Source organism: Acinetobacter sp. YQ_14, from assembly GCF_043102985.1.
Classification (GTDB): Bacteria; Pseudomonadota; Gammaproteobacteria; order Pseudomonadales; family Moraxellaceae; genus Acinetobacter; species Acinetobacter venetianus.
In genome coordinates, this window is the sequence record NZ_JBICJJ010000021.1 from 1 (window position 1) to 115343 (window position 115343).

Genomic DNA, 115343 nt, shown 5'->3' on the forward strand with positions numbered 1-115343 from the left:
GGATAATGGAAAATAAATAAACTCAAGGCAATATACATATATGTGATTAAACTATCTTATAATGAGAAAATTTAGGTTATTAATTAATTGTTTATCTAGATTTAAAAAAGATAAATCTCATTTTTTCTAGATATATTGATTTATATCACCTTAATATTTTTTTCCTTTCAATAAAGTATATTTACATAAAATCTATATTGTGATTACATTAGACATATTTTTTATAATGACAAAACAAATTCTATTTATAGAGTTTGCAGGGGATAAAACGAATGATGAAGATTAGAAAGCAGCTTACATCGAAGTTGTCTGTAATTGCTATATCAATTTTATTAGCTAGTTGTGGCGGTGGAGGTGGTGGTTATTATGGTTCGAATGATAGTTCTAGTAGTGGTTCAGACAATGGTAACTCTAGTGGAGAGACCCCGAGTGAAGAAACCTCAACAGCGGCTAGCTTAAAAATTGAGTTAGATAAGTTATCTATGGCTGCTACAAATGGACAGCTTACAGTAACTGTTCGTGCTTTGGACGTAAATAAAGGTGGAGTGGCTGCAATACCAATAACTTTATCTATTATTGATCCTACAAATAATGTAATTAATGCTGGATTATCTAATCAAGTAACGAATGACTCTGGTAATGCTGTATTTTCTTTAACAACACCTTCTACGTCTTCAACTTTGGCTGAATTAATAAAAAATGGCTTTAAAGTTGTAGTTACTGCAAATAATGGAAAGTTAAGTCAAGAGCAGTTAGTAACTGTCACTGGTACAGATAATAGTAACGGTGCTGACACAACTAGTATAGTTTTATTTGATGCAACAAAAACTTCATTAAATGTTAGAGGTGATCAAACAACTGTTACACTGACAGCTGTAGATGCTAATGGTGCAACACTACCTAACCAAGCCATTTCTTTAAAAGTTAAAAACTCTGCGTTAAATGGAGTTAAATTTACTCCAAATGCTTCTCAAACAGATACGAATGGTAGAATTACATATACTTTATCTTTCAGTGAAGCGCAAAGATCTTCTTCTTACAGCGCAGATTCCTTTATTACCGATGATTTAGTTTTAGAGGCAAATTTTGGTCAGTCAACCAAAATCTATACTTATAAGTTAGATGTCGTTAATTCTACAGTTCCACAACCTGTAGGTGCTATTTCTGTTGCTTATAATCCTACTAAGATTGAGGCTTCTGCAAATGGAGTATACTACTATCAAAATGTTTCTGTTCAAGTTACAGATGTTGATGGTAAGCCGATACCAAATCAGGATGTAATAATGGGAGTAAATGCCTTAACTTATAATAAAGGTTTTTACGGATTCTTTGATACGAATACCCCACCTGATGGAACAGCAGATAAGTATTTACCGGCTGTTATTACTCAATGTGTTACTCCAGTAATTAAAGTTAATAGTAATGGAAAAGAAATTGATCAGTTAAAACCTGTTAAAGATGGTCAAACTGTTCAAGTTATTTCTTTTATTAATTCTGAAGGTTCACCTGCTACTGATAATAAATATACGACAGATGCAAATGGTAGATTTGATTTAAAAATTCAATATCCAAAAATATATGCTGGTTATTTAAATATCCAGCTAATTGCAGATTCGATAGTTAGTGGTAAAACTATCAGTGGATCAACAAGTTTTGGTTTAAGCTATTTAATTAGTGATGTGGACGTGCCTAATGGTATTGCACCAAATATAGAAAGCCCTTATGGTTTGTCTACTAATTGTTTAGATGGTTTATAAAAAAGTTTAATTGATTGATAAAAAACGGCTTTCGAGCCGTTTTTTATTTGAATCATGATTGTTAATCATCCAACAAATCCATTTGTTTCGCTAACTGATATAAATTATTCGAACGGTTGCCTGTACGACAGAACATAAGGATTGGTTTTGGCAATTCATTGTAGTGGTTTGCAAATGTACGGACATCGAGTTCTGTAATTTGTCCAGCTACAACAGGCTGATAAACATAATCCAATCCAGCGCTACGAGCAGATTCTTCAATTTGAGCACTCGTTGGTTGTTCTGAACCACCTTCCATGTCTGGACGGTTATTGATAATAGATTTAAAGCCTTTTTCTACAACTTGTTCTACATGTTCTGGACCAATTTGACCTGCAAAACCAACATTCTCTGACATCTTGTCACTCCAAAAATAAACAAAACATTTTATGCTCTATCATAGCATTAAGCTTAATCTTGAGTTTAAATGTCTATAGTAAATAAACGATGATAAGCAAAAAGATAACGCAACGGAGCGCGCATGCAAACCTATACAGTCGAGCCTTTGTATGTTCCTAGTGGTGATGAAACGATTGCTGCTGACTTTTACCTTCCGAAAACGACTATAAAGCCAGCTGTAATAGTTATGGCTCATGGATTTGCTGGATTACGTCAGTTTAAGCTCATTCAATATGCACAAAGGTTTGCTCATGCAGGTTATGCTGTGATCTTATTCGATTATCGTTATTGGGGGGGGAGCACTGGTAAACCACGCGAATTAGTGTCTTTAAGCTCTCAATTAGATGACTGGAAAACAATTGTCCAATATGCATCAAATTGTAAATTAATTGATAGTCGACGTATTATTCTTTGGGGAACCTCATTGAGTGGTGGCTATGCATTGAGCTTAGCTACCGACTTAAAGAATATTCAGGCGGTCATGGTTCAAGTGCCATATGTAGATGGTGCTGAAACTGCAAAGTTATACCCTTTGCAACGCTACCCTGAAGCTTTGAAACGTTCAAGTCAGGATTATATGGGGTCTAAAATGGGCTTAGTGCCTAAAACACTCCCAGTCGTCGATCAGTATAAACTCTGTTTCTTACCTACATCTGATAGCTATTATGGTTATCATTCTATTGTAAATCCTGATTATTATTGGAGTGGTGAAGTCCCTGCACGTGTTTTCTTTAATTTGATGCGTTATCGTCCGATTCAATTTGTTAGAAAAATTAATATTCCTGTCTTATTTATTGCTGCAAAACAAGACACTTTGATTCCTATTGCTTCAAGTCGAGAGGCTGCTACAAATATTGCTCCTTTTGTGAGCTATCATGAGTGGGATATGAAGCATTTCGATATTTATCATGGGACTTGGTTTGAAAAAGCAGTCACAACCCAATTAGAATTTTTACATCAACATATAGGAGTGATGTAAATGATTATTGTCTGTACATCATGTGGTGCAAAAAATCGTGTGCCAGAAGAAAAACTTGCCATAAATCCTAATTGTGGGCAATGTCATCAACCGCTATTGCCACATGAACCTATTGAATTAAACGAGCAAAATTTTAGTCATTTTATTACCAATACTGATCTACCTATTTTAATTGATTTATGGGCTGAATGGTGTGGTCCTTGTAAAATGATGGCTCCACATTTCCATCAAGTTGCAAAACAAAACCCATATGTGATTTTTGCAAAAATTGATACAGAGGCGAATCCTCGATTGAGTGCTGCATTTAATGTTCGCAGTATTCCGACTCTGGTATTAATGAATAAAACCAATGAATTAGCTCGAGTAAGTGGTGCATTGCGTGCACCTGAATTACAGCAATGGTTAGATCAACGGCTGCAACAGCACAAAGGAAACTAAAATGACGGAGCGTGTGAACCATCCAGAAGGGACGTTATCTCTTCAAAATATTGCGATGCCAGCTGATACGAATTGGAGTGGTGATGTATTTGGTGGTTGGATTGTATCGCAGATGGATTTGGCAGGTGCGATTCACGTTGAGCGTTTAACGAAAGGCCGTTGTGCGACGATTGCTATCAATCAGATGAGTTTTTTGGTTCCTGTAAAAGTGGGCAATGTCATCAGTTCCTATACTAAAATTTTAAAGGTAGGCAACACATCTGTTCAGGTTCAGATTGAGGTCTGGATTAGTCATGATGACTCTCGAGAACCAGTTCGTATCACAGAGGGTGTTTTTACTTTTGTTGCTGTTGATGTAAAGGGTAATAAACGCGTAATTAGTGAAGAAATTAGGCAGGCCTTTTTAGCATCTCAATCAAGAAGTTAGATCATAATCAAGACGTGAGTTCTTAGTTGAATTTACATTGATATTTCCATCATATTTTAGGGAAGACGGTTCAATGGCTGAAGAATTGATTTTGCAACAAGGTCAAAAAGCTGAGCAATATCAAAGTATCATTCCTCAGATTCAGGCAATTATTGAAGATGAAACAGATATAATTGCAAATTTAGCCAATATTTGTGCTGCTTTGAAACAGCAGTTTGATTGGTTTTGGATCGGTTTTTATCTTGTTAAAGACAATGAGTTGGTCTTAGGCCCATTTCAAGGGCCGATTGCTTGTACCCGTATAGCAATCGGGCGTGGTGTTTGTGGTAGTGCATGGCAGCAACAGCAAGTGATTATTGTGCCTGATGTAGATAAGTTTCCTGGGCATATCGCATGTAGTTCCGCATCACGTTCAGAGATTGTGTTGCCGATGATGAAAAATGGTGAATGCTTGGGTGTACTTGATATTGATAGTAGTGAATTAAATCAGTTTGATGAAGTGGATGCTAAATACCTCAAACAATTGATTGCTATGATTGAAAACTTTATGTAAATAAGACTTTCATAAAAGCCCAATTCAGTTTGGGCTTTCTTAACTCTACTGGTTAGAACATCGTATTGGCGTTTTGACTCTTTTCTGGAATCGTTTGGATAACATCCCAATGTTCCACAATTTTCCCATTTTCTACTCTGAAAATGTCAATAATTGCTCTACCGCGATCTTGCTCGTTTTCTATTGAGTGGACATGTAATGCGACTAGATTTCCTTCCGCAATTGCTCGTTTGATCGTGTTTTTTGCTTGAGGATTATTTTGAAACTTTTGAGTAAAGAAATTCACAAAAGGCGCTTTACCATCAGGGACATTGGGATTGTGTTGAATATATTGATCGCCGATATATCGATCAGCATATGTTTTAACTTGATGTTTTAAGAAAACACCTTCGTAAAAATCAATCACAATTTTTTTATTCTGTTCTGCAAGATTGCTATTGGATCGCGTGGAAGAGCTTTGTTGATTTGAATTATGTGATAAAGGCATGTTAGTACAAGCCGTTAGCGTAAGAATGCTTAGAATTGTTGGAACAGCAAGTATTTTTTTCATGGTATCAACTCAAGATACAAAATGATTCTGTATCTTGAGCATAATAACGACCTAACTGTAGTTTAGATCAGTTATGATTTTTTTCGTTTAGGTAACCAAGCCCAAAGTATTTGACAGTGAATTGGTTCATTCGCTGAATCATCAATGACAGTGACTGGGATCAATAACTCGCCTTTTTCATTATCAGCAATAAACTTTTGTTGATCTGCTGATAATGTTGCTGTAGCCGTCAAACCGCCTTGTGCAACTTTTAAGTAGTCTACATGTAATGATTTAATCAATAAGATACGATCATCAGGAATATGTAGACCTGTTAAAAAACCTGTTGCTGTCTCAGCTAATAAAGCCATTGCCGCTGCATGAACACCTTTAATATGGTTTTGCATATTGCGTTGGTTTTCAATACGAACAGTGACATGATCTTTATCCACTTCTAAGTAGCGAATATTTGCAGTGCCAACCATTGGAACAACACGTCCAAAAGCTTTGCTCCAAAGTGTGCTACGAATGCCTTTTGGAAATTTAGAAGTGGTTTTAACCAACGTGTAAAGACGGTTATCTTTTGCCATAGCGAACCTAAATCTTAGTCTTTGAAATTATTGAATTGGAGTGGTAGACCAAATTGTTGTTCACGTAAAAAGTTCATGACTTGCTGTAAAGTATCGCGCTTTTTATCTGTGACACGGATTTTGTCTCCTTGAATAGAAGATTGCGCTTTGATGCCACTTTCTTTAATGGCTTTATTAATTTTTTTTGCAGTATCTGAGTCAAGACCATCTTTAAGTTTGATTACTTGAACAACATTTTTGCCTGAAGCTGAAGCTTTTTGTGGATCAAGTGCTTGCACATCAATTTTACGCTTATAAAAATGATTTTCGAGCATGGTATAGACTTGTTCACATTGGAAGTCACTTTCAGTTGAGATTTTGATTTCTTTATTTTTTTCATTTAACTCGATCGAAACGTCTTGTCCACGGAAGTCAAAGCGTGTGCCAATCTCTTTTTGCGTGTTTTGTACCGCATGATTGACTTCAAATAACTCTAATTCAGAAACAATATCAAAAGAAGGCATGGTTAGACCTTTACAAAGGGAAAGAATATTTGAGATGCTAAGGGGGTTTTCTTCATTTGCCAAGTGTTGTTTACATCAAAGGAGTGCGCAATGATCCGTAAACAAGAAATTACAACATTTGAGTTCCCAGAAGGCGCAGTCATTTGGGATGTCCGCGATACTAAAGCCTACACTGAGGCTCATGTCAAAGGGGCGGTGAATCGCCCAATTGCCGAGATTACGTCGGATAGTTTGACTCAAGTTGCAGCGGATCAGCCGATTTATATTCTGTGTGGCGGTGGTAGTAAAGCACCACGTGCTGCGGAATTGTTAGATGGTTTTGATGCTTCTCGTGAATACGTTGTATTGATGGGAGGCACACGCGCTGCGCGTGATGCTGGCTTGCCATTAGAGCAAGGCGCTTAAGCATTAGAATTTGCCAAAATACATCTGTATTTTGGCAAATCAAGAAGTATGAAAATAGTAAAAAATGAAAATAACAATTTAGCCTGAATAATACGGTTTCTTCGCTTTCACTTTCTTTTGAAATCTCTCTGGACTTAACTTGTTTAGCAATGTTTGTGGTATTGGGCAAAGCTCACCAAGCACTAATGCTGCTAATACTTCACTGCATAATGGTGCGAATAAAAAACCCTTTGATCCTAAACCTGCAAAAGTATAAGTCTGTTCATGGTTTTTCATTTTCCCTACGAATGGAAAATAGTCCAGACTCTGCGCACGAACAGAAGCGCGTCCTTGCCATTTTTCTACGGATGGAAGTTTTTCTGCATAATCAGGAAAGACACTGTGGATAAGTTCGTAGTTATGCACATGATCTTCGGCGAGTACTTCAGCATCATCTCGATTGGGATAAAATGATGCGCCTAAAATTAATTGAGACACATTGAGCTGCATACAGTAACCGCCATAACTATAGGCTTCATCTAACGCTAAAGGCTGTTCCACATTTTCAACCCAACTGACTTGTCCTCGAATAGGTTTTAATACAGGGTAATCTTCGAAAAGCTCAGCACTTTTTTTGGCGCAGCAGACAATCGTATGATCAGTGGTTGCAAGATGAACATGATCTTGCCAAAGCTCAGTGTGTGAATTCATTTCTTTCACAGCAGAAATTTGAGCAATCACCAACTGAATATTCGGATGTTTTAAAATTTCATCTCGGAGCTGGTGTGGAGAAACAGCGCCCGCATGGTGTAAGTTTAAACTTGGAAACTCAGATTGCAGCGTGATTTCATCTGTTGCATGTATTGATAATACATCTTCTGGATATTGCTCCGCTAAACCAAGCAATTCATCAGCATTTTTTAAAGCGAGTTGATGAACTTGAATCGAGCGAAACGCTTTAAAACTTGAATAAAATTTCAAAGCTTGTTGCCAACTCAGCGTCATAAGATGTTCATGCGCTTGTTCAATAGGACATAGTTTGGGATTGAGCAGCGCAAGCGGATTACCTGATGCACCTGAAAGTGGTTCATTTTGCTCGTAGATAGTCACTTGATGTCCACGCTGAGCAAATGCCCATGCAGTCGTTAAACCTGCGATTCCTGCGCCTATAATGGCGATTTTACGTTGGGTTTTGTTTGGTATTTCCTCTAAGGAAATTTGACCGCTAACAATTGCATTTGAATCGGTATTTTCAGTTTTAGTTGGAGCTAACCAAATAGCTTTCAGCATTTCTCGTTTATGCCCAAAACCACGCGGACGACTGATTTGAATCCCATGTTGTTTCAGTCCACGCTTGAGCACACCTGCAACACTAAAAGAGGCAAAAGTAGTGCCGTAGTCAGATAAACGGACAATATGATTGAGTACATTTTCTTGCCACATATCTGGATTGCAAGAAGGAGCAAAGCCATCGAGAAACCAAGCATTTACAGCTTGTGTTTTCGGGATACTCGGAAAAATATCTTGTGCATCACCAAGCCATAAATCAATGCTAAACCGCTCTTCGGGAAAGCTCAGACGATGACAACCCGCAATCGGCAAAGGATATTGTTGTATGAGTTTGTCAGCCAAAGGTTTAAGTTCTGGCCAAACATTCAGTGCTCGGATAAGGTCTGCTTTACTCAGCGGAAACTTTTCAACGCTGATCGCATGCAAATGGCTGTGATTGTTCGGGCGAATTTGTTGCCAAAGCTGCCATAAGGTCAGAATATTTAAGCCTGTCCCAAAGCCTGTTTCACCTACACAGAAGTATTCAAAATCTTTGAGTTGGGAAAGACGTTCGCTGAGATCATTGCCATTTAGAAAGACATGGCGTGTTTCAAGTAAACCGTTATCTTTGGAAAAATAAACATCGCCAAATTGTTTTGAAATGGGAACTTCAATACCATCGACGAGTTCCCAATCGAGTTCAGCTGTTTGTAGTTTTGATGAATGTGACATAGATGAAAATATTGAGTTTTACCACTGGCGACGGCGTTTGGTATAAACATAGCTCGCGATAAAGAAACCAAGAATCACACCTACCGCAATGGTCATCGCACCATATAAGAACATTTGCGCACTGCGTTCACTTTGTAGAACTTGAACTTGAACCGTTAAATTATCATTTTTTAACTGTAATTCTTGATTCTGTGCGAGGGCTTCAAGATTGGCATGTTCAAGTTGCTTTAAACGGTTATTTTGGTCTTGAATCAATGCTTTAACTTTGGTTTCTTGCTGTTGTTTCGCTTTAGCAATTTGCTCTGCTGTTAACGGTTTAGCAACGGTGTTGCTTATGATCGGAGCTGCCGTCGAACTCGGTTTCGGTTGCGTTGTATTAACTGATGCAACGGGTGTAGTAGTAGGTACTGTTGGTTCGACAGCCCATGTTGCAGAACTAAGTAAACATAAAGCAAACAAGCTTTTAACTGCGATTTGCATAGATCAACCTTTTGGAAAAGCTTTGTTAAAAGGTTTTACATCAATATGAGAGTAAATTCCTTCTTTTAAAAATGGCTCTTCCTCAATCCATGCATCGAGAGCTGCACGATCATCGAATTCGACAATAATTGTACTACCGAGAAAGCCAGCCTGAGGGTCATTTGGGTCTTTAGGATGTGCACCAGCAGTAATTAAACGTCCTTCATCATCTAGCTTTTGCAAACGTTCTACATGTTGAGGACGGGTCGCTAAACGTTTCTCTAAAGTACCTTCATGATCAGTACAGGTCAGCACAAAATATGGCATAGCAGTAGCTCAATGATTCAAGATCTAGTCAGTGGTTTTAAAATGCTTTCTTAAGCAAAATAGTATAACAGCTAGGTAACTGATAGAAACGATAATATCGCCGAAAGCTGTGAATTCACCCCAATATTTACCCTGCATAAATACGAAACCAAAGAAGAAGTGTAAAGCAGCTAACAAAAAGAACTGTCCACACCATGCCCAGTTTAAACGCATCCAACCCTGTGGACTGAGTTCAAGTAATGAACCTAATAACTTTTGGATGATTGGCATTCGCTCTTTATTAAATAAAGGAGTAACTAAGAAACCTATTCCGATACCCACATTGATAATGACCGCTTTCATTTTGATATAGGTAACATCACTGAAAACTAAGGTAATTCCACCAAAAACGACCGACATTACGACAATAAACCACTGCATTTTTTCCAATTTAAACTTTTGGAAAAAGAATAGGCAGCCATAAACCACCAAAGTTGAGATCAACAATGCACAGGTTGCAACTAGAATGTGGTTTTGATCCGTATTTCCCGCACTACCGACAAGTTCTAATAGTGGATGATGACTATCTTTAGGGTCAGTGGTTTTATAAAAATAAAAGAAGATAATCAGCGGAAGGTAGTCGAGCAACGCTTTCATGTTACAGTACGGAGATGAAATAGGTCAGATAGCATAATACAAACCATGTTCGGTGTCGATTTACATACACATACCCTCATTTCTGATGGGACGTTTTCACCAGAACAATTGGTGCAGGCAGCTGTTGATCTAAAAATTGATCTTTTGGCGATCACTGATCACGATACTATGGATGGCTTAGAACGCGCTCAGCGTTATGTGCTTGAACAGGTTCAAACACCTGATATTAAAATCGTTTCGGGTGTAGAAATATCAAGTCAGTGGTCACGCCCAAATATCAAAAAAAGTTATGGTGTGCATATTGTTGCACTCAATATGCAAGATGAAACACCAATCAAAGCGATGTTAGAAAATCAAAAAATGATTCGTGCAGACCGTGCAAAAGTGATTTGTGGACTATTAGAAAAATGTATAGGTTTTGATATTTATCCAGATGTGGTGGCTAAAGTAGATGGACATGCTGATCGAGTAACGCGTACTCACATTGCAAAAACACTGGTCGAAAAAAATATTGTCAGTCGTCCTCAACAGGCATTTGATCGTTTCTTGAAAGAAGGCAAAAAGGCGTTTGTAAAGTTTGAAGGTATTGGGCTTAAAGAAACCATTGAAGTGATCCATGCAAGTCAAGGGCTTGCGGTGTTAGCGCATCCAACACGTTATGATTTATCTGCGACCAATATTCGTTATTTGATTGAGTTATTTGCATCATTAGGTGGGGATGCCGTGGAGTTGCCTCCAGGCATAGAACCTGCTTCGACACGGCAAATGGTCGATCGTATGATTGAGCAATTTGATCTCGCTGTGTCGATTGGTAGTGATTTCCATGGTGACAATATGCCTTGGATTAAATTGGGTCAAACGCCAAGAGTGAAAGAAGGGCAGAAGGGGATTTGGGATCGTTTTAGGTGAGGTGTAAAGTGACTGATATTAAAAGATTAATAAATAGAAAGGTTTCTTCTTATAAAAAAATTAATCACCAAGATCGAGATGGGATGATTATTGATAATCAAAATAGTATTTGTAAAGAAATTATAGAAAATCGAAGACCCCCTTATTGGTGTTTGGAGTCTATTAGTTGTCAGTATGCGATGAAAGGTTTCTGTTTAATTGAAACAGGGGGGATTAAGCCTGAAGCACTAAGGTTTTTAAATTTATCATTTATGTACCAAGAGGTTGCACAAGAAATTGCATTTAATGAACATAAAAACTCTGTTTGCATTCAATTGGAGCATGTTCGACAATACTTATTTAAGATTGCACCCTTATTACTTTGGTCAATTTTAATTGGAAATAAAAGCTTGGCTAAAAAAATAAAAAATCAGTTTTTATTTTATTTAAGTTTAAAAAATGTAACTAGAAACTTGCATTTAGATTATGAGCTTTTCTGCCTATGGCTTTATGAATCTTGGGTCGAAGAGAAATCCGATATCATTCAACATATTTCAGGTGATTTTAAGCAACTAATAGACCACTGGTATGCGGATGCTGAAAAATTACAGGAAATAGTTATATCTATTTGTGATTTTCATTGCGAGGAAATGGTAGATAATCAAAAAAAATCAGCTTTACCAAGATTTATGTTTCCACCTTGCGATTTAATTCCTTTAGAGATACACGTGATTAATAAATTAAGACAATCTCATTCTTTGAGTAGATTGATTGTTGATCACCCTATTACGAATACAAATATAGCAATAGTTTCGGAGTTTAGTATTGTCGAAGACGATTTTTTAGAATATATACAGATTAATATATTCTGAGATTTTACAGTTCCACTAAAGCAAATTATGATCTTGTGCTTGAATTGGTGGTGGTGTCGGGCGACCTAATGTACCCAATAATTCAATTTCAATTGAACGAACCATTGCGTCTAAAGGTAAGTCATTACTCTGTGTGCCGAAAGGTTCTTCAATTTCAGTGCTGAGTGCATCTAAGCCTAAGAATGTATAAGCTAAAATACCAACTAAGAGAGGTGTCACTAAACCGAGCAGAGAACCCAGACTGAACGGTAACATCACACAAAAGAAGTAAACGGTGCGATTCAGTAAAACCGAATATGCAAAAGGAATAGGTGTATTGGCGATACGATCACAGCCTGTTTGCATCTCACTTAATGCCGCAACGTGCTGGTTCATTTGCGTATAAATGATGTCTGTGATTTCACCTTCTTTAAGTGCTTGTAACAACTCCCATTGAATCAAGCTCAACGTATATTGAGGCGCATTATGTTGCTGATAAAGCTGAGTCAGTGCTTGTTGACTTAAGCCACTTGTTTCAGTGAGTTCGGTTGGGTTCACAGTTTGATGGCGTAAACGATCTCGTAACACATTTGCAAAAACAATGACATGTTGAATAATACGCTCACGTCGACCTTGCGAGAGAATACGGCAGTCTCGGTCAAAATGACGTGCTGTCGCGATCAAAATCCCCCACAATTTTCGTGCTTCCCACCAGCGTTCATAGCATGCTGTATTTTTAAAGCCGAGAAAAATTGAAAGAACGACACCAATTAAAGTAAATCCAACCAATGGTATTTCTGGAAAGCGAAATAGATTGATATATTCAACGCCACCAATGATGGCAGAGATCAACATGACAAAGCCTAAAGACGGCAAAATTTTGGGTAAAATCGTCCCGCGCCATGAAAATAGAACTTTAAAAATACTTGGCTGGTCGCGGACAATCATGTTTTTTGAATCATTAATTTTATGTGTTGATGTTCAGGTCAGATTTGAGCTTTGTCAAGACCAGATTGCTTGATTTTCATAGGTGTGAGCAGTTGTTGTTCAGAAAAAGAAAAATGCGAATCGGGTGAAATAATAAAGTGATCAATCAGGTGTATTTCGAGCAACTTGCAGGCTTGTTTAAGCTGTTGGGTCAGATAAATATCTTCAGGTGATGGTTGTGCAATTCCATAGGGGTGATTGTGGGCAATCACAATTTGACTTGCTTGTTGTTGCAATACATAACGGAGGGTTTGATTAATTGAAACACTACAACTGTGCTGTGATCCAAAAAATAGTTTTTTAAAATGTAGTTTTCGGAGTTCTGCATCGAGACACAACACTGCGAAGACCTCTTGCTTTTCACCTTGCAGCTCATAACGTAAATAATCCAGCACCAAAGTTGATGTATTCAGGCATAACCGCTGTTGATGAAAATAATTGTTGAGATATCGCCGTCCAAGTTCTTTGACGGCCATGAGTTGAGAATACTTGGTTGAAGCAATACCATTAAATTGTGATAACTCTTCAAGTGATGCGTCAAAGATAGGATTGAGACCCCCAAAATGTTGAATAAGGATTCGCGCTAGTTCGACAGCAGAGTGTTGCTTGGAGCCTGAGCGAAGAAAGATCGCAAGTAATTCTGCATCCGACAAACTTTGTGCTCCTTGGAGTATCAAACGTTCTCTTGGTCGTTCTTGTTCTGGCCATGCTTTGATGGATTGTTTTATCTGTTGATTCATTTTTATTCACATAATTTTTTTATGGTGATGATTTTTCCAAGCATAAAGGGGCTGTTGATATTTCATCCATGCATTGCGTTATAGACTAAAACGATATAAACAAGGCATGAAACGCAGGCAATGGCGACCCCCTTGTCAAGTTTCATAACGAAGTTTAGGGAAGCTTTAGCCATAACCCTGAGCAAGAGCAAAGCACTGCTTTGATCGCAGCGCAAGGCGAAGCTCGAGGACAGGGACATTTTTTGCCGCTACTGCGTTATGTTCTGCTCATTTAGAATGACTAAATTTCGCAAAACATGCCTTGTATCGTCTAAAAAACGTCTTCTGTCGCAATGAGAGCTGAAAGCTCGCAAGGTGAAATGTCAACAGCCCCTACTTGGGTATGCGGGTATTTAATGATATTGTGAGCGCCACTGCAACAGAAAGGTAAACTGTTTGTGAGCTTTGATCTAAGTATTATTCCCCATAAAAACATTATATTAGCGGTTACAGGTGGTATTGCTGCCTATAAAAGTGCCATTTTAGTTCGTCGTTTAAAAGATTATGGTTTTGATGTCCGCGTGGTCATGACACATGGCGCACAAGCTTTTATTACGCCTTTAACTTTCCAAGCACTTTCTGGAAATCCTGTACATACAGAGTTGCTAGATCCTGAGGCTGAAGCGGGAATGGGACATATTGAATTGGCGCGTTGGGCTGATTTGATTTTAGTTGCACCTGCAAGCTGTGACACGATTGCAAAATTTGCCAATGGTTTGGCGGATGATTTATTAAGCACCTTATATCTTGCGACCAAAGCGCCTGTGTGGGTTGCACCTGCCATGAATCAGCAAATGTGGGCAGCTAAAGCAACACAACGTAATTTACAAACACTTGTTGAGGATGGTGTGCATGTCATCATGCCTGATGCAGGTGAGCAAGCATGTGGTGATGTGGGTTTAGGTCGTATGCCTGAACCTGAAGATATTGCGCGTCAAGTCGCTGCTTATTTCCACAAAGCACAACGTGCGATAGCAGAGAAATTTGGTTTGCTGGCAGGTAAGCGTGTGACGATTACGGCTGGTCCAACGCGTGAAGCAATTGACCCTGTTCGATATATTTCTAATCACAGTACAGGGAAAATGGGTTTTTCTTTGGCAGCAGCATGTTATGCCGCGGGTGCAAAAGTCACTTTAGTTGCTGGGCCTGTGAGTTTGGATACGCCAAATGGTGTAGATCGAATCAATGTGAAGTCTGCAATGCAAATGCTTGATGTGAGTATGGATCAACTCAAACAAGGTTGTGACATCTTCATTGCGACGGCTGCGGTAGCAGATTATCGTGTTGCCGAAGTGGCTGAGCATAAAATCAAAAAAGCAGGTGATGAGCTTGCAGTTTCATTGGTGAAGAATCCAGATATTGTCGCAACGATTGCGCAACAGCAAGAACGTCCATTCATGGTGGGTTTTGCTGCTGAAACACAAAATGTTGAGCAATATGCTGCTGGAAAACTGGTTGCCAAAAAATTAGACATGATCGCGTGTAATGATGTTTCTCGCCCAGATATCGGTTTTGCATCTGATGAAAATGCGATGACTGTATTTTTTGCGCAGTCTTACCATTTGGAAAAGCGTGAGTTAGAAAAAGCATCGAAACAAGAGATTTCACAGCAACTGGTTGAAGCAATTCATGATGCTTTGCTGCAAAAATAATTAAATCGTTCTTTTATCAAAATGCAACGAAATCGTTGCATTTTTTATGTATGCTCAACGCATAGAGCATTTAAAATTTGAACGTCCATTTGAGTTCAAATCATGATGTTCAATCAATCATAGCCACAGTTTTGATAGGGATATCCTAATGATGAAAAAAACTTTAGCCACCGCCGTTATGTTGTCATGTTTTGCATTTAGTAGCACTGTTATGGCTGCTGGTTTAGAAGATGATATGAAAACTTTAGGTAAAAATTATAAGGCGTTTAACCAAGCGACGAGTCCACAAGCTGCGACAGCTGCATTAAATAATATGCGTAGCGCAGCGGCTCATTCAAAACAATATAAGTTGGCTCCAAATACCACAGATAAAGTCACTAGCTCACCTGCTTTATTTGAACAAATTATTGTTGAGATTGATAAAGCGAAAGTACTTGTTCAAGCTGGCAAGTTAGATGAAGCGAAAAAACAAGCCAAAAAAATTGCTGAACTGCGTGATCAAGGACATAAACATTACATGCATTAATTGATGGAGAGTCGATGCTCTCAATCATGAAGCTGTACTCAAAGGAGTGCAGCTTTTTTTTATTGGTTTAATACCGCGAAAATCAAAATGTAGACTCAGCATGATTCGGATTTTCACTGAATTCTAAAGTTGATACAGTAAAATAAGAAATAATGAGAGGTGGTGAAATGTCCTCGCAACAACACTACGAGCGTATTGCTCAAGCAATTGACTATATTCAACAGAATTTTCAACAGCAACCGCAGTTAGACGATGTGGCAGCCTATGTGCATCTGAGTCCAGCACATTTTCAAAGGCTATTTACTGAATGGGTCGGCACGAGTCCGAAAAAGTTTTTGCAATATATCAGTATTGAATATGCCAAGAAGATTCTAAAACAGGATACAACTAGTATCTTGGATGCAACATTTGAGACAGGGCTTTCAAGCACCAGTCGATTACATGATTTATTTATTCAAATTGAAGGCATGACGCCTGCTGAATATAAAAATGGCGGGCAAAACTTAACTATTCATTATCATTTTGCAGAAACCTTGTTTGGGCAAGTTCTGATTGCCTCTACGGATAAAGGGATTTGTGCACTGACATTTGTAGATCGAGCAAGTGAAGCATTGGCACAGTTAAAAGCTCAATTTCCTCAAGCGGCTTTTAATGAGCAAACAGATTCTTTTCAGCAAAATGCGCTTGCGCTGTTTCAAAAAGATCAAGATCAATTTGCTGAAATTAAACTGCATTTAAAAGGTACGCCATTTCAGCTCAAGGTCTGGCAGAGCTTACTCAAAATTCCGATGGGGCAACTTTCGACCTATGGTGAGTTAGCACATGCAATTGATCATCCAAAAGCAGCGCGTGCAGTAGGCACGGCAATTGGACGTAATCCTGTGGCATTTTTGATTCCCTGTCATCGTGTGATTCAGTCTACGGGTGTATTTGGAGGATATGAATGGGGAACAACACGTAAGACCGCATTAATCGGTTGGGAAGGGGTTCAGGCACATGCCACAATTTGAATCTGCTCAGATCGCAAGTGTGATTGAAAAAATTAGGACTACTGATTGGAATCAGATCAGTGATCAACTACATCAGCACGGTTTTGCAACGATTCAAAATGTACTTTCAGCACAGCAATGCCAAACACTTCGAAATTCATATTCAGATGAATCGTTATATCGTAAAACTGTCAATATGCAGCGTTATCGATTTGGCTTAGGTGAATACAAATATTTTAATTATCCTTTGCCAGATTTAATCCAGCAGATCCGACGTGAAATTTATTCTTTCTTAGTTCCTGTCGCAAATGCGTGGTTTGATGTCCTCGATTTAGGTGATCCATTTCCAAAAGCACATGAAGAATTGTTGAAACAATGTCAGCAACATCAACAAAGCAAAGCAACTGCACTGATATTGAAATATCAGCAAGAGGGTTTTAATACCTTACATCAAGATATTTATGGTGATGTGTATTTCCCACTGCAATTGGTGATTGTTTTAAATCAGCAAAATGAGGATTTCATTGGTGGTGAGTTTGTTATAACGCAGCAAAATCCTCGTGCTCAGTCTAAAGCAATGGTATTACAACCCAATCAAGGTGATATTTTGATTTTCACCACCCAGTTTAAACCTGAACAAGGAGTTCGAGGCTATCATCGTGTGAATATGAAGCATGGTGTCAGCACTGTTTTGCAAGGCGAGCGTTATAGTTTGGGGATTATTTTTCATGATGCTGTGAGTTAGTGTGATGTGGCAGCATATTGATATAGAGCAGAGCGATTTACGACAGAAACTAAAACGCGGTGAAATTCGTTTTGCTGGAAATCGTCAGTTGAAAATCTATGGCACTTTGACTTGTCATTCGGGTAAGCGCATGATGAAAACGAACCGTGTCTTTTTTACAGATGAAAGTGAAGCTTTAATGCAAGGTTATCGACCTTGTGGACATTGTATGAAAACAGCATATAAGAAATGGAAAAATGCAATTATTTGATATTGAAGCAGACTCAAAGCAAAACCATTTACCTTATGACGGTACAGTAAATTACTACGGTAAAGTCGTCTCATCCCAGCAAGCTGATCATTACTTTGATGTGTTGTTACGCAGTATTGAATGGGAAAATGATCAAGCAGTCATTTTTGGTCGTCAAATCATCACGAAAAGAAAGGTCGCATGGTACGGTGATCGTGGCTATGAATATACCTATTCGAATGTAAATAAATATGCTTTAGCTTGGACGGACGAATTAATAGAACTTAAAGCTTTAGTTGAACAATTGTCAGGTGAAACATTTAATTCATGTCTTCTCAATCTCTACCATACAGGTGAGGAGGGGATGGCTTGGCATAGTGACGGGGAAATTGATCTTAAGAAAAATGGCGCAATCGCTTCGCTAAGCTTTGGGGCAGAACGAAAATTTGCATTTAAACATAAGCAAACCAAAGAAAAAGTTGAACTGTATTTGGAACACGGCAGCTTACTAGTGATGAAAGACACAACCCAAAGTTATTGGTTACATCGCTTGCCGCCTACCAAGAAAGTCAGCACTGCACGCATTAACTTAACGTTTAGAACCATTGTTGAATGACATAAAAAAAAGGACTGATATTCAGTCCTTTTTTGTTGCTATCGCAATAACGATTATGCTTGACCTTGCGCATCAGCATCCGCTTGTAAGCGTTGCATATTTGCTTCAAATTCAGCATCAAAGTTAATTGGTGTAAGCAATAATTGAGGGAAGCTACCCTTAGTCACTAAATCGTTCACCGCTTCACGTAAGAATGGGAACAAGATATTTGGGCAGTAAGCACCTAAGATGTACGGAAGACGGTCTTCTTCAACGCCATCAACCAAGAAGATACCTGATTGAGTTACATCAACGATGAACGCAGTTTCATTTTCGTTATTTGCTTGAACCACAACTTTTAAAGACACTTCATAGTGTGTTGGATCAATTTTTTCCGCCGCAGAAGATAAATTGATATTGAGTTCTGGTTGCCATTGTTTAGTAAATACTTGTGCACCCGGAACTTCAAAAGAAATGTCTTTAGTATAAATACGTTCTAACGCGAGTTGTGGTTGAACTTGTTCTTCGCTCATTGTTTTTCCTTAAATCTTGGAGTGTTGTTAAGCTAATAATTGGTCGAGTTTACCTTCACGCTCTAAAGCATAAAGTTGATCGAAACCACCGATAAATTGATCTTTAATAAAAATTTGAGGCACTGTACGGTGATTGGTACGTTGCATTAACTCAATACGAACTTCTGGCGCTTCATTTGAAAGATTGATTTCTTTAAAAGCAACGCCTTTACGCTCAAGTAATTGTTTTGCACGTACACAGTATGGGCAAGACAGTGTTGAATAAATTGTGACGTTTGGAGTTGTCATCTTATTGCTCCTTAAGCTTTTGCTTTGCTTTTAACGAGGGGTAAGCCTTGTGCTTTCCAGTTGCTGATACCGCCGTCTAAACGATAACTATCGCTATGACCGACTTTCTGCAATGCTGAACCAGCAACTTGCCCTAAGTTACAAATAAAGACCAATGGACGATCACTTGCTTTTAATTCATCAATATGACTTGTGATTTGGCTGTATGGAATGTTGCGGCTGCCACTAATGTGACCATCGCGGAAATCTTTTCCATCACGTAGATCGATCAACATTGCATTTTTTGCTTTGACCAAAATACCTAGAGATTGCGGCGAGATTTTACGACCATTGCGTTGCCCTTCTAAAATAAAGAACAACACGATTAATACGGCAAGCGTACCAAATAAGAAGGGGTGATTCCCCATAAACTCTAACCAGCGTTCCACAAGTCACCTAAAGTTAAAATCAAAATTGATCCTGAGTATAACTTATCTCAATGGTGATCAAAAATGTTAGTTCAAGGGTGAAGCATCAAGAAAGTTAACTTTTTTGTTGAGCTTCTTGAATTTCATCAATAAGACGTAAATAACTGTCTAAACGACGCGGTAAAATTTCACCAGCATCAACCGCTTGTTTCAACGCACAATTTTTTTCATGTGTATGGGTGCAGTTACGGTACTGACATAGTCCAAGATGTACTTCAATCTCAGGAAAACCTGTACGTACCTTTTCTAAACTAAGATGCCAGAGTCCAAATTCACGGATTCCAGGTGAATCGATCAATGCACCGTTTGTTCCAAATTTAATCAAACGTGTTGAAGTCGTGGTATGTTGCCCAAGTGCAGAGTTCTCTGAAATGACATTGGTTTTCTGTGCTGCATCAGGAACGATGGTATTGATCAGCGAGCTTTTGCCTACGCCTGACTGCCCAACGAAAGCAACAGTTTCATTATCCAAGCGTGCTGCAAGCGCAGACAAATCACCGCGTGAATGACAAACCAAAGTTTCATAACCCAATGCTTCATATTCACTGAGTAGGGTCAGAATCGGATCATTTTCAGTGAGCAAGTCTGATTTATTCAACACCAGTAGGGCTGGAATATTTGCGTCAGCACATGCAACGAGATAGCGATCAATCAATGTCGGTGCAGGTTCTGGTAAGGGTGCAAATACAATCACGATCAGACTGATGTTTGCGGCAACTGGTTTAACTTTATGATAACGGTCTGGACGAGTCAGCAATGACTTTCGTGGATAGATCGCGGTAATGATACCCAGACCTGTATTCGGATCAGCTTGCCATTTTACTCGATCACCTGTGACCAATAATTCTAAGTTAGTACGGGTGTGACAGCGCCAAACACTGTCTAATTCAATCGGTTTCCAGAACGGTTCTGGTTCACCATCAGCGACTTGTGGTTTTTCGGGGTGCTGCTCAGGCACAGATAAAGCTTGTACTTCGAGTTGACGACCATAATGTTGAACAACCAGTCCATCCAAATCCTGCGATGTATCAATGTCGTCTTGACGCGATTTATGCTGTTTTTCAATACGACGTTGCTGCTGTTCGGTTAAACGACGCTTACGAATTAAAGCCATTCATATCCCAAAAAATCCACACTTTGAAGACCGCAAAAATAGCACGAAGCCGCTATAGAATTACAGCCAAGATGTAATTAATTTGCTACTATTGATGTTTTTAAGCACTTTAGAATCGCTATTTATGAGCAGCACCCCAGATACACGATTAATTTGGATCGACCTAGAAATGACAGGTCTTGATACCGATAATGACAAGATTATTGAAATTGCAACAATTATTACAGATGACAATCTTAATATTATAGCTGAAGGTCCTGTTCTTGCTGTTCATCAATCAGATTTGATTCTAAACGCAATGGATGAGTGGAATACCAAGCAACATGGTCAATCTGGTCTGATTGAACGTGTACGTCGTAGTAAGTTATCTGCACCAGATGCAGAGCAGCAAACGCTTGAGTTCTTAAAAAAATGGGTCAACCCAAAATCATCACCAATGTGTGGTAACTCAATTTGCCAAGATCGCCGTTTCTTGCATCGTTTAATGCCTGAGTTGGAACAATTTTTCCATTACCGTAATTTAGATGTGTCTTCTGTAAAAGAGTTAGCAAAACGCTGGAGACCAGAAATTATGAGTGGTCTGAAGAAAAATGCCTCGCATTTGGCGATGGATGATATTCGTGATTCGATTGCAGAGTTAAAATATTATCGTGAATATTTCTTTATTATGAATCACGACAAAAACTAATCGAGCAAGTTAATTGTTTGATAATTAAAGGAGCGGATGCTCCTTTTTTATTGAATGTAAAAAAATATTGGGCTTGGTTAAAAAATCGCTTAAACTCAGCGTTTTATTGCGAAATATAAAAAGAGAGCATACATGCAAAGTAATAATCCAATTTTAACTCGGGTAGAAACCTATAGTGATTTAGCTGAACCAATGACGATCCAAGGGGCGATTCAAAAATCCGTCCTTTTAACCGTAATTGCTGCGGGTCTAGGCATCGCATTATTTTTCTATTGTGCGATGACAGCAAATCTTTCTATTGCATATGCCGCTGCAATCGTTGGCGCAATTGGTAGTTTTGTTCTTGCTTTAATTACCACATTTAAATCAAATACTGCACCTGCTTTAGCGATTCCTTATGCTTTATTTGAAGGCGCATTTTTAGGTGGCATTTCCTTTATTTTCCAATTGAAGTTTCCTGGTGTGCCATTACAAGCATTACTGGCAACTTTTATTACGACATTGGTGTTATTTGGTTTATATAAATTCCAAGTGATTCGTGCGACAGAGAAATTTAAATCGATTGTGATCTCTGCGACATTGGCGATTGCTTTGGTGTTTGTGGTGCAAATTATTTTACGTTTAGCTTTTGGCTCAACTATTCCTTACATTTTTGAAAGTAACTGGTTGGGTATCGGCTTTGCTGCTTTTGTTGCGGTGATCGCTTCATTAAACTTGATCTTAGACTTTGATTTGATTGAAAGTGCTGCTGCGCAACGTGCACCAAAATCATTTGAATGGTTATGTGGTATCGCATTACTCGCAACTTTAGTTTGGATGTATTACTCATTCATGCGCTTGTTGAGTCTGATCCAAGGTGATGACTAAGCTTTTGCTTAAAAATAAAATCGTCTTCATCTGAAGGCGATTTTTTTATGCAAGATTGTAAAAAAGATGGATTATGCAATTCCGAAATTGCTGGAATATTGGCATGATGTGGTGAAAATTTTTCGAGTGAGAATAAGATGTCACAAGGACTTTTAGCTGGTAAACGTTTTTTAATTGCTGGCATTGCAAGTAAATTATCAATTGCTTACGGTATTGCTGCTGCATTACACCGCGAAGGTGCGGAGCTTGCGTTTACTTATCCAAATGAAAAGTTGAAAAAACGTGTTGATGATTTTGCAGCACAGTTTGGTTCAACTTTGGTTTTCCCTTGTGATGTTGCTGTTGATGCAGAAATTGATGGTGCATTTGCTGAATTGTCGAAACATTGGGATGGTTTAGATGGTGTTGTGCATTCAATTGGTTTCGCACCAGCACATACATTAGATGGCGACTTCACCGACGTGACAGATCGTGACGGTTTTAAAATCGCACATGACATTAGCGCATATAGCTTTGTTGCAATGGCGCGTGCTGCAAAACCTTTATTGCAAGCACGTCAGGGTTGTTTGTTGACATTGACGTATCAAGGTTCTGAGCGTGTGATGCCAAACTACAACGTGATGGGCATGGCAAAAGCATCTTTAGAAGCGGGTGTTCGTTATTTAGCTTCTAGCTTGGGTGCAGATGGTATTCGCGTAAATGCAATTTCTGCTGGCCCAATCCGTACATTGGCGGCATCTGGTATCAAATCATTCCGTAAAATGTTAGATGCCAATGAAAAGATTGCGCCACTAAAACGTAATGTAACGATTGAAGAAGTGGGCAATGCTGCATTATTCCTTTGCTCACCATGGGCTTCGGGCATTACAGGTGAAATCATGTATGTTGATGGTGGTTTCAATACGGTTGGTATGAGCCAAAGCATGATGGATGATGAATAATTAGATTAATCTAAATTATTTAATAAAGCCGCTTTGATAGCGGCTTTATTTTTTGGGGGATATGGCAACTCAAAAAATTATAACGCCTAACTGAAAGAGCGCCGCAGGTATTTGCTGTAGTTATTTGTTATATTCTTTTGGCAATGGACAATCATAGTTAATATCAATCATATCAAGGTTCGTGATGGAAAAGTTGGCGTACTTTACGCCTTTTTGAGACACATTTTCTTCAGGTTTACCGTAGATGAAAACAAAGGCAGTTGGCTTCTCTTTTTGTATAATTTTTTCTAGGCGTGTGGTGATGAGTTTTTTAACCTTATAGCTATCAATCAAACGATCACCAATCATGACTGTAGTGATGTAGTCTTCTTCAGCTTTTGTGAAATGCTTTTTGAATTTAATTTGGTAGCCATAATTTGAAGGTAGCCTATTAATAAAGGCCCAGCCATAATAGATAACAGGATAATCAGGAAGAGTTTCTAAGTCCTGCTCCCAGATACATTTAAAAATGCTTTTATAATGGACATCTCGCCCCTCTATATTTACTCGTCTATAATCTAATGAGTCATCCTTTTTATAACGTATATAACGGCTCACAACTGATCTTATCGAATATATATTTCCTACACTGCCATTCTCTCTGAGAATAGTATCTGTAGGACGCTTGATAAATTGTGACTTTTTGATTGGCTTTTGATTCGAAAACCTATTTACTTTCGGTTCGTCATAGTAGGAGCTAGGTCTTTCTAACAGAAATACATCAACAACCGATTTATCAACAGAGAGTCGCTCTTCTTTAATAGGAACGCCATCTTCATAACATAAATTAAGAGGGACACCATTAAATATTTCACAGGACTCACTATGGGAACCGTAAATCCTAAAGTGAGGCACCATTTTCATATCTTGAACGTCTTCATCCAAGTTAGCGCAAGTTACCTGAGCTGAGCAATAAGTACCTGGACACAGAAATTTCTTCTTATCTTTAATTAATCCTGACCAATAAAAGTCATATGCTCTATCTGGATCAACATAATCATCAACTTCTATACTGTAAGCTATATCTAGCGACAAAGCCTGATCTCCCTATAAATATAATTATAGTTACACGGCAAATTTGCCTTATAATCAAAATTAAAATGCCATATAACTAATTCTACGCTTATCCAATATAATTATATTTTGATCAGCATATAAAACAGCAATATTTCCGTCAAGACACAAACGATGCGGAATATCATTTTATAAGTTTTTTTGATGTAATACTTAACTCAGGAATCAGCAATCTATTGAGAATATATCAATAAGAATAATTATCTATTTGTCATCCTATCCTTTATATGCTAATTAAGGCAGGTTTTTTGTTTAATCGAAACTTTTAAAGAGAATCTCGATAAACATATTATTTTTTAGCTTTCGGGGTAGGTAATAACGCGTGAAGAAAATAGCTGTTGTTTTTGGCTTTGTGATTTTACTTTCACTGCAAGGTTGTGCTGCGGTCATGGCAAGTAAGCAACCAAGTAAAAAGAATTTGACGGTTTTAGAGATTGGAAAACATCGTAATTATGTGATTTCCGAATTGGGAGCACCAGTCACATCAGAAACCGTAAATGGAGAACGTAAAGAGATTTATACTTTCCAACAAGGCTACTCAAAAGCAGCTAGAGTCAGCCGTACGTTATGGCATACGACTGCAGATATTGCCACGATTGGTCTGTGGGAAATCATTGGTTCGCCGACTGAGGTTTACTTTAATGGAGAACAACTTTCTTATGAGGTTGTTTTTGATGATCAAGATCACATCAAAAGTTCTCAGCTCATTAAAAATGAGCCAAAAACTGTAAGTGAGTAAGCAATAACAACTCGTGTGTTATTGCTCAGGTAGTTCTTTCACAGGACTTCCACCTAGCGCTTGCATTAAGGTCACATAGGCATTGTATTGACTCTGCTTGGTTTCAACTAAGCTCAGTCGTGCATTGCGTGTAGTCTCTTGTGCATCAAGTAAATTCTTTAATGCAATCGCACCATTACGATAACGAACTTCAGTGAGTCGCTCAGTTTTATCTGCTAATTCAAGATTGCGTTGTTGAAGCTGAACTTGTTGGTCAAGTTGAGTGCGATTCGATAACGCATTTTCTACATCAGCAAATGCTTGGTATAACGTTTGACGATATTGAGTAATGGCTTTCTCATATTCAAGATCACTAATCGCAATATCTTTCTTCATATCATTATATTGAAGAAAGGGCAGACTTAAACTTGCGCCTAAGGTGAGTGCTGGATTTTGCAAAAGTTGAGTCAATGAGGTACTCGAAGAACCCAAATTTCCAGTCAGATTAATCGACGGATAATAACTGGCTTTGGTTGCATCTTTACTGGCTAACGTTTTACGAAGACGTAACTCTGAGGCTTGTAAATCAGGGCGGCGAGATAAAATATCTGCGGGTAAACCAACAGCGATATTGGGTAATGCATTACGCGGTAATTTCGCTGGTTCTTGAATATTCAGTTGTTGTACAGGTTCATGTAGCAGTACAGCGAGAGCAGTACGTGTTTCTACACGTTGTTGTTCGATCTGGCTCAAACTTGCTTTTTGACTTTGCACAGATTGTTCAGCTTGCGTGAGATCTAAGCCAGAAACCGCACCTGCTTTATATTGCGATTGAACTAAATTATAAATCTTTTGAGTCGAGGCTAAGTTTTGTTGAACGGTTTGATAGCGTTCATTGAGATAGCCCAATTGCCAATACAGTTTTGCAGTTGTTCCTACCAAACTTTGTGCCGTTGCTTGTAAGTCTTGAGCACTGGCGAGTGCTTCCCAACGACTGGCTTCTGTTTGATTGGCGAGTTTTCCAAACAAATCTAGTTCATAACTTACACCGACACTAGCAGATAAGCCACGATCTGAGCCATCGCCTGAACGTAGATCATAGTTATGACCTGTCGAGACACTTGAGCTGGTGCGGATGCCTTGCTGATTTGCTGCCAAGCCAGCTTGTAAGCGGGCTTGTTTCAGTGTGATCCCTGCAACACTTAGATCACTATTCGTCGCCAAGACTTGATCAATCAACTGATTGAGCTGAGTGTCATTAAATAATGTCCACCATTGGTCTGTAAGCGCTACACTTTTATTGGTTTGCGCATCGTATTGGTATTGCTTTGGAACTTGTACAGATGGTGTGTTGTAAGGTGTTTTGACAACAGCAGAGCAGCCAGCTAGAGAAGTGCTAAGGCATAGGGCAAGTGCGATTTTATTTGGTTTGAATAACATTGCTTGTCATTCCTTTAATAATTTGAAAGAGCATGATTATCGAGACGGTGTCTTATCGAGTTCTCATCCATTTTCTGGTTAAGCCTTCGGCTCGACCTACTTTTCTTTCGGGAAAAGTAGGCAAAACCATTGTCATCCGCAAAACCTGTTATATTTTTCCAATTATCTTGATCTATCGCAGAAACAATATTTTTTGATACCACGCAGGTTGCGGATGACGTTCACGAGTATCATATTTCTAGGATAGATTTTTTCGCTATTATTCTCTTGCTAAAGCTGCAACTGGATCGAGTTGTGCTGCATTTCGTGCGGGTAAGAAACCAAAAACAATACCGATCAAACTTGAGCAGACAAAGGCTGCAACAATGGATGTGGTTGAATAACTCATCTCAATGATGCCCTTGGCAAAGTGCCCGATAATTTGTCCAATACCTAAAGACAGGAGTACACCGAGTACACCACCCAATAAGCAGACCAAAATCGCTTCGATCAAGAATTGCTGCAAAATATCACTTTGTCGAGCACCGACCGCCATACGGACACCAATCTCTTGGGTACGTTCAGTCACAGAAACCAACATAATATTCATCACGCCGATGCCACCGACGACCAGTGAAATGACTGCAATCGCTGAAATCAGCAGTGTCATGGTTGCAGTGGTCTGTTGAATTGTTTCACGAATACTGTCTGAGTTTTGAGTAAAGACATCCTGCGCGCCGTGGCGTTGCTCAAGCAAAGTCAAAATTGCATTTTCAGCCGCACTACTTGGATATTCATCTTTAATACGAACAATGATACTACGTACATTAGACTGGCCTAACATGCGGCTCATAACCGTTGAATAGGGGAGATAGACATTTAAGCTGTCTGAATTTCCCATAAAGCCTTTTTCAGCATCAATCACACCAATGACACGACTCGGCACACTACCCAATAAGATCACTTGTCCGAGCGGATTAGTTCCATCCGCAAAGAACGTTTTTTCAGTATTGGTATCGATGACCACGTCTTGCGCACGTTGAGTCACGCTGTCTTTATCAAAAGCTTGTCCAGACTTAAAGGTCATGCCTCGAACATAGAAGAAGTCGGAACTCACACCATTGACAGTTGCTGAGGCTTCCGTTTCTTTAAAGCGTAAAGTGACGCTTGTATTCACAGAAGGGCTGACACCATCGACATAGGGTTGCTCCGCTAAAGCTTCACCATCGGCAGGAACGAGGGTCTTGGTTTGTGATGCTCTTGAGTTATCACCAAAGCCACGACCTTGATATACGGTGATGGTGTTGGTTCCGAGACTGCTGATATTTTCCAAAATCTGTTTTTGTGAACCATTACCGAGTGCAACAACAGACACTACAGAGGCGATCCCGATAATGATTCCGAGCATGGTCAAAAAGGTTCGCATTCGATGTGCATTCATGGCAAGCAGTGCCATACGGAATGCTTCACCCAAGCGATCTAGAAAAGATCGCCATGCAGAGGTTTTCTTCTGCGGTGTTCTTTGTAGTGTTTGACGTTCTAAATCGGCATCATCATTTTCAGGTGTATTTGCGCGGTCTGAGATGATATTACCGTCACTAATCTCAATAATACGTGTCGCATTTTTTGCAACATTCATATCATGGGTGACTAAAATAATAGTATGACCTTTGGCATTGAGCTCACGTAAAATACGCATCACTTCAATACCGCTATTCTTATCCAATGCACCTGTGGGTTCATCGGCAAGAATCACATCGCCACCATTCATCAGTGCGCGTGCAATCGAAACACGTTGTTGCTGACCACCTGAAAGTTGGCTTGGACGATGATGTAGTCGCTCTTCTAACCCAAGTTCAGAGAGCAATTCAGCTGAACGCTCCTGACGTAGATGGCTCTCTACACCCGCATAGATCGCTGGAACTTCAACGTTACCAGATGCAGTTAAATCACCAAGCAAATGATAGCGTTGGAAAATAAAGCCAAAATATTCACGACGTAATTGTGCAAGTTCGTCAGGTTCAAGCTGTCTCGTCTCACGGCCACTGACTAGATAGCTTCCGTCTGTTGGTTTATCCAGACAGCCCAAGATATTCATTAAGGTTGATTTACCAGATCCCGATTGCCCAACAATCGCAACCAATTCACCTGCATAAATCTTTAAATCAATACCTTTGAGAATTTGGACTGTACCTTCACCCGCAGGGAATTCCCGAGTCAGTTTGCTGACCTCAAGTAGTGGCTGTGATGAATGTGTTTGATTTTGAGTCATATTACATTCTCATTGCACGTTGATTGCTACGTTTTGCTGATTCATTTGAACTATCAGTTGCATCAGCAATCACAACTTGATCACCTTGTTTAAGTCCTTTCAGGACTTGCGCTGTCACGCGGTTATTAAGACCAATCAGAACAGGTTGAGGCTTCGCCGTGCCATCAGCTTGCAAGACACGCACCATGCCTGTTGTCGCTTTACCTTGAGACACGAGTGCTTTTTCTTGATCGGTTAACTCTAAACGTTTTGGACGTTGTGCATTTGCTGTTTCAGGTTTTTGTGTGGTATCAGTTGATGCGTTATTTTTACTGTTTTGTTTTTGATTTGAACGCTTGCTTTGAATCGCAGCCGCAGGAATGGTTAACGCATTTTTTGCTTCCGCTAATACAATATAAACTTGTGCAGTCATATCAATACGAAGCTTGCCATCATCATTGGGCACATCAAATAACGCGTTATAGTAAATTGCAGATGTCGATGACGATGAACTGGTCGTCGTGCTTTCTGTATTGATTGAGTCAGGAGCTGGCTCTACTTGGCGCAAGGTTGCATAGTGTTTCTTCTCACTATTCCCCAACGTTGTGAAATACACCGTTTGACCTTTTTCAACTTTCATGACGTCCGCTTCTGAAATTTGTGCTTTGACAGTCATAGTGTCTAAAGTCGCTAATTTCACAATGGTTGGTGCGGTTTGATTGGCGTTTACGGTTTGACCTTCCTCTGTCACGATCGCAACAATTGTTCCATTCATCGGTGCAACGATACGGGTATAACCCAAATCTTCTTTTGCTGTTGCCAATGTTAAACGCGATTGCTCAATTTGTGCATTGATCGCTGCGATTTGCGCTTGAGCGGTTTTGTAATTTGCCAATGCAGTTTCAAGCTCAGCGCGGGAAGTTGCATCTTGGCTATACATCGCTTGTTGGCGTTTATATTCTGCTTCAACTTTCGCTAAATTCGCTTGTTGTACAGCCAGTTGAGCTTGTTGGTTTTTAATGCTTGCTTCTGCTGTTTTTAAATCATTTTCTTGCCGAATCGAATCAATTTGCGCAATCAATTGACCTTGTTTTACTTGATCACCCAATTGCACATACATTTTTTTCACCTGACCAGACACCTGTGCGCCGACACTCACCATTTTGGTTGCTTCAAGTACACCTGTTGCTAATACTGAATCTTCAATATCGCCACGAGAGACCTCTGCACTAATGTACTGTGGTTGCTGTGCTTTGGGTTTAAAGAACATCCATCCGAGTGCTGCGATGATGAGCACGCCGATAGCGATCATAATAATTTTGCGAGATGGTATTTTTTTAGACGTTGTTTTTGGCATGGCGACAGGTCAAAAGTGAGAACTGGACTTAGTATAAAAGTGAAATAAGGATAAAGCGTGAATATTTTTAATCTAGAATGAGAATTATTTTCTATTTTTTCCACATACTTATTTTATAAATATATGATAAATACTTTTGACCCCAGCCTCCGCGTTACTTGCAAGTGCAATGCCGCCATGCGGTGGAAGTGTGTATTCACGCGGATTGATTCGAATCAAGTTGGATGCGAAGCGCTCACTGAAATATCGCACGGTTGGAATCGCTGTACCTGCACCGATTTCAATCACGATCGGATTGCGATGTACTTTGATGAAGTGATCCAAACGCTGACTTTGTAGGTGATGTCGATGGCTTAACCAATCATAGTCATCAAACATTAAAATATTAGGACGCGCTAAATGACCGCAGTGAGGGCAGCGCGGTAACTCACCTAACCATTGGCACTCTTGATGATCAATTTCAGGAGAAATATTATCTGCTGACCAAATCTCTTGCTGGCAAGATTTTAGACATTGTAAATGATGAATTGAGCCATGACATTCATAGATGTTGGCCGAGTCAAAGCCCGCTTTTTGAAATTGCCCATCGACATTTGAGGTAAAGATAAAATAGGGTAGTTGTAATGTTTCTGCCAATTGCTTGAGTAAAGTAAATCCTCGATGCGGTTTAGTTTGACGATAGAGTGCGAGTCGATGTCCGTAGAATCCCCATGCTAAACGGGGATGACGTCTAAAAGCGGCAGGATTGGCTATTTCAGTAAAGTCGATACGTTGTTTTCCAAGCTCAGGATAAGCTTGCCACATGCCATGATTGCCTCGAAAATCAGGTAAACCTGAGTCCACTCCCATACCAGCACCTGCTGAAATGATTAAGCTGTCAGCACGCTGGAAGACTGCTTTAATTTTCTGAGTTTGATCAGGGCTTAAATTAAATGCCATTGCTTTTACCTTGTTATTATTATCTTGAGTTTAGGTTTGATTTTAAGCAGATTGGGTAAATAAAGTTTTTCCACATAGTTCACTGACGGCTTGAAGCATTAAATGCTCAGCGCTTTCTTTCGACATGCCTTTAATCGATGCATCGATACGTAATAATAGCTCTGGCCAAGTGAGAAATTGCCGAGGGTTTAGGCGACGTAAAGCTTGCTGATATTGTGAAACTTTGGTTTTCCAAATCCCGAGTTGTAATGCATTGTGTGGTTGCTCAAAAAGTTGCATCAGTAAACGCATTTCTTTACTGAGTGTCCATAAGATCAAACTGTCGGGTTCACCCGCGGCAAGTAAGTATTGATAGATTTTGACAGATTGAGTCAAATGACCTGCCAATAATGCATCGCTTAAATCATAGGTGGTATAGCGCGATTGATCCTGTAAACATGCATAGAGCTGCTCAATTTGAATTTGCTTAATATCAGGAAAGGTATCCGCAACGCGCATCAAACTATTTTTTGCTGCGAGGAGGTTATGCTCATGATGTTGCATTAACCATTGCCATGCATCATTGTTGAGTGTGATCCCCAATTTTTCTGCTTCGATGGTAAGGATGCGTTGACGATCTTGAGGATAGTTTGCAGTAAGCGGGACAACAACACCATTCGCTTCAACGACTTGGAAAAAAGCCGACTTTAAACTACTGCTATCCTGTTTCGGTAACACGATTAACAGTAAGTTATGTTCATTATGTTGAATATAGCTTTTGAGTAGTTTTAATCCATTTGCATCAGGTTTGATATTGCCGTGTACTTCAATCGCAAGCTGCTGAGAAAATAGCGACAAACTATTCAATGCATTAAAGACATTTTTCCAGTCATTTACACTGCTGATGTCATAGCGTTGACGCTCAACTTCTTGCTGTTGCCAGCTTTTACGAAAAGCATCTAGCAGATTTTGCTCAAGTAAAGGCTCTTGACCATGCATAATCCATGCGCCACGAGCCTCATCTACACGTTTTAATGCTTGAACATAATCTAGTTTCATAAGTTGTAATTATGACTGTGCTTTAGGTAGACGGTTTGCTGCAATTTGACGTGTGATTTGTTGTGCCACATCGTCAATGACAATCTTGTCTAAATAAGATTCTTGTTGGTTGTCGGTGTTCACTGTTGCAACATCGTATTGATAACTACGAGAAGCAGTCAATGTCCGTGGTTCTGTGATTTTATTGCCTTGACGATCTTCGATTTGGAAGGTGACTGTTAGACGCAGTAATACTTCTGTCAATTTACCGTTTAGGAGTTGACGGCGAGGCGTGTAATCCAAAATACGAAGTACATAAGCATCGTTGGAGTTGCTCAGTTGTACGCCTGTTGCACTTAAATAAATGCTAAGTCGATTTTCAAGTTCATCAGTATTATCAGGTAATACCAATGTGAGCTTGTTATAAACCAACGGCGTCGCTGTTGGATTACTGCCTTTTAAATGGAAGCCACAACCGACTAAGCCTGCACTTAGGCCTAAAGTTAATACAACTGCTGCAACACGTTGAACTAAATGCATGCTTTGTCCTTATGATATTCCATCAAACATGGAAGATTTAAACTAAATAAATTGACCATATTTTAGAATCAAAGCCCGTTGAATGACAGCGGGCTTTGATGAGGTTTTGTTTATTGCTTTTAATCTGCCTTCTTTAAAGGGAGTCTTACAAGCTTTTAAACCACCAAGTTCACGAGTTTATTTGGCACAACAATTTCTTTTTTAGTCGGGCCAGTTAAGAATTGTTGCACTTCTGGTAATGCTTTTGCCAAAGCCAATAAATCATCTTTAGACATATCGACAGCGACATCTAACTTACCACGAAGTTTACCATTCACTTGTACAACAATCGTTTGCGTATTACGTGTCAATGCAGACTCATCAACTTGAGGGAACTCAGTCGTTGTTAAATCTTGTCCAAACTGAGCTAAAAGTTTTTGGCTCAAGTGTGGTGCAAATGGACCAAGTAAAGTGAGTAATGTTGTGATTGCTTCACGAGCAACAGCCACATCATTGTCATCTTTTGCTTCAAATTTGTTGCTAGCATTTAACAGTTCCATCAATGCTGCAATTGCAGTATTGAAAGCATGGCGACGTTCGATGTCATCACCCACTTTTTGAATGGTTTCATGGGTTTTACGACGTAAATCTTGCGCATCTGTAGAAAGATTTGCGCTATTGATTGCCGTTGCTTGATTACCTTTTTCCAAGAAGCCAGCAGCCAAACGCCATACGCGTTTCAAGAAGCGGTTAGCACCTTCAACACCTGCATCAGACCATTCTAATGATTGATCTGGTGGAGCAGCAAACATCATAAAGACACGAGCAGTATCTGCGCCGTATTGATCAATAATTGCTTGTGGATCAATACCGTTGTTTTTCGACTTAGACATTTTTTCTTGTCCACCGATAACAACTTCTTGACCATCACCTGAATATTTAGCAGAAAGGATACGACCTTTTTCATCACGTTCTAATTCGATATCAGCAGGGTTAAACCACGTTTTTTTGCCACTTTCAGCTTCACGATAGAAGGTGTCTGCCAAAACCATGCCTTGTGTTAACAAGTTAGTAAATGGCTCGTTGCCTTGTACCACACCTTCATCACGCATCAACTTATGGAAGAAACGTGCATAAAGTAAGTGCAAGATGGCATGTTCAACACCACCGATGTATTGGTTTACTGGAAGCCAGTTTTGCGCTGCTTCAGGTTTGACCATACCACCTGTAAAGTCAGGAGATGCATAGCGTGCATAGTACCAAGAAGATTCAACAAACGTGTCTAAGGTATCTGTCTCACGACGTGCATCGCCGCCACAACTTGGACATTTAGTTTCGTAGAATTCAGGCATTTTATTCAGCGGGTTACCTGAACCATCTGGTACGACATCAGTTGGTAACACGACTGGCAATTGATCTTCTGGTACTGGTACTTGTCCACAAGTATTACAGTTGATCATTGGAATCGGGCAACCCCAATAACGCTGACGAGAGACACCCCAGTCACGTAAACGGAATTGAACTTTCGCATTTGCTAAATTTTGTGGTTCTAATTTTGCAATGAAGGCATCAAAAGCAGCTTGGAATTCAAGGCCGTCAAATTCGCCAGAATTTACGAGTTTACCTTCTTTAGAGCCATACCATTCTTGCCATTCAGTTGCCGAGTATTCAGCATCGTCAGCACCTTTGGCATCAATTACTTGCTTGATTGCTAAGTTAAATTTATTAGCAAACTCAAAGTCACGTTCGTCATGTGCAGGAACAGCCATCACTGCGCCAGAACCATAAGACATGAGTACATAGTTTGCGATCCAGACAGGAAGTTCTTCACCTGTTACAGGGTGTTTTACGAACAAACCTGTTGCCATGCCTTTCTTTTCAGCAGTGGCTAAATCTGCTTCTGCTACTGAACCCATGCGGCATTCTTCAATAAATGCAGCCAGTTCAGGGTTATTCTCAGCTGCTTTCAAAGCCATTGGGTGCTCTGCTGCAACAGCAACATAAGTCACACCCATTAAGGTATCAGCACGCGTGGTATAAACCGTTAAGCCATCTGCATAGATTTCAGTATTGGCAGAAGGGAAAGTGATTTCCATCCCTGTAGAACGACCGATCCAGTTACGTTGCATGGTGAGGACTTGTTGTGGCCAGCCATCTTTTAATGTGTCTAAATCGTCTAATAATTCTTGTGCATAGTCAGTGATGCGGAAGTAGTACATTGGAATATCACGTTTTTCCACCAATGCACCTGAACGCCAACCACGACCATTTTCCACCTGTTCATTCGCAAGTACAGTTTGGTCTACAGGATCCCAGTTCACTGTTGAAAGCTTACGATAGATCAAACCTTTCTTATAAAGTTGTACGAATAACCATTGTTCCCAGTGGTAGTATTCTGGAGTACAGGTCGCAAATTCACGATCCCAGTCGACAGACAAGCCCAATTTTTTTAATTGATCACGCATATACGCGATGTTTTCAAATGTCCATTTTGCTGGAGCAACTTGGTGTGCAATCGCTGCATTTTCAGCAGGTAAACCAAAAGCATCCCAACCCATTGGCTGTAAAACTTTTTCGCCTTTTAAACGATAAAAACGGCTGATCACGTCACCAATGGTGTAGTTACGCACATGCCCCATATGCAGCTTTCCACTTGGATAAGGGAACATCGACAGGATATAGCGATGTTTGCCCTCTACAGTGTCTGCAACTTTAAAAACTTTGCGATTGTCCCAGTCTTGTTGAACTTGAGGCTCAATGGCGCTTGCTTGGTATTCGGAGTCAATGTGAGAAGTCGTCATAGGGATATGCGATACAACAAAAAATAAAAATAAGATTGCCGCACAGCATAGCGCAAAATCGCATGAAATGTCAGTGATTAGATCGGGATTTTATCTTCAAGGTGATAGAGAAGCTGCCACCTTGAAGATAAGCAAAAGTGAGTGGATATGGATTAGTAGTTAGAGTTTGCTGCAGGAGGGGCAGGCGGTGGTGGTGCATCACCTCTTGGAGCTGAACCAGATGCTGCTGGTGCTTCAGTGGCTTTATTGACAGGTGGTGGGTTATTTACTTGTTTTGCATCACCTTGCTCTGGTTGAGTTTGTACAGGAGGACGTTGGATATTGCTGCCATAAGTCGAAACTTTATCCAAGCGTTTAGCACCTTTGGGTGGTGGTGTCGCGGTGTAGTGCGTCGATCCATTTGCATCCACCCATTTGTAATATTGCTGTGCATAATTATGGCTAGAACCCAATAATAATGCTGTTGTCGTGGCCGTGTATAAGATTGTTTTTAAATAAGATGATTTCATATTTGATCTCCCCAAGAGAATTTTGTCTATATTCGATCAAAGTGCATAAATGTGCCGTCTACAATGACGAGTTTTATTAAAAAAGAAAATAGTTTTTTGATAAAAGGGTGAGTTGCTATGATCAGTAGGCTTTGTTTAAAAAAGCATCAGCTAAAAAATATTCGTTAAAATCTCTTTCTTTATCCTTGACATTGTTTATGAAAGCAACAAAAATGCTTGCTTTAGTTTTATATGCGTTTATTTGATCACCCTTCGAATAAATGTCATGGCTTGCAATGGACATTCTTTCTAGCCGAGAGAATGCTGTTTTGAAATATGTTTATCCCAGCATATTTTGATTCGAGATGTCATCAAGTTTATACGGCTGATGAGTCTCAGAAAATTTTTCCTATTGCAGCAAAAACGAGTAGAATACGCACACTTATAAGAAGTGCAAAAGTTAATGAATGAACACAATTTATGTCTCCCATAAATTGTGCAAACACTAGGGTGAATCACGTTGGAACTTTTATCTGGTGGTGAAATGCTCGTTCGTGCGCTTGCGGACGAAGGCGTAGAGCATGTTTTTGGGTATCCAGGCGGCGCTGTATTACATATTTATGATGCGCTATTTCAACAAGACAAAATTAACCATTACCTCGTTCGTCATGAGCAAGCTGCTGGTCACATGGCAGATGCATACTCACGCGTAACTGGCAAAACTGGTGTAGTTCTTGTAACTTCTGGTCCCGGTGCAACAAACACAGTGACTCCAATTGCAACTGCTTACATGGACTCAATCCCAATGGTGATTTTGTCTGGTCAGGTTGCGAGCCATTTAATTGGCGAAGATGCATTCCAAGAAACTGATATGGTGGGTATTTCTCGCCCAATCGTAAAACACAGTTTCCAAGTGCGTCATGCCAGCGAAATTCCTGCAATTATTAAGAAAGCATTCTATATAGCTTCATCTGGTCGTCCAGGTCCTGTTGTTGTTGATATTCCTAAAGATGCAACAAACCCTGCAGAAAAATTTGCCTACGAATATCCTGAAAAAGTGAAAATGCGCTCATATCAGCCACCTTCACGTGGACATTCAGGTCAAATCCGTAAAGCGATTGATGAGCTTATCACTGCGAAACGCCCAATTATTTATACGGGTGGTGGTGTTGTTCAAGGCAATGCTTCAGAACTGTTAACAGAACTTGCTCACCTTTTAGGTTATCCAGTAACAAATACGTTAATGGGCTTAGGTGGTTTCCCGGGTAATGATCCACAATTCGTGGGCATGTTAGGGATGCACGGGACATATGAAGCGAATATGACGATGCATAATGCAGACGTTATTTTAGCGATTGGCGCGCGTTTCGATGACCGTGTGACCAACAACCCTGCAAAATTCTGTCTCAATGCAAAAGTCATTCATATTGATGTAGACCCTGCAACTATTTCTAAAACGATCATGGCGCACATCCCAATTGTGGGAGCTGTAGAGCCTGTTCTTCAGGAAATGTTGGCACAACTCAAACAAATGAATGTGTCTAAGCCAAATCCTGAAGCGATTGCTGAATGGTGGTCTCAAATCAATGAGTGGCGTAAAGTTCACGGTTTGAAATATCAAATACCTACTGATGGTTCAATGAAGCCGCAGCAAGTTGTTGAAGCATTATGCAAAGTGACCAATGGTGATGCGATTATCACGTCTGACGTGGGTCAACACCAAATGTTTGGTGCTTTGTACTTTACCTACAAGCGTCCTCGTCAATGGATCAACTCAGGTGGTCTAGGGACTATGGGTGTTGGTTTACCGTACGCGATGGCAGCGAAACTTGCTTGTCCAGATCAACAAGTGGTTTGTATTACAGGTGAAGCATCGATTCAGATGTGTATCCAAGAGCTTTCGACATGTAAGCAATACGGCATGAATGTCAAAATTCTTTGCTTAAATAACCAAGCTTTAGGCATGGTAAAACAATGGCAAGACATGAACTATGAAGGACGTCATTCAAGTTCATATGTTGACTCATTACCTGACTTTGCAAAATTGATGGAAGCATATGGTCACGTCGGCATTCAGATTAACCATGCAGATGAGTTGGAATCTAAATTAGCTGAAGCGATGGCAATTAATGATAAATGTGTATTCATTAATGTCATGGTAGACCGTACTGAACACGTATATCCAATGTTGGTTGCGGGTCAGTCAATGAAGGATATGTGGTTAGGTAAAGGGGAGCGTACGTAATGAGACATATTATTTCTGTACTCGTTGAGAACGAAGCAGGTGCGCTTTCTCGTTTAGTTGGTTTATTTAGTCAACGTGGCTATAACATTGAAACACTCAATGTTGCACCGACTGAAGATGAGACATTATCGCGTCTGACGCTGACGACCTATGGTGATGATCACAAAATCGAGCAAATTACCAAACAGTTGAACAAGCTTGTTGAAGTGGTAAAAGTGGTTGATTTATCTGAAGGTGCGCACATTGAGCGTGAGCTGATGTTAATTAAAGTGAAAGCTTTAGGTGCTGCCCGTGCGGAAATCAAGCGTACAGCTGATATTTTCCGTGCACAAATCGTAGATGTTACACCGACTACATATACGATTCAGATTGCAGGGACTACCGATAAAATCGATGGCTTTATTGATGCGCTTGCGGAGAACACAATTCTAGAAGTTGTGCGTTCTGGTGTATCGGGTATCGCGCGCGGTGAAAAGGTTTTAACAATTTAATAGGCTGTCCCCAATTCTTCATAGTGAAATGCAAGAATTGGGAGCTTACAAAAGATCTGTCCTTGTACAACAAGGGAAATGACAAAAATTTTAGCGGAGAAAACAGATGCAAATTTTTTACGATAAAGACTGTGACTTATCTATCATCCAAGGTAAGAAAGTTGCGATCATTGGTTATGGTTCACAAGGTCATGCTCACGCACTTAACTTGAAAGACTCTGGCGTAGACGTAACTGTTGGTTTACGTGCTGGTTCAACGTCTTGGAAAAAAGCTGAAAACTCTGGTCTTAAAGTATCTGAAGTTCCAGCTGCTGTTGCTCAAGCTGACTTAGTGATGATCTTGACTCCAGATGAGTTCCAAGCTCAGCTTTATCGTGACGTAATTGAGCCAAACATCAAAGAAGGTGCAACGTTAGCATTTGCTCACGGTTTCTCTGTTCTTTATAACCAAGTTGTTCCACGTAAGGACTTAGACGTAATTATGGTTGCGCCTAAAGCACCAGGTCACACTGTACGTTCAGAATTCCAACGTGGTTCAGGTGTTCCTGACTTAATCGCAATTCACCAAGATGCTTCTGGGAATGCACGTAACGTTGCGCTTTCTTACGCATCAGGCGTAGGTGGTGGTCGTACTGGTATCATCGAAACTTCTTTCCGTGAAGAAACTGAAACTGACTTATTCGGTGAGCAAGCAGTTCTTTGTGGTGGTGCTGTTGAATTGGTTAAAATGGGCTTCGAAACTTTGGTTGAAGCTGGTTATGCACCAGAAATGGCTTACTTCGAATGTTTACATGAGCTTAAACTCATCGTTGACTTGATGTTCGAAGGTGGTATTGCTGACATGAACTATTCAGTATCTAACAATGCTGAATATGGTGAATACGTAACTGGTGTTGAAGTAATCAACGAACAGTCTCGAGAAGCTATGCGTAATGCATTGAAACGTATCCAATCTGGTGAATATGCGAAGATGTTCATTCAAGAAGGTGCGTTGAACTACCCATCAATGACTGCTCGCCGCCGTCAAAATGCTGCTCACGGTATTGAAGTTACAGGTAATAAATTACGTGCGATGATGCCTTGGATTCAAGCAAACAAAATCGTAGATAAAGAGAAAAACTAAGTTTTTCATTTATCCCAAAAAGCCTCGTTGAATACGGGGCTTTTTTATTTTGATAACAGAGTTATAACAATTTTGATTAAAAAAAAGCCTAATATAGAAATGTTAAATGGCGAATCAAAGCGATTTAAACGTGACAAAAACAACAAGATTGCTGCATTCTTCGATATTGCAGTTCAATTTAAAATCAACAAGAAAATACAAAGTTTAATTTTAAAAATATCTAGCTAAAATAATTAAGTCTTTTGGTCAAAAAGTTGTAATAAAAAAACAATACTTTTCATTGGTTTGAAATGATTATATGTTTTTATTCTATTGATTTATAAAGTGAAAAAGACTTGACCTTATGCTAGATGATGTTATTGTTAAGGAAAGTTTATGAATACACAATTTGTATCTTTTTTGAGTGTGAAGGATCGTTCTGATTTTGAGCAATTCGCTCAACAAATAAAAAAAAGTACTGAATAATCATGGAAGTCCTTTATGGTACACGTTGATTACGATAGCACATTGGTCATCGTTTCCATTCTGGTTGCAGTAGCAACTTGTTATGCTGCAGTTTCAATGGAAGAACTCGTTTTCAAAGCAGCTTATAAAAAGTTTGAAAAAAGCATTTTGGTGACGAGCGGCTTAATCTTAGGATTAGCAATATGGGCAATGCACTTTGTGGGAATGCTGGCTAGCCACTTGCCAGAAGGCTATAATTTTGACGTTAGTTTAACCATACTTTCTTATCTCGTTGGGGCTATTGCTTCTGTCTTTGCTGTTTGGTTAACAACCCGTCCAACATTACCGATGCCGCGTTTAATTCTTGGCGCAGTTTTTATGGGGCTGGGAATTTCGGGGATGCACTACACAGGGATGCTTGCGCTATCTGTTGAACATCACCAAATGCGTTACGATCCTTTACTGGTGATCTGTTCGATTTTGATCGCGATTTGTGGTTCTGGGCTTAGCTTTTTATTCGTTTTTAAATATAAGACAGCCGTAAAGTATCGAACTGGACTGAAAGCGATTGTTGCAGTGCTCATGGCATTGAGCATCGTCGGTATGCATTACACAGGAATGGCCGCAACCTCTTTTGATGAGAGTATCGCAAAAGTTCTCAGTGCCGCTCAGACAGAACAAAGTGTATTACTGTTCACCATTATCTTTATTACGAGTTTGGTTTTCGTTGCAGGTTTTGCGGTGGCTGTGCTTGAAGCTCGCTTAGAACAGCGTAATTTACAACTTACAAGAATCAATAGAGAGCTTGCAGCTCAATCTTTACATGATTCATTAACCAAATTACCGAACCGTTTATTTTTAACTGATTACGCAGAAGTCATCTTTAGCCATCATCGTTTAAGCGAGCAAAAAGCCGCTTTTTTATATATTGACTTAGATCGCTTTAAATCTGTGAATGATGCTTTCGGACATCATATTGGTGATCAGCTCCTGATCAAAATGGCAAATCGTTTACATGATAAGTTAACACCCTCTCAGAAGTTATTTCGCATTGGTGGTGATGAGTTTGTTCTGATTTCTGAAAATACAGATATGAATGAAGCGATGCAACTCGCCGAAGAAATTCTTCATTTCATTCAAGAAACCTATCTCATTGCAAATAAAGAAATCAATATTTCCGCTAGTCTTGGAATTGCGATGTATCCTGAGCATGGAACCAATGTTCAAGATTTACTGATCAATGCGGATGTTGCCATGCTGGCATCCAAAGAGCAGGGAAGAAATACGTATACGATTTTCCATTCGATGAGTGATCAGCAAGACGTTCGCAGTCAGTCTAAATTGATTAATGATTTATACAAAGCGGTTGAGGAACAGCAATTTGTGCTTTTCTATCAACCTAAATTTACTGCAAATTATGAAATTTGTGGTGTTGAGGCATTAATCCGCTGGAAACACCCAAGTTTAGGGCTGCTTACTCCACAAATGTTTATTGAGGGGGCGGAGAAAACAGGACTTATTATACCAATGGGGTATTGGGCACTAGAACAAGCTTGCCAGCAAATTCAAAAATGGGAGCAGAGTAACAGTACCTTTTATCCAATCGCCGTGAATTTATCAGCCTTGCAGTTCGAAAATAAAAAACTATTTTGTGTACTCGAAAAATTATTAGAAAAATATCAAATTCAACCTGAACACCTCATCCTTGAAATTACTGAATCTACAGCGATGCATCATATTGATTCGAGCATTCGAACCTTAGAGCGATTACGTAAGTTAGGGATTAAAATAGCAATTGATGATTTCGGTACAGGCTATTCAAGCTTCTTATATTTAAAAGATTTACCAATTGATGAACTTAAAATTGATCGTGGTTTTTTAACTGATTTACAGCCGAACTCTAAAGAAGAGGCAATCCTCGAAAGTATCATTCACCTTGCTGCAAAGTTGGGTCTCGTTGTGACGGCTGAAGGTGTAGAAACGCAACAGCAAGCAGATATATTGACAAGTTTGGGCTGTAATCAATTACAAGGTTATTTACTTGGTATCCCTGTCAATGTAGAAAGTTTAGTGCTGAATCAGCATCATCATTTTGCTTAATCAAGTAATTACCTCAAAATAAAAAGGTTGCTGAGTTGATAAATCACCAGCAACCTTTTTTATTTATTTTAGCTTTTTGATTAGTCTGAGCGTTTAGCTAACCATTCCGACACGACAGGCCAAACAGTTTGCGGTGCTTGGCTACCTGAAACCAAGCCCATATGACCACCTGGAACGATTTTAAATTCTTTATCTTCACTGCTGATCAAGCTCATTAATGGTCTAACGGCCTCAGTTGTGACGATGATGTCGGTATCGCCACCGATTGCGAGTACAGAGCAATCAATATCTTTGAAATAAGCGGTTTGCTCTCCGAACTTGACTACACCCGTTGAGAGTTCATTATCAATCCAGAATCTTAGAATGATGTCACGCATCACACCACCGGGGTAAGCCAGCATATTGTCTACAAATGAACTTGATGTCGCATGGTTAATGACAAATTGGCGATCGTTGAGGTTCTTCAATAAAACCCAATAGTTTTTAAAGTTACCAATTGGATCTGTAAGTTTAAAACCAAGAGTATTCTGCCATCCATGAATGTGGAAAAAACGGCTAGGAACTTGGCGAATCCTAAAATTGGTATTTGTCCGAACCCATTGTGCAGGCGTATTCAGGCGTTGATATAGCTTGCCGATATATCCTGATTTATGTGTATTGATCGGAGAGGCGAGGATCATTAAGTTTTTAATATTTTTATCTTTAAACAATGATGTATAGCATAGTGAAATTGCGCCACCTAAACTCCAACCATATAAAGATAGTTGTTGCTGACCGCTGTGTTCACGAATCTGCTGAAGAAAATCAGGCATAAAGATTTTGATGTAGGTCCCAAAGTTATATTTGGCTTGGCGTAGACTTGGTGTTCCCCAGTCAATCATATAAACATCAAAGCCCTGAGCGAGAAAGAAACGGATCAGACTGCGATCTGGAAATAAATCAAAGACTAAAGTATTTGCTGCAAGAGGCGGAATAATGACAAGTGGAACGCGATATTTGGAGCTGCTGTTTTCATTTTCTGTTTTGTAGTGACGCAAGCTAATAATTTCACGTTGGTAAATCACGTCATACGGTGTTTGCCCTGAAAGCGCCAGTTGGTGACCGCGCAAGACACGGTCAGTTGCATTTGAGAGAATATGGCGTGTTTGCTGACCAGCACGACTATTTAAGATTTTTTTAGCAGTAAGTGAGTTAAGCAAAGCTTGTTTAACTTTTGGCAATTGAGTCATCGAACAAAAACTCTGAGGTTGCTATGTTAGTAGCGGCATATTAGAAGAAAAAAGGCATAAGCTCAGTGACTCAGATGCTTAACTTCTTTTCCAAAATGATCAATTATCGCGATTTTGAGTTTTTCTTTCGGTTTTCATAATACTTTGTTGAATGTGTGCATGGCATAAGAAACTTCTAAAAATAGAATATATGATATTGCATATATACGGATATTCGAATATAAATATATAAAAATTTATCTAGTAAGACCATCATGTCACATACAGAATCTATCAAAATTTATCATAACCCTGCCTGTGGTACATCACGTAATACGTTGGGGCTAATTCGTAATACAGGTGTAGAGCCGACAGTTATTGAATATCTGCAAACGCCACCGTCTAAAGCAGAGCTTATTCAAATGATTCAAGATGCTGATTTGTCTGTGCGAGCTGCTATTCGCTGCAATGTTGATCCTTATCGTGATTTGAATTTAGCGCAAGAAGACTGGTCAGATGAGCAACTGATTGATTTTATGTTGCAGTATCCAATTTTGATCAATCGCCCATTTGTCGTGACTTCAGTTGGAACACGGTTATGCCGACCATCTGAAATCGTATTGGATATTTTGCCGATTGCTCAACAAGGGGCATTCACCAAAGAAGATGGTGAGCAAGTGGTTGATGAAAATGGACAGCGTATTCAATAAAAAATGTATTAAAAAATAAGAGGCTTGATATGGATCAGGTGAGTTTTTTTAAATGTTTGGCTGACGAAACACGTCTCAGTATTGTCACCTTAGTGACTGAAAATAAAGAACTGTGCGTTTGTGATTTAACTGAAAAGCTGCAACTCAGCCAACCGAAGATTTCGCGTCATCTTGCGCTATTGCGTTCTTCTGGATTATTGCAAGATCGTCGTCAAGGGCAGTGGGTTTACTACAGTCTTTCGGCTCAATTACCTGCATGGTGTTACGAGATATTAAATGTCCTCGTACAGCATTCACCAAATCATTTAGCCACTTTGCCAGCATGTTCGACGCAAAGCTATTGTGAGTAATACATTATGAAATTTCTGTTTTTATGTACAGGCAACAGTTGCCGTAGCATTTTATCTGAAGTGTTATTCAATAGCCGAGCACCAGAAGGCTGGAAGGCATATAGCGCAGGCAGTAAACCTTCTGGGCAAGTCCATCCGTTAACGATTGAGACATTAGTAAGTTTAGGTCTTTCTACTGATGGCTTGTGGAGCAAAACGATAGATGATTGTGAGCAATATCAGCTTGATGTGGTGATTACTGTTTGTGATTCAGCAGCACAAGAAGCCTGCCCTTTATATCTCGGTGGAGCAATTAAAGCACATTGGGGATTGGCTGATCCTTCACATCTTGATGTTCCTAAAGATGAAAAGCTACAAGCATTCCGCGTGACGGTTGATCATATTAATCGTCGTTTAGATGCACTGTTTGACTTAAATACTGCTGCCATGATGCGAGCAGAATTGATCAATGCAATCAATCAAATTTCTCACATCGAATAAGTGGACACAGATATGGCTAAATCAGGTTTATCCTTTTTAGATCGAAACCTTACGCTGTGGATTTTTATCGCGATGGGTTTAGGTGTAGCAATTGGCGTATTTTTTCCTCAGGCATCTATTGCACTTGATCAGATGAGTTATGACTCGGTCAATCTTCCAATTGCGATTGGACTGATTTTAATGATGTATCCACCGCTGGCGAAAGTTGACTATGCGACTTTGCCAGAAGTGTTTAAAGATAAAAAAACACTAACTTTATCTTTGGTACAAAACTGGATTATTGCCCCTGTATTGATGTTCATATTGGCCATCGTATTTCTACACAATTATCCAGAATATATGACAGGGTTAATCTTAATCGGGTTAGCGCGTTGTATTGCGATGGTATTGGTATGGAATGGCTTAGCATGTGGTGATAATCAATATGTGGCGGCTCTTGTTGCATTCAATAGTATTTTCCAAATTCTGTTTTTTAGTACCTATGCTTGGTTATTCCTGACTTTTTTACCGCCATACTTCGGTATTGCTGGGCAAGTTATTCAAGTTGATTTCTGGACTATTACCCATGCGGTGTTGGTGTATTTAGGTATTCCATTTTTCCTTGGATTTATCACACGGTTTGTGTTGATAAGTGCAAAAGGAGCGGAATGGTATCAAACTCAATTCTTACCGAAAATTAGCCCATTAAGCTTAGCAGCATTACTTTTTACTATCGTTGCTATGTTTAGTCTTAAAGGTGCTGATGTAGTAAGCCTGCCGATGGATGTGCTGCGTATTGCGATTCCATTGACGATTTACTTTGTGGTGATGTTCTTTATCAGCTTCTTTATGAGTAAGTCGATGGGAAATAATTATCCACGGACAACGGCAATTTCTTTTACGGCTGCTGGGAATAATTTTGAGTTGGCCCTTGCTGTTGCGATTGCGACATTTGGCTTGGCTTCGCCTGTGGCGTTCACAACAGTCATAGGCCCTTTGGTTGAAGTACCTGTGCTGATTGCATTAGTTTCCGTTTCGCTTTGGTTAAAGAAGAAGTATTTTGCACATGAACACAATTGATTCTAATCTGCCAAATTTGGATGTAGCGCTTCTAGCAAAACCTGCATTTAAACAAATTCAGGCGGTAGAGCTTGATCATCCACCTCGTATTTTATTGCTTTATGGTTCTAATCGAGAGCGGTCATACAGTCGTTTGGCTGTGTTGGAAGCCGGACGTATTTTGCAATATCTAGATGCTGAAGTGAAAATCTTTCACCCGAAAGGATTGCCATTGCCTGAAGATGCAGATTTAGAACATCCAAAAGTTAAAGAGTTACATGAATTATTGGCGTGGTCTGAAGGCATGGTGTGGTGTTCGCCAGAACGTCATGGTTCGATGAGTTCAATTTTTAAGTCACAAATTGATTGGATTCCTCTGGCTGGCGGTGCAATTCGTGCAACGCAAGGAAAGACCTTGGCACTCATGCAGGTGAGTGGTGGTTCGCAGTCGTTTAATAGCGTGAATCAAATGCGTATTTTAGGACGTTGGATGCGGATGATTACCATCCCAAATCAGTCGTCAATTCCAAAAGCATTTTTAGAGTTTGAGGAGGATGGGAGAATGAAACCATCTTCTTATTACGATCGAATCGTTGACGTGATGGAAGAGCTGTATAAATTTACTTTGTTGACGCGTGGGCAAAGCCAGTATTTTACTGATCGCTATTCGGAGCGCAAAGAATCCGCTGAGGAACTGTCCATGCGTGTCAATCAGCCTAGTTTGTAAATATCACTGTGAATGGTTCAATGATGATTATTGAGCCATTTTTAAAAAGCGGAAATCTTAAGTTACGATTTCCGCTTTTATTTTGTATTTCTCAGCGTTAGAGCTTTTCTCTGACCCAACCATAAGCTGCTGCAAATGGCAGTGCAGTTCTCGCCAAATAAGGGACATGCCATAAGCCGCCGTGATTAGCATTTTCCATGATCAGTTCGAGTGGATGGTCGAGTGGTCTTTCTGGATTTGCGGCACTTTCAGGATTATTTAAATCATGTATCCACAATGCAGCCATAATTGCATTGGTTGTTTCAGGACTAAATGTTTCCACATTAAATAAATCAGCGCCTGAAAAAGCAGCTTTCAGAATAGGATTCTTCGTGACGGAATGGGTTGTCGTTGATGGTGCGATATTAATCACCGCCTTTTGACCACGGGCACGTGCAGTTATTGCAAACCATTGTTGTAATCTTTTCGCAAGGGCATAGTTCGGTCCTTGCTCGATCACCATACAATCTGATATCCCGTATTGTTGTCCATTATCAGAGGCAATTAATTGTTCTGAATTGGCTTTAAAGAAATTGGTGAGAGAAATTTTGTGAATAGATTTGGTCAGGACTTTCTCAAGCAAAGGGCGTTGTTTAACTTTTTGCTCAATTGATTGCACCACCGATTTTGGAATCGCATAGATATCTGTTGGGGTCAGCATAAACATGATGCTGCTATCTGGTTTTTGCTGGCTTACCTGTTCCATGATACTAATCATGGCGATAGATACACGAACATGCTTTTCACCATCTAAATAGGCAATACCCGCGAGGTCTAGTGTTTCACTAAATGTATTTAGCCAGTTGGCAACTTCTGGGGTTTGGGTGAGCAAATTTGCCCCTAGCGTTTGTCCGCCATCGGCAGTTTGGGTTTGTGGTGCAATTAAGGTTGCATTGCCTTGCTTCACCACATTGGTGATTTTTTCCCAAATCGCAGTTTGCGGTAGATCAATTGCGATGATATTCGCACGCCATTTTGCTAGCCAACTTAAAGGACCTGCCTCTGAACCAGCACCAAACAGCACCATTGTCCGTTTGGATAAATCAAACCATTCAGGATGTTGTTGCAATACACGTAAAGCCTGAGCATGGCTTGGTTCGATAACTTGTTGCTTTTCCCATAAATCAATTTGTTTTAATAGTTCAGCACCTTGTAATTTTTTCCCATGATAAGGAATGTACCAAGGTTCTACTTCGGGATTGCCAGTACCCTGTAATATAAAGTTTTCAAAAGGCTGTTCTTTGATATTTTGCATTGCATGATTTAATGCATCGCTGTTGCCATCACGATTGAAGCTAAATAATGCTTTGGCTGTATCCAGTCCATGTTGTGCAATTCGAGTCGGATTCTGAACAGACTGAATTCCTGCTTCAACCAATTCCTGAAAATAGACAGGATAGTTTTTGCGCCAGTTTTTTTCTGCAATCAGTTTTGATACATACGGTGAATCTACACTTCGTAGTGCTGAGGTCAGAATTTGTTTAGCAGTGTGAGTTGTGCTTGGTGTCTTCTTTCCAGATGGAATTGGAAACTGTATACCATGATGATCAGATTGCGTTTTCTTGCTCAATTCATTACTCCACTGCATTTTCTATTCGTCATGTTCTACATCTTAGTAATTTGCAGAGAGAAAGGAGATGGCAAAAAGTTTATTAATCTCGCTAAACTGATATTTAATTGAAACTAGATATAAATTCCCTTTGTGTAAAAGTTAAAAGCCTAATCAATCGTATTAGGCATTTAACAAATGGCATTTGATTAGTTTGCTGTATCTAAGCTTGAGCTTGATACTCATTAATTACTTCAAGCGCTGCTCGGAAGGCTTCTTGAGTTGCTGGCGCGCCACAATAAGGCAAGCTATGTAACAATACTTCTTGAATTTCCTCAACACTCGCACCGTTGTTTAATGCGCCACGAATATGACCTTTCAACTCAGTTGGGCTTTTCAACGCCGTTAAAAATGCAATGGTGATCAGGGAACGATATTTACGTGGCAATACATCTTCACGTTGCCATGTAGAACCCCAAGCATGTTCATTGATCCAGTCTTGTAAGGGTTGGGTAAACGGAACAGTATTGTCTTGTGCACGTTTTACGAATGTCTCGCCCATAACTTCGGTACGTACTTTCAATCCATTTTCATAATCTTGTTGTGACATCATTTTTCTCGTATAGGTTAAAGGGAAGTCGTTTATAAACTGTGCTTTATAGTATCAAATGATTGTATTAGCGAAAGAGGTGGATCTGACTGAGGTGTTTGATTCGAGATAATGTTCGTTTTAGACAAGGTTCAATCCAGATTTAACTGATCTAACGTCAATAGATTATCTAGCTCGAATGATATCGAGTATGGTCTCTCATTTAGATTAGAGTTAATAAATAACACATCATAGTTCAGTGTGCCTAATTCTCGCTGTAAGTGCTGTTCTGTTTCACTTGAAGTTGTAGAAACCTCTAATACAATGATTAAATTTTCGGGATCAATCGTAAATTTGATAAAAGCATTTTCACTGGTTTTTTGTCCTAAAAGCTCTTGTTCAATAAGCAAATTCAATTTATTTCTTAATTCGACTAAGTTTTTGCTTTCTTCTACATTAGGTTCAAAAATTGCTGCTTTATTGATTAGCTCCTCATATTTTTGATCATTTATTTTGTCAGTTAAAATTTTAACTTTATACAAATGATTAACTTGATCGGTATTTGGATTTTCATTTTCCAAAAGATTCTCGAGCTGAGCAATTGAATGCTCATCAATCGGCCTTATATTTTTACGGTATTCATCAGCAATGATCTTTGCATCTTTGACTGCTTTCTCAGCTCGATATCGTGCTTCAGCGAGGGGATCATCGTCTAATTGTTTGGTTAATTCCTTCGTGTCAGAATCCATCAAGTCCGATGGATTTTCATTGAGTGTGTGATCAACTGTATTGTCTTTTGGTTCAGCGTTGGTTTGATTTATCTTATCTGTACGACTAGCAGAAACGATATTTTCTTTATGACTTTGAGATGCTTGAGGGAGTGGGATTAAAACCACTTTCATTTCTTGGGGAGTGTCTATTTTTATATAAAGTGCTGATTTTAATATGAATGATAGTAATAGAGCATGAACCAGTATGCTAAAGAGAAACGAACGCTGTGAAATGTTGATTTGTTTTTGAATCCACATGATGTTCTCCTCCTTAGCATTTATTACACCGATCAGAATAAATAGCGAAAGGTCATTCTGAGGTTTCTTCCCTCAGTGGGGTGAATATGCTTGTCATAAATACCTTCACGGTCGCTCGTATTTGGTGAGCATGCTGAATCACTGAGATCTTGGCGAGTACATGATGCATAGTAATATTCGATATCATTGGTTTTTTGGTCAAATACATTGAATAGTTCGAGTTGTGCTAGGAAGTTTTTATTAAACTGATAGCTGCCTTGCAAGTTGACCAAGGTTGATGAACTTGAACGAACTGAATTATCTTCAATCAGGGGGCGTGAACCAAAGTAACGTAGACGACCGCCAAAATTTAATTGATCATTTAGTCTATAAGTAAATCCAGCGGCTATCGTTTTTTCTATCGCACCAGGAATATGATCTCCTTCAGCACTTTTATTTTTAAACCTTGCTTTTGACCAAGCGACATCTAGATCGATTATCCAAGCATCTGTTGGTTGATAAAATTGTGAAATCTCAATACCTTGTCGTTTACTCGGTCGACTGGCTTCTGTTGTACCTGCATCGCCGATAAACACCAGCTCTGAATCGGAATCAAGTTGCCATAAAGCGATGGTTGATGTGAGTTCGGGTATAATTTTTGCTCTTAATCCTAACTCTGAGTTGATTGTTCTTACTAATGGCGAAACGGGAAGAGTAGGGCTTAAATAGTTACTATCTCGAGGGTCAATGTTTAAGCGAGTTGTTGTTCCTCTTGCATCATTGCTATGAAAGCCATAGGCATAATTAATGTAATACTCAATATTATCCCATGGTCCTAAGATGATACTCATTTTAGGACTGAAAATATGATCAGTTTTATGACCACTATTTTCTTTATTATCAGAATTTACATCGAAAGAGTAAAAGTCGCCCCGAACGCCTAAAATGGTTTTTAACCAAGATTGCCATGTCGTTTGATTTTGTCCCCATAAGCCAATAGACCATTGACGAACATCATCATTTCTGATGGTATTGAAACGCTGCCGATTTTCTGTTTGGTAAAGACCTAGGTTATTAATATAATCATATCTGACAGATGCTCCAAATGAGTTCAAAAGCTCTTTATTTGATAACTCACTCAATAAGCCTTTTTGAAATTTAAGCCCGAGCATGGTCCGCTCTTCTGCCTGTTCAAACTGATCACCATGGATAGGATCATTTAGAAAATAACTAAAATCAGAAAACAGATTCAATTTGTTGTATATGGCATAAGAGGAAAGTGTAGAGTACCTAGTTTTTTCATAATTTTTAGCATTATACCAAAGCGCAGTACGAGAAGATTTACCCCCATCACTGTTATTTAAGCTATCAAAACGATTAAGTTCACCATTTTGAATAAGCCGTTCTGGAATTTGATCAGTGGCATCCCATCGTGCTTGATAGTGTTGGAAACCGATTGATTGATTTTTATTATGATCACCCGTGAAATATTTTAAGAATACATTTTGTTTTGACAGATTTTCAGGATTCACCCATGGTCCGTCACTGTTGATATTTTCAACTGCACCAATTAATTCCCCATCACTAAGAACTAAGTTTCCAACGGCTAAAAATCTAAGTAAATTGTGATTACCTATAGTTATTTGTGCATAAGGGTTATCTAGAGAATGGATACTCGAAATTTTTGCTGTGCCTGCTGATGCAAAATCACCATCATCAATCGACACAGCCCCTTTGTGATATTGAATGGATTCAATCAGTTCTGGAATTAGAAAGTTTAAGTCTGTGTAACCTTGACCATGTGCATGACTCACCATATTAATTGGTTGCTCATCAAACGATGTGGCAAAGTCAGTTCCATGATCTAAGTTAAATCCCCTTAAAAAGTATTGATTTGCCTTACCACTACCACTGTGCTGAGTCACAATAACCCCGGGAATTGTCTCAAGAACCTCTGCTGGACGTGATAAAGGTCGAGTTTCAATTTGTTCTTTTGATATTGTTCCTTGAGATGAAGTAAATGCCACGCCAAAGGAACTATCAGCATTTGATGATGCTGTGATTTTAATAGTTGGAAGCGTTGATGTCAGTTCACCGCCAGCATGCGTTATTTGGCTCAAATAGAAATGACTACTACTGATCAACAAACAATACAAAATTCTTTTTTTCATTTTTATTCCATATATTTTATAAATTGTCTTTATTTCTAGAACATGAAAATACGATAAGTTTATGCTTTCAGTTATTTATCGAATTTAGATTCATAGTTGCTTTAACATCTGTTTTAATTTTTGAATATAGGTGGGATTTTGATAGCCTGTTGCATCGCTCCAATTTAATAATTTTTCAGTGCTTGCACGATTGTTGCTGGCGAGAGCAAGGGCCGCATAGACTTCAAAATCATCATTTTCTTTTTGCATATTCCAGTTTTTTGCCGCGATATCTAAGCCTTCATCATATTTTTTGGAGATCCATAGATATTGAGCTTGTTCTCTGAGATGAATGTGATCCTTATGGTCGAGCAAGTTTTGAACGCGTTGTGTCAGTTCATGGAGATCATTTTTTGCAAGCGGATCATTCAGTTTTTGTTTGCTTAGGATGATTCGATACAATGCACCATCGTGATAACGATAAGGCGTGAGAATTTTGATTGCGGTTGGATATTCTTGTTGAGCAATATACCAATTAGATTTGGCGAGTGTATTGGGTAAATTATCTACAGTAAGTAGTTGAAGCGATTGGCTAGCGAGAGTTTGATCATTAAACCGAGTGGCTACTTCAAGCATGATATTGCCTAACCACTGTTGGTCATTTTTATTCAGTCGTTGCGCTAACTGAAGAAGTTCATCGATTCTCGGTTGGATTTCAGTAATATTCTTTGTCATGGCGTCGACTTGTAGCTGACAACCGACTTGATAAAGTTTTATATCTTGTTGATTTAATTGATTACACAATTTTAGAGATTGATTAAATTGCCCTTGTAATCTGTAGATGTTTGCAAGCTGCAAAATAGCATCGTAATTTTTAGGGTCTTTTTCCAGAATTTTATTTAATATCGTTTCTGCACGATTAAACTCATGGTTTGCCTGTGCAAGCCGAGTTTGCAGCAATTGATTTTCAATGTCTGAAGGGTTGTGACTTGATTTCATAAGCTCTTCAGCTTGCTCTAAAAAAGCGCCATCGCCTTTTGAATATGCTTTTTCTAGCAGCACATTAACAATCTGATTTCTAAGTTCATCGTTGTGATTATTTTTCAATAAGACAGAATAATTTGAATCTTCTGATGTGTCCGATGCATATTCATGGTGATGCTTTGGATGAGCTAAAGCCGTGCTCAAGTAAAATATCGCAATCGTGGAAATGGTTAGCTGGCGAATTAACATTTATAACTCCCATAAAGACCCTTAGCAAAAGATTGCCAAGGGCCTTCATCTTAAAATTTCACTGAAACAGGCTCTGCTTTGTTATCTATAGGAGATTCTGAAATCTCAGCAAGACTTTTAGGTTCAGCCTGTTCAAAGTTTCTTTGAGGTTGATTGGTCAATGACAACGTCTCTTTTAGTACGGGGTCATTTTTAGATTGGTTGTTATTATTCGGCTTGGAATTATTATCATCACCGCCACATCCACTTAATCCGATACCAACCATGAACAACAAAATAAATTTTCTCATGGTGACTACTCCTCATTATTTACTAGCTGTATTGAATGGAGAGCCAGCGACTGGAGTATTTAAGTAGGGGAATGTTGTGCCAAACTGTTGAGGCGATTGTAATGCGCCGTCCGTAAAGCCAATGCCTCCAGCTTTAGCATCAGTTGTTTTACAGCCAACCGCAGTATTTACCCCATCAATTGTGCAGAGTAATCCCATCGCAACTCTCAGTTCGATATCCACCACATCATCGCCAGGTCGACGACCATTTGGGAAACCAGCCGCATCGCCACCAATAACACCCAACCGATTTTGTTGATCTTTTGCAGCAGCACCAATTGCTGTATTCAGACGTAGCATCTCAGATGCTTTGACATTCTTCGGTTGGTTTAAGCCAGGAATACCGAGCAGGAATGCATTAACTAAATCTGTTCTTGGGAAATTTGTTGGCGCAACAACAGCACCGCCTGTTGCATCTTTAAATAGAACTTCTATGAGGGTTGGTAGAGTAGGATTGGTTACATAGTCTGCAAATTGGCCATCATTTACAGGCTTACTCGCATTGAATTTATCTTTATCTTTAAGACCAATCACGACTTCATTGACCAAAGGCATACCTAAACGTGAAACTTGTGTCCAAGCGCCACCAACTTTGCTTGCACTGGTGAGATTGCTTTCAGGATTTGGGTTCAACAAGGTGGCTTGAGGCAGACTTGCCGTGGTCCAAGCTCCGATGACTGTGTCGTTAGATGCGACTAAACAAGATTGAGGGACTTCCAAAGCAATTGTTGTGACATTTTTATTCGCAATGGTATTCAATCCTTGATCTTCTGCATTTACTCCCGAAGGCGCGAGTTGAGTCGCAGGAATTTTAATATTTACCAGATCAAAGACCTCACCTAAGTTAACGGCAAAAGGATCTTGGCGTTGACCGACAAAAACTTTACCCGAGCCACAACTTCCAAAGTTAATGTTTTGAACAAAGCTGTTGGCATAGCTTTGATAGTTTGGAATTGATTTTGCACCAACGTTATCGAATGGTTTTTTGAAAGAGCCGAGAACGCTTCGATCTCCTTTGCGGCGATCACCTTTGATCATTGTAACGGTGTATGTTTCAGCGGTATTTTGTGCTGAACTACTATCATTGGTAATTTTGCCAATATTTGATAATGGAACGGAGATATTTTTACCACCAACAGGGACTTGTAAGTCTTTTAACTCCTGATCAAATTTGAATTGAAATGTGATGTCCTCTTGCGCATCACCATTATTATCGATATGTATTTCATACAAGGCTTTCGGATCTAATGAAAAGTAATTAGGTCCTCCGTAAGCATCCTGTAAAGGTTGATAGTTGGCGAGTATGGTCACGAAATTACTACGGTTAGGTTCGTAACTCTTGAACATATAGAAATCCGTTGCATCGACTTTTGGCATTTTAGTGATTGATGGTGCTTCACGATGACTGGAAGCAGACGCGGCTACACTAAAACTACTCAGCATAATTGCTAGAAGTAGACGAGAGTCCATTTTGTATCTCCTTGATATTTTTAAATCTTTGTTGTTTCATTTTTTGTTTTTAGCCTTATAGTTTTCTTGAGTTGCTTGATCAAAATAAGACTCTGATTATTTATACGGCTTAAAGAGTGAAGTTTTTGTGATCTACTTCAAAGAATTGATTTTGAGCATGGTCATATTGAATTGCTTTAAAAGCTTAAAAATATTTATGTGCCTTAAAAGCGTTGGGTAACAATTACATCAGATTGAGCGCTAATTTGTCTTCGCACATGTCTTACTTTGTGGATAAATCAAGACATATCAACAATCACAAACCTATCTGAGAAATCTGCTACAATTGCGCCAATTTCAAATTCTTTCGCATGCCATCTTTCTTTGTCTCGATTTGCAAAGATACGTGGGTGCACAAAATTGTAGATTTTCTCATGAGTTTTAAAGACGAATTAGCGGCACAGGTTGCCCAACGACGCACTTTTGCGATCATTTCCCACCCCGATGCGGGTAAAACCACAATGACAGAAAAACTGTTGTTATGGGGTAAGGCGATTCAGGTTGCGGGTATGGTAAAAAGCCGTAAATCTGATCGTTCTGCGACATCCGACTGGATGGAAATGGAAAAAGAACGTGGTATCTCGATTACGACATCGGTGATGCAGTTCCCTTATAAAAAGCACACCATCAACTTACTCGATACCCCGGGACATGAAGACTTTTCGGAAGATACTTACCGTACTTTAACCGCTGTTGACTCTGCATTGATGGTAATCGACGGTGCAAAAGGTGTCGAAGAACGAACTATTAAACTGATGGAAGTGTGTCGTATGCGCGATACACCGATCATTTCATTCGTTAACAAAATGGACCGTGAGATTCGTGAGCCTTTAGAGTTACTCGACGAGATTGAAAATGTCTTAAAAATTCGTTGTGTTCCAATCACATGGCCACTGGGCATGGGACGTGATTTTGCAGGGGTTTATAATATCCTTGAAAATAAACTTTACGTCTATAAAGCTGGTTTTGGCTCTACGATCACAGATATTGAAATACGTGATGGCTATGACCATGCTGACATTCGCGAAAAAGTGGGTGAGTTAGCTTGGGCATCATTTGAAGAATCTCTTGAGCTAGTACAAATGGCAAATGAGCCATTAGATCGCGAGCTATTCTTACAAGGTAAGCAAACACCTGTATTGTTCGGTACTGCTTTGGGTAACTTTGCAGTTGATCATGTACTTGATGCATTTATTGATTGGGCGCCTGAGCCAAAAGCACATCCAACACAAGAACGTACTGTAGAAGCGACGGAAGAGAAATTCTCTGGTTTCGTTTTTAAGATTCAAGCCAATATGGATCCTAAGCATCGTGACCGTATCGCCTTTATGCGTATTTGTTCAGGCAAATATGAAAAAGGCCTGAAAATGAATCATGTACGTATCGGTAAAGATGTACGTATTTCGGATGCTTTAACATTCTTGGCAGGTGAGCGTGAACACTTAGAGGAAGCTTGGGCTGGGGATATCATTGGTTTGCACAACCACGGTACGATTCAAATTGGTGATACATTTACCAGTGGTGAAGACTTACATTTCACAGGTATTCCACACTTTGCGCCTGAAATGTTCCGTCGTGTACGCTTAAAAGATCCTTTGAAATCGAAGCAATTGCAAAAAGGTTTGAAAGAGTTATCTGAAGAAGGTGCAACTCAGGTATTTATGCCTCAAATCAGTAATGATCTGATCGTTGGTGCAGTGGGTGTGTTACAGTTTGATGTGGTTGCCTACCGTCTAAAAGAAGAATATAAAGTAGATTGTATTTATGAGCCTGTAAGTGTACATACAGTACGCTGGATTCATTGTGATGATGAAAAAATCTTGAATGAATTCAAGAAAAAAGCTCATGATCAATTATCAGTAGATGGTGGTGGTCACTTAACCTATCTCGCGCCGAGCCGTGTAAACTTGCAATTAATGCAAGAACGTTGGCCTGATATTGAGTTCCGCAATACGCGAGAACACTAAGAATAATCGAAAACAGCTTCTAATTTAGAGGCTGTTTTTCATTGAGCAGTCTAAAAATAAAGGATGATGACATGAAGAATTTAAAACCGTTGCTAAGTCTGAGCTTAATGGTTGCCATACTCGGTTTAACAGCATGTGATCATCAGAAGAAAAATGAAACGGACACTTCATCAGCTGAACAGCAGGCTGAGCCAAGTGAGAAAGCAGAAGTCTTACCGTATTTGAATATTAAAGAAGCCAAAGCAGATTATGCGCTGCCTTTTTGTGAAAAGAAAAACTGTATTGATATCGATATTCAGACCATTAAAACACAAGATAAATGGCTGGATAGTTGGATTGCGAAAAACCAATCCATGGTCATTCAACAGCAAATTGATCAAAATCTGAATCTAAGCCTACAGCAAGCAATTAATGCCTATGTGAAAAAGTCAGATGAATGGAAAGATAAATATTCTCAAAATAAGGCCTATGAATTGCATGTAAGCACCCGTATGGCTTCACAACGCAATCAATATGTGTTGCTCCAAATCGGCGTGAATTCTAAGCAAGAGGATATTGCAGTAAAAGATCGCTATTATTTCTTTGTTGCGGATCGTAAGCAGCAAAAGAGTATTAGTGTGTTGGATGTGATTCAGAAAAATAAGCAGTTGGTATTGAATGATATTGTTCAAGCGCATTATCAAAAATGGGTGGAGAAACAGTCATTAGAGGTGAAAAAACAAGTTCCGAAAAAGCTATATTGGGGGCAAGCAGATTGGTTCTTTGATGGTGAGGGGATTGGTTTACATTATCGTGCCAATGAAATTAGTAAAGATGCGCCACAGCTTGATATTTACCTGACAACTGAACAAACTAAACAGATGCTGCAACCAGAAATTTATCAGCAAATGTTTTAATATTCGTTAGATACGTATAGAAATTGCATGTGCTTATGGTGATTTTGAGTTGAGTTCGATAGCATTTCAAAATCTTGTGGAAAAACAACGGTAATGGGTTTCAGATGAAAACATTGTATAAATTTAGCGTTCTTGCGTGTGCAGTTCTGCTCGCTGCCTGCCAACCGAAATCTGATCCTAAAGAGACACAGGATAAACAGCAAGAGCCAGTTGTTGAACAACAGCAAGTTGAGCCGACTTTGCGTGGTGAAACCGTAAAAGTACAAGTCACTTTACCTGAGTGCAGTGGTAATGCGTGTCCTGATTTTACAGTTGAACGCTTACAGAGTAATTTCTCGTTTATTGATCAACTGATTGATCAGCAAGTTTTAAATCAACTCAGTCATATGTTAGAAGTTGTTGATGCGGATAAAGCATCATCGACTGTACAAAGTACAGAGCAAAAGCCGAATCTTGATGCGCAAACACAGATGTATGCCAATGCATTTATTAAAATTGATGAAGAACTCAAAGCACTGAGCAGCAGTCATCAAATTAGTTTAATGATCAAGCCAAAAATTTTACAGTCAAAAGGGTCATTGGCGACTGTTGTGCTTAACAGCAGTAGCTATTTAGGTGGTGCGCATGGTGCAACAGCTCAACACTATTACAATTTTGATTTGAAGAATCAAAAACAGATTCAGCTAAACGATTTATTGTTGCCAAAACAGAAAGCGACTTTGGATAAATTGGCACATGACGCATTTAAAGTTTGGATTGTTGATTCTAAACTTGCCAATGATCCGAAAGAATATGAGGAAGCTTGGCCATTCCAAGTGACAGATAATTTCTTATTAGGCGAGCAGGGGCTTATTTTACAGTATGGCGAATATGAAATTGGCCCTTATGTAGTAGGTTTACCTCGTCTAGTGATTCCTTTTGATCAGTTAAAAGGGGTGTTAAAACCTGAATATTTACCTCAGGTTGAAGCGCCAGCCGCATCGACACCTGCTGCAAGTACAGCAACTTAAGCTTTTAAGTGTGATTTAGCGATCACAAGGGTGAAATGAGACGTAACAATGATGAAACTCTTTGATACCCATACCCATTTTGATGTTGCCGATTTTGATCATGATCGGCAGCAGTTGGCAGTACAAGCCAAACGTGCAGGTGTGGAGTCATTGGTTTTAATTGGTTTCTTGGCGTCTCGTTTTGATGATTTGATCCAAACACATCAACAGCTTCAAGCTTGGGATGCTGTTCCTCAATCTTATCTTGCACCAGGTTTACATCCATTTTATATCGAGCAACATCAGAGTGAGCATTTGCAACGACTTGAGCAAGTCTTGCAGCAGTATGATTGCGTTGCCGTGGGTGAAATTGGCTTAGATACATTCTTGAAACAACATAAACAGTTGAATGTATTTGCCAAACAGCAAGACTATTTTAATGCTCAACTTGAGTTAGCAACTCAGTATCAGAAACCTGTTTTATTGCATATTCGTAAGGCACATGCTGAAACGCTTGCGATTTTGAAAGCTCAGAAATTTAAGTTGGGTGGCATTGCCCATGCCTTTAGTGGTGGTGTAGAAGAAGCCAAAGCACTGGTAAAACTAGGGTTTAAAATCGGCGTGACGGGACAAATCACCAATCCAAATGCCAAGAAATTACATCAAGTTGTTCAAGCGATTGGTCACGAAAACTTGGTCATTGAAACGGACTGTCCCGATATGACGCCGTTATGCTGTCAAACCTCAACAGAAGAAAGAACACGCAATACACCAGTTAATTTACCCTATGTATTGGAAGCACTCGCGCAAACACTCGATCATCCGATTGACGCGTTGGCTGAACAATTATGGCAAAATTCATTAAGCGCGTTGAAATTAGATTTTTAAGATAATAAGAAAATAATCGCGATAAAAATAAGATACTAAAAGGGAACACATGCTTTTCTAAACAAGGTTACATTAAATAAGACATTCATAATAAACAAACGCGCCAATACTGGGAGGGCAACCTTATGGCCAGATATAGCAAAATCAATAGTTTCAATGCATTAAAAACACTTACTGTCGGCTCAAAGTCTTATCAAATCTACAGTTTATCTCGAGCCGCTCAAAGCTTAGGTAATATCGATCAACTCCCTAAGTCATTAAAGGTTTTGCTAGAAAATTTACTCCGTTTTGAAGATCAAAAAAGTGTAAAAGTAGAACATATTCAAGCACTGGTTGATTGGCAGAAACAGCGTACTTCAGACCAAGAAATTCAATATCGTCCCGCTCGTGTACTGATGCAGGATTTTACAGGTGTGCCAGCAGTTGTTGATCTAGCTGCGATGCGTGCAGCAATGGCGCAAGCGGGCGGTGATCCTAATTTGATTAATCCATTATCGCCTGTGGACTTGGTGATTGACCATTCAGTGATGGTGGATCACTTTGCCAATGAAAATGCATTTGCCGAAAATGTCGAGATTGAAATGCAACGTAATGGCGAGCGTTATCAATTCCTACGTTGGGGACAATCTGCATTTAATAATTTTAGTGTCGTACCGCCGGGAACGGGGATTTGTCACCAAGTCAATTTAGAGTATTTGGCTCAAGCAGTATGGCTTGGGGACGATGATGGTGAAAGCTTTGCCTTTCCAGATACCTTGGTGGGGACAGATTCTCATACCACAATGATCAATGGTCTTGGCGTACTAGGTTGGGGCGTAGGTGGGATTGAAGCTGAAGCGGCAATGCTGGGACAGCCAGTATCGATGTTAATTCCCGAAGTAATTGGCTTCAAATTAACAGGAAAATTAAAAGAGGGCATTACTGCGACAGATTTGGTTTTGACCATTACTCAAATGCTGCGCCAAAAAGGCGTGGTGGGTAAATTTGTTGAATTCTATGGCGATGGCTTGGCTGATCTACCGCTGGCTGACCGTGCCACGATTGCCAATATGGCACCTGAATATGGCGCAACGTGTGGCTTTTTTCCGATTGATGAAGTAACCCTTGGTTATCTTGCATTAACGGGTCGTGAACAAGAACGTATTGATTTAGTTGAGGCGTATAGTAAAGAGCAAGGCTTGTGGCGAAATCTTGGTGATGAACCGATTTTTACCGATACGTTGAGCCTAGATATGGGTACGGTACAAGCAAGTTTAGCGGGGCCAAAACGTCCTCAGGATCGTGTTTTACTTTCCGATGTTCCAAAGACCTTTAGTTCATTAATGGAGCTTGCACTTAAACCTGCTAAAGAGCAAAAAGAGCAGTTGGAAAATGAGGGTGGTGGTGGAACAGCTGTTGCTGCTGAAAAAGCCAATCTGCCACATGAAAGCCCATCTTGTATGATTGATGGAAAATCTTATCCATTAAATCATGGTGATGTGGTGATTTCGGCGATTACTTCATGTACCAATACCTCAAATCCAAGTGTGATGCTAGCGGCAGGGTTGCTGGCGAAAAAAGCGATTGAAAAAGGTTTACAACGCAAACCTTGGGTAAAAAGTTCACTTGCACCCGGTTCTAAGGTCGTCACAGATTATCTTGCAGCTGCGGGATTGACACCATATTTAGATCAATTGGGATATAACCTTGTGGGTTATGGATGCACCACCTGTATTGGTAACTCAGGGCCTTTACCTGACCCAATTGAAGAAGCCATTCAATGTCATGATTTAAATGTCGCATCGGTACTGTCTGGAAACCGTAATTTTGAAGGTCGTGTTCATCCTTTGGTGAAAACTAACTGGCTTGCTTCACCGCCTTTGGTGGTTGCTTATGGATTGGCTGGTAATATTCGAACGGATCTGACCTCTGAGCCACTTGGACAAGGCAAAGATGGACAGGATATTTACCTGAAAGATATTTGGCCGACACAGGCTGAAATCGATCAAGTGTTACAACAAGTGAATACCTCAATGTTCCATAAGGAATATGCTGCGGTATTTGATGGCGATGCCATATGGCAAGCGATTCAGATCCCGAAAAGTCAGACTTATGCATGGCAAAGTGACTCAACTTATATTCGTCATCCACCATTTTTTGAGGAAATTAATCAACCACCAAAAGCGATTACTAATATTGATCAGGCTCGTATTCTCGCGGTGTTGGGTGATTCCGTAACAACAGACCATATTTCTCCCGCAGGGAATATTAAAAAAGACAGTCCAGCTGGGCGCTATTTGCAAGATCAAGGCGTAACACCGAAAGACTTTAACTCTTATGGTTCTCGCCGAGGAAATCATGAGGTGATGATGCGTGGTACTTTTGCCAACATTCGAATTAAAAATGAAATGTTGGGCGGAGAAGAAGGTGGCAATACCATTCACATTCCAAGTGGTGAAAAGCTTGCCATTTATGATGCATCTATGCGTTATCAGCAAGAAAATACACCTTTAGTGATTATCGCGGGTAAAGAGTATGGTACGGGTTCATCTCGTGACTGGGCTGCAAAAGGTACCAATCTACTTGGGATCAAAGCCGTGATTGCTGAAAGTTTTGAACGAATCCATCGCTCTAATTTGGTTGGAATGGGGGTACTTCCATTACAATTTGTTGATGGTCAAACGCGTCAGTCTTTAAACTTAACGGGACGTGAGACACTTTCTATACATGGTCTTTCTGATGATATTCAACCGCATCAAACTCTAAATGTCAGTGTCGTTCGGGAAGATGGTAGCCAAGCTGAGTTTAAAGTGCTTTGCCGAATCGATACTTTAAACGAAGTCGAATACTTCAAAGCAGGCGGTATTTTACATTATGTCTTGCGGAATTTAATTGCTGCTTAAAATCGGTAATGTATTGTTTTCTAAAAGATGAAAGTTCGACTTTCATCTTTTTTTATATCAATTGATTTATTTTCAGATTAATGTATTGATGCTTAATGAAATGGGATGATCATTTTGAATCAGTTACCTAAATATGTGTATTTTTTACTCGTTGCTCAAGCATTTAACTTGATTGCAGCGGTACTTTCCGTGACTGTTTCAGCGATTGTTGGACTTAAACTTGCCCCGACACAAGCTCTAGCAACGATTCCTTATGGTTTACAGTTTTTAGCCATTTTATTAACAACCTTTATCTTTTCTTTTTTGATGAAAAAATTAGGTCGTCATTTAGTATTTCAGCTCGGTGTCTTGTGTTTATTTGGTGCGGGAGTCTTGGGTTATTTTGCGCTAACAACGGAACAATTTTATTTGCTTTGTCTGAGCCATTTTTGCTTAGGTTTATTTATTTCTACCGCTAACTTTTATCGTTTTGCTGCCTCAGATCGTCTGTCACCTGAATTAATTCCTAAGGCGACTGCAATGGTGATCTCAGGTGGGGTAGTCGCTGCATTGATTGCACCAGTTTTAGCAATTCAGTTTCAACAGGTGAGTGGTTTACCAGATTTCACCTTTATCTATTTAATTTTCAGTATATTAGCAGTGGTGTTGTCGCCGATACTTTATTTTTGGAATAACAAACAGAAACAACCACAGGCCCAACAAAGCGTAATAGCATCTGTTCAACGAGCAAAACTACCATTCAATAGGATTGTGATCGCGATCATGAGTGGCGCATTTGCCTTTTATATTATGAATGTCATGATGATCATGTCGTCTTTACATCTTAAAGAACATCATTCGTTTCATTACGCTTCGATTTCGATTCAGTTGCATGTTTTAGCGATGTTTATTCCTTCTTTTTTTGTCTCTAAGCTGATTCAACGTTTTGGGATCAATACGATGATTTATATTGGCTTTGGCTTATTGATGCTGTCATCTTTTATTCCAATGTTAGGGCAAGCGGGAGTCTATATTAATATTGCGTTAATCGTACTCGGTATCGGATGGAATTTTGCATACTCTGGGGCTTCAACTTTGCTCGCTGGTTTAGATGAGCAACAGAAACATCGTGTACAAGGGTTGAATGAGACCGTGATTGCTTTATTTGCAACATTAGGCGCATTTTTACCTGCGCCGATTTTAACCAGTCTCGGTTGGAGCAATGCCAATTTACTCGCATTATCACTTACATTTATTGTGTTAGTCGTTTTGATGGTATTGAGTAAAAAGCAACAGCACAGCCAAGCGAATGCATCATCGTTATAGCCCAAATGATAATAAACACGTTAAAATAGTGGTTTGACTCAAGCTATAGAATTTCCTGTGATGACTGATCTCCAAAATGATGAATATGACCGCCGTTTTGCGGGTGTAGCCAAGATTTATGGAGAAGACTCATTTGCGCACTATGAGAAAAGTCATGTCATGGTGATTGGAATTGGTGGTGTGGGCAGTTGGGCGGTTGAATCGCTTGCTCGTACAGGAATCGGGGAGTTGACCTTGGTTGATATGGATGTCGTTGCTGCATCGAATATTAATCGCCAATTACCTGCGATGAGCTCGACACTCGGACAAGAAAAAATTGAGGTGATGGCTGAGCGTTGTCGTCAGATTAACCCAAGAATTAAAGTCAATGTGATTGATGATTATCTAACACCAGACAACGTGAAGGACATACTGAATGTTGTACCTGATATCATTTTAGACTGTATTGACGATGTTAAAGCGAAGCTTGCATTGATGCTGCATTGTCGTTTTAACAAGATTCCATTGATCGTATCGGGTGGAGCTGGCGGTAAGCTTGATCCTTTGAAAATTCGTGTTGCGGATTTATCTAAAACTGAACAAGATCCAATGCTTGCGAAGCTGAGAGTACAACTTCGCTCGAAAGGTATTTGTAAAAAACCGAAAGAGAAATTTGGAATTACCTGTGTTTATTCCATTGATAATCCATTTTCAAGTGCAGATGTTTGCCCAAGTGCGGGACTACGTTGTGGCGGGTATGGGTCGGCTGTCGTGGTTACTTCTAGTTTTGCGATGGTCGCCGTAGCAGAAGTCCTTAAAAAGCTTGTTACTAAAAAAACGCTTACTTCGGTTTAGTTTCTTCACCTATAGAAAACTCATAAACATGCTCTCCGAACATAAGTCGCTCTTGGGTCATGATATCTATTTCAGGCTGCACGTTTTGATAAAACTCAAGATTGATACAACCGCTATTATTAATCGTATATTTAATATAGTAACGATCTGGATTTAGAAATAAGGTCGTTTCTTCAAATGAATGTAGAGAAATAATTTTCTTTTTATCAAAGTAAATTAAGGATGGGCAGTCGATGATCCCATTCAAATATTTCTTTCTTTGAATGTGAATGGTCACCTGTGATTGGTCTATTTTTTTAATGAGATAGTCAGGTTGATATATTCGTTTCGATGGAACTTGTTTAAATACTGAAGTAGTTTCGGTATAAGGCGTCGCAATTGTAGAAGTCGTTATTGCTAAAGTAATAAAGCTTAAGATCGTTTTTTTCATATTATTGATTTGTACATAAAGTTAGTTATTTTTCATGCAAAAAAAACGCCAGTGTGGACTGGCGCTATAAACCTATGCTCAATATATTTTTGGGATTCTTAAATGGATTGATCTAAACGATAGTAGGTATAAGTGACATTTTTGTCTTTATATACGTCATAACTAGTTTGCATAAAGTCTGAAACCCACTGTGATCCAGTAAATCCTGCGATATGACCGTAACGATGTTTTTGAGTACGATTGATAATATAAATATCACCAACTTGAGGATTATCAAAAGCAGGTTTGATTTTTTGGTAGCCGATTTCTTGTAGCGTTTTACCCCAATCCGCTGCTGCGATTGGATGTTGTGTGATTTTTGCGCCAGCAGCTTGTAAAGCAATACGCACATACTTCGCACATTGAGATGAACTACGATACGATGCTCGATGTACCAGTTTTTTAGAAAACTTATTTACATTGATTGATGGTTGTTTCGGTGAGTCTTGGGCGGTCACAATCATGTGGGTTGGTGTGTGAACCATGCTGTGATCAACTGAGGGTACATCGTAAATCATCTACAATCTCTATCGCATCTTTAAAACCAAATGAGCACCATATTTATGGCGAAACAGATGGTAAGCGATAAATCTGAAAAAATCTTAAAGTTAATGTAATAATATAACGATATGCGGTTTGCACCGTTATAGAACACCTAGAATCAGATGAATAATATTCTAATAATTAGGAGGTTAAGTGCCAGCAACACAGCATTTAAAGATTTGTAAAATCATATTTCACTCTGTGATGAGGTTGGCACTTTAGATTTGATGGGGATTTAATCAGCTTGATGCTCTCGAAGATAGTCTTCTGTACGTTGCATTGCCGCCTGAATATTACTCATTGCAGTTTCGATGTCTTGAATGGTTTTGGCATTTCCACCACTTAATGCCTGACGCCATTTACGTGCGCCTGGCAAGTTTTGAAATAAGCCCAGAATATGGCGTGTAATAATTGAAAGTGGTGCACCTTCGGCCACACGTTGATGAATATACGGCATCATTTGTTGCATGATTTCAAAACGATTCGGTGCTTCCAAATTCCAAAGTTGACCTAACTCAGCCAATAAATATGGATTGTGATAGGCTTCACGTCCAATCATAACGCCATCAACATGTTGTAAATGCTGTTGAGTTTCGTCAAAGCTTTTGATCCCCCCATTGATTTCGATGATCAAATTCGGACGCTCTTGTTTGAGTCGGTATACGTCTTCATAACGTAGCGGGGGAACTTCTCTGTTTTCTTTTGGAGATAATCCCTGCAAGATCGCAATACGGGCATGTACGATGAAATGAGTACAACCTGTTGCTGCAACAGTATCTACGAAAAGCAACATTTCTTCATAAGACTGCATGTCATCGATACCGATACGATGTTTAACCGTTACTGGAATTGAAACTGCTTTTTGCATGCTGTAAATACAGTCCGCCACCAAATTAGGTTCAGCCATTAAACAAGCACCAATCTTGTTATTCTGAACACGGTCACTTGGGCAACCTACATTTAAATTGACTTCATCATAGCCCCAGTCTTGCGCCATTTTGGTACAAGTTGCTAACTCTTGTGGGTTAGAACCACCGAGCTGTAACACAATTGGATGTTCTTGTTTATTGAAATCTAAATGACGATTTGCACCACCATAGATGATTGCACCTGTGGTCACCATTTCGGTATACAGCACGATATTAGGATTAAATAGGCGTGCAAAAAAACGGTAATCTTTGGTTGTCCAATCCATCATTGGTGCAACGGATATTCTAGGATGTATTTCTTTGACTACATTATTTTGAATATCAGACATTTGAACACCAATAGAATCAATAAGAGAGGAGAGTCAGATCTGTATATTACCCATCAACTTTATGTGCTGAATATATGAGCCCGAAGAACATTTTTCATACATCAATTTAAGTGACTGCGATAAATCAGAAAATTCTGAAAACAGATTAAAAAAGCAGGAGCTGAATTATACTGGAATGCTAGAATTTAGCAAAAAATTCAATACTGGCATGAATATTGAATAGATTAATATTTGCTCAAATTTGCATTTTGTTCTATTACATAAAATTACATAAATTTTATAACATTGATTTTTATGGTTAAATTTAATTGTTTTATATAATAATAGTTTCAATTCAAACTATTTCATCTCAATCAATTTGAAGAAAAAATATTCGCTCCCTATAATGATTTTCACTCATGGGATCAGGAAGAAAAGTATTTGGCTTAGATATTCAGAGCGATAAATAGCGTGGTAATTTTCTTTTAAAATACAGACAACATCATGTACAACGTACTAAAATAGTGTGTTTAGCTTTTTTTGTGCGTGATTGAGATGGATGATGCTGTACGTGTTTTGCAAAGTGTTCGGCGGATAGAACAATGTGTGGAGCTTTATTCCAAACGATTGTCTCAACTTCACCATATCACGACACCACAATTAGTTGCTCTGATGACGATTGCAAAAATTGGCCCTTGCAGTATGTCTGCGATAGGGAAAGCAATTTTTGTTAGCCCAAGTACGGTTGTTGGAATCGTTGATCGCCTAGAAGAAAAAGGTTTGGTATTGCGTATGAGGGATACACAAGACCGTCGACATGTACGTGTCAGCCTGACTTCAAAAGGTGAGCAATTACTCGATCAATCACCATCTGCATTACCAGAAGGTTTTTCACTGGCTTTGCAAGCTTTAACCAATGATGAGCGCCAAAGTCTCGTTATTTCGTTAGAGCAGTTTGCCCAGTTATTAGAGGCAAAAGTTCCAAATTAAAGCCAGTAAAAAGCAAGATAATACAGATAAAGATGTGATTAATTTCTAACAGCCCAAAAGCTTTTCTGATACCACACTTAACTTGAGTATGCCGAGTATGGAAATACAAAAGGAGATAGCGTGGAAGCTTTATCAAGACAGTCGATACGTTCGACCAAACAATCAATTATTCATCAATTGAATCAATACAATGTGCGTAACTTTCAGCCACAAGATGTGCGAGAAGTTCATGCCTTGATTCAATCTTGCCCATCTTTGGATTTAAATTCACTCTACGCTTATGCATTACTTGCTGAGCATCATACGGATACTTGTTTTGTTGCTTATGATCATAAGGGACAAATTTGTGGTGCTGTCACGGGATATATTTGCCCTGAAGAGCCAGATACTTACTTCTTGTGGCAGATTGCGGTCTCGCCCACGGTACAAGGAAAAGGCATAGGCTCCTTACTCCTTGATAATGTTAGAGAACAATGCCTAGAACCCCGCCAATTAAAACGATTAAAAACAACAATTTCACCAAGTAACAAAGCCTCTCAAAATCTTTTCCGCAGTTTCGCTTCCCGTTTTGATGTTGATTGCAAAGTCAGTCCATTTTTATCAAAGCAGGCGTTGCAACCCTTAGAACCAGAACCTTTTGAAACACAACATGAACCTGAAGATCTCTACACATTGGGGCGTTGGGATTGGAATTGATCAACCTTTAAAACGTTGATCTTGTTGTTTTACATTCACTCGGAGTGATTCATGAATATTTTCAGCCGATTAGAGTCTGAAGTACGCGGCTATATCCATTCTTTTCCTACAGTTTTTAAAACTGCAAAAAATGCAGTTTTAGTGGACGAGAAAAATAAGCACTACATCGACTTTTTGGCGGGTGCAGGCACATTAAACTATGGACATAACAATCCAGTCTTAAAGCAGGCTGCGATTGACTATCTGCTGGAAGATGGGATTGTGCATGGTTTGGATATGGCGACGTCTGCAAAGAAAGCGTTTATTGAGACTTTTGAGCAATACATCTTAAAGCCAAGAGCTTTGGATTATAAGTTGCAATTTACTGGTCCAACAGGGACTAATGCTGTTGAAGCTGCGATCAAACTCGCACGTAACGTGACTAAGCGACACAATATTATTGCTTTCACCAATGGCTTTCATGGTGTCAGCTTAGGTGCACTTTCACTTACAGGAAATCAGAAGTTTCGTGAAGCTGCTGGTGTTGAGTTGGGCAATGTTCATCATGCTGCTTATGCAGGCTATTTTGGTGATGACGTTGATACCATCGCGATGCTTGATAAGTTGCTCACAGATCGAAGTAGTGGTGTGGATTTACCTGCTGCGATTATTGTGGAATGTGTGCAAGGTGAAGGGGGGCTAAACACAGCAAGTATGCAATGGCTTAAAAAACTTTCGACCTTGTGTAAGCAGCACAAAATATTATTAATTGTGGATGATATCCAAGCAGGATGCGGTCGTTCTGGAAGCTTCTTTAGTTTTGAAAAAGCTGAGATTTACCCTGATATTGTGACTTTATCTAAATCACTATCAGGCTTTGGTTTGCCGATGTCTTTGGTGCTATTTAAGCCATCCTTAGATATTTGGAAATCGGGACAACATAACGGAACTTTCCGTGGTAATAATCTTGCATTTGTCACTGCAACCACAGCCATTCAAAAATTCTGGGCAGATCAAAAGTTCCAAACAGAATTGGCGCAAAAGTCTGAGTTGGTGAGCAGCCGCCTGAGACACATCGTGCAAAAATTTCCTGAAGCTGAACTCACACATCGTGGTCGTGGGTTGATGCAAGGCGTTGCCTTTAAAAATCCTGATTTGGCTGATGAGGTGACAACACAAGCGTTCAATCTAGGCTTAGTGATTGAAACCTCAGGTAGTCGTGGTGAAGTGGTGAAATTGCTTCCACCATTGACCATTGAGAATGAGACCTTAGAAAAAGGGATCGACCTGCTAACTCAGGCGATTGAGCAAGTTGTGCAAGATGATGCTCACGCTAAAACTTTGAGTACTCAAAGCAAATCTATGAATAAATTACAAGGAGCTGTTTCATGATCGTACGTCAACTACAAGATATCTTAAATACTGAGCGTGATGTGCAAACAGAAACTTGGGCAAGCCGCCGTCTATTGTTACAAGAAGATGGTATGGGCTTTTCAATGCATGAAACAACGATTTTTGCGGGCACACAAACCCATATTTGGTACAAAAATCATTTGGAAGCGGTGTATTGCGTACAAGGTGAGGGTGAGGTCGAACTGATCCCTTCTGGTGAAGTCTACAAAATTACACCAGGAACATTGTATGCCTTGAACAAAAATGACAATCACTATTTACGTGCAAAAACGGATTTAGTGTTGGTGTGTACCTTTAATCCTGCATTGGTTGGAACAGAAGTTCACGACAAAGATGGTGTTTATGCAACACCTGAACAAATGATGAAACAAGTGGAGGAGGAGGCTTAATCATGCAAATGAGTAATCCTTATCTAACTCGACGAAATGATTCGGCTGCAATTGTGGCGCGTGTTGATCCTGTGGTTTATGAAGAAAGCATCACACAAGGTGTATCCGAGCAGCAAAAGCAAGACTATGCCAAAAATGGTTTCTTACAGATAGATCACTTGTTTAGTGCAGAAGAAGTGAAATATTTGCTCGATGAATTGCATCAAATGAGGCAAGATTTTGCGGTGCAGCAACGTCCAGAAGCTATTATCGAAAGAGAAAGCCAAGAAGTACGTTCAATCTTTAACGTACATCGTTTGAATGACGTATTTAAAAACTTAGTTTCAGATGAACGTGTACTGAATGTTGCACGATCATTGCTTGGTAGCGAAGTTTATGTGCATCAGTCTCGTATCAACTATAAGCCGGGTCTGCACGGTAAAGAGTTCTTTTGGCATTCTGACTTTGAAACTTGGCATAGTGAAGATGGTATGCCGAGAATGCGCGCGTTGAGTTGTTCGATTTTATTGACAGATAATAGCGAACATAATGGGCCGTTATTGGTGATCCCGGGATCGCATAAGCATTATATTTCTTGCCAAGGTGAAACACCTGATGAGCACTATAAAAAGTCTTTGAAGAAGCAAGAATATGGTGTGCCAGATGGCAGTTTATTAGAGTATCTGGCTGATATGGGGGGTATTCACTCTTGCACAGGATTAGCTGGAAGCGTTGTGTTCTTCGATTGCAACCTTATGCATGGTTCAAATAGTAATATTACACCATTCTCTCGGAGCAATATTTTCTTTGTTTACAATAGTATTGACAATCAATTGCAACAACCTTTAGGCGGCATTAAGCCTCGACCTGAGTTTATTGCAGCCAGAGAAGATATAGATGCTATTCAACCCAATAACTTAGAACTTTAAGTCAAAAAAAGCCAAGTCTCAGGACTTGGCTTTTTATTTACTCGGTGATGGCTTTCGGCACAGTGAAATAACTATCTAAAAAGCTAAATAACATACAAGCAAACACAAGGCTAATTCCTGCTAGGCATGTCATGCTCCAACCGCCATGATTCCAAGCAAAAATACCTAAAGCAGAACCGCATGCACCACCTGTGAAATAGGCTGTCATATAAATGGCATTGATACGTGATTTTGCATCAGGACGTAAACGGAAAATAATACTTTGGTTACTGGTATGCACCAGTGCTAATGCTAACTGAATCAGTGCAAAACCAAGAATATAACTGATAAGGAATGTTTGACCGTAGTAGAAAAAGATCCAACTCAAAATAAATAATCCGCAACCGATCCAAGTTAAATTTTTGGTATAACCTTGGTCTGCATATTTACCAATATATTGAGTTGAAAGTGCACCAAAAATACCGACTAAAGTCACCATACCAATCAACAAATCAGGTAAGTGGTGTGCTGAACTCAGTAATAAAGCAATTGTAGAATATAAAATGCTGACTGCTGCAAAAGCGAATCCACCTGCAAGTGCGCGTAACACTAGGCGCTTTTCTTGTTTCAATAGCTGAGCCATAGAAACAAAAACTTGACCATAGTTCAGCTTCATACGCATTACATAAGGAAGTCGGCTTTTCAGTGCATAGGCCAAAATCAACATGAGTATTCCACTCACCACATAAATGACTTTCCAATGAAATAAATTCGAGAACAGTCCTGCCAGACTTGTAGAAAGTAAAATACCAACCAGTAAGCCACTCATCAGAAAGCCAACCACTTCACCTGTTTTTTCGGGTTGTACGGTCATGGTTGCAAGCGGGATGAGCACCTGTGCTGCAACAGAAAATAATCCTGCCATGATTGTACCAACCCACAGCATCGGGAGATTCACAGAGAATGCACTGATGAATAGACCGACTGCGCACAAAGCCATAAGCAATGGAATAAATTTGGTCTTATTCACCACATCACCCATCGGCACGATAAATAATAGTCCGAGTGCATAGGAGACTTGTGCAAAAGTCACGGTGAGAGCTGCTTGACCTTCGGTCACAGAAAAATACTGTTGGATTGAGTGAATCAAAGGTTGACTATAATAGTTGGCACCAGCACATAAACCACATGCTGCCGCCATAAACCAAAGCAAGGCTTTATTTTGACTAATATCTTCAGGAGCAGACATAAATTTTCTCTATAACTGATTTATGCGGTATATGCAGTTGCTTCGATTTCAATCAGCATACCGTCTAATGCTAAACGTGAGACAGGGATGAGCGTGCAAACAGGGAAGGCATGATGCTTCCATAAGCTTTGCATAATTTGAATCAAGGTCTGATGTTTTTCAGGATTATGATCAACAATTAAAATGCGTAAAACGGCAATATCGGTATGTTTTGCTTGAACTGAGCTAAGTGCATGTTGGATATTATAAAAGACTTGTTGAACCTGTTGGTCAAAATTTTCAGAAAGAACACCATTTTTATTTTCACCGCCTTGACCTGCAATATGAATGATGCGCTGATTGGAGTGTACAACTGCAATATGGCTATAACCGTTGCTACGTGGATTATAGAGTTCACTTGGATTTGTGATTTTAAATGCTTGATTCATAGCTCTACATCATTTTGAAATCTGAGTTATGTTAGTATCAAAGCTCAGGTTAACTAGAGGTCAAGCATATTTTGAAAAAAGAACATCCTCAGGCTTGGCTGACGATTGGTGAACTTGCAAAACGTAGCGGCGTCAGTGTACCGACAATTCGTTTTTATGAAGAAAAACAATTGATTTGGGGAATACGAACAGCTGGAAATCAGCGTCGCTATCAACGAGCGATGCTCAGACGAATCGCAATTGTGAAAGCAGCACAGCAGGTTGGTATTAGTCTACAGCAGATAAAAACCACGTTTAGTTCATTACCTAAACAGCAGGTTGCGACGAAAAGAGACTGGCAGCAGATGTCACAGCAATGGCAGGGACAACTTGATCAACAGATTATGATGTTGTTACAACTTCGCCAGCAGCTCGATCAATGTATTGGATGTGGCTGTCTTTCTTTAGATCAATGTCCACTGAGAAATCCTGATGACTGTTTAGCAGAGGAGGCAATGGGAGCACATTTTCAAGAAATTTTATTTATGCTCAATCAAAAGAAAGAAGAAGTTGAATAGAGAATAAATAATACGCACCAATATTGTGCATTTATCTTGGTTTTGTTGGACGAAATCATACAAATATCACTTGAAAAAATGCCATTTTAAGTTTTTACATTTCTTTTTTACTTTTTATTTGGATTCGACTGAAAGTATGGGTAAAGATAACTTTACCTTAAATAGTAGCTCGATTTATTAATAAGAAATGCTTAGCTCTATGTCGCCGAAAAGACCAATAAAAGTTCAAATAAGCCAATCCCTCCTAACAACTGCATGATTATGATGCGAAAACAGCCCTTGAATCTGTTGCGATGCAAACGACCAGCTAAAGACAAATAGAAGGATTTAGTTTGAAAGTATCTTCAATACAGATGAAATAAAGGTTTATTTAATAAATGTCGCTTGTATCTTTCTTGCTAGAAAGAAAAGAGTAGAACGATGCATGGATCGATATCGAGAATGATCAGAATTTCATATTAAGACAATATGAATGAATTGGTTTTGCTGATCAAAAGGCAAACCTGCGGATCATACAAGTTTGAATAAGAAAAGTGAATCATCAGTTCAAAATATAGGTATTTATTAAATAAATATTGGGTGGAATTTTAAAAAAGTTCCATTAGAATCCAAATTTCTACAAAGAATACTCCTGGGGGAAACATTGCGAGTCGCGATGTTTACTTAAGAACAACTAGCTTGAGGAACGCTCATGCAGATCGGAATCCCAACCGAAACTGTCGCAGGTGAAAGCCGCGTAGCTGCTACACCAGAGACAGTTAAAAAGTTGATTAACGCAGGTCATAGCGTTGTCATTGAACGTGGTGCTGGTGTTAAAGCTGCGTATATTGACAGTGCTTATGAACAAGTTGGCGCAACCATTACGGACGATGCATATACAGGTAGCCAAATTATTTTGAAAGTACGCGCCCCTAAAGGCGAAGAAATTCAAAAACTTGCGGCGAATACTACTGTAGTAGCAATGTTTGACCCTTACCGCAATTCAGAATTAGACCAATTCGCTGCTCAGCAAGTGAATGCTTTTGCTTTGGAGTTACTTCCTCGTACGCTTTCACGCGCACAAAACATGGACGTACTTTCATCTCAAGCAAACTTGGCAGGTTATAAATCTGTATTGCTTGCTGCGGCTGAATATCAACGTATGTTCCCAATGTTAATGACGGCTGCGGGTACTGTAAAACCTGCACGTGTTGTGATCATGGGTGTTGGTGTTGCTGGTCTGCAAGCAATTGCAACAGCAAAACGCCTTGGTGCGGTTGTTGAAGCAACTGACTTACGTCCAACAGCAAAAGAGCAGGTTGAGTCTTTAGGTGGCAAATGGTTAGACGTACCAATGTCCGATGAAGAAAAGCAACGTGCTGCTGAAGCGGCTAAAAGTGGATATGGTTGGCAGCCAGGTGAACAATACATTAAAGATCAAGCTGCGATTGTAGATAAAGCGGTATCAAATGCAGATATCGTGATCACGACTGCGTTGATTCCAGGTCGTAATGCGCCACGTTTAATCAAAGCTGAAACTGTTGCCAAGATGAAACCAGGTTCTGTCATTTTAGATATGGCAGTTGAAACTGGCGGTAACGTTGAAGGCTCTAAAGAAGGCGAGACCGTTACAACTGAAAATGGCGTGAAGATTTTGGGTATTCCAAACATTCCAGGCACAGTTGCAACTGAAGCATCTGCATTGTACGCACGTAACGTATTTAACTTTGTTGAGACATTATTCGACAAAGAAAAAGGTTTTGTACTCAATCAAGAAGATGAAATCCAAAAAGCGTTACTCGTGACTCATGGCGGTCAAGTACTGCTCAAGCGCGGTTAAGGAGAGTTCTCATGGTTGAAACGATTACAATTTTCGTCCTTGCCATCTTCGTAGGTTATTACGTTGTTTGGGGTGTAACACCTGCATTGCATACGCCATTAATGGCGGTTACGAATGCATTGTCTTCAATCATTATCGTTGGAGCAATGATTCAAACTGTAGGTATGCCTGCGATTGGTGTTGATGCAAACGTTGCTTTCCAAAGCGTAAACGTTGTAAGCATTTTGGGTGCAGTTGCTGTGTTCTTGGCAAGTATCAACATTTTTGGTGGCTTTGCTGTAACTGCTCGTATGCTTGAAATGTTCAAGCCGAAGCAAAAGAAAAAAGAGGGCTAATTGATGGAATTTATTCGAGACTATGCGGATTGGTTCTACCTTGTTGGTGCAGTCCTCTTTATCTTAACGTTGCGTGGTTTGTCAGGTCCTAAGACTGCGATTCAAGGTAACCGTTACGGTATGATCGCAATGACTATTGCGGTAATCACCACATTCTTCGTTGCAGAACATCCTGTTGTTTGGATGATCGTTGGTGCGATGGTGTTGGGTGGTATTGTTGGTATCGCGCGTGCGAGAACGGTTCCAATGACGCAAATGCCTGAAACAGTTGCGTTGATGCACTCATTAGTTGGTTTGGCTGCGGTATTGATTGCGATTGCTGCAATTCTGCATAACAACCAATTAACAGTATTGTTTGAACAAAACGAAGCTGCTTTAAGTGCTGCTGGTGTTCAGCATGCTCACATGAGTGCGGTTCATTTATTTGAATTGTTTGTCGGCTGTTTCGTTGGTGCGATTACCTTTACAGCATCTGTATTTGCTTACGGTAAACTTGCTGCGAAAAAATGGGCAAAAACGATTTCTGGTGCATGGGTTAAACCTGTTCAAGCAACGATTTTCATTGCAATGCTTGCATGTGGTTTCTACTTCTTCACGACAGGTAACATGACTGCATTCTGGGCAATGACAGCGCTTGCACTTGCATTCGGTTGGGTTTGGATTGCACCAGTAGGTGGTGGTGATATGCCAGTTGTGGTATCACTTCTTAACTCATTCTCTGGTTGGGCTGCGGCAGGTATTGGTTTCACACTTGAAAACAATATGTTGATCGTTGCGGGTTCACTAGTAGGTTCTTCGGGTGCAATTCTTTCTTACATTATGTGTAAGGCAATGAACCGTTCAATCATCAACGTATTGTTTGGTGGTGCGATGGGGGGGGCTACAGTTGCAACAGCAGACAAGGGTGCTCAAGTTCAACGTAATCACCGTTCTGGTTCAGCAGATGACGCAGGCTTCTTGATGTCAAATGCAGACAGCGTTGTGATCGTACCAGGTTATGGTATGGCACAAGGTCGTGCACAGAATGCGGTAAAAGAATTATGTGAAATCTTGAAAGAGCAAGGTGTAAAAGTACGCTTCGCGATTCACCCAGTTGCAGGTCGTATGCCTGGTCACATGAACGTATTACTTGCTGAAGCTGATGTAGCGTATGAAGACATCTTGGAAATGGATGAGATCAACTCTGACTTCCCAGCAACTGATGTTGTATTGGTTATCGGTGCGAATGACGTTGTTAACCCAGCGGCAAAAGATGATCCAAGCTCACCAATCTATGGTATGCCGATTCTTGAAGCGCATAAAGCTCGTACGATCATGGTAATCAAACGTTCTATGGCAACAGGTTATGCTGGCTTAGACAATGACTTGTTCTACAATGAAAAAACTATGATGATCTTCGGTGATGCGAAGAAAGTTGTTGAAGATATGACTAAAGCAATCAATGGTGGTGGTCACTAATCTGACCTCCTATCAGGATTGATGAAGCCACCCTTGGGTGGCTTTTTTATTGCAGATAATTTAAAGATATTTTTCTACTAGGTTCATTGATTCTTCATAAAGATCTTGAGCGAGCTGTTGATTTTTAGCATGAGATGATTTCCAGTCAGGCATATGAGCACTCACATATTCACCATTTCGGTTTGCCCAAGAATCACCAGTCGCCATTTCTGTAATGAGCTTTGCTGGAACAGAGGTTGGGACTAAACCTAATTTCATGATTTTATAAACAGGCTTTGGTAATTCACGATAAATATCTGACGCAACACCACCAGGATGCAGCGCATTATTGGTGATTGTGCTATTGGTTAACCGTTCCGCAAGTGCGTTGCTGAATAGTAGGTTAGCAAGTTTAGATTGACCATAATAAAACAGCGGATTGTAAAAACCTTCTGCGCGAAACTTATTAGGTTTAATCGAACCAGCCCAGTGCGCAATTGATGCTAGGTGTACAATTCGAGCTTTTGGCGCTTGTTCTAAAGTAGGAATCAATTTGTGTGTAAGCAAAAAATGCCCAAGATAGTTCACGCCAAACTGTTGTTCAAAGCCATCTTGGGTAAACTGTTTGGTCTTGGCGAAGAGTCCTGCATTATTAATCAAAACATCTAAGCTACCATATCGGTCGGCGATTTCATCTGCTGCTTGGGCTGTTGCATCGAGACTATTGAGGTCGAGTTGAACAGTATCAACTTTACCTTGTCCTAATGCAAGAAGACGATTTTGTGCTGCTTTCGCTTTTTCTGTATTGCGACAAGCGAGGATGACATGCTGTCCTTGTTTCACTAATTGCTCAGCGGTGGCAAACCCAATACCCGTGTTTGCACCTGTAATTAGCACTTTCATTTTTTACTCCTGAGATACTTTTTATTCGTCGAATTCCAAAACGGTTCTATAGTGCGTTAATTTTGACAATTTGTCATGTCAAAACTTATTGCAAGCGGATAGATGGTTAAATAAGTTAGATAAAATCCTTTAATAATCAACATGTGCTTTCACAGCTTTTTTTATGATGAATAAAAATAAATCAATGAATTTTTGAGAAGAAGTTGTTTTGATCTTGGCATTCTCTTTGCATTGAATTGCTTGATCTTTTTAGGGGAATTCTATGAAAAGTATAATTTTAATTTTGCCATTTTTATTATTTCTCTCATCGCAGGCTTCAGCAGAACCTGTGCAAAATATTCAGGAAATTCGCATTTCATTAGACAGTGTTTGGGTGGTTGTTGGGGGGATACTAGTCTTTTTTATGCAAGCTGGATTTGCTCTGATTGAAAGTGGGTCTGTACGTAGTAAAAACACCGTGAATGTGCTCATGAAAAACTATATGGACATGTGTATCGGGGGATTGGTTTTTTGGCTGTTTGGTTTTGGTTTGATGTTTGGGCTTAATCAAACAGGTTGGGTGGGCTTAAGTCATTTTATGCCTGATGCCTTAGATGATTGGCATTGGAATCTTCTGTTTTTCCAAATGATGTTTGCGGCTACAGCGACAACGATTGCGAGTGGTGCGATGGCTGAACGCATTCATTTCATGGCTTATGTGGTAAGCGCAATTATTGTCAGTGGTGTGATTTATCCAATATTCGGTAGTTGGGCTTGGGGTGGCTTGTTTGGTGGTGATGGTTGGTTAAAAGAGCTTGGTTTTATTGATTTTGCAGGTTCAACGGTTGTTCATTCTATCGGTGGTTGGGTGGCATTGGCTGGAATTATTATCTTAGGGCCACGCCTAGGAAGATTTGGACGTAAGGGACAAAGCCACTTTTTAGCGGGGCATAACTTACCTTTAGTTGCGCTTGGTGGATTTATTTTATGGTTTGCTTGGTTTGGTTTTAATGCAGCTTCGACTGTTTCTGCAAGAGTCAGTATTGGGCGAATTGCTTTGAATACGCATCTGGCAGCTTGTGCTGCTGCTGCGACTTATATGATTCTTGCATTAATTCAATCTAAAGCCGTACTGATTCGTTACACCATTAATGCATCATTAGCTGGATTGGTTGCGATCACGGCTGGATGCGCAACCATGTCTCCATTGTATGCAGTGATTACAGGGGCTTTTGCAGGTTTGTTAATTACATTTGTTCCGCAGCTTTTAGAAAAAATGCAGTTGGATGATGTGGTGGATGCTGTCGCCGTTCATGGTGTTTGTGGCGCATGGGGAACCATTGCAGCGGGGATTTTCTTGGAAAGTAATCCATTTAATTTGAATGTAATCGGTGTGCAAGCACTGGGTGTTGGTGCGGCATTTATTTGGGGTTTTGGAGTTGCATTTATCATGTTCAAAGTACTGGATAAAGTTCTCGGTGGACTTCGAGTGTCACAACAGCATGAACAACGCGGTTTAGACTATACCGAGCATGCGGAGCTGTCTTATCCAGAGTTCCAGCGTGATTTAACGTTTGAAACTGACAACATTACTCATCGTCACTAAGAGGCGTTTGTTATGGCTGAATTAACCATTGAACAAAAGAAATTAGCAGTAGAGAAAGGCTTGGCTCAGTTTATGCCTGATACCGTTTTACAACGTGTTTTGCAATATTGGGAAAGTGAATATGGCAATCAACCTTCTTTTGTTTTAAATCGTTTTCTGAGTGAGATTTGCACCAATGATGAGATGCGTCTACAGCGCAAAGATATGTTACGACAAGTATTGCATGAAATATCTGTAGTAGAAAAGCAGCAACGCTTAAAAGTTAAAAATGACAAAAGCGTTGCTGTTCCAAAGCAAGGGGAGGTGGTCGTTGACTCATTTCAGGCATTCTATGATTTTGTCATGGCGATTTTAAAATCTGTGGCTCGAAATGATTATCTAGAGTTTGTTGAAGAAATACAGCTCAAAATGAAGAAACATCGATCGCTTGCGGATTATTGGTATGTCGTTGGTTCTGAGAGAGAGTCTTTGCAACAGTTCTCACCACAAAATTATGCACCGATGATTACCGTACTTTATGCAATCTATTGTGACTTTTATGGTCCGATCAAAGCTGATCAGCTCTATGCGCTGATTAAAAATGATATCAAGCAACGCTATCCTGAGGTAGATGTAAAACAGTTTTTGTAGGCATAAAAAAGCGACCGATTCGGTCGCTTTTTTTGAGCTAATTTTTAAGCTACAGATTCTGGTGCACGCCATAAGCTTTCTAAGTCATAAAACTTACGCGCAGTAGGTAACATTACATGTACAACGACATAACCTAGATCGATTAAGATCCACTCAGCATCACGTTCACCTTCGACACCCAGTGGGCGGAAGCCTGCTTTACGTGCTTCATCAGCAACATTATCAGCAAGTGCTTTGACATGACGAGTTGAAGTACCGCTTGCGATTACAATCGCATCGGCAACATTGCTAATAGAACTTACATCAAGTTCTAAGATATCTTTGGCTTTTACATCAGTAAGGGCTTCATGTACAACTTTTAAACAAGCATGTACATCTTTGTTGGATGTTTTGATTTTTAGGTCGTGAGAATTAGAAGCGCTGGGCGATGGTTCTAAATTCATAGAGGGTATATTTTCCTGACAATTGCTCATTGTCAAATATACCGTTTTTCTCTATGGAATTCAAATTTCAGCAGTAACAGTTTATGTATTCACATCATTTGAAAAATACTTATTTTTCCATGCAAAAGATTGATCTGATTGGGTTTTTGGTCTGTATTCAGCTGCGATTAGACCTTGGTAATCACTTTGCAATAACCAGTCAAAGATCTGCTTGTATGGGATATTTCCAGTATCTGGCTCATTACGATTTGGGCAATCTGCAAATTGAATATGCCCAATTTGATGCAAATTTTCTTGCAAACCTGTCAGAACATCTTCACCCATCATTGCCATATGATAGCAATCGTATTGCATTTTCAGTTTTGGATGATTAACAGCTTCAAGCATTTCTTGAGCTTGTGCAATATTTTGTACCAAAAAGCGGGGCATATCTGTGCCATTGATCATTTCAATAACAGGTTCAATGCCTTGTTCTGTGAGCATATGGCAAGCAAGTTTAAGGTTGTTTGAAAGCGTGTTTAGGCAAGGCAGTAAATCAGCATCCAAGGGCTGTTTGCCTGCGAGGATGTTTACACGAGGTACATTGAGTGCATTTGCATATTCGATTGCAAGCTCTAAGGCATGATGAAACTCAAGCTCTCTTCCGGGTACACCCGCTAGTCCATTTCCGCCTTGCATGAGGTCGCCTGCTGGTACGTTGATCAAACCAAGCGATAAATTATATTGTTCGAGTTGAGTGCGTATATCCGAAATATCAAGCTCATAGGGGAACTGTATTTCTACGTGTTGGAATCCATGTGCGTGGGCTAAAGCAAAACGTTCAATTAACGGTACTTCAGTAAAAATCATGGATAAGTTGATGGCAAGTTGGCTCATTTTCAAACTCCCTGATTTCATAAATTATTGTTCTATATATTGAATGATAGTAGCTAAATCATTCTCAGCAAAGCCATTTTCTTGGTGGGCTTGTAACTGTTGTAGAGCTTTTTGTGCAACAGGAATGTTTAAGTTAAAACCTTTGGCAAGTTGAACAGCATTATTTAAATCTTTAGAGAGGGTTTGTACTTTCCATTGCACGGGTTCAAAGATATGAGTTGCCATGCGTGGTGCAAGAATTTGAAAGGGTTTTGAGTCAGCGAAACCGCCTGCTAGTGCTGGAGCAAGTAATGTGGTATCGACACCAGCTTGATCGGCAAGTGCAACGGCTTCAGCAATTAAGGTACTATTTGCTGCCACGATTAACTGATTACAAATTTTGGTGGCTTGGCCAGTTCCAGATTCACCCATACGAGTGACACGTTGGGAAAGTACATCGTAAATAGGATTGAGACGTTGAATTGCCTCAGCATTTCCACCCGCAAAGATCACCAAAGTGCCTTGTTCTGCACCGAGTGTTCCACCTGAAACAGGGGAGTCAATCCATGTGACTTGTTGCTCTTGACTTGCTTGGGCAAGTTCGAGCGTCGCCGCTACGGAGAGGCTGGAAAAATCTACAATGATTTGATTGGGTTGTAAGTAGGATTCAATTTGGGCAAAAACACTTTGTACAGCTTTATCATCGGCAAGACAGGTTAAGATCACGGGATATTTTGCGATTTCATCAAGTTCGAGTGCGAGTGCACCTTCTTGAATGAGCGGGTCGCAAGCATGTTGGCTACGATTCCATACAGCAACAGTATAGCCAGCTTTTAAAAGACGACTGGTCATCCTTGTGCCCATTAAGCCCATTCCTAAGAAGGCGATAGGGGTTTGTTGGTCGATTTTCATGCTGTTTGCCTATGCTTTGTTCTTGTCCTAAAGAAGTCTCGCAGAGTTGATGCGCTATTGCTAGTCAACCTTTACTGAATTAAGGGTTAGCTTGGAAAAGTGAGCTGTTGAATATTAGGTAATCCATTCCTATTTTTATAGGAATGGATTTTTTGTTTATTTGTATTGGCGTGGGAGAAATTGCACTTCAGGGTTTTTATCCTTTTTACGTGCAAGTCCGCTATTTTTACCTAACAGCAGTTTAAGTTGCCACAGCTTTTCTAAGCGTAAAGCTTTCTCTGGTTGGTGTTCCATTGCATCAAGTACACGTTTCGCTGCCATAATGGCATCTGGAGAGCGTTGAAGCATTTCTTGAGCAATCGTATTTGCTTTTGCTAATGGATCATTATCCAAATGCGTCACCAGACCAATTTCTTTAGCGTATTCAGCATCAAAGATACGTGCAGTGAGCGTAAGTTCTTTGGCTAAGTCAACACCAATAAGGCCTTTCAATGAACGAGTTAAGCCCATATCTGGCACTAAGCCCCAACGACTTTCCATAATCGACATCTGAGTATTCGGTGTTGCAATCCGAATGTCAGCAGCAAGTGCGAGTTGCATACCCGCACCAAAGCAATAGCCTTCGATTGCCGCAATCACTGGAATCGGCAGATTTTGCCAAATCAAGAATGCTTTTTGGAATAGGCTTTGTCCTGGTTTGATCAGTTCCCATGCGGCAAATACTGTATTTTTTGGATTGTTTAAATCAGAAAGGTCGATGCCAGCACTAAAGACATTTGCTTCACCCGTTAAAATGACACAGCGAATTGAACGATCTTTTTCAATTTTCTTTGCAGTCGCAACCAATTCTTTCAGTAAAGCAAAGCTCATTGCATTACGTTTATCTGGACGATTTAAAGAGACTGTTGCGATTCCATTGTTCTTTTCAACGCGTAAAAGTGCCATCTGCCTTACTCTTATTGTGTTTGATGAGGCAGCATAGCATGAGTCCTAATCGCGAAACATGACACATCAGTCACATTAATTTTCATTAGCATATAGCACGAGGTTTGCTGCCTGTCTGACTTGTTCAATCGCAAAATTCAACTCATTAAAACGATGATTGGTTTCATTAATGAATATCTCATCTGCTTTACGGCGTTCTTTGCGTAAGGTTGAAACAAATTGCTCAAATTCACCCGCAACACGTTGCAAAGTTGGTGTTCCGACATAACGAGTAGCACCATATAAGCGATGTAGTACATGCTCTAATTGAGGGAAGTCTTCAAGTTCGATCAGTTGTTGCATTTCAGTGAGTTCACCCTCAAAGCTGTCAACTAACATTCGCAATAAATCTTGGGCAAGGTCTTCTTTATTTGCTGCAAGCTGGACACTTTGCTGCCAATTTAGAATTTGTGGATCAATTGATTCGATTGGGTGTTTTTGCTCTGTGGCGATGGGTTGAGCGATAAAATTATTCTTAGTCCAATGGGTAAGAATTTGAATGATCTGCTCCATTTGGATTGGTTTTGTTACATAATCATTCATGCCTACTTTTAATAGTTTTTGTTTCTCATCAGCAAGCGCATGGGCTGTAAGCGCAATAATTGGCAGTTGCATGCCTGTATCTAAAGTCGACTCTAATGAACGTATTGCACGGGTGGTATCAATCCCAGACATAACTGGCATTTGAATATCCATAAAGACTAAGTCAAATGGCGGAAGATTTTGTTCGATACGTTCTTGAATAATATCAATCGCTTTTTGACCGCTCAGCGCTTTGGTAGTCGTGACATTCAATTCACCTAATAACGCTTCGAGTACGATCAGGTTTGGTAGATGATCATCTACTGCAAGGATGTGTAACCCTTGACCATTAAAGTCTTCTGGCTCTTGTTCGAAGATGGGTTGATTGCCCAACAACTGCACTAATTCACGACGGCTTAATGGTTGATACAGTGGGCGGGCGCGGTATTCATTCAGCATGTTTGGCTCAAGACTCATTTGATAGCCATAAACTGCTAAATTGCCACTATAACGTTGGCGGATTTCTTTGAGTAATGCTTCAGTATCACCACTATGGTCGACGATCAGCCAAGTGCTTTCTTGTTGATTTAGATGATTTAATCGACTAAATAAATCTAATATCGACTGCGTTTCGATATGTGAAACATGATAATTTTCTAAATACGAGCGTAGCACGCTTGCAGTTGCAGGGTGAGCCAAATAAGACACCACTTGCAAATGATCAAAATGTGGATGCTCTACAAAGTCATGCTCTTCTTCAACTTTAAATAGGGCTGTGAACCAGAAAGTTGAACCTTTATCCGTTGGCGCACGATCTTGGTTATCCTCGAAGCCAATTTGACCATGCATTAAGTGTACAAGTTGCTTAGAAATAGCTAAGCCGAGTCCTGTACCACCGAATTGACGAGTGACGGAAGCATCACCTTGAGAGAAAGATTCAAATAAACGTTTGCGGTCTGTGCCACTTAGACCGATACCACTATCCTGTACGCTGAAATGTAGTAAACATTGGCCAATGTCATCATCTTCCATACGGACACGAACAATGATTTCGCCGTCTGGTGTAAATTTGATGGCATTAGAAATAAGGTTGGTGAGAATTTGCTTAAAACGTAACGCATCGCCAATCACATGCTGAGGGATGTTTTCAGCATAGTAGAATGCCATGTTGATATGTTTCTGCGCTGCTAGAGGAGAGAGCATATCCATCACATCAAAGATGGCTTCCTCAAGATCAAAAGGTGCGGTTTCGAGTTCTAATTTTCCTGCATCAATTTTAGAAAAATCCAATACATCATTGATCAATGCTAATAGGTGAGCAGAAGATTTACGAATCGTTTGTAGATAGAGATTTTGCTCATTACTTAAATTTTGTTGACGCAATAATAAGTGAATAAAGCCATCAATACTGTTCAGTGGTGTTCTTAGTTCATGGCTGATATTGGCCAAAAATACTGATTTTGATTGGTTTGATGAAATCGCTTGGTCACGTGCTTGACGATAAGTAATGTTCTGAACTTCTAAGGTATCTAAAGTACGGCGTAAATCTTCTTCCGTTTGTTCTGTATGTTCTTTTAATTCTAAAAAGCTAAAGTGCAGACGCTTCACGACATTGGCAATATCTCTTTGCAGTAGGCGTAACTCACCTGTGCTATTGACGACAATATGTTGATCTAAAGTATCTGCATTAAGGCGCTGCATTTGCATACGAATTTCGTAGAGTGGTGCTAACCAGCGACGTGAGAATACATTTAAACAAAATAATAAAATAAGAAGTGTGATTAAGCCTGTCACAACTAAAGAAAGTAAAATTTTATAGCGTGCCAGCTCAAGCGGTTGGTTATCTAGCTCAATCAAGAGCCAAACAGAGTTGGGATTGCCAATATCTAGTTTTGAGCCATAGATACTGTTGTGATTATGTTTGATTGGCCCAAAGAAATTACTGTTGTTTGGAAAGCTTGGCCAGAAGCGGTTATTTTGATAACCAACACTGAGATAAGTTTGACCTTTGTTGTCGATTAAAACCGCACGTTGCAGATTCTTTTCATCAAACATTTTTTGCAGAATGTTTTGCGCACGATCATATTGATCTGGGCGTTCTTGCACGAGTCGGAGTAAATCAGTTGCCGTTTGGTGATAGCGCGCTAAAATTGCTGAAGCATCAGAACGTTGCTGTTGTTTTGCTGCATTTGTTGTTTCAGATAAAACCCAAAGTGTCCCCACGCTCGTCAAAATGGCAATCGGCACTAAAATCAGTGCAATCAGTTGTCCGTAAGCATGATTGAGCCGTAATCGTTTCGATAAAGTTTTATTGAAATTGGACATAGTGCGGTCAGATTTATCATTCTGCAAAACATCTTAGCACGCTTTAATAACAGCGAGGTATTTAGCAGCCAATAAAAAGCATATTGAAAAGGTGCAGTATTTCGGTTTTTTTCATACAATAGACGCCACCTTAATATCGGTGTCGATCATGACGAATACGCAAACTGATTTTCTAGCAGACGAATTTTTACTCGACTATTATGTTGGTAAAAGCCCACTGGTGCGTTTACAGCGTTTAGCAAGTCATACAAGCGCAACGGTATTAGCAAAATTAGAAGGCAATAACCCTGCTGGTTCCGTGAAAGATCGTCCAGCGTATAACATGATTATTCAAGCCGAAAAGCGTGGTCAAATTCAGCCTGGCGATACCTTGATTGAAGCAACCAGTGGTAATACAGGGATTGCACTCGCTATGGTCGCAGCGATGCGTGGCTATAAAATGAAATTGATTATGCCAAATAATATGAGTCAAGAGCGTAAAGACGCAATGTTGGCTTATGGCGCAGAATTAATAGAAGTGACGCAGCAACAAGGTATGGAAGGTGCACGTGACCTTGCCATGCAAATGCAAGCAGAAGGCAAAGGGTATGTGCTCAATCAGTTTGGTAATCCAGACAATGTAGAAGCTCATTATCTGACTACAGGTCCTGAAATTTGGAAACAAACAGGCGGAAAGATTACCCATTTTGTGAGTTCAATGGGAACTACGGGTACAATCATGGGTGTTTCCAAATACTTAAAAGAACAAAATCCAGAGATTCAGATTGTTGGTTTGCAACCTTCAGATGGTTCAAGTATTGCTGGTATTCGCCGTTGGCCTGAAGAATATTTACCAACGATTTTTGATCGCAGTCGTGTCGATCGTATTATTGATATTCCGCAAATTGAAGCTGAACGTGCTATGCGTCAACTGGCGCGTAAAGAAGGCATTAGCGCAGGTACTTCTTCAGGTGGTGCGGTTTGGGCTTCATTGCGTATTGCGGAAGAAAATCCTGATGCGGTCATTGTTTGTATCATTTGTGATCGTGGTGATCGTTATCTATCAACGGGATTATTCTCCGTACAAGATTAGAATCTCCCTTGCGGAGCTATACCGCTACTCATCTCGTTAATAAAGAGAAAAAGAGGGAGCTTGGGTAGCAATGCTACTAAGAAGTGATTTAATGAGATTTTAATATGAGCTTACGGTTTCCAATTTTAGTTTTTGATATTGAAACGCTAACTGATTTAAAAGCTGGCGCTCATTTATATCATCTTGATCTACCTGAAGCTGATGTTGAGCAAGCGCTGACTAAAATTCGTCGTCAAGAATCTGGGATGGATTTTCAGCGTCTTCCATTACATGAGATCGTTTGTATCTCAGGTTTATGGATCGATGAAAAAGGGTTTAGATTATTCTCTTTTAGCCAAGAGCAAAATTCTGAAGCTGAAATGCTGGCAAAGTTCTTGTCTATTTTTGATAAGAAGCAGCCAACGCTCGTGAGTTGGAATGGTTCGCAATTTGATTTGCCTGTGATTCTATTCAGAGCAATGTATCACGGTCTGTCAGCACCGAATCTTTTTGACCAAGGTGAAATTGATAACCAGAAGCGCTTCAATAACTATCAAAATCGTTATCATCATCGTCATGTTGACTTGATGGATGTGATGGCAATGTTTAATGGTCGTAATTTCCAAAAATTAGATGATATTGCTTGTCTTCTGGGCTTTCCAGGGAAGCGTGGCGAATCGGGTTATCATGTGCCTGAATATGTACGAACTGAACAATGGTTAAAATTAACGAGCTATTGTGAGGGTGATGTACTTAATACATGGTTGGTTTACTTACGTTGGTTATTACTGAAAGGTCAACTGAATCAACAAGATCATCAACAGCTTATGCAAGCAACGATTGATTATTTACAAACTCAAACGCAACAATCTGATTTTTTACAGGTATGGCAACAAACATCGCAATATACTGTATTCACCGCTCAAACTTTTGCGCCCCAAATTTAGGTTCATCTTTTGAAACATAAAGCGAAACATCGACCAGTCCAAAATCCTATTTATACCTTTCAGATCGAAGCATTTTCGCACGAGGGGCGAGGGATTGCGCATTATGGTACTCATCCTGATCATCCTAAAGAAAAGCATGGTAAGAAAGTTTTCATTCGCTACGCTTTAGTTGGTGAAACGGTTCAGGCGAAAGTAACACATCAGACCAGTCGACTTGAAGAAGCTGAGATGGTGAAATTAGAAAGTGAACCAGCAGCCTCGCGGATTGACCCCATTTGTCAGCATTTTGGGACTTGTGGTGGTTGTAGTTTGCAACATATAGATCCAATTGAGCAGATTCGTTTAAAGCAAAATGTTTTGCAGTCGCATTTGCAGCACTTTGCAGGTTTGCAACCTGAACAATGGTTAGAGCCAATTCGCGCAACTAAAACAGACTATCGTCGTCGTGCAAGAATTGGTGTTCGTTATATTGCGAAGCAGAATCGATTGGTGATGGGTTTTCGTGAACATCACAGTAATCATTTAACTGCGATTCAGCAATGCAAAGTACTTGATCAAACTTTGTCTGATGCGTTGCCAGAGTTGCGAAAATTACTCGAAAGTCTAACAGGCAAAGCGCATATTGGTCATATAGAATTAGCCATGGGCGACAATGAGGTTGCGTTATTAATTCGTCACTTAGATGAATTAAATGTGTCGGATGTCAACCAATTGCGTCAATTTTCGTTACTCAGAGGGTGGCAGTTATACTTTCAACCGAAAGGTATAGAGAGTTTACATCGCGTTGATGATTCTCAGGCTGAGATGCGTTTGCACTACAGTTTGGACGATTTTGCAGTCAAATTTGCGTTCTCTCCACTCGATTTTACTCAGGTAAATAGTGAAGTAAATGCAAGAATGGTTCATTTGGCATGTGAATTGCTTAATTTACAAGAAGGTGAAAGGGTTCTTGATCTATTTTGTGGATTAGGTAATTTTTCTTTACCTTTAGCACGTTGTGTTGGTGAGACTGGTCAAGTCGTTGGTGTTGAGGCGAGTGATGAGATGGTACATAGAGCAACTGAGAATGCGAAAGCAAACCAGTGCACTCAAGCCGTGTTCTTTTCACAAGATTTAACAAAAGACTTTTCGCATCATTCTTGGGCGAAGCAAGGATTTGATGCATTATTAATTGATCCTCCACGATCAGGTGCTTTTGAGGTTATGCAATATGTACCGAATTTTGGAGCGAAAAGAATCGTTTATGTTTCATGTAACCCATCTACACTGGCAAGGGATGCAGGTGTACTGGCACAATATGGCTATCAGCTCAAAAAAGCCGCAGTGATGGACATGTTTACGCATACTGAACATGTTGAATCTATTGCCTTATTTGAAAAAAATGAGCAGCTTGAAAAGATCGAAGAGATAAACGATTAGAAAATGAGTTACATATCCAGAGGAGAATGGTATGGTCACAGTACGTGAGCAGTTACCTGGACCGCTCCATGAGTTGTCCGAGGAAACGACTGTAGAACATGCCGCTGAAGCGCAAAGTGGTCTAGTGTCTTGGCTAGATCGAGTGCGTGATATCTTGGAAGGGGCGGAGCTAAAGCAGCTTGAAAAAGTTGCGCAGCTTACCTTGGAAAGAGAGTTGGAATCCACGGTTAATCATCGTACCAATACCTTTAGTACAGGGATTGGCATGGCAGATATTTTGGCGCATTTACATGTCGATGAAGATACATTGTCAGCGGCAGTGTTATATCGTAGTGTACGTGAAGGGTTCATTACTTTAGAGGATATTCAAGCGCATTTTGGCGAGCAAGTTTTAAGCCTTGTAAAAGGTACGCTTGCGATGGGTAAACTGTCTGAGTTAATTGAAAAGAACAAACGATTAGAAGATCATTTCAATAATAATCAACGAGAGCATTTAAGCGGCATTTATAAAATGCTGATTTCGGTCACAGAAGATGTACGCGTTGTTTTAATCAAATTGGCAGAACGAACCTATGCACTGCGTGAACTTGCAACAGCAAGTAAAGAACGTCAAGAGCGCGTTGCACGTGAAATTCTGACCATCTACTCGCCACTGGCGCATCGATTAGGCATTGCACAACTTAAGTGGGAGCTTGAAGATCTTGCATTCCGTTATTTAGCGCCTGAACGTTATAAAGAAATTGCATCGTTACTTAATGAAAAACGTTTAGAGCGTGAGCAATATATCCAGTTTGTGATTGATAAGCTTAAAAATGAATTAAGTGAAAATGACATCCAATCTGAAATAACAGGACGAGTGAAGCACATTTATTCGATTTATCGAAAAATGAAAAGCAAGAATCTGAGCTTTGATCAGCTCTATGATATTCGTGCGGTTCGCGTGCTCGTGAAAAATGTACCTGATTGTTATCATGCTTTGGGCATCGTGCACCAAATCTGGCGTCATATTCCGAACCAGTTTGATGATTATGTCACCAATCCAAAAGCCAATGGCTATCGCTCATTGCATACGGCTGTAATTGCTGAAAATAAATCTTTGGAAGTACAAATCCGTACTTTTGAGATGCACGATGAGGCTGAGCTTGGCGTTTGCTCTCACTTCAATTATAAAGAAGGTGAGAAAAATACAGACCATTCATTTAACCATCGTTTGCATTCTTTACGTGCAGTTCTTGAACACTATCAAGAACGCACAGAGACAACGCCACATGCTGAAGATGAAGAGTCAAATGGTATAGATCAGATTCAAGATTTTGAAAATTTTGAAAAGATTTATGTGTTCAGCCGTGATGGTGACATCAAAGAATTACCACGCGGTTCGACAGTTCTTGATTTTGCCTATCATGTGCATACAGAAGTGGGTAATAAGTGTTACGCTGCGCGTGTCAACCAACGTTATGTACCATTAACCTATACGCTTAAAACAGGTGAGCAGGTTGAGATTTTAACCAAGAAAGATCGTGAGCCAAATCGTGATTGGTTGGTAAATTCTTTAGGTTATATCAAAACAGCCCGTGCACGTGACAAGCTACGTCATTGGTTCAGACAACAAGATCGCAGTAAGAATATAGAAGTTGGGCGTGAGCTGTTAAACAAAGAACTTGCTCGTTTAGCGATTCACCCAAAAAGTATTGATCTAAAAGATTATTGCTCACATTTTAATTTTAAATCTGGCGATGATATTTTAGTTGCGTTGGTCAGTGGTGATATCAGTCTGCATGCGTTGATTAATCAAGTTAATCGTCAGATGCATTTGGATCAAGATGAGCCAGAACTTGTTTTAAAACCTGCGTTAAATCCTCGTGCTAGTCATACGTTATCTGCGCATGGCATTTTAATTGATGGTTTGGATAACGTTGAACTACATATTGCTCAGTGCTGTCAACCAGTACATGGTGAGTCGATTGGTGGTTATATTACGTTGAATCGTGGTGTAAGCATTCATAAAGTTGCTTGTCCTGATTATATTCGCATGACGACACAAGAACCTGAGCGAGCTGTTGAAGCGGATTGGGAAATGCAGCCAACGCGTGGTCAGAGTGTACAAATCGTGGTGGAAGCATATGATCGCCGCGGTTTACTCAAAGACTTAACGCAAGTGATCTTCTCCGATCAAATTAATATCCGTCAGGTCAATACCATTTCTGAAGCAGATGGGATTGCCAATATGAAATTGTTGATCGAAGTGAAAGGCTTGGCTCAATTATCTCGCTTGCTTGCTCGTTTAGAACAGCAACCCGGAATTATTAGCGCAAGACGCTTGGTTCAGGGAAGTTAACAAAAAAGCTGCATGTAAATGCAGCTTTTTTTATTATGAACGTTTCGATAAGAAAATATTGGTGAGTCGATTTAAGAACTGTGGGCTAATACTCGACAATTGATACATCAGCTTAGTTTTGATACCTACAGGGGTATGTGTAGGAATCAGGGCATGATCTTTTTGTTGTGCCAAATGCAGCACCTGCTTCGCCACATCGGCAGGGGTTAAATCCACACCAATATTTTGAATGCTCCCTGCATCCATATTTTTCACCATATTGGTTTGTACAAATAAAGGCATAACATCGAGTACACGAATATGATGTTTTTGCCATTCCACATCAAGGGCTTCGGTTAAACCACGCACTGCAAACTTGCTTGCGGAATAAGAGGCCAAATCTGCTTGACCATAAATAGCAGAAGCTGAGGAGAGGTTGATTACTCGTGCAAAACTAGCTTCTTTCAGATGAGCTAAAGCTGTATGACAACCATTTAAAACACCTTTGATATTAATATCTACTGTGCGGTGATGAGATTGGATCGTCGTATTTTCAAATGGCCCTGAATATAAAATTCCTGCATTATTCACTAAAATATTGAGTTCACCAGCCCAGTTTTTAAACTCCTGAAGTGCGATCTGCCATTGGCGATAATTACTGACATCAAGATAACCTGCTTTTGCATCTGTACCGAGTTCTGTTGCTAAGGCTTGGGCTTGTTCCTCATTAATGTCATAGATCCCTACTTTATAGCCATTTTTGTGAAATAAACGCGCGATTTCAGCACCAATTCCTTGTGCAGCCCCACTAATAAAAACACTATGTTGCATTACTTTCCCTTACTTTATATTGATACTTCTTGAGTGCGTGTATATTACGCATATGCGGCTTTAAGCTGCAACAATTTGCTTTAGTTTGGAGTCGATCATGGAAAAATTATTAAATATCATGCAAGAGTTAAGACAAAAATGTCCATGGGATCAACAACAAACACCAAGTAGTTTGACGCGTTATGCGATAGAGGAAGCTTATGAGGTGGAAGCTGCGATTCGAGTCGGTGATCTCGATGAAATCCGTAATGAATTGGGCGATTTACTTTTACAGGTTGTATTCCAATCTCAGATGTATAGTGAGCAGGGCGCTTTTAATTTTCAAGATGTCGTTGAGGCGATTAGTGAAAAGTTGATTCGCCGCCATCCTCACGTTTTCCAAGCAGAACAATATCAAAATTTAAATCCCGAACAAGTCAGTGAATTATGGAAGCAAATCAAGCAACAAGAAAAACAAGGTAAAGCACAATCTCGATTAGATGAAGTCAAACATGCGCCAGCCTTAGTACAAGCTCAGGAAATACAAAAGAAAGCTGCGCAACTGGGTTTTGATTTTGAAACAGTAGAAGATGCTTATGGAAAGTTAGATGAAGAGTTAGGTGAGTTGCAGCACGCGATAAAAGCACAAAAAGCCGATGAAATCGAAGAAGAATTTGGTGATTGCCTATTTTCTTTGATTAATGTTGGACGTAAACTTGGCCTGTCGAGTGAGACCGCATTGTTAGCAACGATTCATAAATTTAGAAGCCGTTTCGCTTTTATAGAACAACAAGCACAACGACAACATAAAGACTTGCAAGAAATGAGTTTGGCAGAGATGGATGAACTTTGGGAGCAAGCAAAAGTACAATTAAAACATCAGGGGACATCGAATGAATTTGCCGCAGCTACGCAGCAAACCTAATTTTTTATTCATCATTGTTTTATGGTTGGGATGTTTTTCTCAAGTGTATGCACAACAGTTTGATCAATCCTATGAAAAGTGGAAAGCGCAGCAGCAAGCACGAGATCAGCAATTGGCAAAACAACCCAACAATAATTATTATTTATCTAGACCAAGCCAACAGCAAACAAATAAACAACTTTCATCTTCTGTAAATATTTCAGGCGATAAAATTAGTTTAAATCAAGCGAACTTAGCACAATTGCAAAGTCTAAGTGGTGTTGGGGCAAAAAAGGCACAAGCTATTATGGAATATCGCCAAAAGAATGGTGGTTTTAAAACGATTGATGAACTGGTAAATGTCAAAGGAATTGGGCCGAAATTGCTTGAAAAGAATAAAGCTCGACTCATTTTATAAGAGAAAAAATGAAATGCTGTTGCTAATCATGGCTGCTGATCTGTTGAAACTTCAACAGAATAAATTGCCCTTTGTGAGCGTTAGAGCTATGATTAGCGACAAATTGTTATTTACGTCCTGACGTAGGAGACAGTGTCTTTTGCAAACTTTGCGCGCGTCAAAATGTGGTTTGTCCACAACTCAACTTCCATCCTCTATTCTAGATGTAATTGATAGCCTGACTAAAGCTGGCTATGAGGCATATATTGTGGGCGGTGGTGTTCGCGATATGATGTTAGGTTTAAATCCTAAGGACTTTGATGCTGTAACTAATGCAACTCCAGCTCAAGTCAAAGAGGTTTTTGGTCGACGTTGCCGTATCATCGGACGACGTTTCGAGTTAGCTCATGTTTACTCTGGTCGAGAGTTAATTGAAGTTGCAACTTTCCGTGCCCCCCCTAAAAAAGCAGTCACTAGCGCATCTGGTATGATTCTGCGTGATAATAACTGGGGAACGATAGAGCAGGATTTTGCTCGTCGAGATTTTTCAATCAATACTTTGTATTACCAACCTCGTAAAGGTGTGGTGCTTGATTTCTGTCATGCGGTTGATGATATTAAAACACGCACATTACGTTTTCTAGGCGAGCCAGCACAGCGTTTTGAAGAAGATCCTGTGCGAATGTTACGTGCTTTACGTTTTGCTGCGAAACTCAACTTCGATATTGATCCATCTATTCTCGATGTTTTTGATATTGAAATGACGCAGTTATTGCGTGATGTCTCTCCTCATCGTTTATATGATGAATCTCAAAAGCTATTCACGATGGGGCATCTCAGTCGTGTGCTACCAATGTTGATTGAGTTTGGTGTTTGGAAGCAATTATTTGCAGAAATTCGTCCTGAGATCACAGCATTTATCGATCGAGCTGCAAGAAATACAGATCAACGTATTCAAGTCGGTAAAACCATTAACCCTGCATTCTTTTATGCAGTGTTATTGTGGAAGCCTTTCTTAGAGCGTTGTGATTTTTATCTCAACAAAGGTGTTGTGCCCGCTGAAGCGCGTGCGCAAGCTGGACTGGATGTATTAAAGCGTCAAGCAACGCGGACCATCATTCCACGGTTCGCTGAAACTTTTATTCGTGAAGTTTGGGAAATGCAAACTCGCTTACTCAATCCAAAACCTCAGCAAATTGAAGCACTCGCTGGGCATGCGCGTTTCCGTGCAGGATTTGACTTTCTTCTATTGCGTGAGAAATCTGGCGATAACAGCACTGAAGGAATGGGCATTTGGTGGGAAAACTACCAAGAAATGACCATGGATCAAAAAGAAGCTGCAATTCGTCAATATAATCGTCAGCGTAGTAAGAATCGTCGCAAAGTTGTCGAAGCTGATGAACCTAAAACGACTGAAATCGAACCTTTGGTCAATGTACCTGAGCCAAGAAGTCGTCGCGCGAAAAAAGAACGTGTGCGTGTAGATGAATCAGCAAACCGTTTTATTGAAAAAGCAACAGCAGATTCAGGGCAAATAAATGCTGATCATCCAATATTGAAGCGTAAACGTGTACAACGTGATTTGAGCCAAGTTATTTTTGGGCCAACACAATGACGGTTCGTAGTTATATCGGTCTTGGTAGTAACTTGGGTGATTCTGAGCAAATTCTCCGAGAAGCAGTTGAGAAATTGGCAACATTGGGTTCTGTTCAGGTGTCTAGACTGTATCAAAGTCCACCAATGGGGCCACAAGATCAACCACATTACTTAAATGCAGTTGTGCGATTAGATACGATGCTTGAGCCTTTACCATTGTTAGATCAGTTACAGCAGTTTGAGCAAGACGCTGGTCGTGTTCGTTTACGACGTTGGGGCGAAAGAACCTTAGATCTTGATTTATTGATCTATGGTCAAGAGCAGATCCAAAATGAACGTCTTACCGTGCCGCATATTGGTATTTTAGATCGTGACTTTGTCATTATTCCCTTATTAGATTTAGATGCTCATTTACAGTTAAATGGTCATTCTTTAAAAGATTTAGAACTGGTACAGCAAGCAAACTTGACTGTAATAGCAGACCAGTCTTGGGCAACCGCTTAAGACTGTTTCGTTCTGGAAACGCCTGTAGAGGACATCATCATGATTAGTCTAAGTGACTTAAGAAAGTTTAAAGCCGAAGGACGCAAGTTCTCATGCCTCACTTGTTACGATGCAAGTATGGCTAAAGCTATGGAATTGGCTGAAATTGATACGATTTTAATCGGTGACTCTCTAGGAATGGCGATCCAAGGAAGAGATTCGACGCTTCCTGTAACGGTAGAAGATATGGCTTACCATACTGCGGCGGTTCGCCGTGGTAATGCACATGCATTAATCATGACCGATTTACCTTTCATGAGTTATGCAACTGTTGAAGATGGCTTAAAAAGTGCTAAAGCCGTCATGCAAGTCGGCGCACAAATGGTAAAAATTGAAGGTGGTGCTTGGTTAAGTGATCTTATTCAAGTCCTTACTCGCAATGGTATTCCTGTATGTGTGCATTTAGGTTTAACACCACAATCTGTACATGTTTTTGGCGGTTATAAACTTCAAGCGAGAACTCGCGAAGCAGCAAATCAATTGATTGCTGATTGCCAAGCGGTTGTCGATGCGGGTGCAGCAGTACTTTTGCTTGAATGTGTTCCAGCACAATTAGGTAAAGAAATTGCAGAGTTATTCCCGAATACACCTGTGATTGGAATTGGTGCGGGTCATGAAACAGATGGCCAAGTTCTCGTTGTCCAAGACATGTTAGGTCTTACCTTTGGTAAAGTTGCACGTTTTGTTCGTAATTTCATGAAAGAACAAGCGGGTGAAACGGCAATTGTAGATGCAATTAAAGCGTATCACGTTGCGGTGCAAGATCAGTCTTTCCCAGCAAAAGAACATACTTTCCAAGTTGAGCTTTAATTCATGAAAACAGAAACAACGATACAAGGCTTAACTGCTTCGCTTGCACCTGCACGTAATACCAAAAAAATGATCGGTTTTGTGCCAACGATGGGTAATTTGCATGAAGGTCATTTAACCTTAGTGCGTGCAGCGAAAAAGATCTGCGACATCGTCGTGGTGAGTATTTTTGTGAATCCAATTCAGTTTGGTGCTGGTGAAGACTTTGATAGTTATCCTCGAACGTTAGAACAAGATAGCCGTTTATTGGCTGATGTGGGTTGCGATATTATCTTTGCACCTTCAGTTGAGCAAATGTACGGTTCACAGCCACGTTTGACCAATATCAGTGTGGGTCAAATCACTGATGATTTATGTGGTAAATCTCGTCCAGGCCACTTTGATGGTGTTGCTGTGGTAGTGACGAAATTATTTAATATTGTACAGCCTGACTATGCCTTCTTTGGACAGAAGGATTATCAGCAACTTGCTGTTATTCGTCAGTTTGTACAAGATTTAAATATTCCGCTTGAAGTCATTGGTGTCCCAATTGTACGCGCTGAAGATGGTTTAGCTCTCAGTTCACGCAATGGATATTTGTCTACTGAACAACGAGAGATTGCACCAACGATTTACCGTTTGTTAAAGCAAGCAGAGCAATCTTTGCAAGAGGGGAAAGCCCTTTCTGAAGTGTTAGCAAATATCTCTGCTCAATTGACACAAGCTGGTTTTGTTGTGGATTATGTGGAGGCGCGTCAGCCTAACTTGCAGCCTGTAGAACAATTTGATCGAAATGTGGTTTTATTTGTTGCAGCTAAATTAGGTTCAACGCGTTTAATTGATAATTTAGAAGTTGACTTTAAAACATAAAAAACAAAGGGCAAAACGCCATGAAGCGTATTCTTATCGTGACAGGACAATCTGGCTCTGGTAAATCCTCTGCGTTACAAGTACTTGAAGATTTGGGCTATTATTGTATAGATAACTTACCTTTGGCGTTGCTGCCTGAAATTGTGGCAAAGCTGGATCATGAAAATAATCTTGAGCAACTTGCACTTGGGGTCGATATTCGAAGTACCCGTGCCGATATGCAAGAGTTTGATCTGGTTTTTGAGCAATTAAAAAAACATGGTTCAGTCGATATTATCTATTTGACTACTCAGGATCAGGATTTGATTGCACGTTTTAGCGCATCACGAAGACCTCATCCGTTAGCGAATCGTTTCAATAGCTTGTTGCAATGTATACAGGAAGAAAAACAGCTTTTAATTCCGATACAATTTCGCTCCACAGTGCATATTGATACAACAGATAAAAGTGTCCATGATTTAAAACATATCTTGCTGTCTAAACTTGGGCAGTCTGATAATTTGATTGTCATTTTACAATCATTCGGCTATAAGCATGGCATTCCGTTAGATGCGGACTATGTTTTTGACGTACGCCATTTACCAAATCCACATTGGGATTTAGAATTACGCCGCTTTTCGGGTTTAGATGAGCCTGTACGCCAGTTTTTAGAAAGCAGTCAACAAACCAATGAGATGTTTGAGGATATTTATGCTTTCTTGGAAAAATGGTTACCTGCTTTTGCAGAAGGACATCGGCATTACATGACTATTTCTGTCGGTTGCACAGGTGGTCAGCATCGTTCGGTTTATATTGTGGATAGACTCAAACAGGCCCTTGAGGCAAAATGGTCTGTCCAAATCTTACATAGAGAAATGAAGCACTGGTCATGATAGACACAACAATTGATGTAATTAACAAACTCGGCTTACATGCTCGTGCGTCTGGTAAACTCATCGAGGTGACAAGCAAATTTCGTTCTTCTATTCAAATTGGTAAGGGCGATAAATTAGTTGATGCAAAAAATATTATGTCTTTGTTGATGTTAGGTGCTGGTAAGGGCACAACGCTTCGTTTAGTCATTGACGGTGTAGATGAAGATAAAGCACTGGAAGAAATTCAAACGCTGTTCGCAGCAAAATTTTATGAGGCAGAGTAAATAGTGGCACGTGGCACACAACGTTATACCGATGAAGATTTTGAATCGTTAGAAGGACGTGCGAGCAGAACTGAGCAAAAAAAAGCAGTACAGCGCATGGCAGCTTTGGGTGAGCAATTGGCTCAACTTAATCCAAAGCAAATTCAAAAGCTTCCTGTCGATGAGCGTTTAATTGATGCACTATTAGAAGTGCAGAGAATCAGTTCATTTGAAGCACGTCGTCGTCAGTTTCAACGTGTTGGCAAGCTATTGCGTAATGAAGATGAAAGCACGATTTTATCTTATCTAACGCCGCAACAAGGCGCAAAAAAGCAAATGCAATTGATGCGTTGGGTTGATCGCATGATCGAACAAGGTGATCCTGTAATTAATGAGTTTAGTAAAGTGTTTAATGCTTCTGAACGCCATACTTTACGCCAGCATGTATTGCGTATTCATCGAGATATGAAAAAAGAAGTGAGTGAGGAAGAACTTGCAGCTTCGAAGCTCAAATTTGTGAACTATGTACAGCAAGTGGCATTACTTTCTGATCAAGGTTAAATAAAAGAAGTTTCCGAGGAAACTTCTTTTTTTGTCTATCAATGACCAAACTCGCCTGTCGCTCTTTGTTTAGCCCATTCTCTTAAAATAAATTTTTGCAATTTTCCTGTCGATGTTTTCGGAATCTCTGTAATCACAACATCTTTAGGGACTTTAAATCGTGCAAGCTCTTTTTGACAGTGTGCAATGATTTCTTCAGATGATGCAGAAGCACCTTGTTTTAGTTCAATAAATGCACACGGCACTTCTTGCCAACGTTCATCAGGTTTTGCAACAACGGCTGCTGTAAGAACTGCTGGATGGCGATACAGTACATCTTCAACTTCTAATGATGAAATGTTTTCTCCACCTGAGATAATAATATCTTTAGAGCGATCTGTGATTTTGGCATAACCATCAGGGTGGCAAACGGCTAAATCACCAGTGTGGAACCAACCACCTTTAAAAGCATCTTCTGTTGCTTGAGGGTTTTTTAAATAACCTTTCATCACGATGTTGCCACGGAACATAATTTCACCCATGGTTTCACCATCATTTGGAACTGGCTGCATAGTCTCAGGATCGAGAACGCGCATACTGTCTTGTAATGGATAAGGGACACCTTGACGAGAATGTAGTTGCGCTTGTTCTTGAATAGATAAATCACTCCATCCAGCTTGTGATGCGCAAAGTGCAGAAGGGCCATAGGTTTCAGTTAGCCCATAAACATGGTTGACGTTAATGCCAATATTTCGCATACCTTCAATGATTGCTACGGGTGGGGCAGCCCCAGCGACCATGACTTCTACATGATGCTCAAAAGCAATTTTTTGTTCTTGCGGAGCATTGATTAGCATGGATAAGACAATCGGTGCACCACAGAAATAATCGACTTTATGTTCAGCGATATATTTGAAAATGAGTGCTGGATCTACACGGCGCAAACAAATGTTGGTTCCACCACTGGCTGCAATTGACCATGCAAAGCACCAGCCATTGCAATGAAATAATGGTAGTGTCCAAAGGTAAACTGCGCGAGGCTTCATGCCACAGGCTAAAATATTACTTGCTGCATTCAGATAAGCGCCACGATGATGATAAACCACGCCTTTAGGGTTGCCCGTAGTACCAGAGGTATAGTTGAGACTAATCGCATCCCATTCATCTTGAGGTAATAACCAATCAAACTCTGGATTGCCTTCTGCTAACCATGATTCATACTCATATTGTCCAAGTGCAATCTGTTCGCCTTCATATTCTTGATCAAATACATCAATCACAATAATTTGTCGCGTGACAAGTGTCAGTGCTTCTTCTGCGATTGCTCTGAACTCAGGGTCGACTAGCAGGACTTTGGTTTCTGCATGTTGCAGCATGAAGGCAATCGTTTTCGCATCTAGGCGAGTATTGAGTGTATTTAAAACAGCACCACTCATCGGCACAGCAAAGTGTGCTTCAATCATTGCAGGCACATTCGGAAGTAATACGGAAACCGTATCGTTCTTTTTTATGCCAAGATTAGAGAGTTGATGTGCAAATTGACGGCAGCGCTGATAGGTTTGTTGCCATGTAAGATGTCGTTGACCATGAATGATCGCTGCTTGATTAGGGTAAATATAAGCAGCACGTTCTAAATAACGTAATGGGGATAAGGCAACAAAATTCGCGGGTGTCCGCGGTAACTCATCATATGCACTAACCATGTGTTAACTCCATTTGTGTTCTTGTCTTTTATATCTATATAAACATAGTGTGTCGTTTAGTCTAAATCATTTAGGCTTTAGTCTTGTATATGGGTTTTTCTGATTCAGAGGTTTCATCCTCAGCTAAACCTGTGTAAAATCTTGGATACTTTTTTATCCGCCGTTTTTTATCTTTTGAGGTTCTCCTCAATACATAATCTCGCGGTGATATGCTCCATTGTGCGGGGCATCACTCCTTAAGGATTTTATTATGCCAATCATTACTTTACCAAATGGTGATCAAAAACAGTTTGATCAACCGATTTCCGTGATGGAACTTGCTCAAAGCATTGGTCCGGGTCTTGCAAAAAATACCGTTGCAGGTCGTATCAATGATCGCTTGGTGGATGCTTGTGATTTGATCACAGAAGACGCAACAGTTCAGATTATTACCCCTAAAGATGAAGAAGGTTTAGAAATCATTCGTCACTCTTGTGCGCACTTGGTAGGACATGCAGTTAAGCAATTGTTCCCAGAAGCGAAAATGGTGATCGGTCCGGTGATCGAAGAAGGTTTCTATTACGACATCTGGATGCCTCGTCCATTTACTTTGGATGATATGGCAGCGATTGAAGAGCGTATGAAAAAGCTCATCGATCAAGATTATGACGTCATTAAAAAGATGACACCTCGCGATGAAGTGGTTGCTGAATTTACTGCGCGCGGAGAAGAATACAAATTACGCTTGATTGCAGACATGCCAAATGAAACTCAAATGGGCTTGTACTACCATCAAGATTATTTGGATATGTGCCGTGGTCCGCACGTACCAAACACTAAATTCTTAAAATCATTTAAGCTCACAAAAATCTCTGGTGCTTACTGGCGTGGTGATGCGAAGAATGAACAGCTACAGCGTATTTATGGGACGGCTTGGGCGGACAAAAAGCAGTTAGCTGCTTATATTAAACGTATCGAAGAAGCTGAAAAGCGTGACCATCGTAAAATTGGTAAAGCATTAGACTTATTCCATATGCAAGAGGAAGCGCCGGGTATGGTGTTCTGGCATGCGAATGGTTGGACGATTTACCAAGTGCTTGAACAATACATGCGTAAAGTTCAACAAGACAATGGTTATCAAGAAATTAAGACACCACAAATTGTTGATTTTACTCTGTGGGAAAAATCAGGGCATGCGGCAAACTATGCTGAGAATATGTTTACGACACATTCAGAAAGTCGTAACTATGCAGTGAAGCCAATGAACTGTCCATGTCACGTGCAAGTCTTCAACCAAGGTTTGAAATCATACCGTGATTTACCAATTCGCTTAGCGGAGTTTGGTTCATGTCACCGTAACGAACCATCAGGTTCTTTACACGGTATTATGCGTGTTCGTGGCTTTACACAAGATGATGCACACATTTTCTGTACTAAAGAACAAATTGGTAAAGAAGTTGCTGACTTCATTAAACTGACTTTAGATGTTTATAAAGATTTCGGTTTTGAAGAAGTGCAAATGAAACTTTCTACACGTCCAGAAAAACGTGTAGGTGACGATGCACTTTGGGACTTAGCTGAAAAATCTTTGGCAGATGCTTTAGACGATGCTGGCTTAGCTTGGGATTTACAACCAGGTGAAGGTGCATTCTATGGACCGAAGATTGAATTCTCATTGAAAGACTGCTTAGGCCGTGTATGGCAGTGCGGTACGATCCAATGTGACTTCAACTTGCCAATCCGTTTAGATGCTTCTTATGTCACTGAAGACAATGATCGTGATCAACCAGTCATGTTGCATCGTGCAATTCTTGGCAGTTTTGAGCGTTTTATTGGTATACTAATTGAACACTATGCTGGCTTCATGCCACCTTGGCTTGCACCAATCCAAGCTTGTGTAATGAACATTACCGATTCACAAGCTGAAGCAAGCGAGCAAGTGGTCGCAAAACTCAAAGAAAATGGTCTACGTGGTATTTCTGACTTGAGAAATGAAAAAATCGGATTTAAGATTCGTGAGCGTACTCTAGAGCGTATTCCATACCTTCTAGTTCTTGGTGACCGAGAAGTTGAAGAAGGTACAGTCAATGTGCGTACTCGCTCAGGAAAAAATTTAGGTACTATGTCAGTAGATGCATTTATTGACCTAGTGAAATCTGCCGTTGCCGAACGCGGCCGGTACATTGTGGAGTAATAAAGATTAAACAGCCTGACCGTAACCAACAACAAGGTGCTAAAAGTAACCGTCCTGCAATTAATGACGAGATCCGTGCAAAAGAAGTACGTCTCGTTGCTGCAGATGGAGAACAAAAAGGTGTCGTTTCATTAAATGAAGCATTACGTGCTGCTGAAGAGGCAAATCTTGACCTTGTTGAGATTGTTGCTAATGCAGAACCGCCTGTTTGTAAAATCATGGACTACAACAAGCACTTATTTGACTTGAAACAAAAGCAAAAAGATGCGAAGAAAAAACAGCATCAAGTGCAAGTGAAAGAAATCAAATTACGTCCTGCAACGGATGTAGGTGATTACCAAGTAAAATTGCGTGCAATTTTACGTTTCCTTGAAGAAGGAAATAAGGTGAAAATTACCTTGCGTTTCCGTGGTCGTGAAATGGCGCATCAGCAGCTTGGTTTGGCTCAATTACAGAAAATTGAAGCTGACGTTGCTGAGTTTGGTGTTGTTGAACAAGCACCAAAGATGGAAGGTCGTCAAATGGGCATGTTACTTGGTCCGAAAAAGAAAAAATAATTTTTTCTTAATAAAAAAGCACCGCTATTGCGGTGCTTTTTTATGTTCGCAAGTCTTGTGAGTAAAGAAAATAAAGCAAATCTAAATATGATAATATTAGTTGATAATTACACTATTTTAGAAAGGGGAAATAAATGACGGCAATAACAGGGTCAACTGAACTCTCCGAAATTAATCAAAAAGTTGTTCAAGATGGTGAGATTTTACCTCAAGTAAAACTTAAAGATGGTAGTCGTGTGCAAACGGGTACAGTCGCAACGATGTTGCATAATATCAATTTGTATAACACTGGTGTTCGTGGTGAAGTTGAGGATGAACTTATACTCGCAATTCCAACGCTATTCAAAGTTGGGATGTTTGAATTGTTTTCTATTGATGAATGGATTCAAGGTGATAATCTGGGACGTAAGTTTGTTGGAGAAAAAGCAAAAGCATTTTTGGAAAGCCAAGCGTAATTTGCATAACATGCTCTTTAAGAACATTTTTATTGTTTCTTTTCGTGCTTGTTTACTGATCGTGATTAGTGAAGTGTGCTATAACGCAACAACAGTCAAAATAAAGATGAATAGGGCAACATAAATGATTGACTTATATTATTGGGGCACTCCCAATGGGCATAAAATAACAATTGCTTTAGAAGAAATGGGACTCGAATACAAAATTTTCCCCATCAATATTTTAGAAAATGATCAGTTCCAACCTGATTTTCTAAAAATCTCTCCAAACAATAAAATTCCAGCGATTGTGGATCAAAATGGCCCTCGTGGAGAGCCGATCTCAGTCTTTGAATCGGGTGCGATCCTACAATATTTAGGTCGAAAAACTGGTTTATTTTATCCAACTGATGAACAAGAGCGTGTTGAAGTTGAACAGTGGCTAATGTGGCAGATGGGGGGCTTTGGTCCAATGCTAGGGCAGAATCATCACTTTAATAAGTTTGCTAAAGAACATATTCCTTACGCAATAGAGCGCTATGTGAATGAGACTAAGCGCTTGTATGCTGTGTTAAATAAACAATTGATTGGTCAGAAGTTTGTTGCTGGTGAATATTCAATTGCAGATATGGCAATCTTACCTTGGACACTGCGTTATGAATGGCAGGGAATTCAGCTTGAGGATTATCCTTACGTCCAAGATTATATTGAGCGTTTAACAGCACGTCCTGCAATTCAAAAAGCTTTGTCGATTCAAGTCTAATTTTCTATTATGTCTATGTAAGCCTCATGAGTTATTGGTTGTTATTTATATCGGCTTTTGGGGCTGCAACTTTATTACCATTACAGTCAGAAGCAGTTTTGATGGCTCTGCTTGTAAAAGGTTTGGCAAATCCTATTTATCTGCTTATCGTCGCTACTTTAGGTAATGTGCTTGGTTCGTGTGTGAACTGGTGGCTAGGTCTGAAAATAGAACATTTTAAAGATAAAAAATGGTTTCCTGTTTCCGAACAGCGATTATTACAAGCACAGCAGATTTATCATAAATATGGTTTTTATTCATTGCTATTAAGTTGGACACCAGTAATAGGAGATCCGATTACCTTAATCGCAGGCTTAATGAAAGAAAATTTTTGGCGATTCTTATTGATCGTCACGATTGCCAAAGGTGGGCGATATTTAACTTTATATGCGCTGTATTTAGGTGTTTTTTAGATTAAAAGGAAGGTTTTAAACCGTCCCTTTGTTGTTTGATTAATGATCAGACCCTTTGGTGATATCCACTTTAAACAGATCACTGGTTTTAAACCAACAATAGGTTACAACTGCCAGTGTCATGCAACCACCAAAAATGGTTGCAGTAATGGTTCCCATATATTTAGCAGCTAAACCAGACTCAAAAGCACCGAGTTCATTGCTTGATGAAACAAACATGCCATTGACCGCAGCAACACGACCTCGCATATTTTCAGGAGGGAAAATCTGTAAAACAGTTTGACGAACAACAACAGAAACACTATCACACGCACCAGTCATAGCAAGTGCAAAAAGTGATAGCCACATGTTGTTTGAGAATGCAAATAAGATCGTAAAAATACCAAAACCAGCAACGGCTAAAAGCATATTACGCCATGCGTGATGCATCGGTGGAAATTTGGTAAGCACGATCATGGTAATCAGTGCACCAATTGATGGTGCAGCTCTGAGATAGCCCAAACCCTCAGGGCCAACTTTTAAAATTTCTTCGGCGAAAATAGGCAGTAGTGCAATCACACCACCAAATAGAACTGAAATCAGATCTAAAGAAATGGCCCATAAAACAATTTTAGTTTTCCAAATAAAATGGAATCCATCAGTCAGACTTTGTAAGACATTTTCAGTTTCCATTTTTGGAAAACTGCGTTTTTGTAATCTCGTAATTAAGACAAAGCAAGTTGCGAGTAACGCAGTAACAGCAAATAAGCTTGTTTCTCTTCCCATGAATGCCAACATGAAACCACCGAGCATGGGGCCGATGATCACACCACTCTGCCAACCAATCGTGGTCCATGTTGCACCATTGGCATAGAGTTCACGGGGAATTAAAAATGGTTTTAAAGACGTTGCTGAAGGATTGTAGAACCCTCGAATTGTTCCGAGTGCAAAAATAACAGCGTAAATTCCCCAAGATAGCGCGGTTATGCCTATTTTCTCTAAGCCATGTAAATGGAATAAACTCCAGAGAATCAAGGGGAGTGGAATCGCAAAGAACAAACAGATTTTCATAATTGTTTGTTTATTTAGCTTATCTGCGAAATAACCGCCCCATAATGAAAGTGCGATAAAAGGAATAGCTTCAGCCAGACCAATAAAACCGAGCGTTAACGGGTCTCGCGTAATCTGATAGAGAGAGTATGCAACGATAATTTCTTGAATCAAAATAGCCAGTGTGAGGCAAAATTGATTGAGGGTAACAATCGAAAAATCGCGATAACGTAATGCTGCGAATGCATCATTCTGTATAGACATATTTGTGAGGATTCAATATTTTTCACATATTATAGGGAGTAATTTTCTATAGTTTTCTCATATTTTGAGAATTAGTTATGGGAAATAACGTTTGGCAAAAATAAATGCTTTGTTGTCAAAAAATGAGCATTTTACTTTTGTTTTATTCATAGATGCTATATGATACTGCCTTCCTTACCTGCAGGTCGATTTGTAATAGTGCAAACGTGCCGAACAGGTGCTCAAAAGAGGTTACTATGGCTAAGTTAAAAACTCGCCGTGGTGCAGCTAAACGCTTTAAAGCGACTGCAAACGGTTTCAAGCGCAAACAAGCATTCAAGCGCCACATTTTGACCAAAAAATCTGCTAAGCGTATCCGTCAATTGCGCGGTTGTGTAATGGTTCACGTAAGTGACGTTGCATCAGTTCGTGCTATGTGCCCATACATCTAAGGAGATTATAAATGGCTCGTGTAAAACGTGGTGTACAGGCTCATCGCCGTCACAAAAAAATTCTTGCTCGCGCTAAAGGTTACTATGGTGCTCGTTCACGCGTTTACCGCGTAGCGTTCCAAGCGGTAATCAAAGCTGGTCAATATGCTTACCGTGACCGCCGTCAAAAGAAACGTCAATTCCGTGCTTTATGGATTGCGCGTATCAATGCTGGTGCTCGTCAAAACGGTTTGTCATACAGCCGTATGATCGATGGCTTGAAAAAAGCTCAAGTGATCATCGACCGTCGCGTATTAGCTGACATCGCTATGCATGATGCAGTAGCATTTGCTGCTTTAGCTGAAAAAGCTAAAGGCGCATTAGCTGCATAAGCTTAGAGATTCAAAAGAAGGCCGCTTTTAGCGGTCTTTTTTATTTTAAAGTATTTAATTTTTAATAATAGATAATAATTTGAGATCAACAATGAAAGATGACCGTTTCTTAAATGATTTAATTCATTACATCCAACAAGGACAAAAGTTTAAATATTTATATTTTTGGGGACATACACCCAAACAAGCTGATCTTGTTGATAAAAGTTGTTTAAGCCAGTGGTATCCATCAACATTTAAATTGGATGGCATTGAATATCTCACGGCTGAGCATTATATGATGGCGCAAAAAGCAAAATTATTTAATGATGAACTGGTTTTTGCACAAATTTTGCAGGTTAAACATCCAAATGAGGCTAAACAACTGGGGCGAAAAGTGCAGCATTATGATGATCAGATATGGAAAGAAAAGCGTTTTGATATTGTTGTACAAGCAAACCTTGCTAAATTTTCTCAAAACTCAGCGCTAAGGGATTTTTTGGTAAATACACAGGACCGCGTTTTAGTTGAAGCATCGCCAGTTGATACGATTTGGGGTGTAGGAATGGCTCAGGAGCATGAACATATTCAGGATCCGTCTCAATGGTTAGGTTTAAATCTATTAGGTTTCGCTTTAATGCGTGTTCGAGAACAACTCATAGATTAGAAGCTTCAAAAGAGTATTGTGGACTGACCCAATCGGTTCAAAAGTAATGATATCGAGGAGATCGTATTGCAGCAGTTGAATAATGGTGAAATACGCTTAGCAACTTTAAATGATTTGCCTCAAATTGCCGAAGTGCATGTTGCATGCTGGAAGGAGACATATACAAATATCATTAAACAGGAGGTATTGGATCAACTTGATGTTCAAGAAAAACTCTTGTTATGGCGAGAAATTTATATAAGTGTCGAGCATCAATTGTTGGTTTATGTGGAAAATGATCAAGTACTTGGCTTTTTGGATGGTTATTTAAATCCTAATAATGATGTTGCTGAAATTCGAGCTTTCTATTTGTTTGCAAGAACTCAAAATCAGGGTATTGGTCGTCAAATGTTTAAACAGTTTTATAGCCACGCGCTCAGTCAAAGTTATGCCTTCATTCGACTAGAAGTGTTTAATAAAAACCCAAGTCGCTTCTTCTATGAAAAAATGGGCGCTAAGTTAATAGGTGAAGCCGAACTGCCAGAGTTCGGCGAGGGCAAAACAGAGTTACTTTATCAGTGGGAACTCTAATACTGTATAAAAATGATGGATTTTATAGTCCAAAATAATAAGCTGCGATACATATAATAACTGTGATAACAATGAGTTTAATCACACTAGATGTGCTGACTTTATGATGTTGTGCCTGATTGAAATGTTGTGATGTTTCCATCGTTCTATCAATGATTTCTGGCTCAGTGGTCAGCTCGGCAGTTTGATAATGGTTCGCTATTTTTACAATCAGTTTAGAAAATAAATCATCCGTCTTTTGGGAAAAATTACGTAAATTAATTTGCTCTTCAGGGCTAATCAGTTCACCAGCTTCATTATAAGGATGCTGTCTTTGTTGTTCTAAATACTCGGTCAATGCTTCGCAACGATGTAGCAAACGATGGGCGCAATCAGCTGGATAATCTGTTGGAATAATTGCAAGTTGATGACTTGAAATACTGCTATGGTCAACTTCATAACCATAAAATGGGAAGTCTTGTTGTGTTGGTTCTGAGAAGTATTGAGCGTATTTGCTGTCAAAGAGTTCTCGCTCCAAGTACCTTGTTACATCATTCCAATTTAGCTTTTGTAGATCAATATCAACTTTTTTTGCAAGTTTATCATTTAGAGTATAGCCCCAAAAAATCTCTTGTCTTAAAGGGTTTCTTTGAGAAGTTGGCGCTTCAAAATCATTATCACTGTTATACCATTCTGCGAGTTCATGCCCACAGATCCAAGCTGTCTTTTTATTGGCTTGGTGGCTTACGATAAAGTGAGCAAAAGGGAGTAGTTCAACATTGGCATTTGGGTTTTGTTCATCATTTAGCAAGTTCGATAAATGTAGACTTAACTTCTTTACACCTTGTTTTTTTAGGCCTTCAAGCCAAATTTGGAAATGTTGTGCCAGTAAATGTTGCGATATCAAGTCACGGAAGTTGAAACTGTGTTGCTCGAAGATCGGATGTTCAATCCAACGGCTGAAATTGAGGTCTCCAGATAGAAACTCATTACCATATGTGACAAGTGTGAGCTGTTGCTTCCAAATTTGATCAAGTGCCATCTTGGTCATTTCTCATTGACGATATCGTTATCTTATACATTTTATTAAATTATTGGCTAGCGTTAACGACAAATAACTGTATCTATTTCATATTATTATTGTTTCATCCATAAAGTAAAAACTTATTAAGGCTCCAATTTTAACCACGGTTTAGCTTCATAAAACAGGTAAAAAGCTGATAAACTATAGCGTTTTATTATATTTTTAAATTTTGTTGCTTTGAGAGTTACTATGTCACTGGAAGCCCTGACCACTGAAGCGCTTGCTGCCATTGCAGCGGCTCAAGACCTTGCTGCACTCGATCAAACTCGTGTGCAATTTACAGGGAAAAAAAGCCAGCTTGCAGAACAGTCGAAAGCACTTGGAAAAATGGATCCTGAAGAGCGTAAAGTAGAAGGTGCTGCGATTCACGCTGTTCGTGAAGCAATTAATGCCGCATTGACTGAGCGTCAACAGACATTACAACAAGCCGAGCTTGCAAAAAAATTAGCAAGTGAAACGATTGATATTACTTTGCCTGGTCGCGGTCAGCGTATGGGAAGTATTCATCCTGTGACGCAAGTACAAGAACGTATTTGCCAATTCTTTACTAAAGCTGGTTTCCAAGTTGCACATGGTCCAGAAGTCGAAGATGATTACCATAATTTCGAAGCCTTAAATATTCCAGGGCATCACCCTGCACGTGCAATGCATGATACTTTCTATTTTGATGCCAAACATTTGCTTCGTACACATACATCAGGCGTACAAATTCGGACCATGGAAACTAGCCAGCCACCAATTCGTATTGTGTGTCCGGGTCGTGTGTATCGTTGTGACTCTGACCAAACCCATTCGCCAATGTTCCATCAGATCGAAGGGTTGTATGTTGCTGAAAATACCAGTTTTGCTGAGTTGAAAGGCTTATTGATTAACCTACTCAATGAGTTCTTTGAAAAAGATTTAAAAGTACGTTTCCGTCCATCTTATTTCCCATTTACTGAGCCAAGTGCAGAAGTGGATATCATGGATGAGCGTGGCCGTTGGTTAGAAGTTTTAGGTTGTGGCATGGTGCACCCAAATGTACTTCGTGCTGCAGGGATTGATCCTGATAAATACAAAGGTTTTGCTTTTGGTTTAGGGGTAGAGCGTTTTGCGATGTTGCGTTATGGCATCAATGATTTACGTATGTTCTATCAAAACGATGTGCGTTTCTTACGCCAGTTTGCCTAACAGTTTTTTCAGGATTAAATAAGGTTTATACAGATGAAAATTAGTGAAAATTGGTTACGCACTTGGGTTAATCCAGCGATTGATAGCGAAATACTTTCTGATCAGTTGACTATGCTTGGTTTGGAGGTGGATGAATTAGCGCCAGTTGCGAAGCCATTCACAGGTGTGGTGATTGGTGAAGTTCTCACGGTTGAACAACATCCAGATGCTGATCGTTTACGTGTAACAACAGTAAATATTGGTTCGGGTGAGCCGCTACAAATTGTATGTGGTGCTCCAAATGTTCATGTTGGTATGAAAGCGCCTGTTGCAACAATTGGTGCCGTGTTACCGGGTGATTTTAAAATTAAAAAAGGCAAACTGCGTGGTGTGGAATCACAAGGGATGCTTTGCGGTGCTTCTGAGATTGATTTAGAAGACAAAATCGATGGTTTGTTGGAATTACCTGCTGACGCGCCAGTGGGCGTGAATATTCGTGAATATTTGAAACTTGATGACAATGTGATTGATATCAGTATCACGCCAAATCGTGGTGACTGTTTTAGTATTCGTGGTATTGCGCGTGAAATTGCTGTCATTAACCAATTACAAGTCAATGCACCTCAAATTCAATCAATTGCAGCAACCATTAGCGATGAAAAAACCGTAACGATTAGCACAGAAGGCACACCTCGTTATTTAGGTCGTATCATTAAAAATGTAAATGTTAAAGCAGCTACTCCTGAGTGGATGGAACAAGCGTTAACGCGTTCAGGGATCCGTAGCCATAGTATTTTGGTTGATATCACTAACTATGTGTTACTTGAACTAGGTCAACCGATGCATGCCTTTGACTTAGCTAAAATTCAAGGTTCAATTCAAGTCCGTCAAGCGCAACCACAAGAAAAATTAACATTGTTGAATGATCAAGAAGTTGAATTACAAGATGACATCATGGTTATTGCTGATGATCAGAAAGTTTTGGCAATCGCAGGGATTATGGGTGGATTAGCCTCATCGGTAACTGATGATACGCAAGATATTTTCCTTGAAAGTGCTTTCTTTGCGCCATTAGCAATTGCTGGTCGTGCACGTCGTTTTGGTTTGCATACTGACTCATCACAGCGTTATGAACGTGGTGTTGATTTTGAATTACCTATGATCGCGATGCATCGTGCATCTGAACTTATTCAAGCTTTCGCTGGTGGTGAATTTGCACCAATTACAGTGGCGGAACAAACAGATTTATTGCCAAAACGTGAAGCGATTAAGCTGCAACAAGCACAAGTTGATCAATTGCTTGGCTATCAAGTTGCGGGTGATTTTATTGCTGATGCACTGACTCGTTTGGGTTGTGTGGTTGAAACGATTGCGCAAGGTGAGTGGAGTGTTGTACCACCATCACATCGTTATGATATGGCAATCTATCAAGACCTCATCGAAGAAGTTGCTCGTATTGATGGTTACGATAATATTCAGATCAGTTTGCCAAAAATTGACGTGAAATTAGAGACGTACCAAGATCGTTTTGAAATGGCTCAGTTACGTCAAACTGTTGCAACATTGGGTTATCAAGAAGCAATTAGTTTTAGTTTTGCTGACGCTAAATTTGAAAAACAACTTAATCCAAATGTACAGCCTTTGATGCTTGCTAATCCAATTTCAAGTGATTTGGCGGCAATGCGCAGTACTTTGTTATCAAGTTTAATTCCTTGTGTGCAATACAACTTAAACCGTCAACAGCAACGTGTGCGTTTCTTTGAGTTAGGTTTGCGTTTTGATTACCAAGACGCAAAAGATATTCATGATCTCAAGCAAATCCCAACTTTAGCACTAATTGCAGTTGGTTCATTAGTCCCTGAATCATGGCATGCAAAGCCACAAGCAATGGATTTCTTCGATTTTAAAGGTGAGATTGAAGAAATTTTGGCAGCGGGTCGTATCAACGTCGAGTACGCACGTAGTGAGAGAGCTTGGTTACATCCAGGACAATCTGCTGAAATTTTGCTTGATGGAAAGTCAATTGGCTATTTAGGGCGATTACACCCATCTTTAGAAAATGCACTCGATTTGGGCATTACTTGGGTTGCAGAGCTTGATCAGCAGGCTGTTTTGCAATCTTATGTATCTAATTTTACAGAATTATCACGTTTTCCATCGGTTAGACGTGATATTGCGCTTTTAATCTCTGATAAGATTGAGGTAAGAGATATTCAGCGGTTAATTAAGCAAACTGGTGGAGAGTTATTAGACTCAACATGGTTGTTTGATGTGTATACGGGGCAAGGGGTTGAACAAGGTAAACGCTCTTTGGCATTTGCATTGTTATGGCAACATCCAACTCGTACGCTTGAAGATGCTGAAATTAAATCTGGTATGGATAATATTATTCAAGTGTTGGAAAACACTTACCAAGCGACATTGAGGGCCTCATGACAGCATTAACAAAAGCAGAGATGGCGGACCATTTGAGTGAGCTTACTAGCTTAAATCGCCGTGAAGCAAAACAAATGGTCGAGTTATTTTTTGATGAGATCAGCCAAGCATTAATCGCTGGCGAACAAGTCAAACTATCAGGGTTTGGCAATTTTGAATTACGTGATAAACGCGAACGTCCTGGACGTAATCCTAAGACTGGGGAGGAGATTCCAATCTCAGCTCGTCGTGTAGTGACATTCAGAGCGGGTCAAAAATTTAGACAGCGCGTTGGAAATGAGCAGATCGATTGATCTGCTTTTTTATTCTTGTTTTAATAATAAAAAATTTTAAACATAAAAAAGAGAACCGAAAGGTTCTCTTTTTTTAATCTATTAAATAGATTAGTGAGCAGCAGAAGCTGGAGCAGCTTCAGATGCAGCTGGAGCAGCTTCAGATGCAGCTGGAGCAGCAGCTTCAGATGCAGCAACAACAGCTTCAGAAGCAGCAGTAGTCGCTTCAGAAGCAGCAGCTACAGCTTCAGAAGCAGCAGCGTTAGCGTCAGCAGCTGGAGCTTCTTCTTTCTTAGAGCAACCAACGAAAGCTAAAGTAGTAGCAATAGCAGCAACAACAGCAAATTTTTTGAATAACATGGCATCACTCTCATAAAATTGTGAGATTAAAAAAAACCTGAGCTAGTCTGTTTGTGCTTTTATTATTCCTAAACGCTTTAGGTAACAACGCAGGGAGCAGCCTAACTGGTCTGGAGCTATCGTATCAAAGCAAATCATGAATTACTACTGTTCTGTCCAACAAAACGACAAAAATGGACAGAATTTGGCTTTTTTTTGATAGAAAATAACTATAATTATTTTATTTAATATCGGTTTTAGGCTGTATCTTTCTGATTTTTCTTAAAAAATAATATATAAAACAAAGGATTGATGTTTTTGTGAGAATTTAAATCAAAATGTAAATATTATGTAATCCTGTCAACCAAATAAAAAAAGCTACCATTAAGGTAGCTTTTTAAATGAAGCTTTAGGTTGATGCTTTTCGTTTCATTTGATCAAAGAAATCATCATTGGTCTTGGTTTCTTTCATGCGATCTAATAAGAATTCCATCGCAGCAAGCTCATCCATTGGATGTAGTAACTTACGTAGAATCCAAACCTTACGTAGATTTTCTTCACCCATTAATCGTTCTTCGCGGCGAGTACCAGATTTCTTGATATTCATTGCTGGGAATACACGTTTTTCAGCAATACGACGATCAAGTGTAATCTCTTGGTTACCTGTACCTTTGAATTCTTCGTAGATCACGTCATCCATCTTACTGCCCGTTTCAATAAGAGCAGTAGAAATAATTGTGAGTGAACCACCTTCTTCAATATTACGTGCAGCACCGAAGAAACGTTTTGGACGTTCTAAAGCATGAGCATCCACACCGCCTGTAAGCACCTTGCCTGATGATGGGATCACAGTATTGTATGCACGTGCTAAACGGGTAATTGAGTCGAGTAGAATCACAACATCTTTTTTATGTTCAACAAGGCGTTTCGCTTTTTCAAT

General features: G+C 39.8%; 118 protein-coding genes (1 of these 118 running past the window's edge). 70 read left to right on the forward strand and 48 right to left on the reverse strand.

Features of this window, described 5'->3' with window-relative positions:
* The first annotated feature begins 272 nt into the window (after positions 1-272).
* Entirely contained in the window at positions 273-1757 is a 1485-nt protein-coding gene (locus ACF8D3_RS10230; RefSeq protein ID WP_392471374.1) for an Ig-like domain-containing protein, read from the forward strand.
* 61 nt (positions 1758-1818) lie between these two features.
* Here ACF8D3_RS10230 and ACF8D3_RS10235 read toward each other — a convergent pair whose 3' ends face one another.
* Positions 1819-2154 (reverse strand): TIGR01244 family sulfur transferase, encoded by a 336-nt coding sequence (locus ACF8D3_RS10235; protein ID WP_019385255.1) that lies wholly within the window; start codon positions 2152-2154, stop codon positions 1819-1821.
* Between the two features lie 123 nt (positions 2155-2277).
* Between ACF8D3_RS10235 and ACF8D3_RS10240 the strand changes: the two genes are divergently transcribed.
* The 4 genes from ACF8D3_RS10240 (at position 2278) to ACF8D3_RS10255 (ending at position 4592) form a co-directional block, all read left to right on the forward strand.
* Positions 2278-3174, forward strand: coding sequence for an alpha/beta hydrolase (locus ACF8D3_RS10240; protein ID WP_392471377.1), 897 nt, complete (start codon positions 2278-2280; stop codon positions 3172-3174).
* Positions 3175-3612 (forward strand): thioredoxin TrxC, encoded by a 438-nt coding sequence (gene trxC, locus ACF8D3_RS10245; RefSeq protein ID WP_392471380.1) that lies wholly within the window; start codon positions 3175-3177, stop codon positions 3610-3612.
* A gap of 1 nt (position 3613) precedes the next feature.
* Positions 3614-4039: an acyl-CoA thioesterase gene (locus tag ACF8D3_RS10250; RefSeq protein ID WP_392471382.1), complete on the forward strand. Its 426-nt coding sequence runs from the start codon at positions 3614-3616 to the stop codon at positions 4037-4039.
* 73 nt (positions 4040-4112) lie between these two features.
* Positions 4113-4592, forward strand: coding sequence for a GAF domain-containing protein (locus tag ACF8D3_RS10255; RefSeq protein WP_392471384.1), 480 nt, complete (start codon positions 4113-4115; stop codon positions 4590-4592).
* 52 nt (positions 4593-4644) lie between these two features.
* Here ACF8D3_RS10255 and ACF8D3_RS10260 read toward each other — a convergent pair whose 3' ends face one another.
* From ACF8D3_RS10260 to ACF8D3_RS10270, 3 genes are all read right to left on the reverse strand, one after another.
* Positions 4645-5142 carry an ester cyclase gene (locus tag ACF8D3_RS10260; protein ID WP_192413288.1) on the reverse strand — a complete coding sequence of 166 codons (498 nt, stop codon included), beginning with the start codon at positions 5140-5142 and terminating at the stop codon, positions 4645-4647.
* A gap of 71 nt (positions 5143-5213) precedes the next feature.
* A complete protein-coding gene (locus ACF8D3_RS10265; protein ID WP_392471387.1) occupies positions 5214-5711 on the reverse strand; it encodes a DUF4442 domain-containing protein in 498 nt (165 codons plus the stop codon).
* A gap of 14 nt (positions 5712-5725) precedes the next feature.
* Positions 5726-6214, reverse strand: coding sequence for a YajQ family cyclic di-GMP-binding protein (locus ACF8D3_RS10270; protein WP_004881601.1), 489 nt, complete (start codon positions 6212-6214; stop codon positions 5726-5728).
* A gap of 90 nt (positions 6215-6304) precedes the next feature.
* Between ACF8D3_RS10270 and ACF8D3_RS10275 the strand changes: the two genes are divergently transcribed.
* Positions 6305-6619, forward strand: a complete 315-nt coding sequence (locus tag ACF8D3_RS10275) for a rhodanese-like domain-containing protein (protein ID WP_007479352.1) — start codon at positions 6305-6307, stop codon at positions 6617-6619.
* A 78-nt stretch (positions 6620-6697) separates the two neighbouring features.
* Here the strand turns inward: ACF8D3_RS10275 and mnmC are convergent, their stop codons facing one another.
* From mnmC to ACF8D3_RS10295, 4 genes are read right to left on the reverse strand one after another with little or no spacing between them, the layout of a single operon-like run.
* Entirely contained in the window at positions 6698-8599 is a 1902-nt protein-coding gene (gene mnmC, locus ACF8D3_RS10280) for an FAD-dependent 5-carboxymethylaminomethyl-2-thiouridine(34) oxidoreductase MnmC (protein WP_392471390.1), read from the reverse strand.
* Positions 8600-8617: 18 nt separating this feature from the next.
* Positions 8618-9079, reverse strand: coding sequence for a hypothetical protein (locus ACF8D3_RS10285; RefSeq protein ID WP_392471392.1), 462 nt, complete (start codon positions 9077-9079; stop codon positions 8618-8620).
* A 3-nt stretch (positions 9080-9082) separates the two neighbouring features.
* On the reverse strand, positions 9083-9385 hold the full coding sequence (locus ACF8D3_RS10290; protein WP_392471395.1) for a YciI family protein: 303 nt from the start codon (positions 9383-9385) through the stop codon (positions 9083-9085).
* Between the two features lie 24 nt (positions 9386-9409).
* Positions 9410-10021 (reverse strand): septation protein IspZ, encoded by a 612-nt coding sequence (locus ACF8D3_RS10295; protein ID WP_019385246.1) that lies wholly within the window; start codon positions 10019-10021, stop codon positions 9410-9412.
* Between the two features lie 45 nt (positions 10022-10066).
* Between ACF8D3_RS10295 and ACF8D3_RS10300 the strand changes: the two genes are divergently transcribed.
* Both ACF8D3_RS10300 and ACF8D3_RS10305 read left to right on the forward strand, forming a co-directional pair.
* Positions 10067-10930 carry a PHP domain-containing protein gene (locus tag ACF8D3_RS10300; protein ID WP_392471398.1) on the forward strand — a complete coding sequence of 288 codons (864 nt, stop codon included), beginning with the start codon at positions 10067-10069 and terminating at the stop codon, positions 10928-10930.
* An 8-nt stretch (positions 10931-10938) separates the two neighbouring features.
* On the forward strand, positions 10939-11781 hold the full coding sequence (locus tag ACF8D3_RS10305; RefSeq protein WP_392471400.1) for a hypothetical protein: 843 nt from the start codon (positions 10939-10941) through the stop codon (positions 11779-11781).
* 15 nt (positions 11782-11796) lie between these two features.
* Here the strand turns inward: ACF8D3_RS10305 and ACF8D3_RS10310 are convergent, their stop codons facing one another.
* Together ACF8D3_RS10310 and radC are read right to left on the reverse strand one after the other, a co-directional pair.
* A complete protein-coding gene (locus ACF8D3_RS10310; protein WP_004881618.1) occupies positions 11797-12708 on the reverse strand; it encodes a bestrophin family protein in 912 nt (303 codons plus the stop codon).
* Between the two features lie 38 nt (positions 12709-12746).
* Positions 12747-13487, reverse strand: a complete 741-nt coding sequence (gene radC, locus ACF8D3_RS10315) for a DNA repair protein RadC (RefSeq protein WP_023013551.1) — start codon at positions 13485-13487, stop codon at positions 12747-12749.
* 437 nt (positions 13488-13924) lie between these two features.
* On the opposite strand from radC, the gene coaBC reads away from it, so the two are divergent.
* The 6 genes from coaBC to ACF8D3_RS10345 all read left to right on the forward strand — a co-directional run bounded on the left by coaBC (position 13925) and on the right by ACF8D3_RS10345 (position 18283).
* Positions 13925-15178 (forward strand): bifunctional phosphopantothenoylcysteine decarboxylase/phosphopantothenate--cysteine ligase CoaBC, encoded by a 1254-nt coding sequence (gene coaBC / locus ACF8D3_RS10320; RefSeq protein WP_392471403.1) that lies wholly within the window; start codon positions 13925-13927, stop codon positions 15176-15178.
* Positions 15179-15326: 148 nt separating this feature from the next.
* A complete protein-coding gene (locus tag ACF8D3_RS10325) occupies positions 15327-15704 on the forward strand; it encodes a cytochrome b562 (protein WP_019385241.1) in 378 nt (125 codons plus the stop codon).
* A 167-nt stretch (positions 15705-15871) separates the two neighbouring features.
* On the forward strand, positions 15872-16714 hold the full coding sequence (locus ACF8D3_RS10330; RefSeq protein WP_392471405.1) for a methylated-DNA--[protein]-cysteine S-methyltransferase: 843 nt from the start codon (positions 15872-15874) through the stop codon (positions 16712-16714).
* Positions 16701-17438, forward strand: coding sequence for a 2OG-Fe(II) oxygenase (locus ACF8D3_RS10335; RefSeq protein WP_392471407.1), 738 nt, complete (start codon positions 16701-16703; stop codon positions 17436-17438). The genes ACF8D3_RS10330 and ACF8D3_RS10335 overlap by 14 nt, the downstream gene beginning before the upstream one ends.
* A gap of 4 nt (positions 17439-17442) precedes the next feature.
* On the forward strand, positions 17443-17688 hold the full coding sequence (locus ACF8D3_RS10340) for an Ada metal-binding domain-containing protein (RefSeq protein WP_004881630.1): 246 nt from the start codon (positions 17443-17445) through the stop codon (positions 17686-17688).
* The gene (locus ACF8D3_RS10345) at positions 17675-18283 is read left to right on the forward strand and encodes an alpha-ketoglutarate-dependent dioxygenase AlkB (RefSeq protein WP_061515977.1); all 609 of its coding nucleotides are present in this window, start codon (positions 17675-17677) and stop codon (positions 18281-18283) included. The genes ACF8D3_RS10340 and ACF8D3_RS10345 overlap by 14 nt, the downstream gene beginning before the upstream one ends.
* A 53-nt stretch (positions 18284-18336) precedes the next feature.
* Here the strand turns inward: ACF8D3_RS10345 and secB are convergent, their stop codons facing one another.
* The 4 genes from secB to rsgA form a co-directional block, all read right to left on the reverse strand.
* Positions 18337-18795, reverse strand: a complete 459-nt coding sequence (secB, locus tag ACF8D3_RS10350; RefSeq protein WP_004655889.1) for a protein-export chaperone SecB — start codon at positions 18793-18795, stop codon at positions 18337-18339.
* 27 nt (positions 18796-18822) lie between these two features.
* Entirely contained in the window at positions 18823-19083 is a 261-nt protein-coding gene (gene grxC, locus ACF8D3_RS10355; protein ID WP_004774456.1) for a glutaredoxin 3, read from the reverse strand.
* An 11-nt stretch (positions 19084-19094) separates the two neighbouring features.
* Entirely contained in the window at positions 19095-19511 is a 417-nt protein-coding gene (locus ACF8D3_RS10360; protein ID WP_004881636.1) for a rhodanese-like domain-containing protein, read from the reverse strand.
* 94 nt (positions 19512-19605) lie between these two features.
* Entirely contained in the window at positions 19606-20664 is a 1059-nt protein-coding gene (gene rsgA / locus ACF8D3_RS10365; protein ID WP_392471411.1) for a ribosome small subunit-dependent GTPase A, read from the reverse strand.
* 124 nt (positions 20665-20788) lie between these two features.
* On the opposite strand from rsgA, the gene orn reads away from it, so the two are divergent.
* From orn to ACF8D3_RS10380, 3 genes are all read left to right on the forward strand, one after another.
* Positions 20789-21352: an oligoribonuclease gene (gene orn / locus ACF8D3_RS10370; RefSeq protein ID WP_392471413.1), complete on the forward strand. Its 564-nt coding sequence runs from the start codon at positions 20789-20791 to the stop codon at positions 21350-21352.
* A 132-nt stretch (positions 21353-21484) separates the two neighbouring features.
* Positions 21485-22219, forward strand: a complete 735-nt coding sequence (locus ACF8D3_RS10375) for a Bax inhibitor-1/YccA family protein (protein WP_004881641.1) — start codon at positions 21485-21487, stop codon at positions 22217-22219.
* Positions 22220-22356: 137 nt separating this feature from the next.
* Complete coding sequence (locus tag ACF8D3_RS10380; protein ID WP_023013543.1) at positions 22357-23160, forward strand: enoyl-ACP reductase; 804 nt, start codon at positions 22357-22359, stop codon at positions 23158-23160.
* A gap of 120 nt (positions 23161-23280) precedes the next feature.
* On the opposite strand, the gene ACF8D3_RS10385 is transcribed toward ACF8D3_RS10380, so the two are convergent.
* Positions 23281-24234, reverse strand: a complete 954-nt coding sequence (locus tag ACF8D3_RS10385; protein ID WP_392471416.1) for a hypothetical protein — start codon at positions 24232-24234, stop codon at positions 23281-23283.
* A 361-nt stretch (positions 24235-24595) separates the two neighbouring features.
* On the opposite strand from ACF8D3_RS10385, the gene ACF8D3_RS10390 reads away from it, so the two are divergent.
* On the forward strand, positions 24596-25012 hold the full coding sequence (locus tag ACF8D3_RS10390; RefSeq protein ID WP_392471418.1) for a hypothetical protein: 417 nt from the start codon (positions 24596-24598) through the stop codon (positions 25010-25012).
* A gap of 18 nt (positions 25013-25030) precedes the next feature.
* On the opposite strand, the gene ACF8D3_RS10395 is transcribed toward ACF8D3_RS10390, so the two are convergent.
* The 8 genes from ACF8D3_RS10395 to ACF8D3_RS10430 form a co-directional block, all read right to left on the reverse strand.
* Positions 25031-26431, reverse strand: coding sequence for an efflux transporter outer membrane subunit (locus ACF8D3_RS10395; RefSeq protein ID WP_392471419.1), 1401 nt, complete (start codon positions 26429-26431; stop codon positions 25031-25033).
* Positions 26432-26690: 259 nt separating this feature from the next.
* Positions 26691-28682 (reverse strand): MacB family efflux pump subunit, encoded by a 1992-nt coding sequence (locus tag ACF8D3_RS10400; protein ID WP_004881653.1) that lies wholly within the window; start codon positions 28680-28682, stop codon positions 26691-26693.
* A 1-nt stretch (position 28683) separates the two neighbouring features.
* The gene (locus ACF8D3_RS10405) at positions 28684-30018 is read right to left on the reverse strand and encodes a MacA family efflux pump subunit (RefSeq protein WP_392471421.1); all 1335 of its coding nucleotides are present in this window, start codon (positions 30016-30018) and stop codon (positions 28684-28686) included.
* Between the two features lie 108 nt (positions 30019-30126).
* Positions 30127-30957, reverse strand: a complete 831-nt coding sequence (locus ACF8D3_RS10410) for an NAD-dependent deacetylase (protein WP_392471423.1) — start codon at positions 30955-30957, stop codon at positions 30127-30129.
* Between the two features lie 42 nt (positions 30958-30999).
* Complete coding sequence (gene holA / locus ACF8D3_RS10415; RefSeq protein ID WP_392471425.1) at positions 31000-31995, reverse strand: DNA polymerase III subunit delta; 996 nt, start codon at positions 31993-31995, stop codon at positions 31000-31002.
* Between the two features lie 9 nt (positions 31996-32004).
* On the reverse strand, positions 32005-32514 hold the full coding sequence (lptE, locus tag ACF8D3_RS10420; protein ID WP_004881660.1) for an LPS assembly lipoprotein LptE: 510 nt from the start codon (positions 32512-32514) through the stop codon (positions 32005-32007).
* Between the two features lie 155 nt (positions 32515-32669).
* Positions 32670-35294, reverse strand: a complete 2625-nt coding sequence (leuS, locus tag ACF8D3_RS10425) for a leucine--tRNA ligase (protein WP_392471428.1) — start codon at positions 35292-35294, stop codon at positions 32670-32672.
* A 152-nt stretch (positions 35295-35446) separates the two neighbouring features.
* Complete coding sequence (locus ACF8D3_RS10430) at positions 35447-35803, reverse strand: DUF4124 domain-containing protein (RefSeq protein WP_392471429.1); 357 nt, start codon at positions 35801-35803, stop codon at positions 35447-35449.
* A 499-nt stretch (positions 35804-36302) separates the two neighbouring features.
* Between ACF8D3_RS10430 and ACF8D3_RS10435 the strand changes: the two genes are divergently transcribed.
* From ACF8D3_RS10435 to ACF8D3_RS10450, 4 genes are all read left to right on the forward strand, one after another.
* Positions 36303-38027, forward strand: coding sequence for an acetolactate synthase 3 large subunit (locus ACF8D3_RS10435; RefSeq protein WP_392471431.1), 1725 nt, complete (start codon positions 36303-36305; stop codon positions 38025-38027).
* Complete coding sequence (gene ilvN, locus ACF8D3_RS10440; RefSeq protein WP_004637892.1) at positions 38027-38518, forward strand: acetolactate synthase small subunit; 492 nt, start codon at positions 38027-38029, stop codon at positions 38516-38518. The genes ACF8D3_RS10435 and ilvN overlap by 1 nt, the downstream gene beginning before the upstream one ends.
* A 106-nt stretch (positions 38519-38624) precedes the next feature.
* A complete protein-coding gene (gene ilvC, locus ACF8D3_RS10445) occupies positions 38625-39641 on the forward strand; it encodes a ketol-acid reductoisomerase (protein ID WP_004881670.1) in 1017 nt (338 codons plus the stop codon).
* A 480-nt stretch (positions 39642-40121) separates the two neighbouring features.
* A complete protein-coding gene (locus tag ACF8D3_RS10450) occupies positions 40122-42185 on the forward strand; it encodes a putative bifunctional diguanylate cyclase/phosphodiesterase (protein WP_392471434.1) in 2064 nt (687 codons plus the stop codon).
* 80 nt (positions 42186-42265) lie between these two features.
* Here the strand turns inward: ACF8D3_RS10450 and ACF8D3_RS10455 are convergent, their stop codons facing one another.
* Positions 42266-43414 (reverse strand): alpha/beta fold hydrolase, encoded by a 1149-nt coding sequence (locus ACF8D3_RS10455; RefSeq protein ID WP_061518828.1) that lies wholly within the window; start codon positions 43412-43414, stop codon positions 42266-42268.
* 254 nt (positions 43415-43668) lie between these two features.
* Here ACF8D3_RS10455 and arsC point away from each other — a divergent pair, with 254 nt between their 5' ends.
* From arsC to arsH, 5 genes are read left to right on the forward strand one after another with little or no spacing between them, the layout of a single operon-like run.
* Entirely contained in the window at positions 43669-44103 is a 435-nt protein-coding gene (gene arsC, locus ACF8D3_RS10460; RefSeq protein ID WP_392471436.1) for an arsenate reductase (glutaredoxin), read from the forward strand.
* 29 nt (positions 44104-44132) lie between these two features.
* The gene (locus tag ACF8D3_RS10465; RefSeq protein ID WP_061392045.1) at positions 44133-44453 is read left to right on the forward strand and encodes a metalloregulator ArsR/SmtB family transcription factor; all 321 of its coding nucleotides are present in this window, start codon (positions 44133-44135) and stop codon (positions 44451-44453) included.
* A gap of 6 nt (positions 44454-44459) precedes the next feature.
* The gene (locus ACF8D3_RS10470) at positions 44460-44933 is read left to right on the forward strand and encodes an arsenate reductase ArsC (protein WP_392471439.1); all 474 of its coding nucleotides are present in this window, start codon (positions 44460-44462) and stop codon (positions 44931-44933) included.
* Positions 44934-44945: 12 nt separating this feature from the next.
* The gene (gene arsB, locus ACF8D3_RS10475; protein WP_007479409.1) at positions 44946-45992 is read left to right on the forward strand and encodes an ACR3 family arsenite efflux transporter; all 1047 of its coding nucleotides are present in this window, start codon (positions 44946-44948) and stop codon (positions 45990-45992) included.
* A complete protein-coding gene (gene arsH / locus ACF8D3_RS10480; RefSeq protein WP_392471443.1) occupies positions 45979-46698 on the forward strand; it encodes an arsenical resistance protein ArsH in 720 nt (239 codons plus the stop codon). The genes arsB and arsH overlap by 14 nt, the downstream gene beginning before the upstream one ends.
* Before the next feature lie 97 nt (positions 46699-46795).
* On the opposite strand, the gene ACF8D3_RS10485 is transcribed toward arsH, so the two are convergent.
* The 7 genes from ACF8D3_RS10485 to ACF8D3_RS10515 form a co-directional block, all read right to left on the reverse strand.
* Entirely contained in the window at positions 46796-48325 is a 1530-nt protein-coding gene (locus ACF8D3_RS10485; protein ID WP_392471445.1) for a hypothetical protein, read from the reverse strand.
* A gap of 184 nt (positions 48326-48509) precedes the next feature.
* Positions 48510-48896 (reverse strand): carboxymuconolactone decarboxylase family protein, encoded by a 387-nt coding sequence (locus ACF8D3_RS10490; RefSeq protein WP_061392048.1) that lies wholly within the window; start codon positions 48894-48896, stop codon positions 48510-48512.
* A gap of 131 nt (positions 48897-49027) precedes the next feature.
* Positions 49028-49903, reverse strand: coding sequence for a hypothetical protein (locus tag ACF8D3_RS10495; protein WP_061392049.1), 876 nt, complete (start codon positions 49901-49903; stop codon positions 49028-49030).
* A 32-nt stretch (positions 49904-49935) separates the two neighbouring features.
* Positions 49936-52053: a TonB-dependent receptor gene (locus tag ACF8D3_RS10500; RefSeq protein ID WP_061392050.1), complete on the reverse strand. Its 2118-nt coding sequence runs from the start codon at positions 52051-52053 to the stop codon at positions 49936-49938.
* 90 nt (positions 52054-52143) lie between these two features.
* Positions 52144-53265, reverse strand: a complete 1122-nt coding sequence (locus tag ACF8D3_RS10505; RefSeq protein ID WP_061392051.1) for a lipopolysaccharide assembly protein LapB — start codon at positions 53263-53265, stop codon at positions 52144-52146.
* 50 nt (positions 53266-53315) lie between these two features.
* Complete coding sequence (locus ACF8D3_RS10510; RefSeq protein ID WP_007479423.1) at positions 53316-53555, reverse strand: hypothetical protein; 240 nt, start codon at positions 53553-53555, stop codon at positions 53316-53318.
* Between the two features lie 15 nt (positions 53556-53570).
* Positions 53571-55064, reverse strand: coding sequence for a DUF4331 domain-containing protein (locus tag ACF8D3_RS10515; RefSeq protein WP_061392052.1), 1494 nt, complete (start codon positions 55062-55064; stop codon positions 53571-53573).
* A 413-nt stretch (positions 55065-55477) separates the two neighbouring features.
* Between ACF8D3_RS10515 and ACF8D3_RS10520 the strand changes: the two genes are divergently transcribed.
* The 7 genes from ACF8D3_RS10520 (at position 55478) to ACF8D3_RS10550 (ending at position 64864) form a co-directional block, all read left to right on the forward strand.
* A complete protein-coding gene (locus ACF8D3_RS10520) occupies positions 55478-57070 on the forward strand; it encodes a peptide chain release factor 3 (protein ID WP_007479426.1) in 1593 nt (530 codons plus the stop codon).
* A gap of 71 nt (positions 57071-57141) precedes the next feature.
* Positions 57142-57966: a hypothetical protein gene (locus ACF8D3_RS10525; RefSeq protein ID WP_061392053.1), complete on the forward strand. Its 825-nt coding sequence runs from the start codon at positions 57142-57144 to the stop codon at positions 57964-57966.
* Positions 57967-58070: 104 nt separating this feature from the next.
* On the forward strand, positions 58071-58976 hold the full coding sequence (locus tag ACF8D3_RS10530) for an RsiV family protein (RefSeq protein ID WP_061392054.1): 906 nt from the start codon (positions 58071-58073) through the stop codon (positions 58974-58976).
* A gap of 51 nt (positions 58977-59027) precedes the next feature.
* Positions 59028-59843, forward strand: a complete 816-nt coding sequence (locus tag ACF8D3_RS10535; RefSeq protein ID WP_171253744.1) for a TatD family hydrolase — start codon at positions 59028-59030, stop codon at positions 59841-59843.
* 125 nt (positions 59844-59968) lie between these two features.
* The gene (acnA, locus tag ACF8D3_RS10540; RefSeq protein WP_007479433.1) at positions 59969-62725 is read left to right on the forward strand and encodes an aconitate hydratase AcnA; all 2757 of its coding nucleotides are present in this window, start codon (positions 59969-59971) and stop codon (positions 62723-62725) included.
* A gap of 105 nt (positions 62726-62830) precedes the next feature.
* Entirely contained in the window at positions 62831-64030 is a 1200-nt protein-coding gene (locus tag ACF8D3_RS10545) for an MFS transporter (RefSeq protein ID WP_392471447.1), read from the forward strand.
* 60 nt (positions 64031-64090) lie between these two features.
* Positions 64091-64864, forward strand: a complete 774-nt coding sequence (locus ACF8D3_RS10550) for a ThiF family adenylyltransferase (protein WP_392471448.1) — start codon at positions 64091-64093, stop codon at positions 64862-64864.
* Here ACF8D3_RS10550 and ACF8D3_RS10555 read toward each other — a convergent pair.
* The 3 genes from ACF8D3_RS10555 to dusA form a co-directional block, all read right to left on the reverse strand.
* Positions 64851-65294 carry a hypothetical protein gene (locus ACF8D3_RS10555; protein WP_392471450.1) on the reverse strand — a complete coding sequence of 148 codons (444 nt, stop codon included), beginning with the start codon at positions 65292-65294 and terminating at the stop codon, positions 64851-64853. The genes ACF8D3_RS10550 and ACF8D3_RS10555 overlap by 14 nt on opposite strands.
* Positions 65295-65392: 98 nt before the next feature.
* Entirely contained in the window at positions 65393-65851 is a 459-nt protein-coding gene (locus ACF8D3_RS10560) for a CHAP domain-containing protein (RefSeq protein WP_004881724.1), read from the reverse strand.
* Positions 65852-66111: 260 nt separating this feature from the next.
* On the reverse strand, positions 66112-67134 hold the full coding sequence (gene dusA / locus ACF8D3_RS10565) for a tRNA dihydrouridine(20/20a) synthase DusA (protein WP_392471451.1): 1023 nt from the start codon (positions 67132-67134) through the stop codon (positions 66112-66114).
* Positions 67135-67668: 534 nt separating this feature from the next.
* On the opposite strand from dusA, the gene ACF8D3_RS10570 reads away from it, so the two are divergent.
* From ACF8D3_RS10570 to thpD, 5 genes are all read left to right on the forward strand, one after another.
* On the forward strand, positions 67669-68103 hold the full coding sequence (locus tag ACF8D3_RS10570) for a MarR family winged helix-turn-helix transcriptional regulator (protein ID WP_004881726.1): 435 nt from the start codon (positions 67669-67671) through the stop codon (positions 68101-68103).
* Between the two features lie 120 nt (positions 68104-68223).
* Positions 68224-68799, forward strand: coding sequence for a diaminobutyrate acetyltransferase (gene ectA / locus ACF8D3_RS10575; RefSeq protein ID WP_004881727.1), 576 nt, complete (start codon positions 68224-68226; stop codon positions 68797-68799).
* 51 nt (positions 68800-68850) lie between these two features.
* Positions 68851-70170, forward strand: coding sequence for a diaminobutyrate--2-oxoglutarate transaminase (gene ectB / locus ACF8D3_RS10580; RefSeq protein ID WP_392471453.1), 1320 nt, complete (start codon positions 68851-68853; stop codon positions 70168-70170).
* The gene (locus ACF8D3_RS10585; protein ID WP_004881729.1) at positions 70167-70580 is read left to right on the forward strand and encodes an ectoine synthase; all 414 of its coding nucleotides are present in this window, start codon (positions 70167-70169) and stop codon (positions 70578-70580) included. Before ectB ends, ACF8D3_RS10585 begins: the two co-directional genes overlap by 4 nt.
* Before the next feature lie 2 nt (positions 70581-70582).
* Positions 70583-71488, forward strand: a complete 906-nt coding sequence (gene thpD, locus ACF8D3_RS10590) for an ectoine hydroxylase (protein ID WP_061396893.1) — start codon at positions 70583-70585, stop codon at positions 71486-71488.
* 37 nt (positions 71489-71525) lie between these two features.
* Here the strand turns inward: thpD and ACF8D3_RS10595 are convergent, their stop codons facing one another.
* Entirely contained in the window at positions 71526-72716 is a 1191-nt protein-coding gene (locus ACF8D3_RS10595) for an MFS transporter (protein ID WP_061396894.1), read from the reverse strand.
* 20 nt (positions 72717-72736) lie between these two features.
* A complete protein-coding gene (locus tag ACF8D3_RS10600; protein WP_392471456.1) occupies positions 72737-73144 on the reverse strand; it encodes a RidA family protein in 408 nt (135 codons plus the stop codon).
* 71 nt (positions 73145-73215) lie between these two features.
* Between ACF8D3_RS10600 and soxR the strand changes: the two genes are divergently transcribed.
* From soxR to ACF8D3_RS10620, 4 genes are all read left to right on the forward strand, one after another.
* Positions 73216-73701: a redox-sensitive transcriptional activator SoxR gene (gene soxR, locus ACF8D3_RS10605; RefSeq protein ID WP_061518010.1), complete on the forward strand. Its 486-nt coding sequence runs from the start codon at positions 73216-73218 to the stop codon at positions 73699-73701.
* A gap of 691 nt (positions 73702-74392) precedes the next feature.
* The gene (locus ACF8D3_RS10610) at positions 74393-75520 is read left to right on the forward strand and encodes a Re/Si-specific NAD(P)(+) transhydrogenase subunit alpha (protein ID WP_004881734.1); all 1128 of its coding nucleotides are present in this window, start codon (positions 74393-74395) and stop codon (positions 75518-75520) included.
* Between the two features lie 11 nt (positions 75521-75531).
* A complete protein-coding gene (locus ACF8D3_RS10615; protein WP_004881735.1) occupies positions 75532-75855 on the forward strand; it encodes a proton-translocating transhydrogenase family protein in 324 nt (107 codons plus the stop codon).
* Between the two features lie 3 nt (positions 75856-75858).
* Positions 75859-77313, forward strand: coding sequence for an NAD(P)(+) transhydrogenase (Re/Si-specific) subunit beta (locus tag ACF8D3_RS10620; RefSeq protein WP_392471457.1), 1455 nt, complete (start codon positions 75859-75861; stop codon positions 77311-77313).
* 60 nt (positions 77314-77373) lie between these two features.
* Here ACF8D3_RS10620 and ACF8D3_RS10625 read toward each other — a convergent pair whose 3' ends face one another.
* Complete coding sequence (locus ACF8D3_RS10625; RefSeq protein WP_392471459.1) at positions 77374-78195, reverse strand: SDR family NAD(P)-dependent oxidoreductase; 822 nt, start codon at positions 78193-78195, stop codon at positions 77374-77376.
* Positions 78196-78457: 262 nt separating this feature from the next.
* On the opposite strand from ACF8D3_RS10625, the gene ACF8D3_RS10630 reads away from it, so the two are divergent.
* Together ACF8D3_RS10630 and ACF8D3_RS10635 are read left to right on the forward strand one after the other, a co-directional pair.
* Positions 78458-79780, forward strand: coding sequence for an ammonium transporter (locus ACF8D3_RS10630; protein ID WP_392471461.1), 1323 nt, complete (start codon positions 78458-78460; stop codon positions 79778-79780).
* A 12-nt stretch (positions 79781-79792) separates the two neighbouring features.
* A complete protein-coding gene (locus ACF8D3_RS10635; RefSeq protein ID WP_392471462.1) occupies positions 79793-80410 on the forward strand; it encodes a hypothetical protein in 618 nt (205 codons plus the stop codon).
* A 44-nt stretch (positions 80411-80454) separates the two neighbouring features.
* Here the strand turns inward: ACF8D3_RS10635 and rsfS are convergent, their stop codons facing one another.
* The 5 genes from rsfS to ACF8D3_RS10660 form a co-directional block, all read right to left on the reverse strand.
* Entirely contained in the window at positions 80455-80853 is a 399-nt protein-coding gene (gene rsfS / locus ACF8D3_RS10640) for a ribosome silencing factor (RefSeq protein WP_004881741.1), read from the reverse strand.
* An 81-nt stretch (positions 80854-80934) separates the two neighbouring features.
* On the reverse strand, positions 80935-81729 hold the full coding sequence (locus ACF8D3_RS10645) for a hydroxypyruvate isomerase family protein (protein ID WP_004881744.1): 795 nt from the start codon (positions 81727-81729) through the stop codon (positions 80935-80937).
* 24 nt (positions 81730-81753) lie between these two features.
* The gene (locus ACF8D3_RS10650; protein ID WP_061392070.1) at positions 81754-82620 is read right to left on the reverse strand and encodes an NAD(P)-dependent oxidoreductase; all 867 of its coding nucleotides are present in this window, start codon (positions 82618-82620) and stop codon (positions 81754-81756) included.
* A 156-nt stretch (positions 82621-82776) separates the two neighbouring features.
* Positions 82777-83565: a crotonase/enoyl-CoA hydratase family protein gene (locus ACF8D3_RS10655; protein WP_392471463.1), complete on the reverse strand. Its 789-nt coding sequence runs from the start codon at positions 83563-83565 to the stop codon at positions 82777-82779.
* Between the two features lie 75 nt (positions 83566-83640).
* A complete protein-coding gene (locus ACF8D3_RS10660; protein WP_392471464.1) occupies positions 83641-86451 on the reverse strand; it encodes an ATP-binding protein in 2811 nt (936 codons plus the stop codon).
* A 148-nt stretch (positions 86452-86599) separates the two neighbouring features.
* Between ACF8D3_RS10660 and cysM the strand changes: the two genes are divergently transcribed.
* The 4 genes from cysM to ACF8D3_RS10680 all read left to right on the forward strand — a co-directional run bounded on the left by cysM (position 86600) and on the right by ACF8D3_RS10680 (position 92206).
* On the forward strand, positions 86600-87523 hold the full coding sequence (gene cysM, locus ACF8D3_RS10665) for a cysteine synthase CysM (RefSeq protein WP_392471466.1): 924 nt from the start codon (positions 86600-86602) through the stop codon (positions 87521-87523).
* A gap of 104 nt (positions 87524-87627) precedes the next feature.
* Positions 87628-88449: a 3'-5' exonuclease gene (locus ACF8D3_RS10670; protein WP_392471468.1), complete on the forward strand. Its 822-nt coding sequence runs from the start codon at positions 87628-87630 to the stop codon at positions 88447-88449.
* Positions 88450-88458: 9 nt separating this feature from the next.
* Positions 88459-89868: a 23S rRNA (uracil(1939)-C(5))-methyltransferase RlmD gene (gene rlmD, locus ACF8D3_RS10675; RefSeq protein WP_061392073.1), complete on the forward strand. Its 1410-nt coding sequence runs from the start codon at positions 88459-88461 to the stop codon at positions 89866-89868.
* Between the two features lie 31 nt (positions 89869-89899).
* Positions 89900-92206, forward strand: coding sequence for a bifunctional (p)ppGpp synthetase/guanosine-3',5'-bis(diphosphate) 3'-pyrophosphohydrolase (locus tag ACF8D3_RS10680; RefSeq protein ID WP_004881758.1), 2307 nt, complete (start codon positions 89900-89902; stop codon positions 92204-92206).
* Positions 92207-92239: 33 nt separating this feature from the next.
* On the opposite strand, the gene ACF8D3_RS10685 is transcribed toward ACF8D3_RS10680, so the two are convergent.
* Positions 92240-93016, reverse strand: a complete 777-nt coding sequence (locus tag ACF8D3_RS10685; RefSeq protein WP_392471469.1) for an SDR family oxidoreductase — start codon at positions 93014-93016, stop codon at positions 92240-92242.
* Positions 93017-93113: 97 nt separating this feature from the next.
* On the opposite strand from ACF8D3_RS10685, the gene mazG reads away from it, so the two are divergent.
* The 9 genes from mazG to yjgA all read left to right on the forward strand — a co-directional run bounded on the left by mazG (position 93114) and on the right by yjgA (position 99772).
* Complete coding sequence (mazG, locus tag ACF8D3_RS10690; protein ID WP_392471470.1) at positions 93114-93920, forward strand: nucleoside triphosphate pyrophosphohydrolase; 807 nt, start codon at positions 93114-93116, stop codon at positions 93918-93920.
* A complete protein-coding gene (locus ACF8D3_RS10695; RefSeq protein ID WP_004881764.1) occupies positions 93889-94317 on the forward strand; it encodes a ComEA family DNA-binding protein in 429 nt (142 codons plus the stop codon). Before mazG ends, ACF8D3_RS10695 begins: the two co-directional genes overlap by 32 nt.
* A gap of 139 nt (positions 94318-94456) precedes the next feature.
* The gene (gene pcnB, locus ACF8D3_RS10700; protein ID WP_019385181.1) at positions 94457-95911 is read left to right on the forward strand and encodes a polynucleotide adenylyltransferase PcnB; all 1455 of its coding nucleotides are present in this window, start codon (positions 94457-94459) and stop codon (positions 95909-95911) included.
* Positions 95908-96396 carry a 2-amino-4-hydroxy-6-hydroxymethyldihydropteridine diphosphokinase gene (folK, locus tag ACF8D3_RS10705; RefSeq protein ID WP_023013681.1) on the forward strand — a complete coding sequence of 163 codons (489 nt, stop codon included), beginning with the start codon at positions 95908-95910 and terminating at the stop codon, positions 96394-96396. Before pcnB ends, folK begins: the two co-directional genes overlap by 4 nt.
* Before the next feature lie 39 nt (positions 96397-96435).
* Complete coding sequence (panB, locus tag ACF8D3_RS10710) at positions 96436-97245, forward strand: 3-methyl-2-oxobutanoate hydroxymethyltransferase (RefSeq protein WP_031234833.1); 810 nt, start codon at positions 96436-96438, stop codon at positions 97243-97245.
* Positions 97246-97248: 3 nt separating this feature from the next.
* The gene (gene panC, locus ACF8D3_RS10715) at positions 97249-98094 is read left to right on the forward strand and encodes a pantoate--beta-alanine ligase (RefSeq protein ID WP_392471472.1); all 846 of its coding nucleotides are present in this window, start codon (positions 97249-97251) and stop codon (positions 98092-98094) included.
* 20 nt (positions 98095-98114) lie between these two features.
* On the forward strand, positions 98115-98966 hold the full coding sequence (gene rapZ, locus ACF8D3_RS10720) for an RNase adapter RapZ (RefSeq protein ID WP_061396909.1): 852 nt from the start codon (positions 98115-98117) through the stop codon (positions 98964-98966).
* Complete coding sequence (locus ACF8D3_RS10725) at positions 98963-99232, forward strand: HPr family phosphocarrier protein (protein ID WP_392471473.1); 270 nt, start codon at positions 98963-98965, stop codon at positions 99230-99232. The genes rapZ and ACF8D3_RS10725 overlap by 4 nt, the downstream gene beginning before the upstream one ends.
* A gap of 3 nt (positions 99233-99235) precedes the next feature.
* Positions 99236-99772: a ribosome biogenesis factor YjgA gene (yjgA, locus tag ACF8D3_RS10730; protein ID WP_004881780.1), complete on the forward strand. Its 537-nt coding sequence runs from the start codon at positions 99236-99238 to the stop codon at positions 99770-99772.
* Between the two features lie 38 nt (positions 99773-99810).
* Here the strand turns inward: yjgA and ACF8D3_RS10735 are convergent, their stop codons facing one another.
* On the reverse strand, positions 99811-101454 hold the full coding sequence (locus tag ACF8D3_RS10735) for an acyl-CoA synthetase (RefSeq protein ID WP_192413215.1): 1644 nt from the start codon (positions 101452-101454) through the stop codon (positions 99811-99813).
* Positions 101455-101704: 250 nt separating this feature from the next.
* Here ACF8D3_RS10735 and thrS point away from each other — a divergent pair, with 250 nt between their 5' ends.
* From thrS to ACF8D3_RS10760, 5 genes are all read left to right on the forward strand, one after another.
* The gene (gene thrS / locus ACF8D3_RS10740; RefSeq protein WP_392471474.1) at positions 101705-103627 is read left to right on the forward strand and encodes a threonine--tRNA ligase; all 1923 of its coding nucleotides are present in this window, start codon (positions 101705-101707) and stop codon (positions 103625-103627) included.
* Positions 103628-103632: 5 nt separating this feature from the next.
* A complete protein-coding gene (gene infC, locus ACF8D3_RS10745; protein ID WP_079281829.1) occupies positions 103633-104184 on the forward strand; it encodes a translation initiation factor IF-3 in 552 nt (183 codons plus the stop codon).
* A 134-nt stretch (positions 104185-104318) separates the two neighbouring features.
* Positions 104319-104639, forward strand: a complete 321-nt coding sequence (locus ACF8D3_RS10750; protein ID WP_130134206.1) for a hypothetical protein — start codon at positions 104319-104321, stop codon at positions 104637-104639.
* Positions 104640-104763: 124 nt separating this feature from the next.
* Complete coding sequence (locus ACF8D3_RS10755) at positions 104764-105381, forward strand: glutathione S-transferase N-terminal domain-containing protein (protein WP_392471475.1); 618 nt, start codon at positions 104764-104766, stop codon at positions 105379-105381.
* A gap of 26 nt (positions 105382-105407) precedes the next feature.
* Positions 105408-105833, forward strand: a complete 426-nt coding sequence (locus ACF8D3_RS10760; protein ID WP_392471476.1) for a YqaA family protein — start codon at positions 105408-105410, stop codon at positions 105831-105833.
* A 39-nt stretch (positions 105834-105872) separates the two neighbouring features.
* On the opposite strand, the gene ACF8D3_RS10765 is transcribed toward ACF8D3_RS10760, so the two are convergent.
* The gene (locus tag ACF8D3_RS10765; protein ID WP_192413210.1) at positions 105873-107126 is read right to left on the reverse strand and encodes an MFS transporter; all 1254 of its coding nucleotides are present in this window, start codon (positions 107124-107126) and stop codon (positions 105873-105875) included.
* Positions 107127-107362: 236 nt separating this feature from the next.
* Between ACF8D3_RS10765 and rpmI the strand changes: the two genes are divergently transcribed.
* From rpmI to ACF8D3_RS10785, 4 genes are all read left to right on the forward strand, one after another.
* Positions 107363-107557, forward strand: coding sequence for a 50S ribosomal protein L35 (gene rpmI, locus ACF8D3_RS10770; protein ID WP_004637967.1), 195 nt, complete (start codon positions 107363-107365; stop codon positions 107555-107557).
* Positions 107558-107568: 11 nt separating this feature from the next.
* Positions 107569-107928, forward strand: coding sequence for a 50S ribosomal protein L20 (rplT, locus tag ACF8D3_RS10775; protein ID WP_004867327.1), 360 nt, complete (start codon positions 107569-107571; stop codon positions 107926-107928).
* A gap of 91 nt (positions 107929-108019) precedes the next feature.
* On the forward strand, positions 108020-108574 hold the full coding sequence (locus ACF8D3_RS10780) for an NADAR family protein (RefSeq protein ID WP_136458357.1): 555 nt from the start codon (positions 108020-108022) through the stop codon (positions 108572-108574).
* 66 nt (positions 108575-108640) lie between these two features.
* Complete coding sequence (locus tag ACF8D3_RS10785; protein ID WP_392471477.1) at positions 108641-109144, forward strand: GNAT family N-acetyltransferase; 504 nt, start codon at positions 108641-108643, stop codon at positions 109142-109144.
* Positions 109145-109166: 22 nt separating this feature from the next.
* On the opposite strand, the gene ACF8D3_RS10790 is transcribed toward ACF8D3_RS10785, so the two are convergent.
* The gene (locus tag ACF8D3_RS10790; RefSeq protein WP_392471479.1) at positions 109167-110165 is read right to left on the reverse strand and encodes a hypothetical protein; all 999 of its coding nucleotides are present in this window, start codon (positions 110163-110165) and stop codon (positions 109167-109169) included.
* Positions 110166-110396: 231 nt separating this feature from the next.
* Here ACF8D3_RS10790 and pheS point away from each other — a divergent pair, with 231 nt between their 5' ends.
* Genes pheS through ACF8D3_RS10805 form a run of 3 tightly spaced genes read left to right on the forward strand, consistent with a single transcriptional unit; the run spans position 110397 to position 114085 of the window.
* The gene (pheS, locus tag ACF8D3_RS10795) at positions 110397-111377 is read left to right on the forward strand and encodes a phenylalanine--tRNA ligase subunit alpha (RefSeq protein WP_392471480.1); all 981 of its coding nucleotides are present in this window, start codon (positions 110397-110399) and stop codon (positions 111375-111377) included.
* Positions 111378-111410: 33 nt separating this feature from the next.
* Complete coding sequence (pheT, locus tag ACF8D3_RS10800) at positions 111411-113792, forward strand: phenylalanine--tRNA ligase subunit beta (protein WP_392471481.1); 2382 nt, start codon at positions 111411-111413, stop codon at positions 113790-113792.
* The gene (locus ACF8D3_RS10805) at positions 113789-114085 is read left to right on the forward strand and encodes an integration host factor subunit alpha (protein WP_004664224.1); all 297 of its coding nucleotides are present in this window, start codon (positions 113789-113791) and stop codon (positions 114083-114085) included. Before pheT ends, ACF8D3_RS10805 begins: the two co-directional genes overlap by 4 nt.
* Positions 114086-114175: 90 nt before the next feature.
* Here ACF8D3_RS10805 and ACF8D3_RS10810 read toward each other — a convergent pair whose 3' ends face one another.
* Positions 114176-114424, reverse strand: a complete 249-nt coding sequence (locus ACF8D3_RS10810; RefSeq protein ID WP_392471482.1) for a hypothetical protein — start codon at positions 114422-114424, stop codon at positions 114176-114178.
* Between the two features lie 388 nt (positions 114425-114812).
* A protein-coding gene (gene rho, locus ACF8D3_RS10815) for a transcription termination factor Rho (RefSeq protein ID WP_004881796.1) crosses the window boundary here: on the reverse strand, positions 114813-115343 show its 3' portion. It continues 738 nt past the right edge of the window; the window shows 531 of its 1269 coding nt (coding positions 739-1269); the start codon falls outside the window, past its right edge — the gene reads right to left on this strand; the stop codon is at positions 114813-114815.

Bases quoted from the DNA above. Each gene is read 5' to 3' on its own strand.
- ACF8D3_RS10230 (WP_392471374.1), top strand. From the start codon at position 273: ATGATGAAGATTAGAAAGCAGCTTACATCGAAGTTGTCTGTAATTGCT.
- ACF8D3_RS10235 (WP_019385255.1), bottom strand. From the start codon at position 2,154: ATGTCAGAGAATGTTGGTTTTGCAGGTCAAATTGGTCCAGAACATGTA.
- ACF8D3_RS10240 (WP_392471377.1), top strand. From the start codon at position 2,278: ATGCAAACCTATACAGTCGAGCCTTTGTATGTTCCTAGTGGTGATGAA.
- trxC (WP_392471380.1), top strand. From the start codon at position 3,175: ATGATTATTGTCTGTACATCATGTGGTGCAAAAAATCGTGTGCCAGAA.
- ACF8D3_RS10250 (WP_392471382.1), top strand. From the start codon at position 3,614: ATGACGGAGCGTGTGAACCATCCAGAAGGGACGTTATCTCTTCAAAAT.
- ACF8D3_RS10255 (WP_392471384.1), top strand. From the start codon at position 4,113: ATGGCTGAAGAATTGATTTTGCAACAAGGTCAAAAAGCTGAGCAATAT.
- ACF8D3_RS10260 (WP_192413288.1), bottom strand. From the start codon at position 5,142: ATGAAAAAAATACTTGCTGTTCCAACAATTCTAAGCATTCTTACGCTA.
- ACF8D3_RS10265 (WP_392471387.1), bottom strand. From the start codon at position 5,711: ATGGCAAAAGATAACCGTCTTTACACGTTGGTTAAAACCACTTCTAAA.
- ACF8D3_RS10270 (WP_004881601.1), bottom strand. From the start codon at position 6,214: ATGCCTTCTTTTGATATTGTTTCTGAATTAGAGTTATTTGAAGTCAAT.
- ACF8D3_RS10275 (WP_007479352.1), top strand. From the start codon at position 6,305: ATGATCCGTAAACAAGAAATTACAACATTTGAGTTCCCAGAAGGCGCA.
- mnmC (WP_392471390.1), bottom strand. From the start codon at position 8,599: ATGTCACATTCATCAAAACTACAAACAGCTGAACTCGATTGGGAACTC.
- ACF8D3_RS10285 (WP_392471392.1), bottom strand. From the start codon at position 9,079: ATGCAAATCGCAGTTAAAAGCTTGTTTGCTTTATGTTTACTTAGTTCT.
- ACF8D3_RS10290 (WP_392471395.1), bottom strand. From the start codon at position 9,385: ATGCCATATTTTGTGCTGACCTGTACTGATCATGAAGGTACTTTAGAG.
- ACF8D3_RS10295 (WP_019385246.1), bottom strand. From the start codon at position 10,021: ATGAAAGCGTTGCTCGACTACCTTCCGCTGATTATCTTCTTTTATTTT.
- ACF8D3_RS10300 (WP_392471398.1), top strand. From the start codon at position 10,067: ATGTTCGGTGTCGATTTACATACACATACCCTCATTTCTGATGGGACG.
- ACF8D3_RS10310 (WP_004881618.1), bottom strand. From the start codon at position 12,708: ATGATTGTCCGCGACCAGCCAAGTATTTTTAAAGTTCTATTTTCATGG.
- radC (WP_023013551.1), bottom strand. From the start codon at position 13,487: ATGAATCAACAGATAAAACAATCCATCAAAGCATGGCCAGAACAAGAA.
- ACF8D3_RS10325 (WP_019385241.1), top strand. From the start codon at position 15,327: ATGATGAAAAAAACTTTAGCCACCGCCGTTATGTTGTCATGTTTTGCA.
- ACF8D3_RS10330 (WP_392471405.1), top strand. From the start codon at position 15,872: ATGTCCTCGCAACAACACTACGAGCGTATTGCTCAAGCAATTGACTAT.
- ACF8D3_RS10335 (WP_392471407.1), top strand. From the start codon at position 16,701: ATGCCACAATTTGAATCTGCTCAGATCGCAAGTGTGATTGAAAAAATT.
- ACF8D3_RS10340 (WP_004881630.1), top strand. From the start codon at position 17,443: ATGTGGCAGCATATTGATATAGAGCAGAGCGATTTACGACAGAAACTA.
- ACF8D3_RS10345 (WP_061515977.1), top strand. From the start codon at position 17,675: ATGCAATTATTTGATATTGAAGCAGACTCAAAGCAAAACCATTTACCT.
- secB (WP_004655889.1), bottom strand. From the start codon at position 18,795: ATGAGCGAAGAACAAGTTCAACCACAACTCGCGTTAGAACGTATTTAT.
- grxC (WP_004774456.1), bottom strand. From the start codon at position 19,083: ATGACAACTCCAAACGTCACAATTTATTCAACACTGTCTTGCCCATAC.
- rsgA (WP_392471411.1), bottom strand. From the start codon at position 20,664: ATGGCTTTAATTCGTAAGCGTCGTTTAACCGAACAGCAGCAACGTCGT.
- orn (WP_392471413.1), top strand. From the start codon at position 20,789: ATGAGCAGCACCCCAGATACACGATTAATTTGGATCGACCTAGAAATG.
- ACF8D3_RS10375 (WP_004881641.1), top strand. From the start codon at position 21,485: ATGCAAAGTAATAATCCAATTTTAACTCGGGTAGAAACCTATAGTGAT.
- ACF8D3_RS10380 (WP_023013543.1), top strand. From the start codon at position 22,357: ATGTCACAAGGACTTTTAGCTGGTAAACGTTTTTTAATTGCTGGCATT.
- ACF8D3_RS10395 (WP_392471419.1), bottom strand. From the start codon at position 26,431: ATGTTATTCAAACCAAATAAAATCGCACTTGCCCTATGCCTTAGCACT.
- ACF8D3_RS10400 (WP_004881653.1), bottom strand. From the start codon at position 28,682: ATGACTCAAAATCAAACACATTCATCACAGCCACTACTTGAGGTCAGC.
- ACF8D3_RS10405 (WP_392471421.1), bottom strand. From the start codon at position 30,018: ATGCCAAAAACAACGTCTAAAAAAATACCATCTCGCAAAATTATTATG.
- ACF8D3_RS10410 (WP_392471423.1), bottom strand. From the start codon at position 30,957: ATGGCATTTAATTTAAGCCCTGATCAAACTCAGAAAATTAAAGCAGTC.
- holA (WP_392471425.1), bottom strand. From the start codon at position 31,995: ATGAAACTAGATTATGTTCAAGCATTAAAACGTGTAGATGAGGCTCGT.
- lptE (WP_004881660.1), bottom strand. From the start codon at position 32,514: ATGCATTTAGTTCAACGTGTTGCAGCAGTTGTATTAACTTTAGGCCTA.
- leuS (WP_392471428.1), bottom strand. From the start codon at position 35,294: ATGACGACTTCTCACATTGACTCCGAATACCAAGCAAGCGCCATTGAG.
- ACF8D3_RS10430 (WP_392471429.1), bottom strand. From the start codon at position 35,803: ATGAAATCATCTTATTTAAAAACAATCTTATACACGGCCACGACAACA.
- ilvN (WP_004637892.1), top strand. From the start codon at position 38,027: ATGAGACATATTATTTCTGTACTCGTTGAGAACGAAGCAGGTGCGCTT.
- ilvC (WP_004881670.1), top strand. From the start codon at position 38,625: ATGCAAATTTTTTACGATAAAGACTGTGACTTATCTATCATCCAAGGT.
- ACF8D3_RS10450 (WP_392471434.1), top strand. From the start codon at position 40,122: ATGGTACACGTTGATTACGATAGCACATTGGTCATCGTTTCCATTCTG.
- ACF8D3_RS10455 (WP_061518828.1), bottom strand. From the start codon at position 43,414: ATGACTCAATTGCCAAAAGTTAAACAAGCTTTGCTTAACTCACTTACT.
- arsC (WP_392471436.1), top strand. From the start codon at position 43,669: ATGTCACATACAGAATCTATCAAAATTTATCATAACCCTGCCTGTGGT.
- ACF8D3_RS10465 (WP_061392045.1), top strand. From the start codon at position 44,133: ATGGATCAGGTGAGTTTTTTTAAATGTTTGGCTGACGAAACACGTCTC.
- ACF8D3_RS10470 (WP_392471439.1), top strand. From the start codon at position 44,460: ATGAAATTTCTGTTTTTATGTACAGGCAACAGTTGCCGTAGCATTTTA.
- arsB (WP_007479409.1), top strand. From the start codon at position 44,946: ATGGCTAAATCAGGTTTATCCTTTTTAGATCGAAACCTTACGCTGTGG.
- arsH (WP_392471443.1), top strand. From the start codon at position 45,979: ATGAACACAATTGATTCTAATCTGCCAAATTTGGATGTAGCGCTTCTA.
- ACF8D3_RS10485 (WP_392471445.1), bottom strand. From the start codon at position 48,325: ATGCAGTGGAGTAATGAATTGAGCAAGAAAACGCAATCTGATCATCAT.
- ACF8D3_RS10490 (WP_061392048.1), bottom strand. From the start codon at position 48,896: ATGTCACAACAAGATTATGAAAATGGATTGAAAGTACGTACCGAAGTT.
- ACF8D3_RS10495 (WP_061392049.1), bottom strand. From the start codon at position 49,903: ATGTGGATTCAAAAACAAATCAACATTTCACAGCGTTCGTTTCTCTTT.
- ACF8D3_RS10500 (WP_061392050.1), bottom strand. From the start codon at position 52,053: ATGAAAAAAAGAATTTTGTATTGTTTGTTGATCAGTAGTAGTCATTTC.
- ACF8D3_RS10505 (WP_061392051.1), bottom strand. From the start codon at position 53,265: ATGTTAATTCGCCAGCTAACCATTTCCACGATTGCGATATTTTACTTG.
- ACF8D3_RS10510 (WP_007479423.1), bottom strand. From the start codon at position 53,555: ATGAGAAAATTTATTTTGTTGTTCATGGTTGGTATCGGATTAAGTGGA.
- ACF8D3_RS10515 (WP_061392052.1), bottom strand. From the start codon at position 55,064: ATGGACTCTCGTCTACTTCTAGCAATTATGCTGAGTAGTTTTAGTGTA.
- ACF8D3_RS10520 (WP_007479426.1), top strand. From the start codon at position 55,478: ATGAGTTTTAAAGACGAATTAGCGGCACAGGTTGCCCAACGACGCACT.
- ACF8D3_RS10525 (WP_061392053.1), top strand. From the start codon at position 57,142: ATGAAGAATTTAAAACCGTTGCTAAGTCTGAGCTTAATGGTTGCCATA.
- ACF8D3_RS10530 (WP_061392054.1), top strand. From the start codon at position 58,071: ATGAAAACATTGTATAAATTTAGCGTTCTTGCGTGTGCAGTTCTGCTC.
- ACF8D3_RS10535 (WP_171253744.1), top strand. From the start codon at position 59,028: ATGAAACTCTTTGATACCCATACCCATTTTGATGTTGCCGATTTTGAT.
- acnA (WP_007479433.1), top strand. From the start codon at position 59,969: ATGGCCAGATATAGCAAAATCAATAGTTTCAATGCATTAAAAACACTT.
- ACF8D3_RS10545 (WP_392471447.1), top strand. From the start codon at position 62,831: ATGATCATTTTGAATCAGTTACCTAAATATGTGTATTTTTTACTCGTT.
- ACF8D3_RS10550 (WP_392471448.1), top strand. From the start codon at position 64,091: ATGACTGATCTCCAAAATGATGAATATGACCGCCGTTTTGCGGGTGTA.
- ACF8D3_RS10555 (WP_392471450.1), bottom strand. From the start codon at position 65,294: ATGAAAAAAACGATCTTAAGCTTTATTACTTTAGCAATAACGACTTCT.
- ACF8D3_RS10560 (WP_004881724.1), bottom strand. From the start codon at position 65,851: ATGATTTACGATGTACCCTCAGTTGATCACAGCATGGTTCACACACCA.
- dusA (WP_392471451.1), bottom strand. From the start codon at position 67,134: ATGTCTGATATTCAAAATAATGTAGTCAAAGAAATACATCCTAGAATA.
- ACF8D3_RS10570 (WP_004881726.1), top strand. From the start codon at position 67,669: ATGGATGATGCTGTACGTGTTTTGCAAAGTGTTCGGCGGATAGAACAA.
- ectB (WP_392471453.1), top strand. From the start codon at position 68,851: ATGAATATTTTCAGCCGATTAGAGTCTGAAGTACGCGGCTATATCCAT.
- ACF8D3_RS10585 (WP_004881729.1), top strand. From the start codon at position 70,167: ATGATCGTACGTCAACTACAAGATATCTTAAATACTGAGCGTGATGTG.
- thpD (WP_061396893.1), top strand. From the start codon at position 70,583: ATGCAAATGAGTAATCCTTATCTAACTCGACGAAATGATTCGGCTGCA.
- ACF8D3_RS10595 (WP_061396894.1), bottom strand. From the start codon at position 72,716: ATGTCTGCTCCTGAAGATATTAGTCAAAATAAAGCCTTGCTTTGGTTT.
- ACF8D3_RS10600 (WP_392471456.1), bottom strand. From the start codon at position 73,144: ATGAATCAAGCATTTAAAATCACAAATCCAAGTGAACTCTATAATCCA.
- ACF8D3_RS10610 (WP_004881734.1), top strand. From the start codon at position 74,393: ATGCAGATCGGAATCCCAACCGAAACTGTCGCAGGTGAAAGCCGCGTA.
- ACF8D3_RS10615 (WP_004881735.1), top strand. From the start codon at position 75,532: ATGGTTGAAACGATTACAATTTTCGTCCTTGCCATCTTCGTAGGTTAT.
- ACF8D3_RS10620 (WP_392471457.1), top strand. From the start codon at position 75,859: ATGGAATTTATTCGAGACTATGCGGATTGGTTCTACCTTGTTGGTGCA.
- ACF8D3_RS10625 (WP_392471459.1), bottom strand. From the start codon at position 78,195: ATGAAAGTGCTAATTACAGGTGCAAACACGGGTATTGGGTTTGCCACC.
- ACF8D3_RS10630 (WP_392471461.1), top strand. From the start codon at position 78,458: ATGAAAAGTATAATTTTAATTTTGCCATTTTTATTATTTCTCTCATCG.
- ACF8D3_RS10635 (WP_392471462.1), top strand. From the start codon at position 79,793: ATGGCTGAATTAACCATTGAACAAAAGAAATTAGCAGTAGAGAAAGGC.
- rsfS (WP_004881741.1), bottom strand. From the start codon at position 80,853: ATGAATTTAGAACCATCGCCCAGCGCTTCTAATTCTCACGACCTAAAA.
- ACF8D3_RS10645 (WP_004881744.1), bottom strand. From the start codon at position 81,729: ATGAGCCAACTTGCCATCAACTTATCCATGATTTTTACTGAAGTACCG.
- ACF8D3_RS10650 (WP_061392070.1), bottom strand. From the start codon at position 82,620: ATGAAAATCGACCAACAAACCCCTATCGCCTTCTTAGGAATGGGCTTA.
- ACF8D3_RS10655 (WP_392471463.1), bottom strand. From the start codon at position 83,565: ATGGCACTTTTACGCGTTGAAAAGAACAATGGAATCGCAACAGTCTCT.
- ACF8D3_RS10660 (WP_392471464.1), bottom strand. From the start codon at position 86,451: ATGTCCAATTTCAATAAAACTTTATCGAAACGATTACGGCTCAATCAT.
- cysM (WP_392471466.1), top strand. From the start codon at position 86,600: ATGACGAATACGCAAACTGATTTTCTAGCAGACGAATTTTTACTCGAC.
- ACF8D3_RS10670 (WP_392471468.1), top strand. From the start codon at position 87,628: ATGAGCTTACGGTTTCCAATTTTAGTTTTTGATATTGAAACGCTAACT.
- ACF8D3_RS10680 (WP_004881758.1), top strand. From the start codon at position 89,900: ATGGTCACAGTACGTGAGCAGTTACCTGGACCGCTCCATGAGTTGTCC.
- ACF8D3_RS10685 (WP_392471469.1), bottom strand. From the start codon at position 93,016: ATGCAACATAGTGTTTTTATTAGTGGGGCTGCACAAGGAATTGGTGCT.
- mazG (WP_392471470.1), top strand. From the start codon at position 93,114: ATGGAAAAATTATTAAATATCATGCAAGAGTTAAGACAAAAATGTCCA.
- ACF8D3_RS10695 (WP_004881764.1), top strand. From the start codon at position 93,889: ATGAATTTGCCGCAGCTACGCAGCAAACCTAATTTTTTATTCATCATT.
- folK (WP_023013681.1), top strand. From the start codon at position 95,908: ATGACGGTTCGTAGTTATATCGGTCTTGGTAGTAACTTGGGTGATTCT.
- panB (WP_031234833.1), top strand. From the start codon at position 96,436: ATGATTAGTCTAAGTGACTTAAGAAAGTTTAAAGCCGAAGGACGCAAG.
- panC (WP_392471472.1), top strand. From the start codon at position 97,249: ATGAAAACAGAAACAACGATACAAGGCTTAACTGCTTCGCTTGCACCT.
- rapZ (WP_061396909.1), top strand. From the start codon at position 98,115: ATGAAGCGTATTCTTATCGTGACAGGACAATCTGGCTCTGGTAAATCC.
- ACF8D3_RS10725 (WP_392471473.1), top strand. From the start codon at position 98,963: ATGATAGACACAACAATTGATGTAATTAACAAACTCGGCTTACATGCT.
- ACF8D3_RS10735 (WP_192413215.1), bottom strand. From the start codon at position 101,454: ATGGTTAGTGCATATGATGAGTTACCGCGGACACCCGCGAATTTTGTT.
- thrS (WP_392471474.1), top strand. From the start codon at position 101,705: ATGCCAATCATTACTTTACCAAATGGTGATCAAAAACAGTTTGATCAA.
- ACF8D3_RS10750 (WP_130134206.1), top strand. From the start codon at position 104,319: ATGACGGCAATAACAGGGTCAACTGAACTCTCCGAAATTAATCAAAAA.
- ACF8D3_RS10755 (WP_392471475.1), top strand. From the start codon at position 104,764: ATGATTGACTTATATTATTGGGGCACTCCCAATGGGCATAAAATAACA.
- ACF8D3_RS10760 (WP_392471476.1), top strand. From the start codon at position 105,408: ATGAGTTATTGGTTGTTATTTATATCGGCTTTTGGGGCTGCAACTTTA.
- ACF8D3_RS10765 (WP_192413210.1), bottom strand. From the start codon at position 107,126: ATGTCTATACAGAATGATGCATTCGCAGCATTACGTTATCGCGATTTT.
- rpmI (WP_004637967.1), top strand. From the start codon at position 107,363: ATGGCTAAGTTAAAAACTCGCCGTGGTGCAGCTAAACGCTTTAAAGCG.
- rplT (WP_004867327.1), top strand. From the start codon at position 107,569: ATGGCTCGTGTAAAACGTGGTGTACAGGCTCATCGCCGTCACAAAAAA.
- ACF8D3_RS10780 (WP_136458357.1), top strand. From the start codon at position 108,020: ATGAAAGATGACCGTTTCTTAAATGATTTAATTCATTACATCCAACAA.
- ACF8D3_RS10790 (WP_392471479.1), bottom strand. From the start codon at position 110,165: ATGGCACTTGATCAAATTTGGAAGCAACAGCTCACACTTGTCACATAT.
- pheS (WP_392471480.1), top strand. From the start codon at position 110,397: ATGTCACTGGAAGCCCTGACCACTGAAGCGCTTGCTGCCATTGCAGCG.
- pheT (WP_392471481.1), top strand. From the start codon at position 111,411: ATGAAAATTAGTGAAAATTGGTTACGCACTTGGGTTAATCCAGCGATT.
- ACF8D3_RS10805 (WP_004664224.1), top strand. From the start codon at position 113,789: ATGACAGCATTAACAAAAGCAGAGATGGCGGACCATTTGAGTGAGCTT.
- ACF8D3_RS10810 (WP_392471482.1), bottom strand. From the start codon at position 114,424: ATGTTATTCAAAAAATTTGCTGTTGTTGCTGCTATTGCTACTACTTTA.